We start from the raw sequence: 115,343 nt of genomic DNA on the forward strand, positions 1-115,343 counted from the left end.
TTTCGCAAATTTATCAGTTTAGTGCCCAGAACCTCCAGGCCGTTTTCAATCTTGACCGATTTGCGCTCATTCAACGCATTCAGCGTATCGGGGCAATTGGCAGCGACGACTGGATCACGCTCAACCAGCGGCTGCGTAAGGAAGCGGACATGATTTATAAGCCCCGTGGCCGCAAACAACCGCTTAGTGAAAAATTGCGTGAGTACGATGACCTGACGGCAAGAGTGACGGCAGCTAAGGCTGATTATCCAAAATACCAAGACCTTCAAACAAAAACAAGCGAAATGACCGCCACGCTCGCAGCAACGCAGCAGACCATCACGACACAGCGTTCAGCCTTGAATCAACTTGATCAATTACTTCAGGTTTACCCATATTATCAGGAATACCAGGCGTTTCAAGCAGAGAACGCAACGGTCCCACAGACGGTTAGTACTCAGGATTGGGAAACCTTTACAACGTTAACGACGCAGCAACACCAGGTGGCAAGCAGTCTAGAAACCGAGACGAAGCAGCTAACGACTCAGCAAGCGGCCACCCAACCAACACCAGCCCAGCAGGCTTACCAGGCCCACAAAACGACCATTGATCAATTAGGTGCTGAATTGCCGAAACGTCAACAACAGTATCGTGATCAACAATTGGCTGATCAGGCTTTGACCGCTGATGCGACCACGTTGGATGGTTTGCGGGCACAGTATGGCGCACAGTTGATGCAAAGCCAGCCGATGCGGGCGAGTGACCAGGAAACGGTCGCGCAATTATTGGCGCAACAACGTCAGCTAAATGCAACGCAGACTGCGATCACCGATCAGCGTCACCAGTTAGCCGATCAGTTGAATGCTGCCGAACAAGCTGACAATGATGCTGGTTCTGGTATTTCTGTTACCTGGCTCGCTGCCGGAATAGCGGTCGTTGTTCTGGCTGTCTTTTTTCTGAGTGGCGTTTTGCGGTCAGTAGGCGGGGCACTTGGCGTTATCGTGGCGGCGTATGGTATCTTTAAACCGATGCTAAATAACAGCAATGCAAGTGCCTCTAGAACTGATTTGTTATCTGAGCAGATCGACAAGCTTAATCAGCAGTTAAAGACTGTCAATGCACAGCTGACGGATGCGAGTGGCCGCCTAGAAACAATCGGCGCGCAGTATCATCTGACAGGGATGCCAGCAACGGAATGGCTCGACCTGCAGCCCGTTTTAAAACAATACGGTGTCCTCATGGCACAATCGGCAACTGATCAGCAGCGTCTGCTGGATCTCGAACAGCGCTTGATGCCTATTTAACGCAGTGGCAGGTTGTTGGGCGCGAGTGGTTGCAACTAACAGGAAGCCAATCCGAAAAGATAGCAGCTATCCAGCAGTACCTGAGTGCTCGGCACGATGAAACGCAACAGCAGCAACTGGCGCTACAACAACAGCAGCATAGTGAACAGCGTGTCGCAGATCTTACCAACCAATCAAAGCGGGTTTCTCAACAGTTAACGACGTTTTTAACGGCGCGACATCTGAAGGACAGTGAAGCCTTTCAAGCCGCGTATGAAACGTCCCAATCCTTTCAACAGCACCGTGCGCACATTGATCTGATCAAGAACCAGTTGGAAAGAGTGGATTCAGACCTGTTTAAACGATATCCAGACCAGGCAGCTATCACTAAGGCAAAGGCGACGTTGACAAGCCAGCTTGCAAAAACCCGTGCCGACCAGGCGGCCCAGTTGAAACAGCATAGCCAGTTGACCTACGATATGCAGCAATTGGCCAGCAGTGATACCTATCAGCATCTGTTACAGCGCCAAGCGGCCTTGGAAGCTGAAATCACTGAAATGACGGACACTTGGTTGTCAAAGACATTATTGATCAAGTGGATCGACCAAACCCTGATTCACGCGTCGCAGGGACGCCAACCGCAGATCATGGCCGCTGCAACGGACTACTTTGCGGTACTTACCGGTCAGCGTTTTCACAAGATCACCTTCACTGATACCACCGTCACAGTTGAAGACACCGCTCAAACCACGTATGATGTGGGTGAACTGTCCCAAGGGACTGCCGAACAGCTTTACGTTGCGTTGCGGTTCGCATTTACCAAGGTGATGGCTGATGACATTGAACTGCCGATTATTATTGATGACAGCTTCGTCAACTTTGACCGGGACCGAACTGCCAACGCGTTCGCGCTGTTAAAACAGCTCCAGCAGACGACGCAGATCCTGTACTTTACAGCGGATCGTTATAACCGCGATCTCGTTGCACCAGAACAGTGTTTAAACTTGGCACAAGTCGCAGTAAAATAAAAGAAAAGGGGGTCGTCATTTTGGCTGAAAAACAATTAATGACCTACGATGTGGGTGACCAGATGAACCTGATGGTGCTCATTAAGAGTGCTGAGGTTCGGGTCGCAAAAAACGGTAAGAAGTATCTTGATTTTACGTTTACGGATGCCTCAGGTGAAATGTCCGGTAAATTCTGGGATGCAGGTGAGGCCGACATTACGCGCTATCAAGCAGGGCGCGTTGTTCGGCTAACAGGTAAACGGGAGAACTATCAGGGTACACCGCAAGTACGGATCAGCGCACTTCGGTTAGCGAATGCGGACGAACCGCATGATCCTGACGATTTCATGAGTTCAGCGCCAATGAAGGCAGCCGATATGGAAGATGAAATCAACCAAGTTGTTTTTGAGATCACCAACCAAGTCTGGAATCGTATCGTTCGCTGGCTTTTGGCCAAGCATCGCGAAGCATTCTTCACGTATCCGGCGGCCAAGCGTAACCATCACGCGTTTAAGGGCGGCCTTGCTTTCCATACAGTTTCAATTCTCCGGTTAGCACACAGTGTGGCCGGTCAATATGAGACTATCAACGCTCCGTTGCTGTACGCGGGCGCCATCCTGCACGACCTTGGCAAAGTGGTTGAACTGTCCGGTCCAGTTGGGACACAGTACACGGTCGAAGGCAACTTGCTGGGACACATCAGTATTGTGGACGGCGAGATCGTCACTGCCTGCAACGCACTGAAGTTTGATTTGGACAGTGAAGATGTTGTGATGCTTCGGCACATGATCCTTGCACACCACGGGTTACTGGAATACGGTTCTCCCGTCCGGCCACGATTGTTGGAAGCAGAGGTTCTTCATGATTTAGATGAACTCGATGCTTCCATTATGATGATGACCAACGCACTTGACAAAACGAGTCCAGGGTCATTTGGTGAACGCCTATTCGCAATGGACGGCCGGTCATTCTACCGACCAAATGAAAAGGACGACCCACAAGACAATGCTTAATTGAATAGCAAAAAACGCGTGAGTTTATTGACTCAGGCGTTTTTGGTTTTAGTGGCAAATTGTTTTTGATATTCTTATGTTAGGCGATAGTCCGTTGCATTCCGCAATTTGGCACGGAGCAGTAGTGGCTCGCGATGGCGCTAATTCAGCTGTCGCTGTGCGCCATCTGAATGGATCTCCATCGACTCGCACATCAGTAACCGACCAAAATACGGTCGCTAACTGATGTCGACTCCACAGTTCTGTGCCAAATTGCTGCATTCCACTGATAGTGAGCCTATATTTAACCACTAGTTAAGCATCTCAATGATGTTAACCCATGGTCGAAGAGAATCCGCCCTCGACTGCTAGTAAGAATATTGACAGCTACGCTTATCACAATATGCTACTCATTGGTAACGATTAATGAACGGTATCATGGCATCACTTATGAAGTCTTGCCGTCTCTGATGACGAATAGAAGTTTTGTAGCGTAGTGGAACCGGTCGGCATTGCAGGCTGTGGTGTCGGTGTTCGTTGGCGAGGGTACTTTCCTCGCTTACGAACACGGGAGACGTAGGAGATCCTTGGATTTCTGCCAAGACATTCAATAGCTCCGGAGCGACCCCACCTTAGCCTGCAGGGCCGACCGGTGGAACGAAGCGACATTGAAGCGCTACTTCGAATCACCCAACAGTGAAGGACTTCTGTATGCTAATGGTCGTTATTAATTCCGCAACAAAAACCGCTCCGGTAAATTACCGAAGCGGTTAAACAGGGTAGACCCTGTTAAGATGATTTATTTACTTGATGAACTGCTTGTCAAGTAGTCTGACAGAACGTTTTGTAATTGACTGTCCTTGATGGAAATGTTACCCTTCTTAAGGACTTTAGAAACGACGCTCTTCAAAACAGTGCTGTTGTTCATATCATCATCGATGATCTGCTTCTTCAGTTCTGCCTTGTGTTCGTTCAAAGTACCTTTACCAGGGTTGCTGTCCATCTTGATAACTTCATAACCTGAAGTCGTCTTAACAGGTGTGGTGGTGTATTCACCAGTCTTCAGCTTCCAAGCAGCCTTCTTAAAGGTGCTGTCGAGAGAAGTATCGGTGCTGTCAAAGGCAGCTAACTTACCACCCTTGTTCTTAGTCGTTGAATCAGTTGAGTACTTCTTAGCCAAGGATGCGAAGCTGTCGCCAGTCTTGAGGTCCTTGATGACTGTTTCAGCAGTTGACTTCTTTGAAACTAAGATGTGTGAAACCGTAACTTTTGGCTCGTAGCTCTTGAATTGCTTCTTAAGCTGGGCATTGGTGATCGTGACGTTGCCCTTCACAGCTTCCTTAAGTAAAAGGTTGTCTCGAATTTGTTGCTTCAATTGTGAAGCGGTCATCCCACTTTGAGAAAGGACAGACTTGAATGATGAGCCGTATTCCTTCTTGTAAGTGTTGTATTGCTTAGTCACTTGTGAGGTCTTGACCTTGTCGCCATATTGTTTTTCCAATACTTTGTCAAGAATCATTTGTTGTAAGACTTGCTTACCACTTGAAGTGTTCTTCAGGCTGCTGTAATACTCACTTTCAGTGATCTTACCACCTGAAGTGGTGGCAACCGTTTTGCTACCACAAGCTGCCAATGTCAGACCCATTAAGACAGTGGCAAGTGCGACGAACCATTCTTCATTGCGAAAACACATCCATTTCTATAAATTTGTTTAACTCCCAGCTGGGGCGTTCTCAATAACTATAACATAACCTTGAGATAATAGCAGTTGGGTAGGGGAACTTAACTAAAATCTAAAACTTATCTAAAGTCTCATTTATTTTATCCAACCGCGGCTGGATCTTAAACTGAAACTGCTGCACGTCATCTTGAATACTGTCGATCACAGGTTGTGCTTTAGCGACAGCACTGTTCAACTGGGTTAATTTATCAGAAACAGCGGATGCCTTTTTTCGCCAATCTTGATAATCAGCGTACTTCGTTTTAACAGTGGTGACTGTTTCGGAAACAAAATCCACCGGTGACTGACGTTTATTAATGAGGTGCATGGCAAGCGTGCCACCCGCTGTGAGCAGGGTGGTGAGCAAGAAGCGTTTCATATGACGGCCTCCCAGTTAGAATTGCGCCTTAATGGCGTCTTGAATTTTAGTATAAGCGGCTTCATCATAGTTTTTAGAGTTGTCTTTAAAAATCATAGCAAAGTCGTCGTTACTGGTGTAGCGCGGCACAATGTGAATGTGTGAGTGGAAGACGGATTGGTAAGCCACTTCGCCATTGTTATTCACAATATTCATGCCCTTAATGTCAGGGTTGGATGCTTTGACTGCTCGAGCAATCAGCGGAATCTTAGCAAAAACGGTGGCTGCCAGATCGGCATCATAGTCAAAGATATCCTTGACGTGGGTCTTGGGGACAACCAGCGTATGGCCTGGAGTTCCTTGGGAAATATCTAAGAATGCTTTGACATCATCGTCTTCGTAAACGGTGTAGCTTGGGATCTCACCCTTAATAATCTTACAGAAAATGCAGTTATCATCATAATTATGAATCATGTCGGTTCCTCCTTAGCGTTGTTCTGTTCCTAGTATACACTAGAGTTTGGGATGGCTGGTTAGTGGATGTTGGAATTTAGGGGAAAATTAGATTTGGGTGGAGTGGCTTGACGGGAATGGGATTATTTAGGGCTTGGTTTCAGGATATCAGGAATCGAGTGGTGTTGGCGATGTGCTCTAATTTGAGATTTGCGAAACGTGTTCGTCTACTATAGATAACCGGCCATGTATCGGACTTTGACAAAAATGCCAGGTTCAGGCATTTGAGCCTGAAATCACCGCGTGGTTTTGGCTACAGCGCTCGCTTTATACATTGTCGAAACGTGTTTCACAGGCACGGGGCTAACGTGTAAGGGACTCTGACCAAAAAGTCAGACCCGGACTTTTCTGATTTTGGCAGCCGTGGTGAATGGCTGCCGCGCTGGCTTTATACATTGCCGAAACGTGTTCCACAAGGCAGAAGCTCCTGTGTAAGCAACTCTGGTCAAAAAAGTCAGGCCCGGACTTTTCTGACCAGAGTTACTTACACTCCGCCTTCTAACCGCCTTGTTCCACACTCTTACATCTATGCTATAATAAAAAATACGACACTAAAAAAGAAACTACAGAAATGAAGGGATATCCATGACGCTTCAAGTCACGAAGATTGTTGGTGGCTACTCACAGATTCCAGTTTTAAAAGAAGTTACATTTGATATTAAAGATGGCGAGCTCGTTGGTTTGATTGGGCTGAACGGTGCTGGTAAATCAACGACGATCAATCACATCATTGGGTTGCTGACCCCGTTTAAGGGTCAGATCAAGATCAATGGGGTGACCCTGGCGGAAGATAACGAAGCCTATAAAAAACAAATTGCTTACATTCCTGAAACGCCGATTCTCTACCAAGAATTGACCTTGAAGGAGCATCTTGAGATGACGATGATGGCGTATGATCTTGACCAGGATGCCGCTTGGAAACGGGCGGAAAAACTGTTGCAGATCTTCCGACTGGACAACAAATTAGACTGGTTCCCAGCTAATTTTTCAAAGGGGATGAAGCAAAAGGTGATGATCGTTTGTGCGTTCATTACCGACTCACCGCTGTTTATCATTGATGAACCCTTTCTAGGATTGGATCCGCTGGCCGTTCATGACCTGCTTGATCTCATCAACGATCAGAAGGCCAAGGGGGCCAGCATTCTGATGTCGACCCATGTGCTTGATACCGCGCAAAAATACTGTGACCGATTTGTGCTCCTGCACGATGGCCAAGTGAAAACGGAAGGAACGCTGGCAGAACTGCGACAAGCGCTGCCAGATGCCGGTGAATCACTCGACGATATCTACATGTCGATGACGAAGGCGGACCAACATGAATAAGTTATTTAGCAAACGATTGGCCAGTCATTTAAGAGAAATGTTCAAGTATTTACGGCTGGTGTTTAACGACCACTTCATTTTTGCGTTACTGATCATGATTGGTGGCCTGGGGTACGCCTATTCCAACCTATTAAAAACGTTGCATCCCAATGTTTGGTGTTCACAACCCATCATTATTCTGGTGATGTTTGCGTTATTGCAGATCGGCCGACTAGCGACTTTATTGGAAGATGCTGACGTGGTGTTTTTACTACCAAAGGAACACGCCATGCACACCTACTTTCTTGCTGCGAAACGATATAGTGAAACGCTGGCACAAATTTGCCAACTCTTTGGTCTGTTTGTCCTGCTGCCGTTTATTCAAGCAACCGATCCGTTATCAGTGGCTGCTTTGGCCGGACTGGCAGTCACCCAGGTGATCTTAAAGGATACCTGGCTGACGGCAGTTCTAATGAATCATTACCGCTTCAGTCAACGATGGCTGCACCAGGCCGTTTGGTTCCGATGGCTGGTTCCAGCAATCGTGTTGATTATCGGTGTTTATGTCACACCACTGGCTAGCGTGATCCTGGCACTTGCAGCTGACGGAATTATGCGGTTGCTTGGTCAGGGGTGGCAGCGGCAGGCGTTTGATTGGCGGTCAGCTATTGGTCAGGAAAATAATCGGATGCTGGGCGTTTATCGCTTCTTTAATTTGTTTACCAACGTGCCAATGTTAAAAGGGGTCGCAAAACGACGCAAGTACATGGATGGTATCCTGCGCTTGGTTGCCACGAAACCGGCAAACACCTACCTCTACCTGTACAGTCGCGGCATGGTGCGCAGTGGTGAATTCAGCGGTCTGTATTCGCGCTTGACCATTATTGGGATGATCCTGCTGTATTTTATTCACGGCACTTGGCTGCCTGTGCTATTGGCGGCACTATTCCTGTATCTGATCGGGTTCCAGTTGATTCCTTTTTACTGGCAGTTCGACGACATCGTCTTTACGCACCTTTACCCGATCAAGACGGCGCAACGGATCGCTAATTTCAAGAGACTATTGCGGACATTGATGATCGTGACGGGTGTGTTATTCCTAGTCATTGTTGCCATTAGTGATTTTCAGCTTGAGGTTGTAGTGATTACCGCAATCGTTGAAATCGTGGAAATTCTCGCGATGGTCAGCTACTATCTGCCACTAAGGCTTCGGAAAAATCGTTAGTTGACGCTGACCCATAAATTGCCTAAAATAGGTATTGCTTAAATTGACTGAAATGAACACAGTAACCAAACGACGGGCCTTTGAGCGCTTCACTTGAACGCTGAAAGGTGCCGTCGTTTTAATATGACATCAAAAAATGGAGGCATCATCATGCGGGTACGAAAAAAGCCGTGGGCAGAAGGGTACATTAACGACCATAGTGATCTCATCGTCACGGCCCCTGAAACGCAACTAGGACACTGGCAGGAGCGGTTTGAAAAACAGCAGCCGCTGCAAATTGAGATCGGCATCGGTAAGGGGCGTTTCATTGTCGAAATGGCCCGTCAGCATCCAGAAATCAACTTCTTAGGAATTGAAATTCAAGAATCCGTGATTGCGACAGCGTTACGCCAGCTTGTCGAAAGCGGGCTGACGAACGTCCAACTGGTTGAAACGGACGGGGCCAACGTCGATACACTCTTTGCTGAAAACGAAGTTGATGCGCTATTCTTGAACTTTTCGGATCCATGGCCGAAGACCCGGCATGCCAAACGGCGGTTAACGTCACCTAATTTTTTGGTGCACTATGAAAAGGTTTTGAAACCTGCCGGCATGATCCAGTTTAAAACGGATAACCGCGGTTTATTCGAATATTCGTTGGCCAGTTTTAATAACTACGGCCTCACATTTGATGAGGTATGGCTGGATCTGCACAACAGCGCCGGCAACGAGGGCAACGTTGAGACTGAATATGAACAAAAATTTAGCGCAAAGGGGCCCATCTACGAATTAAAGGCGCATTTTCCAACGTTAACTCATTAAGCGTCAAAAAAGACTCATGACTGACAGGTAACTGTCTGGTCATGAGTCTTTTTAACATTGTCGCAAGTTAATTAAATGCGGTTGACGCTAAGGACACTGCCAGTTTTTGCGTCCGCCATAAATTCATATTGTCCCAACGCGTGATCCTCTTGCCGGGTGATGCCGCCGTAGTAGACCAGATTTTTAATGGCGAACTGACGACGTTCACTTGGATGCGTACTGATCCAGGCGCCTTCAATCGGGGCTTCACGTTGAAAAGCGGTCTTGGCCTGGTTCAAAATTTCATCTGAGGTCATCATGGTTTGACGATCATAAACGTGGCCCAAAAGAAACCCGAGGATCACGCTTAGGATGGATAGAAAACTGAGTTGTTCTGGTGTTTTTAAATTCGATGTCATAACATGACCTCCAGTTACGGATAGATTGTGTTGCGGAATCGTCAGAATGGGAAGTAACTGTCATTACTCTGACGTGAAATTTAAAGTGTCTCTATCATAGCAGGTTTTCAGATGTAAATCATATTCAAGACTCGAAAATTGCGGTATACTTAATGCTATTAAAAAGTAAGCAAGGGAGCGATTGGATTGGAAAAACTACCAAAGATGACGACTGAAGAACTCACAAAGCGGGTCAGCGACGGGAAATACATGCTGTTTTTCTCAGCTGGCTGGTGCCCAGATTGCGCGTTCATTAAGCCCGCAATGCCAGATATTGAAAAAGAATTTAGCGATTACACATTCTTAGCGGTCGATCGTGATGAAAACATTGACCTTTGCGTTGACCTGAATGTACTTGGCATCCCAAGTTTTATTGCTTATGATCATGGTCAAGAAATTGGGCGGTTCGTGAATAAGGACCGGAAAACAAAGGAACAAGTTGAAGCGTTTGTGACCGCACTATAAGCGTCACGACAACGACTGTTTGGCGCGCATTGGGCGTTTCAAATGGGCGTTGTTTTTTTGTGTTAAATCACAATTGGAAATGCGGGTTTTAGGTACGAAATCACGCAATTGTGCGCTATAATAATAGGGCACTGAAAAAATGAGACAGTCATAATTTGAATGTGAAAGGATTCTTCATGTTAATTTCTAGTTATAATCAAAAAGCGTTGGGCGATATCCTCATCGTCTACGTTGCGCCAGACGTTGACGAACAGGCCGTTGAGACCCACCAGTCAATTACGCGCATTTATGATCCAGCCAAGAATGAAACCTTAGGCTACAATATTGCGAATGTCAGCCAGATTTTAGGTCAGTTGAACGTCAACGGACAGGTCTTTTTGACGGATGCTCAAGTTGACCAGTTAAACGAGGCCCTCGCAGCTGCTGATTTTGTGCCAGATCTCAAGGCAGACCATGAACCGAAATTCGTGGTGGGATACGTCAAAACGGCGGAACAGCATCCAGATTCTAACCATCTGTTGGTGACCCAGACAGAGGTGCAGGATGGGCAAGTCGTCCAGATCGTCAGCGGGTCACCCAACATGCAAGCCGACATTAAGGTGGTCGTCGCTGAGGTTGGCGCCATGATGCCAGATGGACTCATTATTTGGCCTGGTAAATTGCGCGGGGTCGAAAGTGATGGTATGATTTCATCAGGACGGGAATTACGGATTCCTAACGCACCCGATCGGCCAGGCGCATTGATCTTACCTGATGATTATGAAGTTGGACAGCCTTTTGATTTTGAAAAGGCCCAAACTTTATTCCAATAGAGTAAGTTTAATCGCAAAAAGGGGGCCACGCGCTCCCTTTTATTGTGCCATAAAACGGGTTATTGTTAGTTGCAACTAAAAAACTGCCCATAGCAAATTGAAATGGATGAACGCCTAATGACTCACTATGATGGACCGGCTTTCTACCGAAAGTACCGGTTACCCAGAAAAAATCGAAAATTAAATGCGGCAGCGCCGGCACCCGAGGCAACCCCGATCAAACGGACGTATCACTTACCAAGTGAGGGGGATGCCCAGACGCAGCGAGTGCGCCAGACCCAGACGCGTCAGAATCGACCGGCTGCTGAATCGCGGCCACAATTGCCGCCTCGTGAAACGGACGCGGAAATGCGCCACGAGGTTGAACCCCCTCGGCCATCCGCAAAAATGACATCGACGAACGATTGGCGGACTGACCGGCCGTTTCGTGTGACGGCAGTCCCGAGACAACTGCATCACCCAAGTCTAGCCTCACCACGCGTTAATTTTACGCAATTGGTGACTCGCTTTTTTAAAAAACAGGACAGTGACGTCCTGTTATTAAGTGATGCCAATGTGACTGAAATTCCTGATGCAATGCCATCGAGTGACACAACACAGGAAAGCATGCAGTTTGTCTCAAATGAGGCAGTTTCTGCGTCGGCATCAGGTGTTTCTGACACTGCTGACGATAACACGACTGTTTTAGATGAGGGCGCGGCGACGACGCAAGCATCGCCATCAACAGTGAAGGAAGACGGTCCCTCGATTCATAATTGGCAGTCTGACGCTGATACAACTGATGAAGTGTCTTCAATGTCTGAAACGGTGCCAGAAGCCGCCACTGATGTCCAACCGTCTGAAGTGCAACCATCGATTTCTGACATCGCGTCGGTCGAAGATGACCACTCAGCTGGGCAAACCAGTGACGCTATTCCAAGTTCTGAATCAACGGATGATGGGTTGCTAGTAAGCGAACCGACCGACACAAGCGACCAGACTACCGAGTCAGCGCCATCAGAGACGCCGGTTGAGCCCGACCAGCCTGAAAATTTGCAAGAGGCGGCTGTTTCTGAGCGTGACCAGGATGATTCTGGATTAGACAATGCCAGTGACCAGGCTGATGAGCAGACGGAATCAGATGAGTCGCAGGTGGCAGCTGATAGCAACGTTGATGGTGATGTCGATACACGCACCGCCACTCAGCCTGAAGTTGAGTCATCTGTCAATGCCCAGACAACGCTAGAGTCACCCCTTGCCGCTCACGACACAGAGTTGAGTGAAATAGATGTCCGTGCTGATCCGTCTACTGATGACCCGACAACACTTATTTCGGATCAACCAGATCAGCCAAACATTCAGCAGGATCGTAAACTGTTAGACCATGTTGAGGAATCCAGTGACGCAGCACAACAGTTTGATACCAGCCCTGTGGCGGAAATCCCAAGTGCTGATATTGTGACAGATGAGGAACCCGCTGCAGGGCATGTGACACAGACCCCATCTGCACCTAAACCTGTTGCCACCAGTGCACCGGCAACTAACACGCCCACGCCGGCGCCTAAAAAGCCAGCCGAAGCACAACACGGTTGGGCCATTCACTAGGTGATATTCTCAATGAAGAAAATGCTCAGTTGAAAGATCTAGCCCTGTTCCAGGATAAGCCGGACGTTCAGGGAGAGACTGTTCCGTTACGCGGGTATCAGTTCCCGTCGCCGGATCTGTTGACACCGCCCGTTATTCCCGACGAAAGTGCGTTGGACGAATGGATCGAACACCAGGGGGAAGTGCTGGATGAAACTCTGGCAGCCTTTCACGTGGACGCGCACGTCGTGGATTGGACGATTGGACCGACCGTGACGCAGTTCCAGGTACATCTCTCACTAGGGGTTAAAGTCAATAAGATTACGAATCTAACGGATGATCTGAAGCTGGCGCTTGCTGCTAAAGATATTCGAATCGAAGCACCCATTCCTGGCAAATCAACCGTTGGGATCGAGATTCCAAACCCAAAGACACGGCCTGTGATGCTGTCTGAAGTGCTTGAATCAAAGGCGTTTAAGGACAGCAAATCACCGTTGACTGTGGCGCTTGGGGTTGACCTCTTTGGTAAGCCGCAGGTGACTGATCTGCGGAAGATGCCGCACGGATTGATTGCTGGGGCAACCGGATCAGGAAAGTCGGTCTTCATTAACAGTTTGCTGATTTCGTTACTGTATAAAGCGACACCAGCAGACTTGCGGTTATTACTGATCGATCCAAAGGCCGTTGAACTGGCACCGTATGACAAATTGCCGCATCTTTTAGCGCCCGTTATTTCTGATCCGCAGGCCGCAGCGGCTGCCTTGAAGTGGGCAGTTAATGAGATGGATGATCGGTATGATCGTCTTGCGGCAGCTGGAGTCCGCAATATTGAACAGTACAATGAGCGGGCTGAATTAACGGAAGAATACAGTCTTAAGTTGCCGTACATTGTGATCGTGATCGACGAATTAGCCGATTTGATGATGATGGCTTCAAGTGAAGTTCAAGATTACATTGTCCGGATCACACAAAAAGCTCGGGCAGCCGGCATCCACTTGTTAATTGCAACGCAACGACCAAGTGTCGACATCGTGACTGGGACAATTAAAAATAATATCCCGACCCGGGTCGCCTTCATGGTCTCTTCGCAAGTGGACTCACGCACGATCATTGATACGTCTGGTGCTGAGCGCTCCTTGGAAAAGGGGACATGTTGTTCCTTGGTAACGGTGCCTCGCAGCCGGTTCGACTGCAGGGGACGTTTGTGGATGACGAGGTTGACCGGGTGACTGACTTTGTCCGTACTCAGGGCAAACCACATTACGAATTTGATCCGGATGGACTGCTTGCTAAAGAACAGAGTCAACAAAACGAGGATGAACTGATGCCAGAAGTTTTGGATTATATTGTCCAGGAACAGACGGTTTCAACGTCCAAGTTGCAACGGGTCTTTTCAATCGGTTACAACCGGGCGGCAAACATGATCGATACGCTGGAAAATAAGCAGTATATATCCGGGCAAAATGGGTCCAAACCCCGTGATGTTTTCCTGACGGCTAAACAACTGGCCGAAATGCGGGGACCACGCACTGACTAGCTTGCTGAAAAGACGTGGCGGCCAGCCGGTAAAAATTAAGATTCCCGTCAAATAAGACATCTGAGGCGAAATGCCCCTCGAATTTTAGGTGAGCTGTGCTAAAATAAATGAGTGACTAAAACCAGCGCGAGGGTTATCCGCGCAAAAAAATTAATAGAGCAGTGACGAAAAGAGGATATTGATGGACAACTCGACAACGTATTACTTTGTTGGCATCAAGGGTTCAGGAATGAGCTCATTAGCACTTATTTTACATGATAAGGGATTTAAGGTGGCTGGTTCAGACATCACCCAGTACACGTTTACACAACGTGGCTTGGAACAAGCCAAGATCCCAGTATATCCATTCAACGCAGACAACATTCAAGAAGGCCTGACAGTGATTGCCGGAAATTCATTCACTGATGACCATCCTGAAATTAAAAAAGCACGGGAAATGGGCTTGCCCGTTTACCGGTATCACGAATTCTTAGGAAAATTAATTGAAGGCTATACCAGTATTGGTGTTGCCGGTGCGCATGGGAAGACCAGTACAACGGGTCTGCTGTCACACGTCTTATCCGGGATTGCGCCAACCAGTTATTTAATTGGTGACGGGACAGGGAAGGGCACGCCTAACGCCCGGTTCTTTGTTTATGAAGCCGACGAATATCGCCGCCACTTCTTAGCAACCAAGCCCGACTATGCCATCATGACCAACATTGATTTTGATCACCCAGATTACTACAAAGATATTGATGACGTGTTCACAGCGTTCCAAACGTTTGCTAACCAAGTCACCAAGGGTATCTTTGCCTGGGGTGACGATGAAAATCTGCGTCGTTTGAAGACTGACGTTCCGGTATATTACTACGGTACGAGCGATAAGGATGATTTCCAGGCGCGCGACATTAAGCGGACAACAAAGGGGTCTCAATTTGACGTGTACTATCACGACGAATTTTTGGGGAACTACCACGTTCCGTTATTTGGCGAGCATAACGTGTTGAATAGTTTGGCCGTGATCGCTGTGGCGTACTTTGAAGACGTTGATCTGGATGAGATCAAGAAGGAACTTCTGACTTTTAAAGGGGTCAAGCGCCGGTTTGCGGAACGTCAATTAGCCGACATGACCATCATCGACGACTATGCGCATCATCCATCTGAAATTCGCGCAACGTTAGATGCTGCCCGGCAAAAATATCCCGATAAAGAGGTCATCGCTGTCTTTCAGCCGCATACCTTTACCCGGGTCATCGCGTTAATGGACGATTTTGCGACCGCCTTAAACAACGCGGATCACGTTTATCTGACAGATATTTTCAGTTCTGCGCGTGAATCGAACGGGAAGGTTTCAAGTGCGGACCTTGCCAAGAAGATCACCAAGGGTGGCGAGATCCTCAAATTGGATAACATGTCACCGTTGCTGGACTACCACGATGCCGTTGTTGTCTTCATGGGTGCCGGCGATGTTCAAAAGTACGAACGCGCCTATGAGGAACTCTTGAGTCATTTATCACTTAAAGATAACTAGCTGGCCACCGCTACATTTAGTGCGTGGACAGTCGAAAATAAAAGAAGCCGCCTCCCAAAATGATACGTCATGCTGGGGTGAGACTTCTTTTGTGCTTACTTATGTCATACAGTCTTAGACAAGTGTCCCAAATGTGGTTAATAAGTGATTAATTTCTTAAATAATGTCTAAAGTCACTTGTTTTAAATAGGAATAATTGCTTTTTTTACTGGGATTGATACAATGGTCAACAATTAACAAGACAGACGTTTCATAAATTGGAGGGAATTGAATGAACAATCAACAATTTGATGAACAACCGCGTCGCGTGGTTAACGCCGACGTCGGGTTAAACACTTTCTTAACCAAAATGTATGGCTGGATGGCACTTGCGGTGCTGTTATCAGCAGTGTCGGCCTATTTTGTCAGCACTAACCAGGCGTTATTATCGACCATGACCGGAAGCGGGATGTGGATCGGTCTCATCGTTTGGTTTATCTTTCCATTCTTAGTTAATGGTCAGGCCTTTAAACGGCCAACAGTGAGTTTCGTACTCTTGATGGTTTATGCGCTGATTACGGGTGGAATCTTCTCGGTCTACTCGTTGGTCTATTCTGGCACCACCATCGTTTCAGCGTTTGTCTCAAGCGCAGTCGTCTTCATCGTGATGGCGTTGTATGGGACAGTCACGAAGCGTGATTTAACCAGAGTCGGCGCGCAAGCAACAGCCGCTCTAATTGCATTGCTGGTTGCCTTGGTCATTAACATGTTCTTGCACAGTGCCATCATTGCTTACGTGTTCTCGTTTGTCGGGGTCATCATCTTCACTGCCTTGACCGCATCTGACAGTCAAAAGATGAAAACACTGTACCTGAAGAGTGACGGCAGCGGTAATGTCACAAGCGGGTTAGCCGTGATTGGTGCCATGCAGCTCTACCTAGATTTCGTCAACCTGTTTATCTTCTTGATTCAAATCTTCGGTGGCGCTGGCAGTAGTCGGGATTAATCATCTAATTGAATGAAAGTTTCAATAAAGCTGGGAAGTCATTGATTTCCTGGCTTTTTTATGTGTCGAAGTCAATTTTTAACCGATTGACGGCCATTCTTTCATTATTGTTGAATACGTCTTTCCACGGTTAGGTGATAGTTCGTTGCATTCCGCAATTTGGCAGGTCGTGTAGTGGCTCTCGAGTGAATCTCAGTCGTCTCGCACATCAGTAACCGACCAAAGTAGGGTCGCTAACTGATGACGACACCACAGCCTGCAAAGCCGAACGGAGCAACGAAGCGGCAATTTTGTTTTATTCGGCTCACTTAGCAATAGAAAAGACTTTTACGACACGCGCTTAATATTTTTATTTGCGTCAAACTTTGGTAAACTATACAGTGGACATATAGAAGATACAGCAAGGAGAAGCGCATGACAGAATCTAAAAAATTGTTGTTAATTGATGGGAACAGCGTGGCCTTTCGAGCCTTTTACGCGCTCTATAATTCGTTGAACCGGTTCACGAATCCCGATGGCTTGCACACTAATGCCATTTATGGCTTCAACACCATGCTGGATCACATGTTAAAAGACGTTCAGCCAACTGATGCCCTGGTGGCGTTTGATGCTGGTAAGACAACGTTTCGAACAAAGAAATATACAGACTACAAGGGCGGCCGGGCAAAAACGCCAGCCGAGTTAACAGAGCAGATGCCGGAAATTCGTCATCTGCTGACGGCACGGGGACTGAAGTCGTACGATTTAAAGGACTATGAACCGATGACATTATCGGCACGCTGGCTAAGGAAGCGGATGCGGCTGATTATGAAACAGTGATCATCACTGGAGATCGGGATCTCACGCAATTAACTTCTGATAAGACAAGCGTGGCTGTGACCGTTAAAGGCGTTAGTGAAGTCGAATACTACACATCCGCTCACGTGCAGGAGAAATTAGGCGTGACGCCCGATCAAATTATTGAGATCAAGGGACTGCGCGGTGATACGTCGGATAATTATCCCGGGGTTGCCGGTGTTGGTCCTAAAACGGCTGAAAATCTGATTCAAAAATATGGCACCATCGATGGTGTTTACGACAATATTGATGATATTACGGCTAAAAAACTCAAGGAACATTTGCTTGAAGATAAGGATTCGGCCTTTTTGTCACGCGACCTGGCGACGATTCGGCGTGATGCACCGTTAGCCATTGGGTTGGACGACTTAGCGTATACCGGTGATGATACCGATGCGTTGGTTGCATTTTATCAAAAAATGAATTTCCAATCTTTCTTGAGTAAATTAAATACCGATGGCGACGGTGAGGATGTGTTGGGGTTAAAGCCGGTGTCGTTTACCGTGCTCACTCAAGACAACTTGGCTGAATTGAAGACCTTAAACGACCCAGTGTCATTTTATCTGGAGATGCCGGAAGCAAACTATCACACGTCTGACTTTGCCGGTTTTGTGATTGGCAGTGGGGCGAAGTGGTTTGTCAGTCGTGACGTTGAGTTGCTGCAAGAAGACGCCGTTAAGTCACTACTGACTAGTGAAACGCTCACGAAAAATGTGTTTGATGTCAAGCGGACCTACGTTGGGTTGAACCGTCTTGGCATCCATCTGCAAAATGTGGATTTTGACCTATTATTGGCGTCCTATTTGCTTGATACGAATGAAAACAGTAACGACCTTGGTAAGCTGGCGTTTCAACACCAGTACCACGAGATCCAAACAGATGACGAGGTGTACGGCAAGGGCGCAAAGCGGGCCATTCCTGATGATGACCAGATCTTTTTTGAGCATCTGACCCGCAAAGCGATTGCGATTGAGCAGCTGGCACAACCGCTTTTTGATAAACTGACACAAAATGAACAGATGTCTCTTTACCGTGATTTAGAATTACCAATGGCCTATGTTTTAGCCATATGGAAATCGCTGGGATCAAAGTGGACACCGATAAACTCAGTGAAATGGGCAGCCAGTTCACGGAACAGTTGGCGCAAATTCAACAGACGATCTATCAAGAGGCTGGCGAAGAATTTAACATTGGCTCACCAAAACAGTTGGGTCATATTTTATTTGAAACGATGGGTCTGACCCCAATCAAGAAAACGAAGACGGGGTATTCAACCTCGGTTGACGTCCTTGAAAAATTAGCGGGTGAGGCACCGATCGTTGAAAACATCTTAAAGTATCGTCAGATCGCAAAGATTCAATCGACTTACATCGAGGGCTTGCTGAAGGTGGTCCATTCAACAGATCAAAAGGCGCACACGCGTTACCAGCAAACGTTGACGCAGACTGGGCGCCTGTCTTCGGTCGATCCTAACCTGCAAAATATTCCCATTCGAACAGAGGAGGGCCGGCGGATTCGACAAGCCTTTGTGCCGAGTCACGATGGCTGGCAGATCTTTTCGTCTGATTACTCGCAAATTGAACTGCGGGTACTTGCGCATATGACGCATGATAAGAACTTGCAGGCAGCCTTTATCGATGATGAAGACATTCATGCCAGCACCGCACGGCGAATCTTCCGTCTGCTGCCAGACGAGGAAGTGTCCCCGAACATGCGGCGTCAAGCTAAAGCGGTTAACTTCGGAATCGTTTACGGTATCAGTGACTATGGCCTGTCACAAAACATTGGCATTTCGCGGAAGCAAGCGCATGACTTTATTGAAACGTACTTCGAAGAGTATCCTGGCGTTAAGAAATATATGGATGACATTGTCCAAACGGCGAAGGACCAAGGCTACGTTGAAACCATTAGCCATCGTCGCCGCTACTTGCCAGACATCAATGCCCGCAACTTTGCCCAACGCTCGTTTGCTGAGCGGACGGCTATGAACACGCCCATTCAAGGGAGTGCTGCGGACATTATTAAGATTGCGATGATCAACATGGAGGATGCACTGAAAAAGGCGGACCTCCAGGCCACGATGTTGCTGCAGGTGCATGATGAACTGATCTTTGAGGCCCCGGCTGAAGAGATCCCAACGCTTGAAAAATTAGTCCCAAAGGTGATGGACTCAGCTGTGAAATTGGAAATTCCATTAAAGGTTGAATCCCACTACGGGAACACTTGGTATGACGCCAAGTAGGTGTAAGGAGGGACAGTATGCCTGAGTTACCAGAAGTTGAAACGGTCCGCCGCGGCCTCACGCGACTCGTTGGCGGGGCGACTATTGACCACGTTGACGTGATTTACGAAAAAATGGTGAGTCCGGCGCCTGCTGAATTTAAACAACAATTGGCCGGTGTCACCATTGACCAGATCGACCGCCGGGGCAAGTACCTACTCTTTCGGTTTGATAATGGAATGACCATGGTGTCTCATCTGCGGATGGAAGGCAAATATGACGTCCAGCCTGAGGGGGCGCCGCTGACCAAACACACCCACGTTGTTTTCCACCTGACGGATGGTCGCGAGCTTCGGTATACCGATACGCGGAAATTTGGGCGGATGAACCTAGTCAAAAACGGTGCCGAACTTCAAGTTGCCGGTTTGAAAACGATTGGGCCGGAGCCAACACCTGACACCCTGACATTTGACTACATGAAACAGATTTTTAACAAGAGTAAAAAGGTGATCAAACCATTCTTGCTGGATCAAAGCAACATTGCTGGTCTGGGGAACATCTACGTTGACGAAACGCTTTGGATGACGCGGATCAACCCTGAGCAACCCGCCAATACGTTGACGGATTTTCAGATCCGGTTTCTGCGTGAAAACATTTTAAAGGAACTGTCCAAGGCCATTGATGGTCACGGGACAACGGTGCATTCGTTTTCCACTGCCTTTGGTAACGCTGGCGAATTCCAGAATCAGCTGAACGTTTATGGCCGTGAAGGCGAACCCTGTGTTCGGTGTGGCGCTGAATTACAAAAGACAAAAGTGGCCCAGCGCGGGACGCACTATTGTCCCCGGTGTCAGGTGCTCAAGAAGAAGCCCAGCCAGACAGTCGTGCTTGGTCTGACGGGCGGAATCGCCACTGGTAAATCTTCGGTTGCGACCGTGTTTCATGACCGGGACATCCCAGTCATTGACGCTGACCAAGTTGCGCGTGAAGTGGTCGAACCTGATTCACTCGCTTTAAGCCAGATTGCAGCGACGTTTGGCACGGCAATGATTCAACCAGACGGGACGCTTGATCGCCACCGGCTGGGCCAACGCGTGTTTAACGATGAAGATGAACTGGATAAGCTAAATGCCATCACGAGTCCGGCCATCCACAAGGCCGTGAAAAAACAGGTGGCCGCTTACCGCCGCAAACACACGCCGTTAGTGGTGTTCGATGCGCCGACGTTGTTTGAGGGTGACTACGCCTATGACGTTGATGTGATCATGGTCGTTGCGCTGGATACGGCTGCCCAATTGCAGCGGTTAATGGCACGAGATAACATGTCTGAGGCCGATGCGCGCAGCCGGATCAACAGTCAGCTGCCGTTGGCTGAAAAAATCAACGTGGCCGATATTGTCGTTGATAATGGCGGCTCTATTGATAAAACGAAAGCCCAAGTGGTAGAATGGCTTAATAAACTGCATTTGGTCGATTAATGACCAGATGGTTGAAAACGAGGTGAGACCATGCACTGTCCGCATTGCCATCATAATGGATCCCGCGTTGTTGATAGTCGGCCGACCGATGAAGGCCGGGTGATTCGGCGACGACGGGAATGCGAAAATTGCGGTTTTCGTTTTACGACCTTTGAACGGATCGAAGTGACACCGTTACTGGTGATCAAAAAGAACGGGACCAGAGAAGAATTTAATCGTGAAAAGATCCTGCGCGGTATCATTCGCTCGGCTGAAAAGCGACCGGTGGGAATGGACGTCATGACGAAGATCGTTGACGAAGTTGAAAATGAGATTCGCTCACTGGGCGAAAATGAAGTTTCGAGTCAACTGATTGGTGAATACGTTATGAAACGGCTGGCCGATGTGGATGAGATTTCCTACATCCGATTTGCCAGCGTCTACCGCCAGTTTAAGGACATGAGCGTCTTCTTAAAGGAACTCGAAGACGTCATGCAAAAAGATAAAGATAAACCAGACAAGTCTGATCAAAAATAATGAATGGGGGCGTTTCGGATGACACTGGATAACACCACCTCTCTGACCCCCAAAACGACGGTTGCCATAATGGCAACTGGCAGGTTAACTGTGGATCAGCGCGACGTGTTAGATGACCTGTATCAACCGCTGATTGGTGTGGCTGGATACGGGTTGCTGCTCGTTTTGTGGCGTCAGCTTGAATTGACCCACGGCACTCAGGTGCAGCTCAAACACAGTGAATTACTCGACCTGTTAAACATCAGTGTGAGCGAGCTAGAACACTGCCGCCAGCGGCTTGAAGCCCTGGAATTGATTCAAACCTATCGGAACCAGTCAGACAAGCTGCCGGAATTGATCTACGAACTCCAGCAGCCTGTTTCTGCCGGGACATTTTTTGGGATGATCTGTTAAGCGTGCTTTTGCTTGACGTGGTGGGTGAAAAACAGTTCAAGCGGTTACGTGACCACTTTGTGCGCCCTCAAGCGACCCATGATGGTTGGCAGAATATCTCGCGACAATTTTTAGACGTCTTTCAAGTGAACGACCGGTTGATTGCCACCCCGCCAGCGTTGATCTCGGAAACAAAAGCGGCCTTTAAGGGCAGTGACGATGTGACGAACTGGCCAAAGCAGACGGCAAGTTCGCGCTTTGATTTTGATCTGCTGATCGATATTTTAAAGCGGTCGTACGTCAACCTTGAGGATATTAAGGCCAACCGGGAACTCATTTTAAATGAGCACCTGATGTATGGCCTGACGGAGCCTGAAATGGCGGACTATATTAATCGGGCAACCAATCTAGCGACGAACGCGTTAAATGCCCGCCAGCTGCAAGCGATGATTGCGTCAGAACAACGAAATGCGACGCCAGTGACAACTGGCACGACAGCACAGACGAAAACGGCTGCGGCTAGTGAGCCTCAAAAACAGTCGACGACCAAGCACACGCCGCAGGAACAGGCACTGATCACAGTGGCAAACCAGGTGTCGCCCATGGCCTTTTTGACGAAAATGCACGAGGAAAAGGGCGGTTATGTAACTGGTGGCGAGCAGCGCATTGTTGAAGGCTTACTCAATAAACAGGTCTTTCCTAACGCTGTGGTCAACGTGCTGATCTTTTATCTGCTTATGAATATGAAACAGTCCACGCTGACCCAGCGGTTAACCGATACGATTGCCAATAGTTGGGCTCAGGCTAGCGTTAAAACGCCCGAGGATGCACTCAAAGAAATCCATCGTTACCAAAAGGAACGGGATAATCCACAACCAGGTCGCAAGGGTAATCGCCGGCAGCAAGGCACCGTTAAGGAAACCTTGCCTGACTGGGCAAAGTCGGACTACCAGCCGGATAAGAAGGCCACCGATAAGTCAGTTTCAGACGCCCAGCAACAACGGGCCATTGACCGGTTGAAAAAATTAAAATCAGAACGCCAAAATCGTGAAGGAGGTGACGCCTAGAATGGATAATATTAGTGACGCCATGCAACACTACATGGATCAACATCAACTGAATCATAACTACCAGCAACTGATGCAAAAAGTCTATCAAGATGCTGATGTTCAGGCGTTTATCAAAGAAAATGATGGTGAACTTGATGCGCAGCAGATCGACCGCTCGTCGGCAAAACTGTACGAGTACGTCACGGAAAGAGACCGCCTTGCCGCGGGTCAGCAGACGTTTGCGCCCGGGTATGAGCCGAAGCTGATCATGAACAATCATTTGATCGACGTTGCCTACCTGCCGACAGAGGCACAGGTTGCCAAACAAAAACAGCAGTCACTGCATCGACGGGTCAATTCCGTGCTGATGCCCAAGCTGATTCGTAAGGCATCTTTCGACCATTTTGATGCATCTGATAAGGATCGGGTGCCGGCGCTGATGGCGGCGCTTGATTTTACTGACGCCTACGAAGCAGCACCGAAGGACTATCATCAGGGATTGTATCTCTATGGCAGTTTTGGTGTTGGGAAGACCTATTTACTGGGGGCCATTGCCAACCAATTAGCTGAAAAGGGTTTTAAGACGACGTTGGTGCACTTTCCCAGTTTTGCAGTTGAAATGAAAAATGCGATCGGCAACAACCAGGTTGCTGAAAAATTGGACGCCATTAAGAAAGCGCCCGTTTTGATGATTGATGACATTGGTGCGGATGCCATGTCTGCCTGGGTTCGTGATGAGGTGCTCGGTGTTATTTTGGAATACCGGATGCAGTCTGAACTGACCACTTTTTTCTCATCCAACTTTTCGATGGATCAATTGGAAAAAGAACACTTACAGGTCACGCAGAAGGGCGACGTGGAGCCGTTAAAAGCGAAACGACTGATGCAACGGTTCCGTTTTTTGGCCAAGGAGATCGAAATGATTGGTACCAATCGGCGACCAAATTAACCTTGACGAACGAAATTCACCGTGGTTTAATAAAAGGCGTAATCATAAATTAAGACTTTAAATGTTTGAAAGACATGACTTGTTTGCCCTGTCCAAGAGAGAAACGACATCTTCTGTAAGGCGTTTCGTCAGGAATCACAAGCTACCACTTTCTGTATGTGCGGTGGATAATACCGTGCCGGCGGGTCCGTTACCCCTTATGAGGTCAGGCGATTGGTGCACCAATTTCCTGATGAATTCGGGTGGAACCGCGTTAACTAACGTCCCGGTGTTTGCAATATTGCAGACACCGGGATTTTTTATCCACCAGCACCGCAGCACATTTAAGTAGGTTATTTTAAAGGAGAAGATAAACATGTCAGAAATTTCATTAGAATTTCCAGATGGCAGCAAGCGTCAGTTTGAGGCAGGTGCCTCAGCAAAAGATGTTGCCCAATCGATCGCAATTAGTTTAGCAAAGAAGGCTGTTGCCGGTAAGTTAGACGGCAAATTGATCAACTTGAACGCCCCAATCAACCACGATGGCAAGATTGAGATCGTCACTAAGGACAGCGAAGATGGGTTGGCAGTTTTACGGTCAACAGTTGCTTTGCTTGCTAAAGTATCTTTGAAAGAAATTTTCTCAGATATTCGCTTTGGTGAAGACAGCGGCGACGAGGAAGGGTTGTACATCGATACTGATAAGGACGATGGTCAAGTCAGTGCTGATGATTTGGAAGCAATCAGCACCAAGATTCAATCCTTCGTTGACAAGAAGGTTGACTTAAAGCATGAATCCGTCAGCAAAGCTGAAGCATTGAAGAAGTTAGCCGGCACTAAATTTGAAGCCCAATTGGTTGAAGATTCAGAGGACGACAGTTTTGATTTTTACAACGTGGATGGCGTTGACGTTTTGAACAACGGGGTTGCCTTTGAAAATGCGGGCGACGTGAAGTTCTTCCGGCTTTTGTCAGTTGCCGGTGCGTACTTTGAAGGCAAGTCCTCAAACGACATGCTGCAACGAATCTACGGGACAGCCTTTTACAAGCAGGCTGACCTGGACGCTGACCTTAAAGCGCGTCAGGAAGCACGTGAACGCGATCACCGGGTGATCGGGAATGATCTTGACTTGTTCTTCGTTGATCCAAAGGCCGGTGCCGGTTTGCCATACTGGATGCCAAATGGTGCCACCATTCGTCGGACAATCGAACGTTACATCATCGATAAGGAAGTTGCTGATGACTACAAGCACGTTTACACCCCAGTGTTAGCTAACCTGGACCTGTATAAGACTTCCGGTCACTGGGCACATTACCGTGATGACATGTTCCCACCAATGGACATGGGCGATGGCGAAATGCTTGAATTACGGCCAATGAACTGTCCGTCACATATCCAAATTTACAACCACCACATCCGGTCATACCGTGAATTGCCACTGCGGATCGCTGAACTTGGGATGATGCACCGTTACGAAAAATCAGGTGCGTTGAGTGGGTTGCAACGGGTTCGTGAAATGACCTTGAACGATGGCCACACCTTTGTTACGTTGGACCAAGTTCAAGATGAATTTAAGAAGATCCTGACGTTGATCATGGACGTTTACAACGACTTTAACATCACCGACTACACCTTCCGTTTATCATACCGGGATCCAGCCAACACGGCGAAGTACTTCGATGATGACGAGATGTGGAACCGCAGTCAATCGATGTTGAAGGGTGCCATGGATGACCTTGGTCTTGACTACTACGAGGCTGAAGGGGAAGCTGCTTTCTACGGTCCTAAGTTGGATATCCAAACGAAGACTGCTTTGGGCAACGACGAAACCATGTCAACGATTCAATTGGACTTCATGCTGCCAGAACAGTTCGACCTGAGCTACATTGGCGCTGATGGTGAAAAGCACCGGCCAGTCATGATTCACCGTGGGATCGTTGGGACGATGGAACGCTTCATCGCTTACCTGACTGAAATCTACAAGGGTGCCTTCCCAACTTGGTTAGCCCCTAAGCAAGTCACGATCATTCCTGTTAGTGATGACAAGCATGGCGACTACGCTGAATCGTTACGTAAGAAGTTCGCTGCTGCCGACGTTCGGGTCGACGTTGATCACCGTGGCGAAAAGATGAACTATCTGATTCGTGACGCACAGACGCACAAGATTCCATACACGTTGGTTGTCGGTGACCAAGAAAAGGCCAACAATGAAGTCAGTGTTCGGAAGTACGGCGAACAGGATTCTAACAGCATGAGTGCTGATGCCTTCCTGTCAGAAGTACTGGGTGACATTGAAAACTACAGCCGCGCTGACAAATAATTGTGAAAAAGGGGGTCGACAGATAGTCGCCCCTGCGCTATAATTTGTATTCGTGAGCTTTTAAGTAAGACCAGTTGACACTAAACCGGATACATGGTATTCTAGCTTGGTTGATAAATGTAAGTAGAAGCACCCGCTTCTCGCCTCGTGACTCACGTTGCCTGGCTGATACGTAAATAACCTGACTGCAGTTAAGCAGTTCGGGAACTTTAACGGGTGCTGCTGTGAGACAGTACCCGTTTTGTTTATGCAGACTTATGTTGATTGTTTTTAAACTCACTCGGAGGTGAATGACCATAGCAAACGATATGATGGTTAACGAAGGAATCCATGCTCGTGAAGTTCGCTTGATTGCTGCAAACGGTGATCAATTGGGTATCAAGAGTAAGCGTGATGCGCTTCAGTTGGCTGACGATGCTGAATTGGATCTTGTCCTGGTTGCCCCAAAGGCAAAACCGCCAGTAGCCCGAATCATGGACTACGGGAAGTACCGGTTTGAGATGCAAAAGAAGCAACGCGAAGCTCGTAAGAAGCAAAAGGTCGTTAGCATTAAAGAAGTTCGCTTGAGTCCGTCAATTGATGACAACGACTTTAACACGAAGCTGAAGAACGCAATGAAGTTCTTAAGCAAGGGTGAAAAAGTTCGGGTCTCAATTCGATTTAAGGGTCGTGCCATTACCCATAAGGAAATTGGTCGCGACGTGTTAAACCGGATGGCTGCAGCAACTAGCGAAGTCGCTACTGTTGAACAGCGTCCGAAGATGGATGGCCGAAGCATGTTCTTGATGCTGACACCAAAAGTAGACAAATAGTTGTAAGAAATTAGGAGGATTTACGTTATGCCAAAGATGAAGACAAACCGTGCTAGTGCCAAGCGTTTCAAGGTATCTGCCAAGGGTGGTATTAAGAGCGCCAATGCTTACACCAGTCACCGTTTCCACGGTAAGACCAAGAAGCAACGTCGTCAATTGCGTGGGACTTCAATGATGAAGTCAAACACTATCAAGAAGACGTACCACGCATTATTACAAAAGTAATCAACGTTACTTCATTACAGTGACGCATCAATCGAGACACTGTTAGTCAACACGACTGACCGTAAGTATTAGGAGGAATTATTATGCCACGAGTTAAAGGTGGAACAGTTACACGCGCACGCCACAAGAAAGTTCTTAAGTTAGCCAAGGGTTACCGCGGCTCAAAGCACCGTTTGTTTAAGGTTGCTAAAGACCAAGTTATGAAGGGTGCCCAATACGCATACCGTGACCGTAAGGCCAACAAGCGTAACTTCCGTCGTTTATGGATTGCCCGGATCAACGCAGCTGCCCGGATCAATGGTCTGAGCTACAGCAAGTTGATGTTTGGGTTGAAGCAAGCTAACATCGAAGTTAACCGTAAAATGCTGGCTGACTTAGCTGTTAACGATGCAGACGCCTTCAAGGCATTTGCAGACGCTGCTAAGAAAGCTCTTTAATTAACAACTAATAAGACGAGGCCGAGGTGTTTGTTACCTTAGCCTCGTTTTTTTATGATGTGGCGCCATGCGGAGGGCTTACGCAGTAGGGAGTCAGTCTGCGGAATACGTTTCGGTAATATAAAAGTGTCGCTGTCCGCAATGCTGAACGGCTACACTCAGCTAAGATTTTCAGGAGTCAGCATCGTTGATGAACCTTCATAAGTGGCACCACAAACTTGTTAATTAATCGTTATTGGTGACTGCTCTACAGTGAGAAGCATTGCTGACAGGAAATTTCCTAGCAGTCGAGGGCGGATTCTCTTCGAACTCGCTTAAACGCCAATTTAATACTTAACTAGTAGTAAAAAATAAACGCAACGGACTGCGTACCTGCCATTGAAAAGCATTCTTTACGAACACGTTTCGACACAATAATAGTAGAAAAATTTATTTTTCAAGCAGTAGGGTTAGTCAAACAGGCGAAAGTTCAGTATAATAGACAATCAGTAGAGAAATAAAAGGAGTCCGTCATGATATCAGGATTTACGCCGACTTGGATGATTCGTGCCACGTACGATATTTCACCCGAGACGTTACTTCAGCTTGGCATCAAGGTCGTTTTAACCGATCTGGACAACACGCTGATTGCTTGGAATAACCCCTATGGCACCACTGAACTTAAGAATTGGATGCTGGACCTCGAACGGGTGGGGATTCAACTTGTTGTGGTCTCAAACAACTCGCATCGGCGGGTTAAGAAGGCCGTTGCACCGCTAGGCTTACCATTTGTTTCACGAGCATTAAAACCGCTCCCGTTTGGCATTAAACGCGCCATGCGTCAGTACCACGTCACGCCTGCACAGACAGTGATGGTGGGTGATCAGTTACTGACTGATGTCGCCGCTGCCAATGCCAGTCGGGTGCGGAGTATATTGGTGAAACCAATTGTCGCTAGTGATGCTTGGAATACAAAAATTAATCGCTTCTTTGAATATTTTGTGATGCACGGCGTCAAAAAGGCGCATCCAGAACTCACCTATCGAAAGGAAATAACCATTAATGGACGACACAACTAACACCGACGTCTTAGTTGACGGCGAAACACTGTACTGTATTGGGTGCGGTGCCCAGATTCAAACAACTGAAAAAAATAAACCTGGTTACACCCCAAAATCCGCGCTGGAAAAGGGCTTGGAAACTGGTGAACTGTATTGTCAACGCTGTTTTCGGTTACGTCACTACAATGAAATCGTGCCCGTCGGTTTAACCGATGACGATTTCCTGAAATTACTGACTCAGATTCGGGATGCTGATGCGCTGATCGTTTACGTGGTTGATATTTTCGACTTTAATGGGTCGATCATTCCAGGCCTCCACCGCTTCGTTGGCGACAACCCGATCTTATTAGTCGGTAACAAGGAAGATCTTCTACCACGGTCGTTAAAACGGCCTAAGCTGCGGGACTGGATCCGCCAACGTGCAAATGAACAGGGACTTCGGCCAATGGATGTCGCACTGGTTTCTGCAAAAACGAATCACTCAGTTGACCAACTGTTGCAGCAGATCGATAAGTATCGTGAGGGTCGCGACGTTTACATCGTTGGTGTCACAAACGTGGGTAAATCAACGTTGATCAACCAGATCATCCACCAACGGACGGGTGAACAAAATGTCATTACCACGTCACGGTTCCCCGGCACGACGCTTGATCGCATTGAGATTCCATTAGATGACGGTCACGCCTTAGTGGACACCCCTGGAATCATCCATGAGTCACAAATGGCACACTTCCTCTCGGGGAAAGATTTAAAGATCGCCGCACCACAGAAGCAAATTAAACCAAAGGTGTTCCAACTTAATGACCAGCAAACCATCTTCTTGGCAGGACTGGCTCGTTTTGACTATGTCAGCGGCCCCAAGAACGGATTCACCGTTTACGTTGAAAATACGCTGCCGCTGCACCGAACTAAGTTGGAAAATGCGGATAACTTCTATGAAAAACACGTGGGTGACTTATTGACACCGCCTAGTGATCTTGACCAATTGCCACCATTGACCCGGCATGAGTTCAAAATCATCGAAAAGAGTGATCTCGTTTTTGAGGGCCTTGGCTGGGTGACGGTTCCAGCGGGGACAGTTGTCGCCGGTTACGCGCCGAAAGGTGTTGGCGTACTGGTTCGAAAAGCAATGATTTAAGGAGAATTGAATTTGACATTAACAGGAAAACAAAAACATTATTTACGGTCTCAAGCCCATCATTTACACCCCATTTTTTCAGTCGGGAAGAACGGCTTGAACCCTGAATGGTTGGCGCAGCTTGATGGCGCACTGCAAAAGCGGGAACTGATCAAGATCAACCTGCAGCAGGCCGCCGATGAAAGTGTGAGCGATGTTCAGGCTTACATTGAGGCAGAAACACCGATTCAGGTCGTTCAGACGATCGGCCGGGTACTGGTTTTATTCCAACCCGCCGAAGACGAAAAATATCAACGCTATTCACTTAACGTTGACCAGTTGTAAGAAACACGCGTAAGGGGATATTGAGATGGTAAAGGTACTGGAACGCACAGAAACCAAGGTTGTCGAACAACTGGCTGCCAGCGTGCAAAAAAAGCGCATTGGTATCCTGGGGGGCACCTTTAATCCGCCGCACCTTGGCCACCTGATCATGGCTGACCAGGTGAAGGATCAGCTTGGTCTTGACCGAGTATTATTTATGCCGGACGCCAACCCGCCGCACGTTGACCGAAAGTTTGCAATCGATGCGGATGAACGGGTCAAAATGGTCTGTCAAAGTATCGAGGGCAACCCAGACTTTGGTTTAGAACTTACGGAAGTGCGTCGTGGGGGCATTAGTTATACCTATGACACCATGGTCGAACTAAAGAGAAAACACCCTGAAAATGACTACTACTTCATTATTGGTGGTGATATGGTGGCCTATTTGCCAAAGTGGCACCGCATTGATGACCTGCTTAAACTCGTGCAGTTTGTGGGGGTGCGGCGAGAACATTCGCCGTTAACATCTCAATATCCCGTTTTGTGGGTGGATGTGCCGGTGATCGACATCAGCTCAACGACCATTCGTGAGCGGGTGAAGCATGGTGAATCGATTCGATACATGGTGGCAGATCCGGTAGCTGATTTTATAAAGGAGCGACAATTATACCGTGACTAGTGACTTAGTTTATTCAGATCATTATACGACGGACACAAGGAATCAATTGTTAGCAAAAATTGAGGCGCATTTACGTCCCGAACGGTTTGCCCATGTCCAACGCGTCGAGCAGACAGCTATTGCGTTAGCCAAGCAGTACGGTGCTGATGTTGAAAAGACCTCGATTGCTGGGTTGGTCCATGATTATGCCAAACAACGTCCTGATAGCGATTTTTTGCAAGCTATCAGCGATTACAGATTGGATCCTGACTTGGCTAACTGGAATAATGCCATCTGGCACGGGGTGGTCGGCCCTGAGTTTATCAAGCGAGAACTCGGCATTTATGATGAAGAGATTCTGAATGCCGTTCGGTATCATACCACGGGGAATCCCTACATGACGACCCTTGAGAAGATCGTGTACATGGCAGATTACATTGAACCGGCACGTGACTTTGATGGTGTGGCTGAAGCCCGTGAAATGACCGCCCGGGATCTGGATCTCGGGGTGGCCTTTCAAACGTGGCACACGCTGACGTATCTGATCGCAGAAAACAAAGCGATTTACCCGAAAACGATTGAAACTTACAACGCATGGGTCCCGACTAGCGGACTCGTTAAATAAGGAGCGATTAATCTATATGGATAGTAAACAAATTTTAGAAGTGGCTGTGAAAGCCGCAAACGACAAGCGAGCCGAAGATATTTTGGCACTCGACATGGAAAAGGTTAGCCTGATCACCGATTATTTTTTGATCATGGATGCGACCTCAAACCGTCAAGTACAGGCCATTACTGACGCCGTTCACGATGCAGCGGATGCCGCTGATATTGACGTGAAACGCATCGAAGGCCGGGAAGCTGGTCGCTGGGTGCTCATTGATTTGGGTGACGTCATGGTTCACGTGTTCCAAAAAGAGGAACGTGGGCATTACAACCTTGAAAAACTTTGGTCTGACGCACCTACTGTTGACCTGAGTGACTGGGTCGAAGCATGATTTACCAGACTTTTGCTAAGTTATACGATGAGCTGTTTGACCCGCAACTGTATGCGGATTGGGCAGCTTTTACGCGTCAGACGGTGCGGCAGCCTGACCAGCCCTTACTTGAACTTGCTTGTGGGACTGGCCGTCTAGCTGTTCAATTGGCGCAGGAGGATTTGATGTCACTGGGTTTGATCTGTCAGAAGAGATGCTGACCTTAGCGGATCAGCATGTGCGTGAGGCGGATGTCGCCTTGCCGTTGATCCAGGGAAACATGCTGGATCTCAGCGAGCTGCCGGTTTATCAAACCGTGACCTGCTACGCCGACTCGCTGTGTTATTTACCAGACGAAACCGCGCTGCAGACTGTGTTTGAGCAGGTCGCGGGTCATCTAACGACAACCGGCCAGTTTCTGTTTGACGTGATCACCCCGCACCAAACAGATGACGTCTATCCTGGGTACATGTACAACTACCGTGATGAAGACCGGGCGTTCCTGTGGTCCAGTGATGAAGCCGATGAACCGCACGCTGTAGAACATGACCTGACGTTCTTTACCTATAACAGTGCTAAGGATGCTTACGATGAAGTGTCAGAACTGCATCATGAGCGGACCTATGAGTTATCGGTCTACCGGCAATTGTTACAGGCAGCTGGCTTTAATCGGGTGACGGTGAGTGCCGACTTTGGGCGTCAGCAACCTGATGCGCAGACCACGCGCTGGTTCTTTGTTTGTGAAAAAGGGGACGGTCAAAACGACTAATGCGCTAGGCATCATTGCTGAATACAATCCGTTCCATAACGGGCACAAGTATCAGTTGGTAACAGCTAAACGTCGAGCCAATGCGGACGTCACGGTCGCGGTGATGAGCGGTAACTGGGTACAACGGGGTGAACCGGCACTGTTAGATAAATGGCAGCGGACCCGGCTGGCACTAGAAAACGGACTGGACCTCGTTGTGGAATTGCCATTTGAAATGGCGGTGCAACCGGCGCACTTGTTTGCGGCGGGTGCGGTGAACTATCTGCACATGCTGGGGTGTGAGACTCTGGCGTTTGGTGCCGAACATCCAGACATGGATTTCGCACAACTGGTCGCAAATCAACCAGCGTCTCAAACGGCGCATTTTAAGCAGTTTGACGAGACCTACCCAACGCTGTTCAATGACTATTTAGAACAGCAGACGGGAATTGATCTCCGCGCGTCAAACGACATTCTGGGGTTTACCTATGTGGCAGCAAATGCGCGCTTGCAAACGCCGATGACGATCCTGCCGATTCAACGCCAGACCAGTGACCATCAGTCAGAAACGATTGGTGAAACGACCATTGCGAGTGGGGCGGCAATTCGTAAGGCGTTTAAAAAACAGGATTGGGCGGACATTGCGCAAGTGGTGCCCCCAACGACCTTATCAGCGTTGCAAACTCAGCCTACAGTCGATAGGGAGACGTTTTGGCCGCAGTTACGGTATCAATTGTTGTTAGCGGCGATGCCAGACCTTCAGCGGATCTACCAGATGAGTGAGGGCATTGAATACCGACTCAAACAGGCAGCATTGCCAGCCACGGGGTTCCAGGATTTTCTGCGACGGGCGAAGACCAAACGGTTTACCTATGCGCGGTTACAGCGTCTATGCGTGTACGTGCTCTTACAGGTCACAACCGTCGCACCAAATACGCAACCGCGCTACTGCCGGGTCCTCGGGTTTTCTCATAAGGGTCAGGCGTATCTTAACGAGATCAAAAAAGCGTTGCCGGTTCCCGTGATTTCGAAGGTGACGGATGACTGGATCAATGGCCCATATCGACTAGATTATCAGGCCGGCTTGTTGCGCCAGATGATGACTGGTATCGATCAGGACCGGTTACAGCATCCCGTCATTTTGTAATAGTTTAAACAGTAAAGGTCGAATTAGGCGTTAACTTAAGGGTTAAATAAGACTATCAAGGAAATTACCTTGACAACCTAAATCGGGCTAGGTATAATAATAAAGTTGCATTAGGAGGGTTCGTTGTGAAACTTTCATTGACCGAATTGCGTAAGAACTATCGACACGAGTCGTTAAAGTTCGATACCACCTTGGATCTCAAGACTTCACTGATGGAACGTTACCCGGATGAAGTGCTTGATGCCACCCCTGTTAAAGTATCAGGAATGGCAAGCGTTGAATCCAGTGGTGATATTCTCATCTACGCCCATGTATCCGCAACGTTAACGGTGCCGTCATCGCGGTCATTAGACCCGGTCAGCCTGCCGACAGACTTTGACATGATAGAGTTTTATGTTGATAGTCATGAAGCGGTCGACCGTTACGAAAAGACGGACGTTGTCCTCTACGTTGAGGATGATGAAATTGACGTTGATAAGGCGGTAGCAGATAACCTGTTACTTCAGATTCCCATGCAAATTCTGACGCCGGCTGAGCAATCAGCCAAGTCGTTGCCTGAGGGCAAGAGCTGGTCGGTGACCATTGAAGGTCAAGACGATGCGTCAGATGCTCAAACTGTTGATCCACGTCTTGCTAAACTGCAGAATTTCTTTCAGGACGATGCGTCTAAGAAGAAGGACTGAAGTTGACGACAAGACTTTTAAAAATTTTTCACTAGTGGACAAATTTTAGACCAAAGGAGGTGTTGGTTTTGGCTGTACCAGCACGTAAAACTTCAAAGACAAAGAAGCGTATGCGCCGTGGACACATCAAGTTGCAAACACCTAACTTGAGTGCCTGCCCAAACTGTGGTGAATTACGTGTATCACACGTTGTTTGCCCTAACTGCGGCTTCTATGATGGCCGTCAAGTTGTTACGACTAACAACTAATTGAAGCTTTCTACACAGACAAAAAACCACCCTACGAGAACCGCGGTCTCGGGGTGGCTTTTTTGTGTCTTCAGCCTAATTTTGTCGTGATAGGATAATCGCCCTATGGTTAGTGATGACCCGGCACGATAATTAATTGCAGGTCAGCTTCATCGCCCAGGGTTTGATTTAACAGGGGTAAAATGCGCGTCCCATATTTGATTGCCGTATCACCAGCAGGGATGCTGGGTAATGGTGTGCCATTCGCGCCAACTTGATATTGGGCTTTTACGGCCGCCACATCGACTGCTTGAACGGAATAATAGCGGTTCGCGTAATACATCACACTTTTTTGCCCCTGGTTATGATTAAGCCCCATGGCATGCCCAAGCTCATGTTCTGCAACATGAACCCGTTGCGCAGTTGTGTAGTGGCTCGCTTTGACAACGCTGGTGTTAATGTAGGTCGTCACGGTGATGATCTGGTTATCTGCCGTGTGCTGAATGCTGGTGAGACCGCTTAAATCGGGTTGATACAGCGAGGCAGGCAGACTGGTTGCCGTAATCTGAGCGGATGCGTGTGGTGTGAGGTCAAATGAAAAGACATGTTTGCTGTTCCAGACTTGAATTGCTTTTTGCCAGACACTTGTGTAGTAGGTACCAGCCTTAATGTGAATCGTTGCTTCAGGTTCCGAGAAACGATAGGGAAAGACTGGCGTGATCGCCGCGTTAGCAGACAGTGCTGAAAATGAGCTGTATAGTAGCGTTACGAGGCCCATAAGTAGGGCTTTAACCACGAATTGACGCGTTCGGCGCGTCCTTAAACCAGTCATGGTCGCTTACCTCCACTATTTAGGATGAGGTCATGATAGCACAAAATCCTATATAATGAATTATTTTAGCTTATCAAAAGTAAGCGTTACGAAACGTATAAACCGCCATCGTCGTATTGAGCCATAAAATCATCTAAAAGCCCACGCAACATTGCAAGAGACAATGTGACGTGGGGATTTTGGATGAATGAGCTAACTGTTGTTTTAAGATTTATTCATAAAATGTCGCAAGAGGAATCCTAATCCCATCCAAAGAATGGCGGCAATCACCAGCGTGATGACCCAGCTCCAAGCACCATGCTGGAAGGGGAGCTGGACGTTCATCCCAAAAAAACCGGAGACGATGGTTGGAATCGTCAAAAGCAGGGACCAGACCGTCAAAAATTTCATGGTGTCGTTTAGGCCGTTGTTTAAGACGTTATTGTAAGTGCCCGATAGCTGATCCAGAATTTGCCCAGTCAGTTGCGTCATTTCCGATAATTGGTTGGCTTCGATCAGGGCATCATCAAGGACTTCCTGGTCGGTCTCTGACAGTTGTTTGTAGATCTGGAGCGCCTTAAGCTGTTCCAACACCACCGCATTCTGTTTTGCCGCTGTCATGAGATAGATCAGACCGGTTTCCAGATCAGAGAGGCTCAGAAGGTTGCCCTTAGTTGTTTTAATTTTAAGCCGTTCTGTGATCTCTTTGCGTTCCTGGTCCACTTGTTCAACCAATGGGAAAAACGCGTCTGAGACGTGAAAGAGGCTGGTAAAGAGGAATTGATACACACTGGCCGAATCAGGAAGCGCCTTGGCTTGTTGCATCATTGCAATAACGTAGTCTGATTCTGGAAAGTTGATGGTGATCAGGGTGTTGTTCTTGATCATAAAGGTCATTGGCACGGCTTCATAGTGCTGATCGACCTTTTTCGTGTTGGCAACATGAAACACCAACAGGAAGGTCTTGGTTTCATCGTCGTATTCAACGTGCGCCCGTTCATTTGGGTCAGTTGCATAATCAAGGACTTCTGCATCCAGGTGATAGGTTTCTTGAATCGTTTTAATATCTTGCGGGGCTGTTGTTTTAACGGCAACCCAGGTAAACTGATTAAACTGCTGCGTTTCCATATTATGGCTCCTTAGTGGGCATTCTCCCGGTAAATCATTACCTCTATTATGGCACAATTTGGTCAACTTAATGGGATCAATTCTTATACCACAAAAAACAATGACTTCACAAGCCCACGGCGGGATGTGAAACCATTGTTTTTATTCAGGTAGTTCAGTGGTTACGTGAACCATTTCTTAAATGCGATTATTTTTCCTTAGTGAAGTCAATAACCATCCGGCCAGTGATCTCGCCACGTTTCATTTCGTCGATGATGTCGTTGATTTCGCTTAAACGACGGGTCTTAACGATTGGGTGAACTAAGCCTTCAGCACCGAATTGGAACGTTTCAGCTAAGTCTTGACGAGTCCCAACAAGGGAACCAGCGACTTGGATACCATCTAAAACAGTCTTGGCAATGTTTAATTCCATGTCGCCTTGTGGTAAGGCAACAGCAACTAACCGGCCATCTGGACGCAGGGCGTTTACGGATTGGGTAAAGGCATCATTGTTAACAGCTGTGACTTGCGCGTTGTGCACACCGCCAACTTGTTTTTGGATTTCTTCAGCGACATCCTGCGTATGACGGTTGATTAAAATGTCAGCGCCGTTTTCCTTAGCAGCGGCTAACTTGTCTTCGTTACCATCAACAGCGACAACGTGGGCGCCAAAGACGTGCTTAGCGTATTGGATAGCTAAGTTTCCTAAACCACCGGCACCAACGACTTCAACCCATTGGCCAGGCTTTGTTTCGCCGACTTTAAGGGCTTTGTACATGGTCACACCGGCACAGGTCAATGAGGTTGCTTCAACTGGGTCAAGGCCTTCTGGCACTTTAACGGCGTAGTTGGCGTCAACGATAACTTGTTGTGCCATGGCACCGTCAACAGTAAAGCCGGAGTTTTGGACGTTACGGCAAAGCGTTTCACGACCTGTGAGACAGTATTCACAATGGCCACAGCCCTTGAAGAACCAAGCGATGGAAACGCGATCGCCGACCTTCAAGTTTTCAACGTCATCGGCAACTTGTGAAACGATCCCAACACCTTCGTGACCAATGATCCGGCCAGGGAACTTGCCGAAGTCACCAGCTGCAACGTGTAAATCAGTGTGGCAAAGGCCACAATATTCAACGTCAACTAAGGCTTCACCGTGCTTGATAGGACGGAGGGTAACGTCTTTAATATCTACATATCCATCTACTGAATCGCGAATAACTGCTGCTTTCATTATTGAATAACCTCTTTCATCTGTCTGAGTTGTTTAATTTTTTCACAATGTTATTTAACCACATCTCTTACAGAAATACAAGTGATTTCGTGAGCAATCATAATTATTTTCACATAATAATTTGATGAAGAAAAATTCCCTTTATTTTCATTAATATGAGAGTTGAATGAAACTCCATTGGAATTAACTGAAATTCCGCGCAGTTTCTCGCCAAATTACGATTAATATAGTATGATAGACGAAGTGTGAGCGATAGTTGTGATACACTGTCAAACAGTGTCCAAAATACTATAAACGATGGTTATCCTAAAAAATAATATTGAATAAGAGGAGTTCGTTATAATGAGTCGCATTTTAATTATTGAAGATGAAAAAAATTTAGCCCGCTTTGTGGAGCTTGAACTTAAACATGAAGGTTACGAAACAGAAGTCCGTTTTGATGGGCGTGCCGGTCTTGATACCGCGCTGGCTGAAGATTTTGATGTCATTTTATTGGATCTGATGTTGCCTGAATTAAACGGGATCGACGTTGCCCGCCGGATTCGTGAAACAAAGAGCACGCCAATTATTATGATGACGGCGCGGGATTCTGTGATCGACCGAGTTTCTGGGTTTGACCACGGCGCCGACGACTACATTGTTAAGCCATTTGCGATTGAAGAACTTTTAGCACGTGTTCGGGCATTGTTGCGTCGGATCCGCATTGAATCGGAACAAAAAGACTTCAAGCAAACAACGGTGACTTACAAGGACCTCACGATTGAAAAAGAAAACCGAGTCGTGCGTCGCGGCGATGAAGTGATCAACCTGACGAAGCGCGAATACGAACTCCTTTTGACGCTGATGGAAAACGCCAACGTTGTGTTAGCTCGGGACGTTTTTGTTAAACAAGGTCTGGGGTTACGAATCAGAAGTTGAAACAAACGTGGTCGACGTCTATGTACGTTACCTGCGGAATAAAATTGATCGTCCTGGTGAAAAGAGCTATATCCAAACCGTTCGTGGGACAGGGTACGTGATGCGTTCATGAGCCAAAACACACCAGAACTCGCGGCGGAGACGACCGCTAAAAAAAGACGTCGGTTATCTGTCAAGTGGAAATGGGCGCTGGGCACCGCAACCGGCGTCTTTCTCATCTTCATTATTTTTTCCTGGCTGCTGTATTCGGGGCTGTCAGGGGTGCTGCTAAGCCAGGAACGCAGCCATGTGAACAGTACGCTGACAACGGTCCAATCCCGACTGGATAATCTTCAGGGCCATTTCAATAAAACAACGGTTGCTGCCGAACTACAACCCACGCTAGATCAGCCAAGCGGCTCGGTGAGCGACGAAACGAATATTTACTCCAGTAATTTAATTACAGATCTGTCACGTGATAGTACGGTCGTTACCATTTATAACGCCCAGAAAAAAGAGGTCTTTTCGTCACGAGATAAGCAATTTAAAACTGGTAAGTTAACGCTTAAACGACAGTTGTCGCGCGTCAACACAGCCCATTTTTCAGGGCTCGTTGGTCGGGCGCCCATCTACACCGCACAGGGGCATCAGCTGCTGGGCTACGTGCAGGTGACCAATTCGCTTGAGGAATATAAGGCAGCGCAACAGCGGTTTGCAATGATCTTACTCGTCTTACTTATTTCGGCTGTGTTTGTTGCGGCCGTGTTTAGTTACCTGCTATCTGCATACCTGCTGCGGCCGATCGATGACCTGAACGCGACGATGCGCGCGGTCCGGTCTGACCCGCAATCTGAGGAACGGGTGCCAGAAACTAAGCGTAACGACGAGTTGTCTGATCTGACAACGCTATTTAATGATATGTTAGATCAAATGCAGCGCTACATTGACCAGCAGCAACAATTTGTTGAAGACGTTTCACATGAACTACGAACGCCAGTCGCGGTTATTCAAGGCCACATTGAGATGCTGCAACGCTGGGGGAAGGATGATCCAGAAGTGCTGGATGAATCCCTCAGTGCCGCGATGCAGGAAACCAAACGGATGCAGAGTCTTGTGAGTGAAATGCTGGATCTGACCCGCGCAGAACAGATTGAGATCACGCTGAATCATGAAACGACTGACGTTAAGGAAGTTGTGAACCAGGTGTTCAACGATTTCAAAATGATTCACCCGGACTTCATGTTCATTTTGGATGATGATGTTGAAGGTCACGCGTACTCGCAAATATATCGGAACCACCTTGAACAGGTGCTGATCATCTTGTTAGACAACGCCGTGAAGTATTCGGTTAAACGAAAAGAAATTCATATGTCGTTGTCCGAGGGCGGTCACACGGTTGAAATTGCCGTTCAGGACTTTGGTGAAGGGATTTCCCAAGAGAACATGAACCGCGTCTTTAACCGTTTCTACCGGGTCGATAAAGCCCGTAGTCGCAACAAGGGCGGTAACGGTCTCGGGCTGTCAATTGCCCAGCGGTTGATCGAAGCCTACCATGGTAAGATTGCCATCGAAAGTGCTGTGGGCCACGGGTCGATCTTCCAGATTGCGCTGCCGTTGATCTCCGAAACGGAAAAGCAGCAACTCGACATTGCAAAAGAAGAGGGGCCGAAGCCCAAACCAACACCGCTGTCTTCCAATTTGGGTGCTGACCCGACTGATGAGTCAACTGCTGCTTCGACGAAATCGTCGGAGACGACCCCAACGGACGATACAGACTCAGGTACGGGCATTCCGGGTGTCTATCGTGCAACCGATGACCCAAGCGTTCATTCAGATGACGATGACCCTCAGGATTGATCCCGTTTAATAGCGTCAATAAAACGAAGCCGCAATTGCATCCCATTTAAGGGTGACAATTGCGGCTTTGTTTTACGCTAAATATGCAGAGCGTTGCAGCTTACAGGGCGGAAATAGGTAGCGCCAATGGGCAACCTAGGTTTTGTTTCCTCTCAAGTACCCTCCAAAAAATAGCACACAAAAAAACGCCAAGCACTTGAATACTTGGCGTTTTCTTACGATGCATTATTTAATGCTGATTACTCATGATGGTGCTGTTGCTTACCCGCATTTCGTTGCCGGTTTTTCTTATCGGTGGCTTGCGTCTTGGTCAAAGGTGCTGAATCCGTCGAGCTGCTATCAGCTGTTGGTGTTGCCGCAGCTGGCATTGGTTCCTCAACGATCTTAGGCGGGTTCTTTTTCATTTCGGCTTCAATCTCACGTCTGATCCGTGGTCGATACAAATTAATGATGATCGTCTGGATGCAGGCAAAAATTCCACCGATGAAGAAGTAAAGGCCTAGCCCAGCGTTGGCTGAGATCGTAAAGAACAAAATGAACACGGGACTGATGACCATTGTTACCCGCATTTGTTTCTGCTGTTCCTTTGGCATGCCGATCATGGATAAGTACCCTTGAAGCAGGTATGCCACGAAGGAAAGAATGGCCAATACAATGGAAGACTTCCCAAGCGGAATACCCATAAATGAAGATGAGGAAAGCTCAGGCGAGTACTGAATCGCAGCGTATAATGCAGCGAAAATTGGCATTTGAATCAGCAGCGGCAAACAGCCGATCCCACCAGTCATGCTGATGCCGTTATCCCGGTAGAGTTGCATCATCGCTTGACCAGCTGCAGCTTGCTCTTCTTGAGTTGAAGCCGACTTTTGACGTTTCTGAAGGGCAGTCATTTGAGGTTGATGGCTGCCATTTTTCTTGTTGGACGGTTGAACTGCGCATCTGACGGACCATCAACGGCAATAAAACGAGCCGAACGACGACGGTCAAAACGATAATGGCCCAGCCATAGGAGTGGCCTAAGAAGTTGGCCATCCATTCCATGACGTGCTGACCAGGAACGGCGAGGTAATCGTACACGACGCCGTAGGGCTTACCACTCTTCGTGCGTTGCACACACCCGCTCAACACAAGGGCGAGTCCCGCTAAGGCCATGCCCAAGCGTAAAGGTTTATTTGATTTCATTTGTTAGTTGTCAATCCCCTTCTAAAATATTGCAGTCTTCACAATTTGCTTAACGCAACAAAGTAAATATTACTTGAAATAGGGGCATTTTTCAATTGGTAATGTTAAATTCGTGCCAGACAGGGGCCGTAATTGGCTTGACGTGCACTGCATCAACGACAGCGTACGGTGATGGCGACCGTTTCAGTCCGGCGACAAAGGTGGCAAGTGTTTCTGAGTCGGCCTGGGCTAATACTGAGACGGTCCCATCCCGTTCGTTTTTGACCCATCCAGTGACGTTTAGCTCGTCGGCCATGCGCTTGGTTGACCAGCGAAACCCGACGCCCTGGACACGGCCAACGACAGAAATTAATTGTGAGGCCATATAATCACTTCCTAAATCGTGCTAGTATGTATCTATAGTAACAAAATACGGAGAAAGAGGTGGCCATGATCGAAAAGATTACGTCTACACAAAATGCAAAGGTAAAAAAATGGCAACATTTAACGACAAAGAAGGGACACCAAAAATACCATCAATATCTGGTTGAAGGGTGGCATATCGTTGGGGATGCACTGACTGCTAACGAGCCAGTGCAAACGATTCTGGCAACGGCAGATCAGCTTGAAGCGCACGAGGATGACCTGCCAGCAACGTTGGAACAGATTGAGATCTCAGAAGAAGTTGCCAAAAAATTAACGGATACGGTCACACCCCAGGGCATTTTCGCTGTTGTGAACATCACTGCTGCTACCAGAGTTGCCCCGGAAGACGCGGCCGGTGCTTGGCTTATGCTGGATCGGATCCAGGATCCCGGTAACATTGGGACGATGGTCAGAACTGCGGATGCAGCCGGATTCACTGGTATCGTGTTTGGTAAAGGCACGTCCAGCCGCTACAATCCTAAAGTTGTTCGGGCGATGCAGGGCAGTCAATTCCATGTCCAATTGACCGAGGGAGACCTAACCGCCTGGTTGACAACATTCAAAGGCGCGGACAAGCCCGTTTACGGGACGGCCTTAAATAAAGATGCGAAGAATTTCCGGGACGTCACTGCATCAACTGAGTTTGGCCTCATCATGGGCAACGAAGGCCAGGGCATGGCGCCTGAATTGATGGCTGAAACGACCGACAATCTCTATATTCCAATTAAGGGGAATGCAGAATCGTTGAACGTTGCAATTGCGGCTGGCGTGTTGATGTTTCAACTGAACCAGTAAAATTGGTTCGGTTTTGTCCGGAAATCAGTCATGATTGCACTATTTTAGGTCTCTTTAGGTTTATTTAACCGAATAAATGGCCATTTTACTTGTTATTTGTAATGAAATTCAGTATAGTATGTCTAAATGAACTTACTTAAGTAAAGGAAGCGTTCTATGAAGACCAATGATTGGCGTACAGACACAGAATACATCGCTTTAGTGGACGACTTGCTGGCTAAGCCAGAAGTACAGAAATTGGCTAACTATACGCAGCACCACCATTCTGACCGACTCACACATTCGATCTCAGTGTCTTACGATAGTTACTTAATTGCTAAAAAACACGGCCTTAACACCCGGGCAGTTGCGCGGGCAGGGTTGTTACATGATTTATTCTACTATGACTGGCGCACCACCAAGTTTAACTTGGGCTCTCATGCCTTCATCCACCCACGGGTCGCACTGCGAAACGCGGAAAAGCTGACTGAGCTGACCCCCATGGAAAAGGATATTATTCTGAAACACATGTGGGGTGCCACGGCGGCCATGCCAAGATATCGCGAAAGTGTCATCGTGAGTCTGGTCGATGATTACGATGCGATTCACGAGTTCTTTAGCCCACTTCGGGCCCGCATGAGCCAGTGGAATATGAAACGATTAAAGCAAGTCTTATTTGATGACAAATAGTGATAACAGGGGGTGTTAAGATGGATCAAACCTTAACGCAAGGATTAGTGGATATTGACAATTTTGAACTCTGTCCAAAGTTTGAGCAGACGTTTAGTATTTAGGTAAAAAATGGAACGGACTGATTATCGATGTATTGTTGAACCTCGGCCCGCAACGGTTTAAAGATATTGCAGGTAAGGTGACTAGGTGTTCAGATCGGGTGTTGGTCGAACGCCTTAAGGAACTCGAGATGAACGGCATCGTTGTTCGCAACACCTATGACGATTCGTCGTTGATCGAATACGCCCTCACTGAAAAAGGTCAAGACCTTGCCGGTGTCATGAAGACGGTGCACAACTGGTCTGAAAAATGGAACCAGTTAGATGCTGATGATCCGCAAGAGGTTGACCAATGCCACCAACCGCTGTAAACTAATTGGTGTGTAAAAATTGAATGAAATGCCTTAACGAAAGAGTAGTAGGTTCAGCGCTAATCCCAGAGAGACGGCCAGGTCAGTGGAAGGTCGTCGATTGGTTAGGATCGAATTCACTTTCCGAGCAGAGATTGGGCGTCGCGGTCATTAGGGTCGTGACAAATAATCGTCCGGTTGATTGACCGTTATTAAATTACCGAGTGTACTTATTGATAAGTAAACAAGGGTGGTACCGCGAAGACTTCGTCCCTTTATTTTGGGGCGGAGTTTTTTTATTTTGTTAAGGAGGATCCATAATGACACTTAGAGATCAATTGGAAAAAATTCGCGATGAGCGAAAGCAGAGTATCCTCGATGTTGACGACCTTAAAAAGCTTGATGAACTGCGTGTGCAGTTGTTAGGTAAAAAAGGCCCCGTCACTCAAGCGCTCCGCAGTATGAAAGACTTACCCGCAGACGAACGACCTAGCTTTGGCCAGTTTGCAAATAAGGTGCGTGACGACCTAAAAAACGCCATTGATGACCGCAATAGCGAACTACAACAGGCAGCGTTAAACTTTAAGCTGCAACACGAAAAAATTGATGTGACCTTACCAGGGGCTGCCGTTACTCAGGGACAACCACACGTGATTCAACAAATCGTTGATCAGCTGGAAGACCTCTTTATGGGCATGGGCTACCAAGTTTTGAGCGGTCCAGAAGTCGAAGAAGACAAGTACAACTTTGAAATGATGAACCTGCCTAAGGATCATCCAGCACGGGATATGCAAGATACGTTCTATATCACCAAGGAAATTTTGATGCGGACACAAACCTCACCGATGCAGGCAAGAACGTTGGAGACCCACGATTTTAGTAAGGGGCCGTTGAAGATGATCTCACCAGGGTCGTTTACCGTCGTGATACGGATGATCCAACCCACTCTCATCAATTCCACCAGGTGGAAGGGCTTGTCATCGATAAGCACGTTACCATGGCTGATTTAAAAGGTACCTTGGAACCGGTTGCACACACCTTATTTGGTGACCGATTTGACGTCCGGTTGCGCCCAAGTTACTTCCCATTTACTGAGCCTTCTGTTGAAGCCGATATTACCTGCTTTAACTGTGGCGGTAAGGGCTGTAACGTCTGCAAGTACACCGGCTGGATCGAAGTGCTCGGTGCCGGGATGGTTCACCCGAACGTGTTGAAGATGGCTGGGGTTGACCCAACCGTTTACGGTGGCTTTGCCTTTGGTCTTGGCCCTGACCGGTTTGCAATGCTGAAGTATGGTGTTGACGATATCCGGAACTTCTACTTAAACGACGTCCGGTTCCTCACCCAATTTGCTAAGAAAGGATAATCAAAACCTATGAAAATTTCTTATCGCTGGTTAAAAGAGTATCTCGATATTGATGTACCAGCCAAAGACTTAGCAGAAAAAATCGAACGGGGTTCCGTTGAAATTGATTCTGTCGAAAAGCCTAGTGATGGTCTTAAAAAGATCGTGGTCGGTGAAGTGATGTCCATGGAACCGCATCCCGATTCTGATCACTTAAACATTTGCCAAGTTGATATTGGGGAAGACGACCTATCCCAAATCGTATGTGGCGCACCCAATGTTGCGCCTAACCACAAAGTTATTGTTGCACTGCCTGGTTCAAGAATCGGCGGCAACGTCAAAATTAAGCGGTCTAAGATGCGTGGCGTCACTTCCAATGGGATGATCTGTGCGCTGGATGAAATTGGGTTCAGCAAGGACGTTGTCCCAAAGGAATGGGCGGACGGTATTTACTTCTTGCCAGACGATGCCGAAGTCGGTGAACCGGTTTTCCCTTACCTTGGGATGGACGATGAGCTGATCGACGTTGATGTAACCCCTAACCGTGGCGACATGCTGAGTGTTTACGGTGTCGCAAATGACGTCGCTGCGTTGTACGACAAAACTGCTAAGTTGAATCACCCTGATGTGACTGAAATTGGCGAAAAAGCTGTTGATCAGGTGACGTTGGACACGGATGAAAGCCTAGCACCAATCTATAAGATGCGGCTCGTTAAAAACGTGACGATTAAACCAAGTCCACGCTGGTTACAGATTAAATTGTGGAACGCTGGCGTTCGCCCGATCAATAACGTGGTCGATGTCACTAACTACATTTTGCTGAAGTATGGTCAACCGCTGCACGCCTTTGACTTTGATAAGATCAAGGGGAACACGGTCGTGACTCGAAACGCGCGGGCAGGCGAAAAGCTTACTACGTTGGATGAGGAAGAACACGACCTTGATGCAAACGACATCGTGATTGCTGATACGGATAAGCCGATTGCATTAGCCGGTGTGATGGGCGGCTTCAATTCAAGAATTGATGACGACACCACAACGGTTGCCATTGAATCAGCTGTGTTCCAGCCAACATTGATCCGGAAAACGGCGCAGCGGCACAACCTGCACACGGATGCATCCCAACGTTTCGAACGTGGGTCAACCGTGGCGGCGTTGCCGAAGCCTTAGACGCTGCTGCTCAGATGATGGACGAACTGGCAGATGGTGATAGTTTAACGGGCATCGTGACCGGTGCAGAATACGACGTGACTGACGTCAACGTTGACGTCACACTCAGCCGTATCAACCATGTGCTGGGGACTGAATTGTCTGCTGATGAGGTTACTGCTATCTTTAAACGTCTTGGCTTTGGTGTCGCATTGAATGGTGAGACCTATACCGTAACTGTGCCGCCACGTCGTTGGGACATTCATATTGAAGCCGACCTGCTGGAAGAAGTTGCCCGGATCTACGGTTATGATGCCATTCCATCAACGTTACCAGTTGGCCCGACGACTCTGGGTAGTTTAACTGATAAGCAACGGTTGATTCGCGCATCACGTAGTTTGTTGGAAGGATTTGGCCTGAACCAAGCAATCTCATATGCCTTAACCACCAACGAAAAGGCACAACAATTCCTGATGCGTGACACAGAAACGACAGAACTCAGCTGGCCAATGACCGCTGACCACACTACCTTGCGCGAAAACTTAGTGAGTGGGTTGCTGGACGACGTTGCGTATAACAACGCGCGCCACGTGAACGACATTGCGCTTTACGAACAAGGCCGGGTGTTCTACCGTGAGGGCGACGAAGTTCGACCAAGCGAACAAGAACATATCGCCGGGGTCATCAGTGGTGAGTTGACACCAACGAGTTGGCAGAACAGCAAGGCCCAAAAGGTTGATTTCTATCAACTGAAGGGCATCGTTGAACAATTCTTAGCTAACCTTGACGTCGAAGGCGACGTGACCTTTGAAGCCACCGACAAGTATCCAGAAATGCACCCAGGCCGAACGGCTGATATTGCCATTCATGGGCACTACGTTGGCTTTATCGGGCAGGTGCACCCAACGACAGCGTCAGCATACAAGATCAAAGAATCATATGTGTTCGAACTGAACCTGGATGCCTTGATCGACATGCCAAAGAAGGCCAACCAGTACGAACCAATTTCGAAGTACCCGGCTGTAACTCGGGACATTGCGCTATTAGTCGATCGGGCAGTCACAAACGATGAGATCTTAGCTAAGATCCGCAAGCGTGGCGGGGCTTATCTGAAGTCCGTCAAACTGTTTGATGTTTACGCCGGCAAGAACTTGCCGGTTGGTAAGCAATCGATGGCCTACACCTTGACGTATCAAAATCCAAACGATACGTTAACGGATGATGAGGTCAACCAAGCATTTGCTAAGGTTGAGAAGATCTTGACTGAGGATCTGCACGCTGAAATTAGATAGTTATTAAATGCTTTAAAAGGCCAAGGATTTTGGATCCTTGGTCTTTTTGTGGGGAGTAAGTTGGTGGCGCTTTCTGTTGGTGTTGGGGTATAGGTGCGCTTGTTGTGTGGTTGGTTCCTTGCAGATTATGGGTGGAATTTCTGGACGATTACTGCTGAGACTTCATGGGATTGGAATTTTTGGTGGGGTTCTGTTATATTGTGGAAACGTGTTCAGCAAGCCAAGGGGCGGCCATGTAAGGAACTCTTGCAAAAATGCCAAGCCCGAGCATTTCTGCAAGAGTTCCTTACATTCTGCCCCCTTAACCGGCTTGCTTCACACTCTGCTTCTATTACAAATTACTCAAGAACCCACAATATTACTGCAATCAACGTCGTTTTTTGGTAAACTATACAAGATTGAAAAAGAAACGGAACGGGGGAACTACTCGTGGATAAAGATAACCAACCCACCAAAAATGAGTCAGAGAACACTAAGCTGGACAGCACGGCCGCGGATGCCCAGACAACTGATACGACGGCACAGACACCAAATTCTGCACCTTCAAAAAATGATCAACAGGTAACTGGTGACAGCGGTGACAGTCAACCAACTGAGTCGGCAACGCCGTCGGGGACGATGCCACCAACAGGTAATGGGGGATCGACGCCGCCAACACCGCCAGAAAAACCGGGCAAGCCCAAGATGAGCATGGGTCACCGGATCATTATCGGCGTGGTCAGCATTTTGGTTGTCCTTGTTGTCGTGAGCGGTATCGGGTTTTATCGATACTTTAAGTCGGCGCAAAAGCCGTTAAATGCCCATAGTACCCAAGTCGTTCAAGTGGATATTCCCATGGGTGCCTCAACGAAAAAAATTGGGTCGATCCTGCAAGAAAAGAACATCGTCAAAAGTGGGATGGTCTTCAACTATTTCGTGAAGTCACGTAACTTTACTGCCTTTCGTGCGGGTTATTACCAATTGAAGTCTTCAATGACCTTGACCCAGATTGCTAAACAGCTCGAAAAGGGCGGTTCCAGTGAACCTATTCAGAGTTCCAAAGGGAAAGTGCTCGTCCGTGAAGGGGTTCAGATCAAGGACATTGCGACAACGATTGCGGCTTCAACTGATTTTAGTAAGAGTGAATTTCTGAGTTTAATGAAGGATCAAACCTTTATGAATCAGCTCTACAAACAATATCCACAGCTCTTAAAGTCAACGATGACAAGCAAGCACGTGCGGTATAAGTTGGAAGGCTATCTGTATCCAGCAACGTACACGGTAAATAAAAAAATGTCACTCAAGCAGCTGGTTGAACAAATGGTTGGTGCGACCAACACGGAAATGAGACCTTATTATAAGTACATTGCTAAGAAAAAGATGACGGTTCAGCAGGTGCTGACCTTATCATCGCTCGTTGAACGTGAAGGGGTCACCAACACTGACTGGCGTAAGATTGCCGGTGTCTTCTTTAACCGAATCAAACAGGGGATGCCATTGCAATCTGATATTTCTGTGATGTATGCCATCAACAAGCATAAAAAGAATTTATCAGATAGTGATCTGCAATCAAATTCACCATATAACCTGTATAAGTACGCGGGTTATGGACCAGGACCATTTAACAGTCCAAGTTCAGATTCCATCAAGCCGTTTTAAAGCCGTTAGACGAAAGCAAGGGGTATCTGTACTTCGTTGCGAATATGAAGACGGGTAAGATCTACTACTCTAAGACATTGGCTGAACACAACGAAAAATCAGCAAGTTTAAGTTCTGCAAATAACTAAGTAACAAATGGGAAAGGATCTTCAATTCAACATGGCAGCTACGCAATCAAAACCCGTCATCATTGGTGTGACAGGCGGGTCAGGCAGTGGCAAGACCACTGTCAGTCAGGCAATTTATCATAATTTTTCAAATGAATCGATCATGATTTTGCAACAAGATGCTTATTATAATGATCAAGCTGAAATGACGATGGCAGAACGGCGCGCAGTGAACTACGACCACCCGCTGGCCTTCGATACCGATCTCTTGATCACCCAACTCAAACAGTTGCAACAGTACAAGAGTGTTGAGAAGCCGGTGTACGACTACACGCAGTCAACGCGTAGTGACAAAACGATTCACCAGGAACCAAAGGATGTCATCATTGTTGAGGGCGTTTTAATTCTTGATGATCAGCGGTTGCGTGATTTGATGGATATTAAAGTTTTCGTTGATACGGATGATGATATTCGCATTATTCGCCGAATTGAGCGTGATATTAAGGAACGCGGCCGTGATTTAGATTGGATCATCGACCAGTACTTGGCGACGGTCAAACCAATGTATCATCAATTTGTCGAGCCGACAAAGCGTTACGCTGATCTGATCGTGCCTGAGGGTGGCGAGAATCGCGTGGCCATTGATCTCTTGACCACAAAAATCCGGTCGATCCTGATGCGTAAGAAGAATGGTCGGGCGCAAAACAGCACCCAAGTCATTTAGCGATTAGGGGTTGCAAGTCGCCTACGAGCATGATATTGTAGGCGACAGACATATTATAAAGAATTTAAGAGGTGGCTATTTTGGCTGAAGAAAAAACCTATCCAATAACTGCGGAAGGCAAAGTCAAATTGGAACAAGAATTAGAAGATCTTAAAATGAACAAGCGTCCTGACGTGATCAGTCGGATTCAGATTGCGCGTAGTTATGGAGACTTGTCAGAAAACTCAGAGTACGAGTCTGCCAAGGAGGAGCAATCAATGTTGGAAAGTCGTATCTCAACGGTTGAACACATGATTCAATACGCTGAAGTCATTGACAATGACAACACGGATAAGGATGAGATCACCGTTGGGAAAAAGGTGACCTTCAAAGAATTACCCGATGAAGAGCCAGAAAGCTACATTATCGTTGGGGCCGCTGAAGCAGACCCAATGTCTGGCAAGATTTCAAACGATTCTCCAATCGCTAATGGGCTGTTAGGCCATCGAGTTGGTGAAGAGGTCACGATCAACATTCCTGCTGGCGATATGAAAGTTAAAGTTTTAACTGTTGAACCTGCATAAAGCGGCGTCATTTAAAAAGTATCCGTTGATTCGCGCCAATGCGAAGATACGGGTACTTTTTTGATGTAAATTTCTTAAATTTCACAAGTGTGACTGAGCGTAGCAGATGCGTGTGGTTGAAAATAACCAAGAATTGATAGGGATTAAGAATTACTATTCTTTAGTTAGTGTATTTGACTTGCGTTTTTGTGAAATACAAGGTATAAATGAGATGTATTGAAAACGTATACAACTTGTGAAGGGGATATCATTAATGAAGATTACAGTTTCGGATCGCGCAAGCAAATGGTTCCACGCAGATATGGGTCTTGAAGACGGCCGTGGGGTACGTTTCTATGGTAAAGTCTATGGTAAAACACCCGTCCATGACGGCTTCTCCCTTGCATTAACGCCTGATGACCATCCTAAGAATCCCTATGCAGTTACCGAAAAAGATGGTATTACTTACTTTGTGCAACAGGGTGACGCCTGGTTCTTTAAGGGGTATGATCTGGGAATCGATTATGACCCACAGATCGATGGGCCAAAGTATGACTATATTGAAAATGGCGAACTATAGACATGTGTCGGGTGTTTAATCAGTTAACCCGTTTTAGATGACACAAAAACACGGTTTAGGACCTCTGTTGAGCTCTTGAACCGTGTTTTATTTGCCTATCTGTGACTAGTGTTGACGTCGGCGCCATAGGTATAAGCTGCCGCATCCAGCGAGACAGATGAGACTGATGGCGAGGCCGAGGTTGAATAGTGGTGGCCAATAGCTGATATGAATCGTGTGGGTACCCTTGGACAAGTTGAGTGCCAAGAAAGTATCAGCAGCCTTCTTTGCAGTGACTGGATGGCCATCAACGGTAACGTGCCAGCCCTTACTGTAAGGAATCGTTGTCATTAGGGTGGCATTGTTATGCGGCGCTGTGACAGTCCCTGTAATTGACCGTTGGGAATGATGCGTCACGGTTAGCGGATGCGCCTGCAATGTCTTGAGTGATGACTTGAATTCTGAATTGTTGAACTTGTAAAGGGTGAAGTTTTGCAACCACAGCGTACTCTTCTTGAAATTCAGTTGAATTTTAACTGTTTTGCCCTTGTCGTGGTTGGCAATGTTGACGACGATCGTGTGCCGATAGGTTGGGTATTGGCTGAGCGTCTTACCGTTCAACAGAACCGTCACGTTATCTTCATCCATGTCGGCGCCCATAGTGAGGTAGTAGGAATCGTTACTGGTGGGTTTAAACGTCAGGGTGACTGAACCAGGTTTTAGTAAGTTCGCCTTTTGCAGGAACGCACCAGTCAATTTTGTTTGCTGTTTGACGTTTGAAAATAGGACATTATTGAAGTTCTCAGCTGTAAATAAGTGTTGATCTTTTTGATTGCCCGTTAGTGACGCAAAGAGATTTGCTTGATAGCGGGTTGGATCGGCAGTTGTATTCTTCAAACTCAGCACCTTTGAACTCGAAATAAAGCCCATGGACAATGCATTTGGATTCTTATAGGTCGCGACTGTGCCGTCTTCTTTGATCTTTTGGTAATCCGCCAGGTCAGCTCTAGTAGACACCGTCGGCAGGCCGGATTGGGTGAGACCAGTTGCACTAGTTGACCCGGTTAAAACTGAATCTTGGTTGATCAAATAACGGAAGTCCAGCAGGGAATCAGTGAGTTCTGTGCCATTGGTGTAGGCAACGAACCCGTCTCCATCAGGCTGACCGATGTTCCCCATAAAGGTTGGCATCGTTTTTTCCAACGTTGAGGAGAAGACGGAGCCACCGTTGAACTGACCAGTCAATGGATCGTTCTTCGTCCGCATGAAGGTTGGCGTCATCCGATAAAGACCCTTGTGCTTGCTGGTAACGCCAGCGACCTCCTTTGTCATGACCTGCTCGTAATTGCCATACTCAGTTTGACTCACATAGGTGATGTGATTCAGGCTAGTGACCATGTTGCTGGTCATTTCTGCGATGATAAATAGCGAGAAGATCACTTGGTAGAAGAAGGCCTGTTTTTGCGGCAGGGCCACCAGACAGATGGCGGCGACGTAGAAGAGGCCACCGATCATGACCTGGTTTTGACTCAAGAAGCTAAAGGATTTTAAGTTGACCCAAACGTAGATGATCGCTACTGCACCGACTACCACCATGATCAAAATCTGCGCTGGATCAGGCACAAAGTCGGCTTTTAACGCATTGGCTGCTAACCAAATCAGCCAAAAGCTCACAACAAATGAGAAGCGGTAGGGGTACCAAATTGGGAATTGCATGGCGTGCCACAGGAGGTCCAATGGTTGAAAACAAAGGGAGAGCAGGAGGACCAAGCTAATGATGAGGGCCATCCAGCGACGTCTAGATTTGATATCGGTCCGCACGAAGAAGGCAATAACACCGACTAGAACAACGCTGCCGATAAACAGGTTCGGCATTCCCTTTGGCATTTGGCTAAAGTTAAACCCGCCTAGGAACAGTTTTGCCAACATCTTAAATGGAAAGTATTCGAACTTAAATTTGACGTCTGTGACGGTGTACTGCGACTTACTCAGTGACAGTGAATACCAGGTCGGCAGCAGTGTGACGCAGGCAATGCCAGCCGCCAGCAGCGAACTGCCAATGAACCGGCCCGTTTGTTTCAATAATGCTGGACGATTCTGATACTGACTGATGGCCTCATAGATGAAGAAAAGAATCGCAAACAGGCAGACCATGTAAGCCATATAATAATTGATGATCAGTAAGGCAGCCAACCAGAAAATATAGGTTCGACAGCCCTGACCGTTGATCAATCGGAGTAGTCCAAGGACGATCAGCGGCAGAATCACGACTGCATCTAGCCACATTAAATTGAGTTGGTTGGCAATCATCCACCCCATCATGGCATAACTGGTAGCAAATCCCAGGACAGTCCAGTGGCGCTGAACGCCGGTTTTGATCAGCAACCAGGCAAAGGTAAACCCTGCAGCGCCGTATTTTAAAACGGTAATGACGAGAATCCCACTCGTGATCACGTGGTCGGGGAAGAACAGTAGGATCAGATTGAAGGGACTTAATAGGTAGTAAGTCCAGATCCCAAACATTTCGCCGCCCAAGGCTTTTTGAAAGGTATAGAAAATACCGCTTGGGTCGTGGAGTAAACAGTGCCTGAAGTAAGCATAAAAATCCACGTACTGCTGCCCAAGATCGACCGTCAGTAGGGAAGAATTCCCAAACGGTGCCATATGGCGCGACGCAAAGTAAACAGTCATGATCAGCGCCGGAAGCAGAAAACTCAGCGTTAGGATCAACCGCCGTTCCCGTTTTTCGGTCAGATTTAATTGAAATTTTGGAAACACGAAGACAACCTCCATTAAACAAGTGATGATCTCCACGAGTACTGGAGATTTTTTCATGAGACATGGGGCGCACAGCCACCAGTGGTGATCGATGCAGATAAGTAACCCATCGAAATTTGATTCATTGTTGGATTATGACGTTCACTAGTGACGTCCGCGCACCCTTCCTAGTCATTTAGAATAGCATAAATTTCCTTACTAAGGCTTAAAAGGATGTGGAACTTCTAAAAAGTTTTAAAACCCTGTTGTGAAAATGGCCGTGCGCTTGAAATTATGGTAAAATAATGAAGTTAGATAAGGAGCGTTTAGGACATTGAAAAATTTCTTTAATCGAATCACTCGAAAACAATCACATAGAACTGGTTCAACGAGTTCTCAAATTCCGTTCCGGATGAATTTTTTGTTCGTCATCGTAGCGCTGCTGTTCATGGCTTTAATTGCACAGTTAGCGTACCTGCAGATCCTTCACGGCTCGCAATTAAAGGCGGAGGTCAACTCAACGGATAATACGGTTGAAACCAGCAACGTCCAACGTGGCGAGATTTTTGATTCTACGGGTCGGGTCCTTGTTGGGAACAAGTCGCACCAAGCCATCAGTTATACTAAGGGTGTTGACGTGCTTTCAGGTGATCTCTATAAGATTGCCAATCGACTCAGTAAGTACATTACGGTGTCTAAATCATCACTGACTTACCGTAATGAAGCGGACTACTACGTTGCGGATACGTCTCGACTGGCACAAATTGAGAAGAAATTGCCAAAGTCGCAACAGAATTCAACGGATGAGTCAGACTATGCGGTGACGTATTACATGAACCACAGCAGCCAATACAAACTGACTGCGCAACAGAAAAATGCGGCCGTGATTTACGCGAGGATGAGCGGCGCATACTCGTTGTCAACGACGTACATCAAGGAAACGGGTGTGACCAATAAAGAAATTGCCGAAGTTGGGGAGCATCTTTCCGATATGCCTGGCGTTAAGGTCAGCACAAGTTGGACGCGTGACTACCAGAAGGGAGTTCTCTAAAGAGTATTATTGGGACGGTTTCTTCAGAAAAGACAGGGCTGCCAAGTGACAAAGTCAACCAGTTCTTAGCTGAAGGCTATTCTCGAAACGACTCCGTGGGTCAGTCTTACCTTGAAGAGCAGTACGAATCTGCACTGAAGGGGACTAAGTCTCAGACTAACGTTGAAGTTTCTGGGACGAAGATCATGAAGGAAGTTAAGAAGTATGGTGGGAATAAGGGGGATAACCTGCAGTTGACCATCAACGATTCCTTCCAAAAGAAGCTGCAAGCCCTCGTGAAGTCGGCTGAATCAAGTGCCGGCGGCGATTCAACTGGGACTTACGCGGTCGTGATGAACCCGAACACGGGTGCCGTCATTGGGATGGCTGGTGAAGACCGAAACCCATCGACTGACAAGTTAACTGAAAATGCCTTGGGTACCATGACCAGCGCGATTACAATGGGGTCAGTGGTTAAGGGTGCCATGGTTTCCGGTGCCTGATGGATGGTGTGATCACGCCATCCAATAACACCTTGGAAGAAATGCCGATCCGTGTTGGTGGGGTCAAAAAGTCGTCATGGTTTAACTCGTCAGGGAGTGCCGATATGGAATTGACCGCACCACTTGCGTTGGAAGTTTCTTCTAACTCTTACATGATGCAGTTGGCCATGAAGGAAGCTGGGTTCCATTACTACTCTGGGGCACCATTAACCATGAGTACCAGTATCTTCGCTAAGTTACGGGGTTACTTCTACCAGTTTGGCCTCGGTGTGAAGACCGGGATCGATATTCCTGGTGAAACAACGGGGATCGAAGGGGCAAGTACCAAAGCACATATTGGGAACGCACTGGATGAGGCCTACGGTAACTACGATGGGTATACGGTCATGCAGTTGGCACAGTATATTTCGACAATTGCGAATGGTGGTCGTCGAATCCAGACCCACTTGCTGCAATCCATTCGTGGGACGAGCAAGTCAGGCGGTTTGGGTGCCATTAAAGCCGAAGTCACCCCAAACGTGTTGAACACCATTGATATGACAGCTGCTCAAAAAGCAGTCGTTAAACAAGGGTTGTACGACGTTGTTCACGGGACCAACACCTACAAAACTGGTGGCGCGCTTGATACGATCAAGCCAGCTATTTCAGCTAAGACTGGGACTGCCCAAACGTTCTACAAAGGGACTGCCACCGAAACGTTGAGTTTGGTTTCGCACGCCCCTGTGTCTCATCCTAAGGTCGTTGTCGCATTGGCAATGCCAAACTTGAGCACAAGCGATGAATCAAACAACATGACCTTAGCCAAGCAAATTTACAAGGCCTACTGGTCAACGGTTCAGTCAACCTCAACACTTTCATCAAGTTCTAGCAGCAATTAACGAGGTGTTAAGTAAAAATACTTAACATATTATCAAAATCCACTGGTAATTCTGGTTCAAAAATGATAAACTACTATGAGTTAAGGCTTTTGCCTAATTCGAGTTAAGTTGGGAGGTTAAGGCAATGCGCGTACACATTACATTGGAATGCACTGAATGTGGTGAACAAAACTACTTATCAAGTAAAAATCGGCGGAACAACCCAGACCGGGTAGAGCTTAAGAAATACTGCCCACGTCAACGCAAGGTTACGTTACACAAAGAAACAAAATAAAAGGCAAGGGCGATGAGCCTGCGCCTTTTTTTATTAATATTGAAACGATGGACCTGTAGCCAAGCATAAGAGAGGTAAACGATGAAGAAAAAAGCACTGCGAGAACAGATTATTGCTAACTTGACGGCACTGTCACCAGATGTTCGGCACTTTCAAGCTGACGAACTTTACCAGGATCTATTTGCCAGTCATGCCTGGAATACCAGTCACACGGTCGCTGTCACGATGTCGACTGAAACTGAGTTAGACACCCAGCCGATCATTGAGGCGGCCCAACAAGCGGATAAGCGTGTGCTCGTGCCACGAACTTTTCCGGGTCGGCAAATGGAATTTGTGCCGCTGACGGATGCGGTCCGTTTAGAAACCAGTGAATACGGCATTGAAGAACCCGTTAACGGGAACGCAACTGTCAAGTCGGCAATTGATCTCATCGTCGTTCCCGGCCTTGGGTTTACCCCGGCTGGTGACCGGTTAGGCTTTGGTGGGGGTTACTATGACCGTTACTTGGCTGATTATTCTGGCCAAACGGTGTCGTTAGCACTTGACGCCCAACTCTTTGACACCCCTCAGTGGTCGGTGAAAGAACATGATATTCGCGTTCAGCAGGTAATTACAGTACACTAAGGAAGTGGCAGACACACATGCAAGTTCGAGTTAAGCGATGGTTGGCCGGCCCGTATATGACAACGGGCCTCATTGCACTAATGGTCATCATTTTTTTAGCCATGGAACTCAGCGGCGGTGCAAGCAACGTGCACGTCCTATTGACGTTCGGGGCAAAATGGGATCCGCTGATCAATCAAGGCCAGTGGTGGCGACTAATTACGCCAACGTTTCTGCATCTTTCGGTAGAGCATATCTTATTGAACATGGTCACGCTGTATTTTCTTGGGATTCAGATCGAATCACTCTTTGGTCACAGCCGTTTTCTCATCATCTTTTTAGTTTCAGGAGTTGGCGGCAACCTTGCGAGTTACGCGTTTAATCCGTCAGCAATTTCTGCTGGTGCAAGTACGGCAATCTTTGGCCTATTTGGCGCGTTTTTGATGCTTGGTGAATCCTTTTGGGAATATGATTATATTCGGCAAATGACGCAAACATTTCTCATTTTTATCTTGATGAATCTCATTTTTGGCTTTTTTACACCCGGCACTGATATTGCGGGGCACATTGGTGGGTTAGCCGCCGGATTCCTTACAGGATACGTGGTTGGCGCACCGAAAATGGGACCGGTTGCTTTCACAAAAAGAATAATTGCTGTAATTGTTCTCATTCTTATGATGAGTGGGCTATACTATTACGGCCGAACGTTGTAAAATGGTAAAGTACTCGTGTCAGTATCGGAGGATGTCGCATTATGAAAACGCTATATGATGTACAACAGCTGCTCAAGCAGTTTGGCATTTACGTGTATGTAGGTAAGCGCCTTTGGGATATTGAAGTCATGGCGCTAGAACTTGACCATCTTCACGACGCCCAGGTCGTTGATCAACAAACGTATCTTCACGCCAAGATGGTCTTGACCCGTGAACATCGTCTCGAGGAAGCACGTGAAAGTAATAAAACCAACTAGTACTGGAGGAAACAACTCATGGCAAAGTGTTTGATTGGAATTGATTTAGGTGGAACGACCACCAAGATGGCGTTTCTCACGCACGAAGGCGAAATTACTCAAAAGTGGAGCATTCCTACTGATATCAGTAACGAAGGCGTCAATATCGTACCAAACATCATTAAGTCATTAAAGGAAACCATCAGCAAATCTGGCTACACCACGGACTCCTTTATCGGTATCGGAATGGGGACGCCTGGTGCGGTTAATATTGAAAACGGTACCGTAATTAATGCGTTCAACTTGAATTGGACCAAGACGCAACACGTTCGCGACCAGATTCAAACGGCATTGGGCTTACCGTTTGTTTTGGAAAACGATGCCAACGTTGCCGCCCTTGGTGAATTTTGGAAGGGTGCCGGCGAAAAGGATACCGACGTCATTTTCGTGACACTTGGTACCGGTGTCGGCGGCGGTGTGATTGCTGGCGGCCAACTGTTGCACGGTGTGAACGGTGGGGCCGGTGAAATTGGCCACATTTGTGTCGAACCAAACGGCTACCAGTGTACCTGTGGTAAGCGCGGCTGTCTTGAACAATATTCTTCAGCTACTGGGATCGTTCACGTTGCTAAGGACATGACAGCGACTTTACTGGCAAGTCTCGTTTAAAGGAACTGTTTGATAACCATGAAGATGTAACCTCTAAGATGGTGGTTTACCTTGCGGATAACGGTGATATTTTAGCAAGTCGGATCGTTGACAAGGTTGCCTTTTACCTGGGCTTGGCCTTAGCTAACTCAGCTAACATTTTGAACCCAGCTAACATTATCATTGGTGGTGGCGTTTCCGCTGCCGGTAACACCCTGTTACAACCAACGACCCGTTACTTCCAAGAAAACACCTTACCAGCAGTGCGTGACTCAACGCGCTTGAAGATGTCCCAACTGGGTAACGACGCTGGCGCAATTGGTGCCGCATCATTAGCACTTCGCTTTGAATAAAAAATAGCGTATACTTAATGACGGTAGTTTTTATTTTAAAGTAGAAGGGACGATGGAGATGGCTGCAGCAATTTCAACAACGGGACTTTATACGATCGTGCTGCTCATCATCGTTGTCGGTTGGCTGCTATGGCGGCTGTATACGCTTTATCAGCGGAACCAAGCGGCAAAATTGATTGATGAAGAGACGTTTAGACAAGGCATGCGCAAGGCCCAGGTGATCGATGTTCGAGAAAAGAAGGACTTCGATGCCGGCCATATTTTAGGCGCACGCAGCATTCCTTATTCAACGTTACGCGCATACTATCAACAGTTGCGTAAGGATCTGCCAATCTACCTGTATGACCAAGGCAAGGAAATGAGTTCACGTTCAGCAATCTTCTTGAAAAAGAAGGGCTATACGCAACTCTTTATCTTGAAAACCGGTTATGCGCGGTGGGATGGTAAAACCAAGCAATCTTAATGAGAAACCAAAAAACGCTGGTCGGTTGACTGGCGTTTTTTGTGGTTACATGGACTAATTAATATCGGCGCTGGATACTTTTGGATCAGGGTGGTAGTATTTCTTTTTTAACGATAGTAGAGGTATTTCATAAAGATGGCGTTCTATTGTCCGTTAGAAAAAACGCCTTCCGAAAACCAGACGCCCTTACGCTCCGCTATCTTAACGGTTTTCTCCACGCTCTAATTATGAGCAATACAATAAAGAGACGTTTTAATGATGTGCTTCTCTGTTATATAGCTGAAATGCGTTCCGAAAACCAAAGACTTGCACAGAAGGGTGTCATGCGACAAAATCCAAACCCGGGATTTTATCGCATAACACCCTTCTGCTCCAGTCTTTAACCGGTTTTCTCCACGCTCTAATTATGAGAGATTTACTAATGAATTCTCTAATTGTAGCGCTTTTCTTTCCTCAAGCTGAAACGCGTTCCGCCCCCTAACCGGTTTTCTCCACGCTCTAATTATGAGCAATATAATAAAGAGACGTTGTAATGTTGTGCTTCTCTGTTATATAGCTGAAACGCGTTCCGAAAACCAGACAGCTGCACGTAAGGGCGTCACGGCACAAAATCCAAACCCGGGATTTTATGCCATAACGCCCTTACGCTCCGCTATCTTAACGGTTTTCTCCACGCTCTAATTATGAGCCGATCGACTCTTTCTTGCTGCTTTTTTACGGTTGTCTTCAAAACGTTGTTCTTGGTCTTCGATGGGTTCGACGATCTTCTTTTTAAAGGAGAGGACGGCACCGGCTACTGCGCCTAGTGTGGCCACTGATCCAAAAAGAAAGCCCTTTGCAAAATGTTTCATTGAGAAAGCCCCCTTAACAAGTTAGAATATAGATTGTGTTAGTTACATTATGCAGGTTTTGCCTGCAAATATCCAGTATCTGAAGTTAAATTATAGCGGAGTGACAATATGAAAAAGTTAATGGCCATTATCGGCCCAACGGCGGTTGGTAAAACGGCCTTATCAATCAAATTAGCACAGGTCTTTAATGGCGAAGTGATCTCTGGGGACTCCATGCAGGTCTATCAAGGTTTAGATATTGGCACAGCTAAGATCACAGCTGATGAAAAGCAGGGCGTGCCGCACTACTTAATTGATATTAAACAGCCGAATGAACGGTATTCTGTTGCTGATTTTGTGGCCAGCGCACAGCAACTGATCGATGAGATAACCGCACGTGGTCATGTGCCCATGATCGTCGGCGGTACTGGTTTTTACTTAAAGGCACTCCTCTACGACATGACGCTTGGTGGTGACACTTATGAACCGTCAGAGGCTGTTCGCCAAAAATGGCACCAGTACGCGACTATTAGGGGCCAACAGGCGCTTTGGGACCACCTTGCAAGCATTGATCCAGATGCTGCTGAGAAGATTCCAGTCTCAAATGAACGGCGTGTTGTCCGAGCACTTGAGGTCTATGACCGAACAGGTGAGTTATTTTCAAAACAATCATCCGGCACAAAATTACGTTGTGACCCGCTCATCATTGGCCTGAATACGGACCGTGTGTTGCTGTATCAGCGCATTAACCAACGTGTGGACCAAATGCTGGATGAGGGGCTAGAACGAGAAGCACGGCAATTATTTGACGCAGGTGGCCAGGACTGGCAGTCGGGCAAAGGAATCGGTTATCGCGAGTTCTTCCCGTATTTTGAGCATCAGCAACCAAAACAAGAAACGGTCGAGCAAATTAAGCAGGATACGCGGCACTATGCCAAGCGCCAGCTGACTTGGTTTCGCCATCAGGTCCCCGTTACTTGGTTCGACATTGTCCAGCATCCGGAGCAGCTGCCGACCATTCAGGATACCGTTTCGCAGTGGCTTTTAAACTGATGTAATAAAATCTTACATGCGTTCTTGACATCCCATTTCACCGTGGTATGATAAACCCATGAAAAGGAGGTGTGAATGTGATGACAGAAAAGGAGTTACAACGTTCAAAGTCCGTGCTGCCCATTGGGACGGTCATGCGGTTAACTGAATTGTCCGCTCGTCAGATTCGTTACTATGAGGAGCAGGGTCTGGTGATTCCCACGCGAACTGAAGGTAATCGCCGGCTCTATTCGCTCAATGATATTGACCGGCTGTTAGAGATCAAGGATTATCTGACAGAAGGCATTAACATGGCGGGCATCAAAGAGATTTACGAACAGCAACGTAAACGGGCTGCTGAACGTAAAGAAGAGACCCTTACCGATAACGATGTGCGGCAGATCCTTCATGATGAGTTTCTTAACATTAGCGGCATGGAGCGTACTTCTGGGACATCATTACATTCTCAGAAACCTCTCGAGTAATCAATAATGTTGCGTTCAAACAATTCTTTTAAGGAGCGATTTTATGCCAAAACACGATTATAGTAAAGACGATATCCGTCAGATGGCCGAAGACGAAAATGTGCAATTTTTACGGTTAATGTTCACTGACTTATTTGGGACCATCAAGAACGTGGAAGTGCCGATTTCACAATTGGAAAAACTGTTAGACAACAAATTGATGTTTGATGGCTCTTCAATTGATGGCTTCGTTCGCATTGAAGAAAGTGATATGTACATTTACCCCGACTTGACCACTTGGATGATCTTCCCGTGGTCTAGCGAACGTGGTAAAATTGCGCGTGTGATCTGTGAAGTTTACACACCAGATGGCAAGCCGTTCGCTGGCGACCCACGGAACAACTTGATCCGGGTGCTGAGCGACATGCGTGAAGCTGGCTTTACAGACTTCAACATTGGGCCTGAACCAGAATTCTTCCTCTTTAAGATGGATGAAGATGGCAAGCCTACGACGACCTTAAACGACAGCGGCTCATACTTTGATATGGCGCCAATGGACTTGGGTGAAAATTGTCGGCGTGAAATCGTGTTAACCTTGGAAGAAATGGGCTTCGATGTTGAAGCTGCGCATCATGAAGTGGCGCCAGGCCAACATGAAATCGACTTTAAGTATGCGGATGCGTTGACCGCTGCTGATAACATTCAAACCTTTAAGCTGGTTGTGAAGACCGTTGCCCGTAAGTTTGGGCTGTACGCAACCTTCATGCCAAAACCATTAGCCGGTATCAATGGGTCTGGGATGCATTTGAACATGTCTCTGTTTACTAAAGACGGCAACGCCTTCTTTGATGAAAAGGGCGACTTACAGTTATCCGAAACGGCCTACCACTTCTTGGGCGGCTTGTTGGAACACGCACGCAGCTTTACTGCGATCTGCAACCCAACTGTTAACTCATACAAACGGCTGGTACCAGGCTACGAAGCACCCGTTTACGTTGCTTGGTCTGGGTCAAACCGGTCACCATTGATCCGGGTACCAAACTCACGTGGGTTGTCCACCCGTTTGGAAGTCCGCAGTGTTGATCCATCAGCTAACCCATATTTAGCAATCGCTGCCGTTTTGGAAGCTGGGTTAGATGGCTTGAAGAAGAAGCTTGTGCCTGAAGAAAGTGTTGACCGGAACATTTACCGGATGGACGCTGAGGAACGAACTGAAAACCACATCACTAACCTGCCAGACACGTTACACAACGCTTTAAAAGACTTGTCAGCTGACGAAGTGATGAAGAAGGCCATGGGGCCACATCTATTCCCAAGCTTCATTGAAGCCAAGAATTTGGAATATGATGCTTATCGCACCCAAGTCTCAAAGTGGGAACGCGATCAATACCTTGAAATGTACTAAATCTAAACTTTAAAAGAATTGTCGAAAACACGCTGACGGTGGTTGGCGTGTTTTTTAATTGAGTGCGGGCCGTTTGGTTGTAAAGTGGGGCAGATGGGGCAATATTGGGTGTAATGGTATTGTGCGTTTATTTGGCTCTTTGTCAACTGGAGTCGGCTTCGGCACTCGTATTTTACCTAGCCTAAACGTGTTCAGCAAGGCACGGGGCTAACGTGTAAGGGACGCTGACAAAAAAGTCAGGCCCGGACTTTTCTGTCAGCGTCCCTTACACACCGCCCCTGACCCGCCTGTCTTCACAGGCTTAAAAATTTTTTTCGAATTTTATCTAAACCGCTTTATTATTTGGCCCGTTTCCGTTAACATTAAATTAGCTACATATGAGAAAAGATAAACGAGGGATAATATGCAAAATAGTGAAGAAAACCAACAAGAGCTCAAACCAAGTGAGACCCAGCTTGACCTCTCGATAACACAGAAGATTACCTATTTACAGACACTGCAGCAGGCGCTTCACGATGGTGATGACCGACAGATCTACGAATTGATCGATAAGGTGCGCTATTCACGTGAAATCAAAAAATCGCGGTCGATCACGAAGGCGGAGGACCTGTCTAACCTGATCGATGATGCCCACGCGCAACTGAGTCACTATCTGAGCCAGAATTTGATCGAATACCTTGGGAAAACCTATCCCTTCTTTTACTATGACGAAACGGCAGAAGGGCAGTTTGACATTTACTTTGGTAACTGGTGGGACCGGCGCTTATTTGGCCAATTAGACGTGTTAAACGTTGCCTTTAAGTTTGATGATGACGAATACGGTAAGTTGAAAAAGGCGTTTGAGCTTGATGCCATGCACCAGCGATACAACACCGAAAACATTGCCGCAATTACGTCAAAGAGTGCTGAATTGCAGGAACTCATCAATCATCAAGACGACCGTGATCGCGAAAAAGAAGACTTGCGGGCACAGCAAAAAGAGGTCAGCCAAAAGAGTACGATGCCGTGGGATTCTGGTAAGGTTAAGGAAGAACGCCAGACCATTATCGACAAACTGACACAGTTAGCGGATGAGGATGAAGCGGCCATGAATGCATCAAAGACCATCAAGGAAAACGATGATCGCATTCTGGAATTATCAAAGGAAGACACCATTTTGAATTATGAGAAACAATCGATTCAAAAGACTTTTGATGATTTTACGCACTTTGAGTCACACAACCAAAGTCTCTACACTGATTATTTGACAAATCTGATTGGGAAAGGTCAGGTGATCTCAGATGATTAACGAAAATGATCCGTCGACACTGAGTACCAGTGGCCGATTATTATCGTATAATAGTGCCGTTAAAGAAGGGTTACAGACTGGGCTGAAGTTTACTGAACTGATGGATCAATTGATCAGTACTAAGGATCCGGACGTGCTTGTGCGTTCAGCGCAGGAACTCTCAACGTTCGTGCTGGACACGGACTACGTGACCTTCCCACACCAGTACAACACAGCGGACTATTATTTGATTTTCATGAGCCGGTTGTTAGAGCTGCACGGTAAGGATAACGTGATTACACTGCAGTCGCATGAAGACCAGCACCTGACCCAACAAATTGCGTCGCTTGAAGACAAGGGTGTCTTTTCCTTTATGATTGCCAATGATGGGACTGGTGGTGTCTATTATCAAGAACAGGTCACTGGCGAAACGATCTTTTATTTGAACCTGCAACGCAAGATGCTGCGGATCAACAGTGCGGCAATCACGAAATTATTTGTGATCACTTATCATGACCAGGTTGAAACTGATCAGATCCTGGCCACCACCCAATTGTTTATGGACTTTGGGTCTTCACTGAAAGAGGACTACGGGTTCAGTGTTGACTTCAATATTTTGGACACCAGTAATAATGAATTCTATGCCTTCAGTAATTCTAATTTATCGGATGAAGTGGTTGATAAGTTATTTGTTGCTGCAGCGAAGGAAGACTACATGCTGATGCATTCAAATGATGGTGCGGTGCTAGAATTGCCTAACCAAGTCACTTTGCATATTACAAGTAAGAATGCAAAGTGGGGGTTAACGGTCCATGATGACGACGAAACAACATCCTGGTTTAAGCTATTGCTAGACTATCCGTTTGTCCGTGAATGGTATTTGGATAACTTGACTGATTTGGAAATCAAATCCGACCCGTTAGTTTTTGGGTAGGATAATGGAGGAGCAGACAACTCGTGTGCTCCTTTTTGAGTTTATGTAAACGAGAAAGAAGTGGAAACTGTGGCATTAAATCTTGCTAACATGTTACAAACGGCGATTCAACGACGGAACCAACTATTATACGAAAACGATATTGCACTCTCCTCGGAGGAAACGATGCGGGGCAACTATGTCCGCTTGGATGTTGCTTTGGCTGATCTGGCCAACACCATGGGGTGGTTCGAACTCACTGACAAGCCAATCCAAGCAAATCACGATGACTTGCTTGCGACGTATTTAAAAGCGATGGATGGCTTTTTCCAGGTTGCGGCAAAACAGACCTGGTCTCAACTGATCGTTCAGTCAGATGATAAATTAGCGGCTTTGAAAGCTACTAAAAAAGCAAAGTCACTCAGTCAGCAGTACCTTGCGATGAAGCAGCTAGTATTCGATGCTTTTCTTAAGCACGAACAACCAGCTTTTGAACATGCCTGGCACTTATTTTTGAAGTTAGGATTAGTGGATCTTGAATTTACTGAGGATGAGCTGGAAAAGGCTTTTTTAGCGGAAAAATAACGGATTAGATGAAATGAAAAAAGCGTGGCTTGCAATTTAGTTTGCAAGCCACGCTTTTTAATCATGTCGCAAGAGAGATTCGAACCCTCGACCTACGGTTTAGAAGACCGTTGCTCTATCCAGCTGAGCTATTGCGACAGTGTATTAACGAACATGTATAATTATAAGAGATACCCAGAGTTAAGTCAACGTGATTTCAATGAGTTTTAGTGAAAAGCAGTGGTACATAACCTGCTCGCATTAAAGGTAAGGTGATTGGCGACCCAAGCATCAATAAATATTGATTGCGATAAAAAATATTCAACAGTTTTGGGTTCAATCTGATGGTCATGGCGTAGTTACTCATAGTCCAAAAGTTAAAGGAGGAACTCGCTATGTTACTGCCAAATCATTACCATAAGATTACAACGCCCGCTGGAGAAATTCGAATCGACCTCGTTGACCTGGAAATTAGGGTCTATATTGGTGATCGGTTGTTTGATCATTATCGTGTTGAGAATTACGATGAAGCCCGTTTTAAATATTTGGCAACGGTAGCCTATTTTTCAGAATAGGTTAAAGCCATTGAGATAAGACGGTCTAAGTACCGGCACAAAGGTAATTGTGATACTACAAGGAAAACACAATCAAGACCAACTAGTTCGCTGTACACCCCAAAAAATTTAGAGAAAAATCCCGATTCATACAACTAAAAAGGTTACGATTTGTTAAAAAGGAGTTTAGTTACTTGCTATTTAGCTGAGATAATTTAATAATAGAATTGTAACACAATTGAAATCTTTATTTTCTCTTAGGGGGGTTCGCTATGGTTTTTGTCTCATTTATCGTTTTTCTATTTATCATTGCGGGCGCATACGAATATTATCAAAGTTACACCCGTAAAGTTGCCGGTCCTAAGCATTTTGCGTCTAACAAGCGTGAGGGAGCAAGTTCGATATTAAGCAAAACGCATCTTAGTTAAGCCGGAAAACAGCCCTAAATCGTGACTGATGGTTAACCATCATGAACCTAAAAAATGTGTCTCGTAAGTGTGTCTTACGGGGCACATTTTTGTCGAAAAAAGAACTGCATTACGCTAAGTGAGCGTAATATGTTATATACAAAAACTAATATGGCAGTCTTTATTTCTAATTAGGTTGATGGCAATTCTCACTGCATTTTTAGCCGTGCCATTCGATTCAGAACCAAAGTTTAATATTCCTTGAATCTTTTATCTGAAGGGTGTTATCGACATCCCAGTTGCGCTATATTGACGATAAGCATGTTAGCCGACCAACAAAGTCGACTAGCTGACTTCATTTAGAAAAGAGGGAAAGGACGCCACACTTCTTACGACTGTGGCTTACACTAGCCATAGCCTAAAAGGTGGCAATATGCTTATGAATGATCTTTATTGTCCAGATTGCGGTAGTCTAGTACCCAATAACGCCCAGTATTGTCCGCGATGTGGATTACCGGTGAGTCAAATGCAAGCTCATAACTCGACGACATCCCAATCGGATGAGCGTCCAGAAGATACTAAGAACCCCAATTCACGGTCGGCCTCTGCTGCCAGCATGAAACGGCGTACGAAGCCGATACCGTGGCAACAGTTAACACCATCGCGTGCTCATTTGGGAACTGTGATCCGTTTTCTATTAGCCAACTCGTTGACCCTTGGGTTGATTTTTCTATTGGCCATTATTTTTTCACAGTATCGGTGGTGGTTCTTTGCGGTTTGGGTCATTGCAAGTTATTTATATCCGTTACTGTTAAATAAGTCGACTTGGCCATGGGAGCGGCGACTCTTTGGGTGGCTTCACCAGTCCTCCGAACCACGATCCGAACCAGAGCCTGTTTATGGTGAGCCTGCAAGTGCGAGGCAACCGCAGTCAGCGGCACCTCAAGTAGCGCCTCAATTTCAACAGACTGCTGAATCTGAACCACCAGCTGCGACCGCTAATAATCGCCGACAGGGTTTCAGACAGGTCTTGCAGCGTCTTGGCAATCCTGAATTGAAACGCGGCATTATTTTCTTACTCGTTGGTGAAGTTCTGAAATGGGTCGGTGGGAGTATTGCGAGTGAATCACTCAGCACTCAAATCACAAGCATGATCAACAGTAGTACGGTTTCATTTAAGGGCTATTGTCTGATTGTTTCCTATCTATTGATCGGTTGGGGCGTTTTTGCGATAGGTGGCGGCATTGTCAAACTATTATTTCACCATCAGCATGGCGGCCGACTTTATAAACTTGCAGCGGTGGTCATTGGCATTTTAACAACGGTTATCGTGGGCTACTTATATGGTCATCCCGTTGATGGCGGTTATCAGCTGACAACAGCACTCATTGGTCCAACATGACAACTAGCAGTTTACTGAATATCATTAACTGGGTACCGTGGGTGTTTGCAATCCTTTATTTATTGGGTATCCTGAAAAATGCACTTAGAAGAAATCGATTCTTTTAGCGCTGAACTTGTGTTTAATAAAATTGGCTATTGCAGCATTCCGGATAGGAAAGCTGCAATAGCCAGTTTTTCTGTCAGTTGGACATTTTTAAAGACACAAAAAACCGGCCACTCACTAGCCGGTTTCTAGGTAAAACATTCAAAGGATAATCGCAGTACAGAAGTTATTATAGCACAGATGATAGCGTTTTCAATAGACTTTCTGAAAGAACTTGTTATCTCTCAATTATTTGGCGGCGAACCACGTCAAGGATACCAACAAAAATCACGGTAATTGTTGGCGGATTAACGTTTAGGTCACAATCGTTTTTTTTGATAATGGATTCTCATTTTCACCATAAATGAAACAGTGACAGAAAAGTGTGCTTATTTAAACTTGACTGCTGTTCCGTACGCAGCAACTGACTGCATATCGTCGCTGATTGAACCAGAATCAAACCGCATCATCACAACCGCATCGGCACCCAAATCAACAGCATTAGACCGTAGCCGTTCGATGGCAACATCACGGGCTTCAATCATCATTTGCGTGTAGTCTTTGATCTCTCCGCCGACCAAGTTTTTCAACCCGGCACCAATGTTACGTACGATGTTTTTGGACTGAGTCGTTAAGCCAAAGACTTCACCAATGACGTCATACTTTTTTCCTGGAATGTTTTCGGTAGTGGTTACTAAAATTTCAGCCATAATTGTGGCCTCCTTAGTTAAATTAGGTTTAGTGTACCATGGGGGCTTCATATAGGAAAGAAAACGTTTCTTTTGGGGTGTCTTAGATGTTAAGACGCAGGTGATTGGTAAGGATGGGAAGGATAGAGGGATGTGACGGGCAGGGGGTAATAGTGGATTAGCTGCATTAAGTTTCAAGGTTTAGTCGGAGGATGATTGATGGGCCTTTTGCTGTTATGTTTTCTCTCAGCAATGATAGCTCTGGTGAAACGAACTTTTAACAAATGAGGGGGGGTTGGACTCTGATCTTAGAGAGTGTTGGCATTGGCTATTTTTTGGAATTAGTTAGGGATATACCATCGTTTAGTCTACATAGTCGAAACGAGTTCCAGGAAGCAAGGGGCGGCCATGTAAGGGAGTCTGGCACAAATGCCAAGGTCAGGCATTTCTGCCAGACTCCCTTACATTCTGCCCCTTAACCGCTTCCTTCCACTCTCTCTATTACTTTAATTCGTCAAGAAACTTGTGCAGTCAATTGATTAAAAATACAGCTGTGCAAAAACGACATTTCAACCTTAGATTGCGCAATAATTACCTCAGAACAGCTTGTCTTCAAGACTAGCTCATAGCGTCTGTAACGGGCTTTACACGGATAGTTTGAAGGTCAAAGAATAAATTTTAATAAAGTGTGACCAGCCCCAAGAATAGGGGGTTTTAAAACGCAGTTATGCATGCATATTCACAATAAAACTTGACAAATTAGGGGCATTTATCATAACATACTGCCATCAAATACTTTGATGTTTGAAATACTTTGACAAGGATGTGTTAAACAGTACATGCAATTAACTTCTCAGGAAATTCAAACGTTGATTCCGAATCGATTCCCGATTTTTTACATGGATGGCGTGACCGAATTGACCCCTGGCGAGTCAATTACGGCCATCAAAAATGTCACCGCAGATGAAAGTTTTGTGAATGGGTATCGCCCTGGCGAATTTATTATGCCTTCAGCACTGATCGTTGAATCATTGGCTCAGGCTGCATCGATTTTAATTCTGAAGTCACCGGCGTTTCAACACAAAACCGCTTACTTAGGCGGCATTCCAAAAGCGGAGTTTTTGAAGGACGTTAAGGCAGGAAATCAGCTTGCTTTAAAAGTTACCATGAAAAAACAGCGCGATAACATGGGCATTGTTTCTTGCGAAGCAGTTGTTGCGGACGATGTCTGTGTTCGTGCTGAACTCATGTTTATTGTTGCCCCAGATGACACTCAGGAGTGATTCTGGCAGTCGTCACTGCTATTATTTTGATGATGAAATAATTTGACTTTCAAAGCAGGTGGTGGGTGTGATGGACGCGGCGACAACTAAACGCATCAATGATCTTTTAACAACAGTGTATAATGATATTCTGCGCGTCGAGGAACGTGAACTTAAGAAAAGCCGCTTTAAAGACATTTCGATTAAGGAAGTGCACGCCATCGACGCCATTACTATGTATGAGCATAAAACGACCTCGCAAGTGGCTCGGGAGTTAAAAATTACCCCTGGAACCCTCACAACGATGATCAACCATTTGGTCCGTAAAGGCTATGTGGTCCGCTTGCGTAGTGATGATGATCGCCGGTTTGTCCGGTTGGGATTGACACGGCGCGGCCGACTCATTTTTCGGGCGCACGAGTCGTTTCACCGGCACATGATCCAATCCTTTACGCAGGATATGGATGATGAACAGGTGCAGCTTATCGAAAAAGCACTATTGAATTTACAGGCGTTTTTGGAATTTCCAGAGACCCTCAATTAAGTAAGGAGTTTACTCATGGCAGGCATTAAAATTGTGCAAACTGCGCATGAAGTTCCAGACAAGATCGTGACAAACGATGAGTTGACTCAGTACATGGATACTTCTGATGAGTGGATCAGCAGCCGGACTGGCATTCGACAGCGACACGTCACCACAACACAGACAACGTCGGCATTGTGCGGAATCGTGGCTGATCGGTTACTTGAAGACGCTGGCTGGTCAGCAGATTCCTTAGACTTTATCGTGGTCGCGACCATGTCACCAGATTACATGACCCCGGCAACGGCGGCCATTGTGCAGCACCATATTCACGCAACGAACGCCTTTGCGTTTGATTTAAACGCTGCTTGTTCAGGCTTTATTTACGGGCTTAAAGTTGCGGGCGACCTATTAAAGGGTGGTCAAAAGCGCGGGATGCTTATCGGTGGTGAGACGCTTTCAAAACTGGTCGACTGGCATGAACGGTCAACGGCTGTTTTGTTTGGTGACGGCGCCGGTGGGGTGTTGCTTGAACGTGTCAGTGATACAGATCAGTCGCAGTTTTTAGCGTCTGATCTGCAGACCTTAGGTGAATTGGGAGATCGGTTAACAGCTGGCTACCAGCCGTTGACGTCACCGTTTGCGACGGATGATACCGACGCACACCAGCAGTATTTTGAAATGGACGGCCGCGCAGTCTACAAATTTGCGACCCGCGACGTGCCTAAGTCGATCAACCGCGCACTGGTCAAAGCCGACAAAACGGTTAAGGACGTTGATTATTTTTTGTTGCATCAAGCCAATCAACGCATCATTAACCAAATTGCAAAACAACTTGATTTACCAGAAACACCGTTTCTTTCTAACGTTGCCAATTACGGTAATACCTCGGCAGCAAGTGTGCCAATTCTATTGGACGAAGCTGTTCGAGCGAGGACCATCCAACGTGGTCAGCTGATTGCGTTGAGTGGGTTTGGCGGTGGCTTGACCATCGGCACCCAACTGATTATTTACTAAAAAACTAAAACAGATATTATAGGAGAATTTTATATTATGACTAACGACGAAATCTTTTCAAAAGTACAAGCAATTATCGTGGACCAAACTGGTGAAGATGCAGAAAAGGTCACTATGACGACCAACATCAAGGAAGACTTGGATGCTGATAGCTTGGATATTTTTGAAGTGATCAACGAAATTGAAGACGAATTTGATATCAAGATCGAAACTGAAGAAGGTATCGACACCGTTTCTGATTTAGTTGGTTTCGTTGAAAAGCAATTGAAGGAAGCAAAATAACATGCAATTAGACCCTTTTATGGCCTCATTAGACCTGAAATATCCGATCTTTCAGGGTGGGATGGCCTGGGTCGCTGATGGCCGGTTAGTCGCTGCGGTTTCAAACGCTGGCGGCTTAGGCATTATTGGTGCCGGTCACGCATCTGGTCAGATCGTGCACGATGAGATCGAAATGGCGAAATCGTTAACTGACCGACCATTCGGTGTTAACGTGATGCTGCTATCGCCTCACGTTCAGGACGTGGTGGATGTCATTTTGTCTGAAAAAGACAGCATCACGGTTGTTACAACCGGTGCCGGTGACCCAAGCCGCTATCTGGAAGACTTTAAGGCTGCTGATATCAAAGTAGTGCCCGTTGTCGGTTCGGTAGCGCTTGCTAAGCGCATGCAGCGGGTCGGTGCTGATGCCGTGGTTGCAGAAGGTATGGAGTCAGGTGGCCACATCGGTAAGCTGACAACCATGGCCCTCGTGCCACAGGTGGTTGACGCCGTTGATATTCCCGTGATCGCTGCGGGCGGTATTGCTGACGGCCACGGCATGGCAGCTGCCTTTATGTTGGGCGCTGTTGGTGTGCAGATGGGCACGCGCTTTTTGGTGGCTCAAGAATCAAAGGTGCACCCTGACTATAAGCGTGCCGTGTTAAAGGCTAAGGATATCGACACGGTTGTGACCGGTGAATTTGCAGGTCATCCAGCCCGTGTCTTAAAAAATAAAATGGCAAAGCGCTTCATGAGAATTGAAAAGGCCGAGGCGTCTAAGCCGGAGCCAGATTTTACTGATGTCGAAGAATTGGGTAACGGCAGCTTGCGGACGGCAGTGCTGACTGGCGATGCTGAAAACGGTGCGTTCATGGCCGGACAAGTTGCCGGTCTTGTGAAGGAAGCTGAACCGGCAGCCGACATTTTGGCTGACGTGTACGCCCAAGCAATCGCCCTTATGGATGGTGAAAAAATCAGATGACAATTGCACTTTTGTTTAGTGGCCAGGGATCACAGAAAACGGGTATGGGTCAAGATCTTTATGAAACCCAGGCACCTTATCGCGACACCATTGACCACGCTAGTCAGGTGTTAGGGATTGATTTGCCTGCCCTGTACTTTGATGATACTAAAGCGGATCAGCTTAATGAAACGCAGTATACGCAGCCCGCAATCGTTGCCATGAGTATGGCGGTGTATCAAACCATCAAACCGCAACTCGACGATCAAGTGAAAGTCGGGCTTGGACTGAGTTTAGGCGAATACAGCGCACTTGCCGCCAGTGGCTTTCTCACATTTGACGAGGCGCTTAAACTGATCGCACTTCGCGGGCAGTTAATGCAGCGAGCTAGCGATGATGATCCTAGCAAAATGGTAGCCGTAATGAATACGCCGATTGAGGTACTGCAAGAAGCTGTTAAGGCTGGTCAGACGACTGGCCGGGTTGCAATCGCTAACGTGAACACGCCTAAGCAGGTGGTGATCGGTGGCGATGTCAGTGCTGTTGATGCTGCAAGTGCGTATCTCACTGACCACGATGCGGGTCGTCAAGTGACGTTAAATGTGAGCGGGGCGTTTCATACGCCACTCATGCAATCGGCGCAACAGCCGCTGCATGAAGCGCTCACGCAAGTCAACTGGCAGCAGGGGCACTTCCCAATCATGAGTACCACGCAACTGCAGCCGTTTACGCCGGCTGACATTGTCACGACACTTACTGATCAGTTGGTGTCTACCACGCATTTTTCAGACGCGTTGACACAGGTGGCACCAGACGTGGACACGGTGATCGAGGTCGGGCCAGGTAAGACCCTGATGAGTTTCGCTCGGAAGACGGTTAAGGGCCTTAACTACTATCATATTGATAGTGCCGAAACGCTCACTGACACGTTGGCAGCAGTAGCGGCCCAGAAATAGGAGTTCAACATGAATTTAGAAGGTAAAACTGTCCTTGTAACAGGAGGTACCCAGGGCATCGGGCTGGCAATTGCGCAAGCCTTTGCGGACCAGGGGGCAAATATCGTTTTAAATGGCCGTCACGCCGTTTCAGATGATGTTAAAAAGACCATTGAAGCTCAGGGTGTGACCTGTTGGGACTTCAGCGCCGATATTACGGATGAAACGGGTGTCGCTGCCTGATCAAACAGATCTACGCGGTCAGTGACCACCTTGACGTTGTGGTCAACAACGCCGGAATCGTTAATGATAAATTGTTGAATCGGATGTCCATGGCTGATTTCCAAGAAGTGGTCACCACGAATTTAACGGGGACCTTCAACGTGATCAAGGCTTGTTTGCGGCCCATGTATAAAGCACGGGCAGGCGTTTTCATTAACCTTGCCAGTGTCATCGGGCTGACTGGAAATATTGGTCAGGCGAACTACGCGGCGAGCAAAGCCGGCATCATTGGATTAACAAAATCGGTTGCCAAAGAAGCTGCAATGCGCGGTCTTCGATGCAACGCCATTGCGCCAGGGATGATCGACACTGCCATGACGGCAGCTTTAGCCGATAAAGTCAAGGACGGCATTCTTGAACAGATTCCGTTAAAACGATTTGGAAACGTGGAGGAAGTTGCACAAACTGCAATTTTCCTTGCACAAAACGAGTACATTACGGGTCAGACCATCACTGTTGATGGCGGCCTAACGATGCAGTAAGGAGATTGATTATGCCAAGAGTTGTGATTACAGGAATGGGAGCTGTTACCCCAGTCGGAAACGACGTTGAAACCTTTGTCGCCAGTCTGACTGCAGGGAAGGTTGGGTTTAACCCCATCACGCACTTTGACGCTACGGAAACTGGCGTGACACTTGCGGGGGAACTCACTGATTTTGACCCGTTGCAGCGGTTGAAAAAGCGTGACTTGCGGCGGATGGATGGGTTCAGTCAGTACGCGATGTACGCTACTGGTGAAGCCATGGAACAAGCCGGTATTAATGACGATAACACGGATTCTGAACGTCTTGGTGTTATTTACGGTTCAGGAATCGGTGGTTTGACGACCATTCAAGAACAGGTCATTAAAATGCATGACAAGGGACCTGACCGGGTCTCACCAATGTTTGTGCCAACGGCCATCTCAAACATGGCTTCTGGTAACATTGCCATTCACTACAATGCACAAAACATTTGTACGACCATCGTGACAGCTTGTGCCTCAGGTACGAATGCCATTGGTGAAGCTTTCCGTCAAATTAAGGACGGTCGCGCTGATGTCATGATCACCGGTGGGGCAGAAGCCTCAATTAACGAGATTGGCATCGCTGGGTTCGCAGCATTGTCAACGTTGTCCAAGGCTACGGATCCCGAAAAGGCATCCCGGCCATTTGACGCTGCTCGTGACGGCTTTGTCATGGGTGAAGGTGCCGGAACGTTGATTCTCGAATCACTGGAACACGCACAGGCACGAGGTGCAGAAATCTTGGGTGAGATCGTTGGGTACGGCTCAACTTCTGACGCTTATCACATTACGTCACCAGATCCAGCGGGAACGCAGGCATCACGTGCCATGAAGCTTGCTATCAAAGAAGCTGATATCACGCCCGCAGACGTTGATTACATTAACGCCCATGGGACTGCCACCAAGGGGAACGATAGCGCTGAATCATTAGCCATTAACAAGTTGTTTGGCGAAGACAGCGACGTGCTCGTTTCAAGTACCAAGAGTATGACGGGACACTTGTTAGGTGCCGCTGGCGCCATTGAAGCCGTTGCGACAACAGCAGCGCTTCAAAGCGGCAAGTTACCATTAAACGTCGGGATCACGGAACAAGACCCTGAATGCCAGGTTAACCTTGTCACCAAGGATAACCAAAACACGGCTGCCGAATATGCGATTAGTAACTCCTTTGGGTTTGGCGGCCACAACGCCGTGTTAGCTTTCAGAAGGTGGGCTTAAGATGACGATTGAAGAAATTCAAACGATTATCAATCAGATCAACGATAGCGAGATTCGTGAAGTCGAATTAGACTATCAAGATCTGCACTTATACTTAAACAAGAATAAACAGTCCCATCGTGTCGACCAGTCGGCGGCAGTACCTGTCCAAACGGCAGCACCAGTTGCCCAAACGGCACCAGTTGCTCAACCGTCTGAACAAGCTGCATCAGATGCACCGGCTGAACCAGTCGTTGCGGATAACGATGAAACCATCAAAGCACCGTTAGTTGGGGTCATTTATCTCCAACCAGCACCTGACAAACCAGCGTACAAGCAGGTTGGTGACCACATCGAAAAAGGCGACGTTGTTTGCGTTGTTGAAGCCATGAAGATGATGACTGAAATTAAGAGCCAAGTATCTGGGACGTTGTCACAGGTTCTGGTTGAAAATGAAGAAGTGGTTGAGTACGATCAGCCACTGTTTAAAGTGACCCCTTAGTTGCGGGTTATTAATATAGTAGAAATAAAATTGATTTAGGTTGCTGAACGTGTTCAGTAATCGCTATGTTGTTTAGGAACGAGGTTAGGATGAGGATGACTTGTTCTGACCTCTTCCTTGTAAAGTTTGTGGTTATAGGTGATGTAGCCGAAACGTGTTCCGCAAGGCAAAGCTCCTGCGTAAGGGACTTCCGACACAAATGCCAAGTTCGGGCATTTGCGCCAGAGTCAGCTTACGCTCCGCCCTTTAAGCGCCTTGCTCCACACTCTATTAAAATGAGGTGACCAAATTGTCCGAAGAAACTGAAACAAGTACCCATGAATTAGATGTTGTTGAAATTCAAAAAATCTTGCCGCACCGTTATCCAATGCTGTTGGTAGACCGTGTTCTAGACTATGTGCCTGGTGAAAAGGTCATTGCTAAGAAGAACGTTTCCGTTAATGAAGCCTTCTTCCAAGGTCATTTTCCTGGCAATCCCGTTATGCCTGGCGTTTTGATCGTTGAAGCATGGCGCAAGCTGGTGCTATTGCCCTCTTGACACTGGATGACTTTAAAGGCAAAACGGCCTACTTTGGCGGCGTCAACAAGGTAAAATTCCGTCAAATGGTTAAGCCTGGCGACACATTGCGGTTGGAAGTAACGTTAGATAAAATTCGCGGTAATGCTGGTTTGGGTCACGGGACCGCCTACGTGGATGATAAAAAAGTCTGCTCGGGTGACCTGACCTTTATGATTGGGTAGGTGAGTGCATGTTTAGGAAAGTATTGATTGCCAATCGCGGGGAAGTTGCAGTTCGGATCATTCGCGCCTTACGGGAACTTGGTATTCAATCCGTGGCGGTTTATTCCACTGCTGATGCTGAAGCGCAACACGTTAAGCTAGCCGATGAAGCTGTTTGTGTGGGTGGCCCACAACCAGCAGACTCTTATTTAAATATGCAAAATATTGTCAGCACCGCAATTTTGACCGGCGCTGAGGCCATCCATCCCGGATACGGGTTCTTATCTGAAAACGAAGAGTTTGCCGAACTGTGTGAGACTTGTCAGATTGCCTTTATTGGGCCTAAGCCTGAAACGATTCAACTGATGGGTAATAAGGCGAATGCTCGCATTCAAATGCAGGCTAACGATGTGCCAGTTATTCCTGGCAGTACCGGTTTTTTGAAAGATGCTGATGATGCTCTGGCAACCGCTGAAAAAGTGGGGTATCCAGTGATGTTAAAGACGGCCTCTGGTGGTGGTGGTAAGGGCATCCGTAAGGTGCTCACACCGGATCAATTGAGACCGGCTTACGCTGAAGCCACGAAGGAAGCACAGCTGTCGTTTGGAGATTCACGGATGTATCTTGAAAAGATCGTCTCACCGGCAAAACACATTGAAGTTCAGGTCTTTGCCGATGATTTTGGGCACGTGGTGGCATTTCCTGAGCGGGACTGCTCGCTGCAACGTAACCAGCAAAAGGTCATGGAAGAAAGCCCGTGCGCCATCATGACGCCTGAAGAACGTGAACACGTTCAAACGATTGCGATTCGTGCGGCAGAAGCCATTGGTTATCGCAATACTGGGACCATTGAATTCTTAATGAATCACGACCATGACTTTTACTTTATGGAAATGAACACACGGATCCAAGTGGAACATCCAATCACTGAAGCGGTTACCGGCATTGATCTGGTTAAGAACCAAATTCGGGTTGCTGCGGGGGAAGCGTTGCCGTTTACTCAGGCTGACGTCACGATTCATGGTGCTGCGATTGAAGCACGAGTCAACGCTGAAGACCCAGCCCTCGACTTTATGCCGCAGGTGGGCCAGTCAGACAGTTACGTCTGCCTGGTGGTCCTGGTATCCGAGTGGATAGTGGAATTGCCAGCGGTGATCAGATCACGCCGTTCTATGATTCAATGGTCGTTAAATTGATTGCCTATGCCGACACGCGGGACGAGGCGTTTGCCAAATTACGTGAAGCCCTGGCCGAGTTTGAAATGGACGGTATCGCTTCTAACCAGGCGTTCTTATCAGCGCTTCTCGATGATCCTGTCGTGATGCGCGGCGAAGCAACGACGAATTACATTATGACGACGTTCCTGCTTGAATTTCAGCAACAACACGTTCAGGAGGTGTCGTAAATGAATTTTGGCGAACACGTCAAACGGTTTTCGTCGCGATCCGTTTCTATCCTGAAGCACTATGAAGCCCAGGTGCCAAACGGCATCTGGATTCAATGTCCACGCTGCCATGCCAGCTTTTATTTTAAGCGTTCCGGCCAGTATCGGGTGTGCCCTGAATGTGGGTATGGGTTTCGGGTATCGGCCAAACGACGCTTGAAAATGATTACCAAGCACTTCGAAGAATGGGATGCGGATATCGTTTCAAAAGATCCAATCGATTTTCCTGATTACGAGAAAAAGTTAAAAAAAGCACAGTCTGCGACCCATTTGAAAGACGGGGTTTTAACTGGACTGGCAAAAATCGATGACCAGCCGGTTGCCCTAGGCATCATGGACCCCTTATTCATTATGGGCAGTCTTGGAACCGCCAATGGTGAACGGTTGACCCGGTTGTTTGAACGGGCGACTGAACAGGGACTGCCCGTGGTCTTGCTGACAGCTTCTGGGGGTGCCCGAATGCAGGAGGGGATTTATTCACTCATGCAAATGGCTAAGATTTCCGTGGCGGTCAACGAACACAGCGATGCTGGCTTAGCCTATATTTCGGTGATTATGGATCCCACGACCGGTGGCGTAACGGCAAGTTTTGCCACTCAAGCCGATATTACGTTGGCTGAACCGCATGCACTGCTGGGCTTTACTGGTAAGCGGGTCATTGAACAGACCATCAACAAACAGTTGCCGGATGATTTTCAGAGTGCTGAGAATAGTTACAAACGTGGTTTATTGATGAGATCGTGCCGCGAGATCAACTTGCTGGCCGGTTAAGTCAACTGCTGCGGATCTTAGAAGCACCAAAGTGGGGTGACGCGTAATGACACAGGCTTCAGACATTGTTGCGGGTGCCCGCAGCGATCAAAAAACAAACATGCAGGCTATCGTGGATGCCCTTTTTACTGATTTCTTTGCGTGTCACGGTGACCAGATCAGCGGTGATGACCCAGCAATCATTGCCGGGTTAGCAACGTTAAAGGAACACCCAGTCGCCGTTATCGCTACTGAAAAGGGGATGACCCTTGAGGAGCGACTGGCGACCCACTTTGGCAGTCCGGAACCGGCCGGCTATCGAAAAGCGTTGCGTGTGATGCGCATGGCTGAACGGTTGCAGGTACCGATCGTCACTCTGATCAATACCCCGGGCGCTATCCGGGTGCGGATGCAGAAGCTGCGGGACAGGGTCAGATGATTGCTAAAAATATTCGAGAAATGCTCACGCTTAAGACGCCGATCCTCACGATCATTGTTGGGGAAGCGGGGTCCGGCGGTGCGCTCGCACTTGCTTGTTCCGATACGATTTGGATGCTGGAGAACAGTATGTATTCAATTCTGTCGCCTGAGGGGTTTGCTTCCATTATGTGGAAGGATGCGCACAGGGCGGACGAAGCCGCTGAGTTGATGCGGTTGACGCCTGAACAGCTCAAGGAACAGCAGGTCATTGACCAGGTGTTTCCAGACGACGTTGTTTTAGATGACACGTTTCAGCAAACAATGGCGGATGAGCTAACTAGATTGGCCGATCAGACCACGAGTACGCTGTTAACGAAACGACAAGCAGGATTCCGTAAATTTTAGGTTGTAATTTTACTGCAATTATACTAATAATAAATAGAGATAAAATTGGATTTGTGAAACTACCGTCTGGTAGGGGGTTGACGACGCCCTGTTTTTCATGTAAAATGCAATTTGTTGTATTTGTGGACTTCCACACTGCAACCGCACGGGCCAAGTTCCTAAGTGTGTTCAATCACCACTTGTTCTCGGCGAGTCTAAGTTATTACTATATGAAGGAGGTGCACATACATGTACGCAATTATTGTAACGGGCGGTAAGCAATACCGTGTTCAACAAGGCGAAGCTGTTTACGTCGAAAAGCTTGATGCCAAGGCAGGCGACAAGGTCACTTTTGACCAAGTTGTTTTCGTTGGCGGCGACACGACCAAGGTTGGTGCTCCATTAGTTGATGGTGCTTCAGTTTCTGGGACTGTTGAAAAGCAAGGCCGTGAAAAGAAGGTTGTTACCTTCAAGTACAAGCCTAAGAAGGGTCAACACACTAAAGTGGGTCATCGTCAACCATATACCAAGGTTGTTATTGACGCTATCAACGCTTAATGTAGGTGATTGATCTTGATTCAAGCGACATTTGACTACGACAACAGCCACCGGATCATCGGGTTTAACCTTACCGGTCACGCGGATAGCGCGCCTTATGGCAGCGATATCGTGTGTGCCGCGGTTTCAGCACTGAGTATCAGTGCTGTGAATGGGCTGTCAACGGTAGCTGAGATCACCCCTGTGGTGGTTTCAAAAAATGACGAAGGCGGCTTTTTGAGCCTTCGAATGCCACCCGTTGACGACTACATGTAAGACCGAATTAGTCAGGCACTGTTACAAAGTTTCTTAAACGGACTTTTAGATGTCGAAAAACAATATTCGGAGTATGTCCGAATCTCATAAACTTTCCTAATGGAGGTGAAACGTAATGTTAGAAATGAATTTACAATTCTTCTCTCACCATAAAGGGGGCGGTTCTACTGCCAACGGTCGTGATTCTGCTGGGCGTCGTCTCGGTACGAAGGCTGCTGACGGTTCTACTGTAACCAGTGGTTCAATTCTTTATCGTCAACGTGGAACTCACATCTATCCAGGTGCCAACGTTCTTCGTGGTAACGACGATACATTATTTGCAAAGGTTGACGGTGTCGTTCGCTTCGAACGTAAGGGTCGCGATAAGCGCCAAGTTTCCGTTTACCCTGCATCAGATGTTGCTGCACGTTAAGCACAACATTTAAAAAGGCCCCGCGGGGTCTTTTTGTTTGTCATGAATTAGGGTTAGTCAGGAGGGTACGGCTATGCAAGCAAGAATAAAACAGCTTCAAGCTAAGTTTGACGACTTGCGGATCGATGGGTTCCTCGTTACGAATGCGTTTAATTTGAAGTACTTGATGAATTTTGATGGCCTTCAAGGTGATGGCGTTGCTGTAGTGACTGCCACTCGCGCGTTCTTAATAACAGATGCCCGTTATGACCTTGAGCTGCGTCGCCAGCATCCCGACTATGAGTTGATGATTACGCGCAACTACCTTGAAGTTGCAGCCAAAGTCGTTGCTGAGCAGGGCGTGACCGTGCTTGGATTTGAGGATGATCTGCCATACTTTGACTATGATCAGATCGATGACCAGATGTCTTCTGATATTGTTCCGCTGACGGGGATTATCGATCAATTGCGCTGGGTCAAGGATGCTGATGAACTTAGCGCCTTGAGAACAGCAGCCGAGTTAACCTCCGATGGGTTGATGAAAACGATTGATACGCTGCATGCTGGGCAGACTGAGCGTGAGGTTGCGAATCAACTTGACGCGACGATGCGCCAACTGGGTGCTACTGGAGAAAGTTTTGCGACGATTGTCGCTAGTGGGTATCGGTCGGCGCTGCCGCACGGTGCTGCAAGCGATAAGACCTTCAGAATGGCGAACTTGTCACCATTGACTGTGGGTATTATTTTGACGGGTACACGTCTGATATTACCCGAACCGTGGCTGTTGGTGATCCGGGTGCAAAGTTGAAGGAAATCTACACCGTTGTTCAAACCGCACAGCAGCGCATCATTGACGCCGTTCATGATGGTGTTTCCGGACGGGTGCTTGACCAAGTAGGTCGTGAGTTGATTACCCAGGCCGGTTACGGGCCAGCTTTTAACCATGGTACTGGCCACGGCATTGGGTTGGATATTCATGAAGGACCAGCACTGTCGGCCCGTTCAACGGATACGATGCATACCAATAATGTGATCACCGTTGAGCCAGGTATCTATCTCACCGATCTCGGTGGTGTTCGAATTGAGGATGATGTTTTAGTTCAGCCTGATTCTGGATCGCGGTTAACACCAGCACCAAGAGATTTAATAATCGTATAAATAATGGAATAAATTAGCGGTCTAGCTTGCATTTAGGGGGGCTTAATTGCTATGATGGTAAAGGAAAAATTAGGAGGACTCTCGTATGGCTATTTCTACAGCAGATTTTAAAAATGGGTTAACAATCGAAGTTGACAATGCAATTTGGCGGATCGTTGAATTTCAGCACGTTAAGCCTGGTAAGGGTGGCGCCTTCGTCCGTTCAAAGTTAAAGAACTTGCGGACTGGTGCCGTTCAGGAAAAAACATTCCGTGCCGGTGCAAAGATGGAACAAGCACCAATCAACCAACGTAAAATGCAATACCTTTACGCTGATGGTGACTCACGTGTCTTCATGGATACTGATAACTACGAACAAATTTCAGTGCCTGACGAACAAATCAAAGATCAATTAGTATACTTGCAAGAAAACATGGAAGTTACCTTGATTCAATATGGTTCAGAAACACTTGGTATTGAAGTGCCAAACACCGTTGTTTTAACAGTTACAGCAACTGAACCTGGTATCAAGGGGAACACTGCTTCTGGCGGTTCAAAGCCAGCTACCATGGATACTGGGTTAATCGTTCAAGTGCCATTCTTTGTTAACGAAGGCGACAAGCTGACCATTAACACCCAAGACGGTACTTACATTTCACGTGCTTAATTAACGTTTGATCACGTTTATTTGAAACGGAGGTTCATTAATTGGCTGAAGATACAAACATTACTTTAACAGCAGAAGAACCAGCCCTCGGCAATATTCAAGTTGCCCCCCAGGTGTTGGAGATCATTGCTGGCATCGCTGCCAATGATGTTGACGGCGTGGCACGGATGCGTGGCTCATTAGCTAATAGTGTCAATGAACTGTTCGGTCGTAAGGAGCGGGGCAAGGGCGTCAAGCTGTCGTTAACTGACGATGACCTGCGCGTGGACGTTTACGTTTACTTGGACTATGGTGTGTCGGTGCCAAAAGTGGCCCTGGCCATTCAAGAACAGGTCAAACAACAGCTGCTCTTTATGACGGATCTGCACTTGAGTGAAGTCAACGTGCATGTTGAGGGCGTTATTCCTGAGAAAACAACTCAGGCGGTCGACCCAAACAACCTGTTTGATGACGATGATGAAAGTGAAGATGGTGACATTAAGTGACGCAAGAACTAACGAGACACGATATTCGCATTCGCGCCTTTCAGACGTTGTTTGCCTTGAACGCGAACCCAGAGGCTGATAAGGAAGTGCTGTATCAACAATTGCTGACTGATGATGGTAAGCTTGAGTTGAACGTGCCGCCCTATTTGGACGAACTGGTGAGTGGCGTTCTGGAAAATCAGGCAGCGTTGGATGAAAAAATCAAGCAGTACCTGATGCAGGGTTGGACCATCTCACGAATCGCGAAAACGGATTTAATTATTCTTAGAATTGCTTTCTTTGAATTAGATAACGAGCAAGACATCCCGAACCGCGTTGCGGTTAACGAAGCACTGGAACTGGCAAAACAGTTCAGTGATGATCGTTCACGACGCTTTATCAACGGTGTGTTAGCGCACGAAGTCGAAACAAACTAGATGGCATCATAAACAAGACCTTTTTGCTGAGTGCAGGGAGGTCTTTTTTAGAGCGTGGAACAGGGCGGTTGGTTTAGGCAGGAGCCTCCGCCCTGTGAAACGCGTTTCGGCACGGCAGCATAGAACGTCATGCAGTTTTAAAATCTCTGGCAACCGAGCCTGCTAGCTTCAACGCCTCCAATCCAGACACAAACACCTCACACCGCCCACATTCCTCCGAGAGCTGAACTCAACGCGAGAATATGCTAAAATATCAAGTATCAGTATCTCGAAAAGCACGTACATAATCTTAAAGCGAGGGTGATTGAATTGGGAGACATTATCGATGGGAAGCGCGTTGCGAGTGACATTAACGCGCAAACAAAAATAGAAGTAGAAACCTTAAAAAAAAGAGGCATTGTCCCGACGCTTGTCGTAGTTATTGTTGGTGAGGACAATGCTAGCAAAATTTATGTGAGAAATAAGCATCGCAAAGCGGTTCAGCTTGGTATTAATTCAGTGGTCCGTCAATTACCGGCTGAAACAACTCAGGATGAGCTGCTGGCGGTCATTGCCGAATATAATCAAGATCCAACGGTTCACGCGCTCATGGTGCAATCGCCGTTACCGGCGCAGATTGATGAACCAGCGATTACGCGGGCCATCTCGCCGGTTAAGGACGTGGATGGCTTTCACCCAATCAACGTTGGTAAACTCTTGACAAATGCCCAACTGAACTTCCCCGTTTCTTGTACGCCAAAGGGCATTATGAGCATGTTACGGGCATATAACGTCCCATTAGAAGGCGCACATGCCGTTATCGTTGGCCGGTCAAATATTGTTGGGCGGCCAATGGCAGCTCTTTTGTTGAATGCCAACGCAACTGTGACGATCGTCCACCATCATTCTGGTGATCTGTCTCAATATACGAAGACGGCTGATATTTTAGTGGTTGCCACAGGAATTGCCCACTTAATTAAACGCGGCGATGTTAAGCCTGGGGCGACAGTGATCGATGTCGGCATGGACCGTGATGAGAATGGTAAATTAACGGGGGATGTCGACTTCGATGGGGTGAAGGATGTTGCCGGTCTGATCACCCCCGTACCAGGCGGTGTTGGTCCGATGACCATTGCAACCTTACTACAACAAACTGTTGAATTAGCAAAATGGAGTGACTAATTTGGAACCAAGTGAATACTTAACGGTGACCGCGTTAACAGCCTATATTAAGCGGAAATTTGATAATGATCCGTACCTTGGCAAAATCTATTTGACTGGGGAGATCTCAAACTTCCGGTTACGGCGTAATGCGCACCAGTACTTTAGCTTGAAAGATGACCATGCAAAAATCAGTGCGATCATGTTCAAATCGGCTTTTAGTAAAATTAAATTCATGCCTGAAGAAGGCATGAAGGTCTTGGTGACGGGGCGCATTTCGCTGTACGAACCAAGCGGCAGTTATCAAATCTATGTGGATCACATGGAACCAGATGGCGTTGGTCAGTTTTATCAAGCCTATGAACAGTTGAAGAAAAAATTGGCCGAAGAGGGCCTGTTTAATGCATCGAAAAAGCCGTTGCCACGTTTTCCAAAACGGATTGCGGTTGTCACGAGCCCTAGTGGTCAGTGATTCGAGATATTATCACGACAACGCGGCGTCGTTACCCAATTGCCCAGATCGTGCTGTTCCCAGCCCTTGTTCAGGGAACTGAAGCGGCGCCAGACATTGTGCGTCAGATCAATCGGGCAAATAGTATTGGCGGCTTTGATACACTTATCATTGGTCGGGGCGGTGGGTCGATTGAAGACCTCTGGCCGTTCAACGAAGAAACGGTTGCCCGAGCCATTTTTGCGAGTCAGATTCCAGTGATTTCATCCGTGGGGCATGAAACGGACACTACGATCGCTGATCTGGTAGCGGATGTTCGGGCAGCAACGCCAACGGCCGCTGGTGAACTGGCAGTCCCTGTGCTCAGCGATGTGTTACTGGAGATCGGCCGAGATCGGGTGCGGTTGCTTAATGCGTTTCGTCATGAGTTATCCCTGCTGCAAGAACGACTCACTAAGCTAAGACAGACCTATGTTTTCGAGCAGCCTGAGCGGCTGTACGAAGGTTACAGTCAAAAGGTGGATCAGTTAAGCCGCCAGCTAGAGCAAACGATGACGCACCGCGTCACGTTAACGCAGACGCAGTTAACAGCGGACCATGATCGATTGATGGCCGCGACACCAGCTACCCAGGTTGCACAACTCACCCAAACAACGCATGATCTTCAAGCTAGACTGAATCGCGGTGCCCAGCAGACCCTGTTGAATCATCAGCAGCATCTGGGGCAGCTCGCGCAGTCCCTGGACTTCCTAAGTCCGCTTAAAGTAATGGGGCGTGGGTACAGCTACGTGACAAGTGACGATAAGGTGCTTGCCAGCACAGCAGACCTGGCTGTAAACGAAACGGTGACCATGCATTTTAAAGATGGTCAAGCGACTGCAGAAATTAAGACTATTAAAACGACAGATAAGGACTGATAATTGTGAGTCAAGACGCAAACGAAACACCAACATTTGAAGAAAATTTAACCCAACTCGAACAGATCGTAACCGAATTAGAGAAGGGAAATGTCCCGTTAGAACAGGCATTGTCACAGTTTAAACAAGGGGTGGCACTCAGTCACGACCTGCAACAACGATTGAGCGAAGCAGAAAAGACCCTTGCTGAAATGATGACCGATGACGATCAAACGGTCGCTTTTGAAAAACCGGAGGCGTCCGACTCGAATGACGATCAGTAAACAATTAGCAACGTTTGAAGCCAATTTTCGGCCACTGATCAATACGTATTTGACGGAAAATCTGCCAAAAGATGTGGATCAGTCAATTCTCTCTGATGCCATGGCTTACTCAGTGAACGCCGGCGGCAAACTACTCCGACCATTACTGACGCTGGCAGTTTTAGTGGCAGCGGGCCAGTCAGAAATCGCAACGGGGCAACTTCGTGCAGCAAGTGCGTTAGAGCTCCTGCATACTTATTCATTGATTCATGATGATCTGCCAGCAATGGACAACGATGATCTCCGGCGCGGTGTGCCCACAAATCACGTTAAATTTGGTGCCGGAATGGCCACGTTGGCAGGTGATGGGCTGTTAACGCTGGCGTTCCAGTGGGTTGCTGACAATGACCTGCCAGCGGATCAAAAATTGGCGCTTGTTAACGCGTTGGCTGTTAATGCCGGCCCTAGCGGTATGGTGGCAGGTCAAGCTGATGATATTTCAAACGAACATCATCAGCTTGCCTTGCCCGCACTTGAGAATCTACACCGCCATAAAACGGGCGCGCTGCTACACTACGCTGTTCAGGCTGGGTGCATTATGGCGCAAACAACGCCACAAGAAACAGCGGCCTTGCTCACCTTTGCGGATCAGTTTGGGTTGGCTTTCCAGATCTATGATGACCTGTTAGACGTGACGTCGACTGCAGAACAACTTGGCAAACGCGTGCATAAGGATGCTCAGGAGTCTAAGAACACCTACCCAGGGTTGTTTGGTGTTGAAGGCACCAAGACCCGACTGGCAGAAGTTGTTGCAGCCGCAAAAACGGCTTTAGAACCACTTTCACAAGACTCACAATTAGATGTTACATTACTCACTGCATTTCTAAGTTATTTTCAGATTGAAGGATAGGTGCCACGATGGAAAAACAACGTGTCGATGTACTACTCGTCACACAGGGGTTATTTGAGACCCGCGAAAAGGCTAAACGCGCCGTTATGGCGGGCGAAGTTCTTGGTAACAATGAGGAGCGACTGGACAAACCGGGGGTCAAGATTCCCGTTGACACCGATCTGCACATTAAGGGAAAGCCATTACCTTATGTGAGCCGCGGTGGACTGAAATTAGCGAAAGCGCTGCAGGTGTTTTCTATTAGCGTGCAGGATAAAATCGTTTTGGATATTGGCTCGTCGACCGGCGGCTTCACGGATGTGATGTTGCAAAATGGCGCGCAATTGTCCTATGCATTAGACGTCGGCAGCAATCAGCTCGTTTGGAAACTGCGTCAGGATGATCGGGTTGTCGTTATGGAGCACACGAATTTTCGGTACAGTAAGCCCGAAGATTTTACCCACGGTCGGCCGTCGTTTTCATCTATTGATGTCTCGTTTATTTCCCTATCGCTGATTCTGCCGCCGCTTAAGCAGATCTTACTGCCTGACGGTGACGTGGTTGCTCTGATCAAGCCGCAGTTTGAGGCGGGTCGCGAATACGTTGGGAAACATGGCATTATTAAGGATTCCAAGGTGCATGAAATGGTTATTAACAAGGTCATTCAACTCGCGCTGGACAGCGGATACAGTGTTGAGAACCTGGACTTTTCACCGATCACTGGTGGTGAAGGCAATATTGAGTTCTTAGTCCACCTGCATTCAGTTGAAACGACGACAGCGGTTGCCGAAAGTGTTGATCCGGCTGCAACCGTCGAAAACGCGCATCGAATACTCAATGCATAAAACCCACAAATGACTTTTAAAATCTTGTGAAAGGGGTTATCATAGGAACTAAATTGATTGAAAACGTAGGGAGATGGCCACATGAAAAAGCAGGATCGGCAGCGTTTAATCCGGCAATTACTTAGCACACAGGATATTGAGCGCCAAGAAGATTTCGTAAAACTACTAGAAGAACAAAATATTCATGTGACCCAGGCGACCATTTCACGGGATATTAAGGAAATGCAACTGGTTAAAGTGCCGTCGATCTCCGGTGGCTATCGGTATAACATGCCGATTCAAAAGAAACTGGATACCAAAAAGAAGTTAAAACGAACCCTGCGAGATGCCTATGTGAGCTTTAGTGTTCAGGGGAAAGATACTTTTTTGAAGGTGTTACCAGGAAATGGGCCGGCAATCGCATCTCTCATCGACCAAATGAAGTATGATTTTGTGTTTGGCACAATTGGTGATGACGAGACGGTGCTGACCATTTGTAAAAGTGACGAGGGTGCACTGGCACTTCAGGATGTTGTCGATGATCTCTTAAAATAAGACGGGTTGGATTTTACGTCACGGTAAAATCTAGCTCGTTTTCCATTATTATCCTGGGTGTGAATCGCGTGGCAAATAAGGAGGTTAGCGGTTGTTACAGGAACTTTCAATTAAAAATTTTGCAATCATCGCCAGTCTTGACGTGGAATTTGAAAACGGCATGACGGTGCTGACTGGTGAAACCGGTGCCGGAAAATCAATTATTATTGATGCCGTCGGTCTGTTAGCCGGCGGCCGCGGGTCGCAGCATTTTATCCGAACTGGTGCGGATAAGGCGGTTATCCAGGGGGCGTTTATTTTTCCAAAGGATGGTGCCACGTACCACATGCTGGATGATCTTGGCATCGATTACGATGACGGTGCCATTATCTTGCAGCGTGAGATCTACCGCAGCGGCCGTAATATTTGTCGGGTCAATGGGATGCTGGTCAATACATCGACCTTAAAGCAACTTGGTGAGACGATCGTCGATATTCATGGGCAAAACGAACATCAAGAACTCATGCAGCCGGATAAACATTTACGGTTACTTGATGAATTCGGTGGTAAACCAGTCGCGCAGTTGCGTCAGGAGTATCACTCGGCATACGATCAGTATCAACACTTGCATCAGGCCATGGTCGAACGCAACACGCACCGAAACGAGTGGGCGCAACGATTGGACATGTTGCGCTTTCAGGTTGCAGAAATTAAGGATGCTGATCTCAAACCAGATGAAGAAACGCAACTGACGCAGCAACGCGATCGACTGACCAATTTTCAAAAGATCAACGCTGCCCTTCAGGAGGGGTTCTTAGCCCTAAATGGTGAGGAGGACGCTCCTGGCGCGCTGGATCTGAGCGGTCAGGCGATGAACGCACTTGCCAGGATTACAGCACTTGATCCGGAGTATGAAAAATTGCACGACGCGTTATCGTCAGCTTACTATGCCCTGCAGGATGCTTCCGGTGAGCTCTCTCGTCAGGCAGATCTGATGGAGTGGGACGAAAATAAGCTGGATGAGATCGAACAGCGGCTGGAGGTTATCCACCAATTAAAACGAAAGTACGGCGATTCAGAAGCTCAGATCTTAGCTTACTATGATAAAATCAGTCACGAATTAACGGATATGGAAGCTGCGGAATTAGATGAGGGTGATCTGGATACCCAGCTCACAAAGCAGGAAACGCATTTAACTGCCCTTGGCAAGCAGCTGTCCAAACAGCGCCACCAAATCGCAAAGAAACTTGAAGTGGCTGTTAAGGGCGAACTGGGTGATCTCTACATGGCCAAAACGGTCTTTCAGGTCCGGTTTAAAACCCTTGGCGAGCATCAATTTTATGCGACTGGGTTGGATGACGTTGAATTCTACATTCAGCCAAACCCTGGCGAAGAGATCCGGCCGCTGGCTAAAATCGCCTCTGGTGGTGAATTATCACGTCTGATGCTGGCGTTAAAAACGATTTTTTCTCAATCACAGGGTGTGACGTCGATTATTTTCGACGAAGTAGATACAGGGGTTTCCGGTCGCGTGGCACAAGCCATTGCTGAAAAGATCAGCGGTATCGCCCAGAACTCTCAAGTGCTGTGCATTACGCATTTACCGCAAGTTGCGGCCATGAGTGACCACCACTACTTCATTGCCAAAGAAGTGATCGGCAAACGGACGGAAACACATATCCAACGCCTAAATACTAAGGGACGGGTGACGGAACTCGCCCGCATGTTGGCAGGCACAACCGTGACCGAACTCACGCTAGACCATGCACAAGAATTGTTGAACATGGCTAAAGATGAAAAGAAAACTGCCAAATGATGGCATAAAAAAACTGCAACTTATCCTAGAATGGATGGTTGCAGTTTTTGACTTTTATGTGCTGGACGTACCCAGCGATTACCCGAGTTAGTAGTCTAAACGGGAGATAAAACTGATTTGATTCAGATGTGCGATACTGGTCATAGTATCGTGGGGAATTGTGACAAGGACGGTATTTTTTGGGCCACGTTTGAGGTAGCCGGTCATGGTCGATTCAGGGTCGCCGGTAAGGGTTAGTTGAACGTGATAGTGACGAGTAATGGCCTGATCAATAAAGTATTGCCGCTGCTGTGTTGGCATAGCACTTGGTTGATCTAGGGCAAGCAACTGGCGGTAACCAGCGTTAAGTTGCGTCGATAGTTTTTTTAAAGCAGAAGTTTCGTTTGTCATGAATATCACCTCGAACATTTGTTTGCATAGCCTATTATACGAACTAATGTTTGTTTTGACAATAGGTTTTTGAAATTTTTTTGACAAGTGATGTAAAACCAACGAATAGCGCTTGCCAAGTTGTATTGGAACGTGCGATAATTATTTTTATTATCACTCAAAAAATTAAGGGGATCTCGATCAATGACAAAACGAGGCATGCTGATTGTCCTGTCCGGCCCTTCTGGTGTCGGTAAAGGTACCGTACGTAAGGCACTATTTGACGAAGGCGACACCGACTTTCAATACTCTATTTCAATGACCACCCGGCAACCACGGGACGGCGAAAAGAATGGTGTGGACTACTTTTTCGTTTCGAAAGAGCAGTTTGAAGATAACATTCAAAATGGCGAGATGCTGGAATACGCCAAATACGTTGACAACTACTATGGCACACCGTTAAACTATGTAAATGAGACCTTGGATTCTGGCAAGGACGTTTTTTTGGAAATTGAAGTGAACGGGGCGATGCAGGTTCGCGCCAACTGCCCCGATGCTGTTTTTGTCTTTTTGACCCCGCCTGACCTTATGGAATTAAAGCACCGGCTGATCAATCGTGGTACGGAAGACATTGAAGTCATCAATGCCCGGATTAAAAAAGCAGTGGGCGAAATTAAGATGATGCGCAACTATGACTATGCAGTGGTCAACGACGAAGTAGAAAATGCCATTGCCAGCATTCGGACGATCATCCGTTCCGAACGGTTACGGGTGACCCGAGTAATGCCAGATTATGAACAAATGATCGGAGAGGAAGATTAATTATGTTACTTTACCCATCAGTTGATGATTTACTAGAACGTGTTGATTCACGTTACTCTTTAATTATGCTAGCAAGCAAGCGGGCACACGAATTAGACGCTGGCGCAAAGCCACTCTTGGACGACTACAAGTCGCCAAAGACCATTGGCCGGGCACTGGAAGAAATTGCAGCCGGTAAGGTTATGATTGACCCGGATAACGAAGAGGCGATTTAATAGCGTGGAACAAGGCGGTTAGAGGGCGGAGCGTAAGCTGACTCTGACGTAAATGCCTGAACTTGGCATTTGTGTCAGAGTTGGCTTATGCAGGAGCCTCTGCCTTGTGAAACGCGTTTCGGCAACGTCGCCAAGAACGAAACATCCAAGTTCAAGGCAAACAACCACTACCGAAAAAATGAAACCCGCAAAAGCATCACACACATGAGAACGGAGAGGCCGACATATCTGTCAGGGCCGCTCCGTTTTTTAAGCACAAAAGCTAGTGGGCGGGCCATCCAAAGTATTAAACAAAGCTGTGGCGGTGGTTGCCATAAATTGCGATGATGAACTGCATTGGTTGGGTGATTCACTTTGAAACCGTCCGGTAATTAAGCTCCCATTAACAGCACAGGGATTGGCTTTCTGAAAAGAAGTCGTATTCATCATTCTTAGAACTGTGCCCCGCACGCATTTCTTGGTACAATGGATACTAACAAGGCTAACGGAGGCATCAGCATGTTAAACGATAAAAATGTGGCACTCTACGTCACGGGCAGTATTGCTGCCTATAAATCTCTTTACTTAACCCGCTTGTTAGTAAAAGCGGGGGCGCACGTTCGTGTGGTGATGACACCCGCAGCCCAGGCGTTTGTTACCCCGATGAGTTTTCAAGTGCTGTCTAAAAATTCAGTTTTAACGTCAGCATTTAATGGTAAGACACCAACTGCAGTTGATCACATTGAATTAGCCGACTGGACGGATTACGCTGTCGTCGCACCCGCGAGTGCAGATATTATTGGTAAACTTGCAAACGGCATCGCGGATGATATGGCAAGTCTCACCCTGATGGCGACGACTGCGCCCATTTTGGTGGCGCCGGCCATGAATGAACACATGTTAAATCAACCGGCTGTGCAGCGAAATCTTGCTGCATTAACAGCTGACGGTGTGCACTTTGTGGCCCCGGGCACTGGGTTTCTTGCTGAGGGCTACAACGGTCAGGGCCGGTTAGCAGAACCAGAAACGATTCTAGCTGAACTCCAACTGTTGTCGCGGCCTAAAACCGTGTATACCGGTAAAAAAGTGCTGGTCACGGCCGGGGGAACTCGCGAACGAATTGATCCCGTTCGGTTTATTACAAATGACTCTTCTGGTAAAATGGGGTACGCGTTAGCAACCGAATTGGTGGCACGAGGGGCTGATGTGACGCTGATCTCAGCACCAACAAAGCTTGCCGCCCCAACCGGGACCACGTGGTGCCCGTTACGACGACGGAAGAGTTAGCGGAGGCTGTGACGACGCATTTTCCTAAGGCAGATATTTTAGTGATGGCAGCCGCCGTCGCAGATTTTCGACCAAAAACAAGTGTGACACAAAAAATCAAAAAAACGAGTGATAACGATGAAATGACGCTGTCACTCGTGAAAACAACGGATATTTTAAAAACGGCAGCGACCCTTAAACGACCAGGCCAACTGACCGTTGGGTTTGCTGCAGAAACACAAAATTTAATCGCTAACGCAACTAAGAAGTTGACCAGTAAGGCGCTTGATCTGCTCATCGCAAACGATGTTTCCCAACCTGGCGTTGGGTTTAATGGGGATACAAATCAAGTCACGATTTTGAGCAAGAATAAGGCGCCCGTGACAACTGCCCTAGTCTCTAAAACGGCAGTGGCAGGCATTATCGTCGACGAATTAGAACGGTTAGTTGATTCAAAAGAGGGGTAAGTCATGTCTCAGGTTGCAGAAGTCATTGTTGATGTGCCAACGATGCAAACGAACACGCCGTATTCATATTTGATTCCTGCTGCGCTGACAACGCCCTTACTGCCGGGAATGCGCGTGATCGTGCCCTTTGGAAATGGCAGTCGAAAGGTTCAGGGATTTGTGTGGCAGGTGCACGAGCAAGTACCCACGACCCACGAATTAAAAACGATCGATAGCGTCATGGATCTCAGTCCGGTTCTGAATAAAGAGTTATTGGCGATGGCTGATTGGCTGGCGAAAACGACTTTTGCGTTTACTATCACCGTGTTATTGACGATGCTGCCAAACGCCTTGAAAGCTGCTTATGAACGCTGGGCGACGCCTAATTCGGACTTAGATCCGGCCTCAAAGAAACGACTTTTTGGCGAGCAGGAAAAAATTGAGCTGACGGATAAATTACCGGCTGCCCAACTTAATGAACTGATGGGCTTGTATCGGAAACATGAGATCTCGGTAACCTACGAAGTGAAAAGTAAGGGCCATGTCAAACAAGTGACAATGGTGAAGCCGGCAATGAGTGTGGCTGAACTACAGGAAGCCAAGCAACAACTTCGGATAACTGCTGTCAAACAGGCTGACCTATTAGATTATTTAGTGACCCAGACGGACCTTATCAGCCAACCAGCGCTGGAGAAAACGCTCGGCATTACGAGTACCGTCATTAAGAATGCTGCGGAAAAGGGCTGGCTGACGCGGTTCCAAGCGGAAGTGTATCGCGACCCGTTGAGTCGGGCGGTCGATAAGACTCGGCCGTTGCACCTGAATGAGGCGCAACAAAAAGCAGTCAGTGCCATTTGTGCCGCAACGGATGACCACGAAGACACAACATTTCTTCTTGAGGGTGTGACGGGAAGTGGCAAGACGGAGGTGTATCTGCAAGCCATCGCCAATGCACTTGAAAAGGGGCAAAATGCCCTGATGTTAGTCCCAGAAATTTCCCTGACGCCGCAGATCGTTGGCCGGGTCAGAGGACGCTTTGGTAAACAAGTTGCCGTGCTACATAGTGGGTTGTCGGCCGGAGAACGGTTTGATGAGTGGCGGCGAATCGACCGTGGCGAAGCTCGTGTCGTTGTTGGCGCGCGGTCTGCAGTGTTTGCGCCACTGACCAACATCGGCATCATCATCATGGATGAGGAACACGAAGCGAGTTATAAACAGGACGACAATCCACGGTATCACGCCCGCGACGTCGCGTTATGGCGTAGTCGTTATCACCACTGCCCAGTTGTATTGGGGAGTGCAACACCATCTTTGGAGAGTCGTGCAAGGGCGCAGAAGAATCGCTATCAGCGATTACTGTTGCCAACGCGAGTTAACCAACAAGCGTTACCTGAAGCCACGATCGTGGATATGACGCAGGAACTGCAAAAACATGCTGAAAGTACGTTTTCTTCTCCCCTAATGGCGGCGGTGAACGACCGGTTAGCCAAGGGTGAGCAGACGCTTTTGATGCTTAATCGCCGCGGCTATTCGTCATTTGTGATGTGTCGTGATTGCGGGTTTGTCTTAAAGTGTCCAAACTGTGATATTTCATTGACGCTTCACATGGACAGCCACAGTATGAAATGCCACTATTGCGGACATGAGGACCAATTCCTCAAATTTGTCCAAATTGTCATTCACACCATATTCGCTACTATGGGACGGGGACGCAAAAGGTTGAAACAGAACTCAAACAACTGTTACCAACAGCTCGAATCTTGCGAATGGATGTGGATACCACGCGGCGCAAGGGTGCTCATGAGCGCCTTTTGCGACAGTTTGGCAACCACGAAGCGGATATCCTGCTGGGGACACAAATGATTGCGAAGGGACTGGATTTTCCCGATGTGACATTAGTTGGCGTGTTGAACGCCGATACTGCGCTTAGCCTACCCGATTTTCGGTCGAGCGAGCGCACATTCCAACTGTTGACTCAGGTGAGCGGGCGAGCCGGCCGGGCACAAAAACCAGGTCAGGTTTTTATTCAAACGTATAATCCGGAGCACTATGCCATTCAACTGGCGAAGTCGCAGGACTATGAGCGGTTTTTCTTGACCGAAATGAAATTGCGGCACCAGGCAACTATCCGCCGTACTATTTTGCGGTTAAGGTGACAGCCAGTGACGTTGAGGAACGGGTTGCGGCGGCTGCCATTCATCAAATTGCCGCCCAATTACAAGCTGGGATGAGTCAAAGTTCGATTGTCCTTGGCCCGACGCCAAGCGCAATTGCTCGTGTGAATAAGCGGTACTACTATCAATTAGTGATCAAGTATAAGCAGGAGCCGCAATTGTCGGCGCTCTTATTTAATCTACTGAATCAAGCACAAAAGAATCGAAAAGGATTGCAGATTGCAATCGATAATAATCCAATGAGTTTTATGTAAAAGGAGAATTGCGATGACTTCAATCGTATTTATGGGGACGCCCGAATTTTCAGCCCCGATCTTACAGTCCCTTGTGGACACCGGGTATGACGTTAAGGCCGTTGTTACCCAGCCAGACCGACCAGTTGGCCGGAAACATGTGTTAACTGCCTCACCTGTCAAAAAGGTCGCTGTTGCCAATGATATTTTGGTACTGCAACCCGAAAAAATTAGCGGCAGTCCTGAAATGGCACAGGTGATCGATATTGCGCCGGATCTTATTGTCACTGCAGCGTTTGGGCAGTTTTTGCCGACTAAATTATTGAATTCAGTCAAGGTGGCCGCAATTAACGTTCATGCGTCCCTGCTACCGAAATACCGCGGCGGTGCACCAGTGCACTATGCGGTGATGAATAACGATGATGAAACAGGTGTCTCGATCATTTATATGGTTAAGAAGATGGATGCCGGTGACGTGATCAGTCAACAGGCAATTCCAATCGAGAAAACGGATGATGTTGGCACGATGTTTGATAAGCTGAGTATTTTGGGTCGCGACCTGCTGTTAGCAACGATTCCTAATATTTTGAGTGGCGATATTTCACCTATTGCGCAGGATGAAGGTAAAGTGACCTTTTCACCAACCATTAAGCCAGAACAAGAAGAAGTCGATTTCAGTTTACCCGTTGAACTCGTCGATGCTAAGATTCGCGGATTGCGGCCATTTCCATCGTCCTATATCGTCCTGGCTGGTATCCGGACGAAACTTTGGGACGTCACGGTTTTGGATGAAAAAACGGATCTATCAGCAGGAAAGGTTGTCCGTCGCGGCAAGCACGAGCTAGTGCTCTCAACTGGTCACCACGGCACGATTCAGATCAACCAGTTACAACCGGCGGGGAAACCAAAACAGACCATTACAGACTATTTAAACGGTACAGAGGACGCCTTAACGATCGGCGAGCAGGTGGTTGACCTATGACAACACCAGACACAAATCCGCGTTCCCTTGCAGTGACTGCGCTGATGCGCATTCAAAAGGGCGCTTATTCAAATCTGCAATTAAATCAGATGTTGGATGACACCCACCTTGATCCTCGCGATGCTAGTTTGTTGACGACGATCGTTTACGGTGTGATCCAACACCAATTAACGATCGATTACCAGCTGAAGCCATTTATTCAAAAACCAAATAAGCTTCAACCCTGGGTCAAGGTGCTCCTTGAAACGGCCATTTACCAGTGGCAATATTTGGAACGGGTGCCTAAGCGCGCCATTTTTAACGAAACAATTGATATTGCTAAAAAACGCGGTCATGAAGCATTCGACGTTTTGTGACCGGCGTTTTACACCAGATGGATCGCAGCGGTCTGCCGGATCCATCTGAGATCACGGACCAAACACAACGGTGGGTCACTCAGTATTCCGTACCAGAATGGCTGATCACTTCTCTGTTGGATCAGCGGGGTGCTGAGAAGACTGAGGCCATTTTGAAGGTGATCAACCAACCCGCTAACCAGTCGGTGCGTGTCAACAGAACGCGGTTGACGGTGGCCCAGGCAACTGAGCAACTTCAGGCGGATGGGTATGACGTGACAGCCAGTGCAGTCAGTGAGAACGGTTTGGTTCTTAACGGCAAACCTGCTAACCACGCCGAACTATTTAAGCAGGGCGATATCACCATTCAAGATGAAAGTGCCATGCTGCCTGCTTAGAGTATGCACGTTAAGGCAAATCAGGAAATTTTAGATGCCTGTGCTGCGCCTGGTGGCAAGACCGTTCAACTGGCTGAAAGTGTCGACGAGTCTGCCGGCGGACAAGTGACTGCATTGGACATTCATCAGCATAAGGTTCGGCTGATCACGCAAAATGCTAAGCGAATGGGTGTCAGCGACCGGGTCGATGCCGTCACACTAGATGCTCGAAAAGTGGATGACATGTTTGCGGATGGGCTATTTGACCAAATTCTGGTCGACGCGCCCTGTTCTGGAATCGGTCTCGTTCGTCGTAAACCTGAAATTCGTTACGAAAAACAATTACGCGACTCTGAAGCGTTGGCCAAGGTGCAACTGGCAATTTTGAATGCTGTTGCCACCAAGGTGACAATTAACGGTATAATAACTTACAGTACCTGCACAATTTTAAATCAGGAAAATCGTGATGTCGTAGCAGCCTTCTTAGCCGCCCATCCCGACTTTGTTTCGCAGCGGGTACACACGCTCATGATCTTAAAGCGGACCGTGAGACAGATTATTTAGAAATCTATCCGGATGATTACGGGTCTGATGGGTTCTTTATCAGCCAGTTCAAACGGATCCGGTGAACGGAGACATAAACATGCAAATTGCTTATCGAACAGCGATTGGTGAACGGCGTACCGACAACGAGGATAACGTTGGGGTGTTTACCAACCAAACTGGGGTTAAGTTAGCCATTATTGCGGATGGTATCGGTGGTAATCAGGGTGGTGACGTTGCGTCTGATATAGCGGTCTTTCACCTTGGTCACGCGTTTGAAAAATCAACGTTAACGGACTTTGATACCGCCTCGACATGGCTGCAATCCCAAATTGATGAAGAAAATTCAAATATTCGCGAACGTTCCCAGCAGTTTGTGGACCTGAAAGGGATGGGCACGACAATCGTGCTGGCGTTGCTGTTACCAAACGAGTTGATCGTTGGCAACATTGGCGATAGTCGCGCGTATCTGTTACGCCACAAGAAGTTTAACCAAGTAACAGAGGATCACTCACTTGTTAATGAGCTGGTCAAGCGCGGCGAGTTGTCCAAGCAAGCGGCCAAAGTGCACCCGCAAAAAAACGTGATCACGCGATCCTTAGGGGTGACGGATGCGGTTCAAATTGACTTGCACTACCTGAAATTAAATGCTAAGGACGTTGTGCTGCTCTGCTCAGACGGGCTGACGAACATGGTGAGTGATGATGACATCCAAGCGGTATTAAAGGGCCACGAGTCGTTGATCGACAAGTGTGACCGCTTGATTGCCATGGCCAATGAAGCCGGCGGTCTGGACAACATTACGGTGGTTATCGCCGATAATGGATCGGGGGTAGCTGACTAATGCGAGCAAACTATACATTAAATGGGCGCTATCGCATCATCCGTTCTCTGGGGGAGGGCGGCATGGCAAACGTTTATCTAGCGCACGATCTGATCTTGGACAGGGATGTGTCCGTGAAGCTATTACGGCTGGATCTTCGTGATGACCCAAAAACGATCAAGGGTTTTCAGCGTGAAGGACTTGCGGCAACAGAGCTTGTGCACCCAAACATTGTCAGCGTCTATGACGTTGGCGAGGAAAACGGCATGCAGTACCTGGTGATGGAATATGTGAAGGGGATGGATCTTAAAGCTATATTCAAGAACATTTTCCGATTCCTTATCAGGAAGTCATCAACATTATGGAGCAAGTGCTCTCCGCTGTGCGGGTAGCACATGACCATAATATTATTCATCGGGATTTAAAGCCTCAAAACATTTTGATGGATGAAAATGGCGTGGCGAAGATCACCGATTTCGGGATCGCTGTTGCGCTGTCACAAAATTCATTGACGCAAACCAACACGGTGTTAGGTTCTGTCCACTATCTGTCACCGGAACAGGCCCGCGGTGGGATGGCCACAAAACAGTCTGATATTTATTCTCTGGGTATTATTCTGTATGAAATGCTGACAGGAACCGTACCGTTTAAGGGTGAGACGGCCGTTTCAATCGCTATCAAACATTTTCAGTCGGAGATTCCATCAGTGCGTGACTTTGATCCCCGAATCCCGCAAGCACTTGAAAACGTGGTGTTGCAGGCAACGTCAAAACGTCCTGAAGACCGGTATGACACCGTTAAGAGTATGGCGGATGATTTGGAAACCTCACTTTCACCACGGCGTGCCAGTGAGCCAAAGTTTGTGCCGGATCACGACTCAGATAATGGCGAAACGAAAGTGCTTGATAAAGCCGCATTGCAGTCGGAATTAGCCGCTCACAAAGTGGATGAGACCGATGAAAATGGGGTCAAGGTTGCCAAACCCAAAAAGAAGAAACGCCATCATCGCAAGCGGTGGTGGGCCGTCCTTATTGGACTGATCCTGCTTCTCGTCGCTGGAACGGTGTTTGCGTTTTGGCTTGGACGACCAAAATATGTTTCTGTTCCAGATGTGACTGGGATGACAGAAACGGCGGCCAAGGCTAAACTGTCTGATAAGAACTTGACGGTTAATAAGGTGACACACAAAACGAGTCGGCAGATCCGCAAGGGCCGGGTCATCAAAACGAATCCGAAAGCCAAGAAGTCGGTTCAGACACAGAGCAATGTGATGCTGACGTTGTCCAGTGGCCCTAAACTGGTCAAAATCGGTAACTACGTTGGGCAGTCCTATACGCGTGCAGCGTCTGTACTGCGGGCGAAGGGCGTCACCGTTAAACGGCAGAACCAAACGTCAAACGACGTCGCGGTTGGCACTGTCATGGCGCAGAGTACAACGTCTGGCACCCGAATCGACCCGGACAGCACCACGGTGACCTTCACCGTTTCTGCGGGTCAGCGGCAACTTACGCTTGCTAACTTAGTTGGGAAAACGAAGACTCAAATTCAGGCGTATGCCAGCAAAGAATCCCTGAACGTTTCCTTTAACTACCGCTACGCAAGTGCAAAGAAGGACCGGGCAACCAGTCAGAGTCCGGCTGCAGGTAGTCTGGTGAGTGAAGGGACAACGATCGTCGTGACCTTGTCACGGGGACCAAAACCGACAACGCCGAAGATCGACGAGTTCAGTGTGACCGTTGATATTCCATTTGAGCTTCGTCTGATGATTCAAGCAGCAACGCCACCGATGACAGTTCAGATTCTTCCGATACGAGCAGCAGCAGTTCAAGTGCTGTCTCAGCTACCAACGTCGTCCAGATCTATTTGCGTGATCAAGACCATAACTACCGCAGCGTCTACAAACAGTTGACGATTGCACAAGATACGCAGGTCAACTTGCCATTTGCCGTTGAATCCGGCAAGAGTGGTGGTTATAAAATCGTTCGCGACGGGAAGGTTATTTTATCTGACAATAACGTGACGAAAAATTATCATTAATAGTTACTGCAATTTAAAACCAGTTCCTCTATAATATAGAGGAACTGGTTTTAAATTTATTTTGAGAGGTGGCGTTGATGTGGCGGAAGGCCAAATTCGACAATCTTTAAGTGGGTTTTATGATGTGGTGACTGACGATGGCGAGACGGTTCGGACCCGAGCACGGGGAAATTTCCGGAACCGTAAAATCACCCCGTTGGTTGGTGACCGAGTGACGTTTGAAGCAACTGATGGCAAGGATGTACATTCTCGAAGTATTGCCGCGACGTAACCAGTTACAACGACCACCAGTCGCAAACGTTGACCAGGCAATCGTTGCCACGGCAGTTAAGCAGCCGGATTTCACAACGAACTTGTTGGATCGTCAGTTATTGGCGCTTGAGATTGCCAATATTGAACCGGTGATCTACTTTACGAAAACGGATCTGTTAACTTATGCCGAGATGGCCAACTTTGACACTTTAGCTGCAGGGTATCGCAAGGCGGGGTTCCAAGTGATTTTGACGCGTGAACCGTTTAGCGACGCGGCGCTCACTGCTGTTAAGGCCGTGCTCAAGGACAAGGTGAGTGTCATCATGGGTCAGACCGGGGCTGGAAAATCGACGCTGTTGAACCATGTCGCGCCTGACTTAGATCTTGCGACTGGTGAGATCTCGGCAGCCCTCAATCGTGGGAAGCATACCACGCGGCGGGTGCAGCTCCTGACAGTTGCTGACGGTCTAATCGCTGACACACCAGGCTTTTCTTCGTACGAGCGTTCTCATTAACCTCTAAAGAACTTGGCCAGTACTTTCCGGAATTCAAACGCGCATCAGTTGACTGCCGTTTTCGGGGGTGCGTCCACGTGAACGAACCAGGTTGCGCCGTTAAAGAGCAGGTCGCAAACGGCGAAATTATGAAAAGCCGTTACGATAATTATTTGCTGCTCTACCAAACCTTGAAAAATCAGAAACCAAATTATAAGAAATGAGGGACGATTCATGATTATTGCACCGTCAATTTTGAGTGCGGATTACGTAAATCTTCAAAAGGATATTGAAACTGTAGACAAGGCCGGTGCGGAATACCTGCACATCGACGTGATGGATGGCAACTTTGTGCCAGCCATTTCATATGGTCCGGGTTGGTTAAAAGCTATTCGGCCAATTACAAAGATGACCTTGGACGTTCATTTGATGGTCCAAAACCCAGAACGGTACGTGGAACAGTTTGCTGAAAATGGTGCTGATATCATTGGTGTTCACGTTGAAGCCACACCCCATATCCATCGGGCGCTCCAATTAATCAAGAACGCGGGTGCGAAAGCAGAAGTTGTGATTAATCCAGGCACCCCTGTGGAAGCCATCAAGCCGGTGTTATACATGGTAGACCAAGTGCTTGTCATGACCGTTAACCCCGGTTTTGGCGGTCAGAAATTCTTGCCTAAGACGTTAAAGAAGATCCAACAACTGGATCAGCTCAAGCAAACTGAAGGCTACGACTTTGACATCGAAGTTGATGGCGGGGTTAAGGCAAATACGATCAAGTCCTGTGCCGATGCTGGCGCAACCGTTGCCGTTGCTGGATCATACATTTTTGATGCCGATGATCCTGCTGGCCAAGTTGCAACGTTAAAGGAAGCGACTAAGTAGCATGAGCCATCTGAACTTGCTTGTGGGCGGACCCACCAGCGGATGGCCGGAACAACTCACCGCTGGCAAGGTCAGTGGTGATTGGATCGGGGTTGACCGCGGCACGTTGCGATTGCTTAAGATGGGGATAACGCCATTGGTGGCAATTGGCGATTTTGATTCCTTGTCTGCGGACGAGCTTCACCAAGTTAAAACGGCGGTTAGCGACATTCGTCAGGCCATTCCTGAAAAGGATGAAACAGATACTGAATTGGCCGTTACGGTGGCTTTGAAGGAGTTTCAGTACGACCGGTTGGATATTTATGGTGCAACGGGGGGTCGACTCGACCATTTCCTAGCCAATCTCTGGCTGGTATTAAAACCACGATACCGTGACTTTGCCCCGCAGATTCGCTTCATTGACCAAACGAATACGATCACGTTCTTTTTACCAGGGGATTACACCATTAAAAAGGAAGCTGATAAGAAGTATTTGGCGTTTATTCCACTCGAAAAGGTGGATGGCCTGACGTTGGTCGACGAAAAGTACACCCTCGATCACGAGAATGTGCCGTACCCAATATCGTATGCAAGCAATGAGTTTGTGGGCGAGACGGGTCAGTTTTCGTTTGAAAGTGGGCTGTTGGCGGTGATTCAGTCTAAAGATTAGCCTGTTTCGCAAGGCTGCCACTGCCTTGCGAACACATATTGACCAAGTCAAATAGTGACACGAAATCAAGCCTTATTGACCGTGTCGTAACCAACACAAACCGTAATAGAGAAAAAAAGCGCCACTAGTCATAACGACTAGGGCGCTTTTTAATGGTTTTAAAATAATAAACCAAACAAAAAAAGCTTGGCTAAGCCAAACTTTTTTGATTAAACACGGGTCACTTTGCCTGACTTTAAAGTCCGAGCTGAGATCCAAACCTTCTTAGGCTTGCCATCAACTAAGATACGAACTTTTTGTAAGTTTGGCTTCCATGCACGACGTGATGAGTTCAGGGCGTGAGAACGCTTGTTACCAAAGTGCGTCCGCTTGCCACTAATGAAATCTTTTGCCATGGGTAACATCCTCCTTCAAGACTTATCTAAAATACGTTGCTTTAAGCTCACTAAAACAATTTATCATACCCGTTTTAGGAATGCAATAGTTTTCTTTCAAGTAGAAATACTTGACAGTCAAGATTGCCGGTATAATAGGGTTTCAGAATTTTTAAATTTAGCGGTCTTTTCCAATGAAAGCTGTATTCAAACTAGTCCGTTGTGCAAAGGTCATAACGGTGTGTTGTGCTCTTTGCCGAATGTTACTATTATGACCGATTTTAGGAATTCGGGCAAGTGATTTTGAGATTTTTTACGGTGTCCTTTTGTGAAACAGTGGGTTATTTCAGTTGAGTTGTCCTGTTCGGTGATTCAAAGATGGCATTTCGACAGAAGATGGTATAATAGTCGTGATGTTGGGGGATATTAAAACCTAGTTTATGCGGAAAAGCGGATTTTGAGGGTGGTATTTTAGCTGATTTTCGTTGGCAAGATGGCTGACAGCTAAAGTGTGTTGGTGTTGGGTGCAGGTTGAGGGGATTCTTAGCTCGGCTTTTTGGCACCAGGCATTCAGGGCTAAGCAGCTGGAACACGAACCTAGGTCTGTGTTTCCATCGGTCTAATTTTTTTCTAAGGGCATTGTCACTTTGCGCGTTGCCTTCATGGCGTCGAAACGTGCTCCCAAAGGCAAGGGGCTCCTGTATAAGGGGTCTAACACCTAAAATCCCGAACTTGGATTTTAGTGTTAGACCTTATAGGCCGCCCCTTAAGCGCCTTTTTTCCGCACTCTTTATTTTTAATCCCCACCAACATGTGTTAATATAAAATATCGTTAAGACTAGGACTACAAGGAGGCTGCGTTCAGATGGCCGTTAAAATTAAAACACCACATGGCTTGATCGACATTGACAACGATGTGATTGCAACCGTTGTGGGTGGTGCTGCTACTGACAACTATGGGGTTGTTGGCATGGCTAGCAAGAATCAGATTCGCGACAACGTAAATGATATTTTAAAGCGTGAAAACTACGCTAAGGGTGTTGTTGTGCGTCAGGAAGAAAATGGTGTGGCGGTTGACGTTAATATTATCGTCAGCTACGGCACTAAAATTTCAGAAGTCTCACGAACTGTTCAGTCAAAGGTTAAATATAATTTAGAAACGATGCTGGGCATCACTGCAAATTCCGTGAACGTTACGGTGCAGGGTGTTCAAGTATTAGCTGACTAGTGGGGCGAGGAGGATCATGTTGTTGCAAACAAAGAAAATAACGAATCGTGAATTCGCTAAAATGGTCGAGGCAGCGTCTGCTTTCCTGGACCAAAACGCTGAATTCATCAATTCCCTAAACGTTTTCCCCGTTCCAGATGGTGATACAGGGACAAATATGAGCCTGTCTTTGGACAGCGGTTTAAAGTATTTAAATGATGAAACAAGTACGTCCGTTGGTGCCTTAGCAACTGCCTTAGCTAATGGACTTTTAATGGGGGCACGCGGAAACTCCGGGGTGATCTTATCACAGATCTTCCGGGGCTTTTCAAAGAGCACTGAGGGCAAGGATGAGTTGTCAGCCACTGATTTGGCCGATGCTTTTGCTGCGGGTGCTGAAACGGCCTATAAAGCCGTTATGAAGCCGACGGAAGGCACAGTCCTCACCGTTGTCCGGGAAGCTGCTAAAGCGGCCCGTAAGACGGCAGCACGCGACGATAACATCGTTGCTGTGATGGATGCCACCTATGAAGCTGCTAGTGACGCCTTAAAGACAACACCAGATCTGTTGCCTGTATTGAAACAGGTCGGTGTCGTTGATTCTGGTGGTCAGGGATTGACTTTTGTGTTGCAGGCGTTTGACGACGTGTTAAACGACCGTGAGATCAAGGTTTCAGCAACGCACAAGCCAAATACCAATGAGATGGACGAAATGATCGATGCTGAACACCACCGTAGTGTTCAGGGCAATATTGATCCTAACAGTATCGTTTATGGCTACTGCACGGAGATCATGGTTCGAATCGGTAAGGGTAAGCAGGTGGATCATCCATTTGATTACGACGAGTTCTACCAATATTTGGCTAACCTAGGTGACTCACTGTTAGTGGTCAGCGACGACGAGATCGTTAAAGTCCACGTGCACACTGAGCATCCGGGCAAGGTGCTCGCTTGGGGTCAAGAATTCGGTGACCTCGCTAAGGTTAAAGTCGATAACATGCGACTTCAACAAGAGACCATCATGGAAAAAGACGAAGCCAACGATGATGCAGCTGCTGAAACGGCACCAAAGGAAGCACCAGAAACAGCAATCATCACAATTGCTGCCGGCGATGGCATGAAGACGTTGTTTAAGAGCCTTGGTGCGACCACTGTGATCAGCGGTGGGCAAACCATGAACCCAAGTACGCAGGATATCGTGGATGCTATTAACCAAAGCGGCGCTAAACAGGCCATTGTGTTGCCTAACAACAGCAACATTTTCATGGCTGCTGATCAGGCGGTCGAGGCCGCCGACGTGCCAACGGTGATCGTCCACAGTAAGTCGATCTCCCAAGGGATGACCGCCATGCTTGGCTTTGAACCTGATCACACCAATGAAGAAAACCAGAAGGCTATGGAAGAAAATTTGACCACGGTCACTGGCGGCGAGGTGACCCACGCGGTTCGTGATAGCCACGTGGATGGGTTTGACATCAAGAAAAACGATTTTATGGGGTTAATTGACGGTAAGATTGCCGTTGTTGGCAAGACGCTGCAGGAGACTGCCAAGCAAATGGTCGCTAAAATGCTGGATGAAGACAGCGAGATCGTCACGATCATTTACGGGCCGACGCCAATGAAGCTGAAGCCAATACGTTGTCTGAGGCGGTTAGCGACCTTGATGATGAGTTGGAGGTTGAAATTCACGAGGGTGATCAACCGGTATATCCATTCGTTGTCTCAGTTGAATAAAAACTGAATCGTAACGATGTTCAGCATCTTGCTGGACCGAAAGGCGAATAGCAAACAATTGGCGGGCAGCCTGCGGTTTGTTATTCGCCTTTCATGCCACACACACATAGAAAAGGAGGTCATGACGGTGGCGTTAACCGATTCTGTGAGTACGTTGCCAGGGGTGGGCCCAAAACGGGTCGATGCCTTGGCAGCGCTTGGTATCACTGATATTGCCTCACTATTGACCTACTATCCTTTTCGCTATAACGATATGCGGGTTAAGAATTTAAACGAGATCCAGGACCAAGAACAGGTCACCTTAAAGGGCGTCGTTGCTGCGCCGCCAACCATTGCGCGGTTTGGTCGTAAGAAAACACGATTGAATTTTCGGTTGCTGATTGACCATGACGTCGTACCGGTAACTTTCTTCAACCAACCATGGCTGCAAAAACAGATCACAGTGGAAGAGCCAATCATGGTCTACGGGCGGTTTGACGCCAACCGCAAACAGCTTAACGGGATGAAGATCTTAGCCAGCGGGAATGCTGATCCAATGGCCTCGGTCTACCCAAGTAACAGCGGCATCAGACAAAAAACGATTCAGCAGTTGGTACAAGCCGCGTGGGACCAGTACCATGATGAGATCACAGACCTCATCCCGGCACCGATTGCGACGCACTATCGCTTGCTTGATCGCCAGCAAATGATTCATGACATGCATTTTCCAGAGACGCTGGCGGCAGCTCAGGCAGCGCGTCGCAGTGCGAAATTTGAAGAGTTTTTTCTCTTTCAAATGCAGTTGCAGCAGTTAAAACACCAGGATAAAACTCAATCTGGCGTGCCGATCGCATACGATAATGAACAGGTCACAGCGTTGACGCAGTCATTGCCTATGAACTGACGGGGGCACAGAAGCGGGTCGTCAATGAGATCTGTGCTGATATGAAGCGGCCGTTCCACATGAACCGGTTGTTGCAAGGCGATGTTGGGAGCGGGAAAACGGTCGTCGCAGCAATTGTGATGTACGCTGCCATTACTGCCGGCTTCCAAGCGGCACTGATGGCACCGACGGAAATATTGGCGGAGCAGCATGCGAATAATCTGCAGGCACTCTTCGAGGGCTTTCCAGTTAATATCGTTATACTAACTGGGTCGACGAAGCCGGCGGTCAGAAAGGAAATTTTACCGCGAATTGAAAGCGGTGAACTCAATTTGATCATTGGGACGCACGCGTTGATTCAAGACACCGTTCAGTACCATAAACTCGGGTTGGTCGTGATCGATGAGCAACACCGGTTTGGGGTCGGTCAGCGGCAGGCACTCCGCGAAAAGGGTGACAACCCTGACGTGCTGGCAATGACCGCAACGCCGATCCCCCGAACCCTCGCGATTACAAGCTACGGGAGATGGATATTTCCGTCATTGATGAACTGCCGGCTGGTCGCAAACCAGTATCGACATACTGGATCAAAAGTACGCAGATCGACTCGGCGATTCAATTCGTTACGGGTCAACTTCAGGCAGGCCATCAGGCATACGTGGTCACACCGCTGATTGAAGAATCTGAGGCGGTTGATATGAAGAATGCGGAATCTATTTATGAGCGGTTCTCGCAGTACTTTGCGCCGAAATATCAGGTCGGTTTATTGCACGGCCGGATGAAAAATGAGGAAAAAGAATCGGTCATGGCAGCGTTTAAGAACCAGGAATTTCAGGTTTTAGTGGCCACGACCGTGATCGAAGTCGGCGTCGATGTTAAAAATGCGACCGTCATGTTTATCTATGACGCGGATCATTTCGGCTTGTCGCAACTCCATCAGTTACGCGGCCGGGTCGGCCGGTCAGACCAGCAGTCCTATTGCATCTTGATTGCGGACCCTAAGAATAAGAATGGGGTGCAGCGGATGCAGGTCATGACCCAGACAAACGATGGTTTTGTGCTTTCTCAAAAGGACCTCGAGTTGCGAGGCGCGGGCGATGTGCTTGGTAAGAAACAGTCCGGGGTACCCGATTTTAAAGTTGGTGACCCCGTGGCTGACCTCACCATGCTGAGCGTTGCGCAACAGGAAGCTAAGCAGTTGAGCGACCAGAAAGACTGGGCACAACAGCCTGAAAACAATGCGCTAGCTGACTACATGAAACAAAAAGAACGCACCACTTATTTATTTGATTAACCAAGTACCAAGACATGAAGGGATGGATTGATTGTGAAAATTGCTGTTGATGCTATGGGTGGCGACTACGCCCCAAAGGAAATCGTTGCAGGGGTGGAACAGGCGCGTGACCGGTACCCAGAAGTAGAATTTAACCTGTACGGCCAACTGGATCAGGTGAAGCCGCTCCTCCAAAATGAGGATCGAATCACCCTTATTCAAGCGGACGAAGTGATTGCCATGGGCGACGAACCTGTCCGGGCCATTAGACGAAAGAAACAGTCCAGCATTGTCCTTGCTGCACAGGATGTGCGCGACGGCAAGGCGGATGCATTTTTCTCAGCAGGAAATACGGGTGCTATTTTAGCTGCGGGACTGTTGATCATCGGCCGGATCAAGGGCATTGAACGACCTGGATTAACCACGGTATTACCCGTTTTAAACCAGCCTAACCAGGATAGTTTTTTGATGTTAGACGTTGGTGCTAATGCCGATACAAAACCGTTCAACCTGTATCAGTACGCCATTATGGGTAAGTACTACGCGGAAACAGTGATGGGCGTTAAAAACCCACGGATCGGCCTTCTCAACAATGGGACTGAGGCGGATAAGGGAGACTTAGTACACAAGGCTGCCCATGACGCACTGGCCTCAATTGAAGACATTAATTTCATCGGCAACGTTGAGTCACGCGAACTTCTAAATGGTGCAGCGGATGTCGTTGTCAGTGATGGTTTTTCTGGAAACGCCGTTTTAAAGAGCACCGAAGGCACGGCCTTGACCATGTTGAAATTGATCAAGTCAAGCATCATGGATGGCGGACTGTCAGCTAAGTTGGGCGCCGCAATGTTGAAATCAACGTTTGGTAAGATCCAATCCCAAATGGACTATTCCAAGCACGGTGGTGCTGTCTTGATCGGCGTGAAAGCACCGGTTGTCAAAACTCATGGCTCCACGAAGGCGCCAACTGTTGCGAACACCATTGGCCAGATCAAAACGATGCTTGAAAACCACGTTGTCGCTGACGTTGTCACCTATTTTGATGAACACAGTGATGAAATGATTGCAGCTAAGGAACAGTTAAAACAAAAATAGGGTGGCTGGCTCAGCCATGGACTGTTTGTTACCGGTCACTGGCGACGTGCAAAGCTAGTTTACCGTAACGTAGTACTGGGTGGAATTTTGTAGTTTCTAAAGCAGACATGATGGCTGATCGTTGCGCGGTCCCGCCCAGTAAAAAAGCATGTTGTTAGTTGCAAGTTTGTGATAGACTAACAAATGAACAAGGTTGATTGAGTGAGGTAGAGAAATGTCAAAAGAAGAAACGTTTAATAAGATTGCCGATATTATTGCTGACCGGTTCCAAGTGGATCGCGACAAGATCACGGATAGTCTGAATTTTAAAACTGATTTGGACGCTGATTCCATTGATTTTGTGGAATTTATCTTGGAGTTGGAAGACACCTTTGGCGCTGAAATTTCCGACGAAGATGCGGAAAACCTAAACACGGTTGGCGAAGCGGTGGATTACATCACAAGCCACAGTAAATAGGCAAGTCGGCGGTTACCTGCGTAATCGCCTTTTTACTTTCATGACTAAAAAAGGAGTTAACCACGTTGATACAAGGGTTAAATGAACTACTGAAGAAACGCTTTCACATTACGATTCACAATCAAGATCTGCTGGACGAAGCCTTTACCCAGGCGTCGTACGTGAACGAGCACCCTAACCAGAATCTTAAATTTTACGAACGCATCGAATTTTTGGGTGATGCGGTCATGCAGTTAGTCGTGTCAGAATATATTTATAAACGCTATCCAAAATTACCTCAGGGTCGGTTGACGCGTCTGCGCGCCGCAATGGTCAACGAGGATAGTTTTGCGAGCTTTGCGCGTGAATGTACCTTTGATAAGTACATTCGACTGGGTAAGGGTGAGGAAAAGGCACACGCGCGGAACGTGACTCGCTGCTATGTGACATTTTTGAATCCTTTATTGGTGCTTTGTACCTTGATCAAGGAGTGGAACCCGTCATTGCCTTTTCTCATCAGGTGATCTTTCCAAAACTTGATGAGGGCCGGTTCGACGAATTCTTTGATCACAAAACAGAATTACAAGAAGTCGCCCAGCAAAACGGACCTGTGGCCATTGACTACGAACTTGTTTCAGAGGATGGCCCGGATAACGACCGGGCTTTCAAGGTGGCCGTGACCATTGACGGTAAGGAACTTGGGATCGGTGAAGGCCACTCTAAGAAACATGCAGAACAGGTTGCAGCTAAAGCAGCGCTGAATAAATTACAGGCGAACAACTAAACGTTAATTTTGAATGAATGGGGACTACGCGATGAAGTTAAAGTCGCTTGAAATTAGTGGTTTCAAGTCGTTTGCAGATGATACAAAGATCGATTTTGAAACCGGGGTTACAGGCATTGTTGGCCCCAACGGGAGTGGCAAAAGCAACATTAGTGAAGCCGTTCGTTGGGTCCTCGGTGAGCAGTCAGCCAAAAATTTACGGGGGCAGCGCATGCCGGACGTGATCTTTGCCGGGAGTGCTGAGCGAAAGCCGCTGAACCGCGCCATGGTGACCATGGTGCTGGATAACACGGATCACTATTTAAAATCGGACTACACCGAAGTCAGCGTGACGCGGAAGTTGTTTCGAAATGGGGACAGTGTGTATCAACTCAACGGTCAAGAGTGTCGCTTAAAGGATATTACCGACCTGTTCTTAGATTCTGGTATCGGGGATGATTCGTTTTCGATGATCTCCCAAGGCCGAGTTGAAGCCATTTTTAATTCCAAACCGGAAGACCGGCGCTTTATTATTGAGGAAGTCACGGGCGTTTCAAAATACAAACTGGGCAAGCAAAAGGCCCAGCGAGAGATGGAACAGACGGCTGAGTATCTCGACCGGGTCAATGATTTGATCACAGAACTCTCTGCACAGGTCGAACCACTGGCCGAACAGAGTAGTCTGGCTGAGGAGTACGTGACACAAAAGGCCCAGTTTGACACCCTTGAACAGAGTCGACTCGTGTTGATGATTGATAACGCTTCTGCAACGTTAAAAACGCAGACGGAAAACCTGACAAAGGCACAAGCTGAACTCAAAGAAAGCCGAACTGCGGCGGATGAGAATCAAAAACAAGTGACAGCCTTTCATCAGCAGGAAACAAAATGGCAATCCCAAAAAGATAAGGCTAATGATAGTCTGATTAAGCTGTCCGGTGACCAGCAAAAACTCGCTGGGCAACGCGCGCTCAATAAGGAACGCCGGGCCAATCGTGCCGAAAATGTCACCAAGTTAAAGGCCGAGCTGGCAACCGTGGCGGATCAACTGACCGCGACTCAGGAAGACTTAGCGGCGGATAAGACGGCACAACAAACCATTGATCAGCAGGTCAAGGCCGGGCGCCAATCGGCTAAGACGCTGAAACAACAACTGGCAAAACTTGATCAAGCCACACTGTCACAAAAATTGGATCAGCTTCAAGACGATTACGTTAAGGCGATGCAGGCCCTGACATCGTTGCACAATGAACGCCAGTACCTGGAAAAGAATCAGCAGCGTGCCGATTCGCAAACAACGCAAGCTAAGGCACAACTGACCGCGTTACAGAAGCAGGTCACAACGCAAGAAGCTGAGTTGACAACGCTCACCGAGCAACTGAATGGGTGTGACAAAACGTTAGCTGAGGCCAAACAGGCGCAACAGGATGCTACAACGGTTCGCCAACACCGCCAAACGAAGATCGACCAGCTCAATGATCAGTGGCTTAAGGCGCTGGAAGTAAGTCAACAGGCGAAGGCCCGGTTGAAGTCGTTGGAAGAGGCGCAGGCAAATTACAACGGGTTTTATCAGGGAACCAAGGCGGTCATGCAAGCTAAAGATAAGCTGAATGGCGTCATCGGTCCAGTCGCGGAATTACTGCAAGTTGACGGTCAGTATACGAAGGCTGTTGAAGCCGCGATTGCGCCCAGCAGCAAAATGTTGTGGTCGCCGATGAAACGGCAGGAAAACAGGCCATTCGTTACCTGACGCAAAACCAGCTTGGCCGCAGCACCTTTCTGCCATTAACAACCATTAAATCACGTCAGGTGGATAGCCGAACGTTAGCGGACTGTCAACAAGTGACCGGCTTTCTTGGCGTTGCTTCCGCGCTGGTCCACGTGACAGACCGCCAGTACCAACCAGTACTCGAGTTTCTGCTGGGAAACGTGTTGTTTGCGGATGACCTGGACCACGCCGTTGTTTTGGGCCGGCAGATTCATCACCGTTACCGGATCATTACGCTTGGCGGCGAAGTGGTTTCCGCGAGCGGAACGATGACCGGCGGCCGTGACCGCCGATCTAATAACTGGTTATTGGCCCGGCAACAAGAGCGTCAGCAGTTAGCGGAATCGGTCAAAACGATGGATGCTCAATTGGCTGCCAAGCAAACGGAATTACAAATGCTCAAAACGCGCCAGGCAGAGCTTGATCAGACGGCACTCATGTCGGCTGTAACGGAGGCCACGACTGCGTATCAGAGCCAGTTGAGCTCGGTCAACGTTGCTAAGGACCGACTTGCTGCGTTGCAAAAACAAGTCAAGGTACAACACGCGCAACAAGCCTTGCAGGGTGGCGAAGAAGACTACCAAAAAGCCCTCGAGGACAACGATGTGCAGACTGCAGCTACGACCAAACAATTGGCAGCTTTAAAGGCTGACATCACGGATACGAAAACGGAACAGCAGCAGGCGAGCGAGACGAGTCAAACGGTGAGTGATCAGTATCAGAGCTGTAAGGAGGATCTGGCCCGACTAACTGAGAAGCAACATCATAGTCAAGAGACTGTTCAAGCTGCTAAGGATCAACTTGAAGCGCTAGAGGCACACCAAGCTGATCTGCAGCAACAGTTAGCTGATTTGACGGCTGATGACAGTACAGCGGACCAGTCCTCATCAAGAATCGATGCTGAGTTGACGAAAATTAATGCTGCGCAAAAAACGGCCCAGGGGCTTGTTGATGAAGCAACACGGGAACTGAAGACAGTTTCAGCAAAAGTCGATGAACTCGAATTAACCAAGGCAGCGTTGACCAACACGATTGCGGCGGAGCAGTCAGCGGTGCACGAAACGCAGTTGGCCCAGCAAAAGACCAGTAATCAAGTGGATCAGCTGACGTCTGATCTGACTGAAAACTATCACGTTAGCGTGGCGTTTGCGCGTGATTCAGTGGTTGATCAACCGCTTGACGATATTAAGGAGCAGTTAAAACTCTTAAAGCGCGGGTTAGACGACCTTGGTGACGTCAATCTGGGGGCTATCGAGGAGTATAAACGCGTTAAGGAACGTTATGATTTTCTGACAAAACAACGCAGCGACCTGGAAGCTCCAAGGATAATTTGCTGACAACCATGAATGAAATGGATAAAGAAGTCGTCACGCGTTTTGAAAAAACGTTTAATGACGTCAACGTCCAGTTTGGCCAAACCTTTGTTAAGATGTTTGGCGGTGGTCGCGCCCGACTTGAGTTAACGGATCCCAATAATTTGTTAACGACTGGGATTGAGATCATGGCCGAACCGCCTGGCAAAAAGTTGCAAAGTATGCGATTGTTGTCTGGTGGTGAACGGGCATTGACGGCGATCACATTGTTGTTTGCTATCCTGCAGGTGCAACCCGTACCGTTCTGTATTTTAGACGAAGCGGAAGCTGCTCTGGATCCGGCAAACACGGGCCGATTTGCGAGTTACTTGAGTCAG

91 protein-coding genes, 1 tRNA gene, 30 pseudogenes and 2 other annotated features (2 of these 124 cut by a window edge) are annotated in these 115,343 nt (G+C 47.5%); of the genes and pseudogenes, 107 read left to right on the forward strand and 15 right to left on the reverse strand.

Features of this window, described 5'->3' with window-relative positions; translation table 11 throughout:
- The 3 genes in view from JCM11969_RS00280 to JCM11969_RS00290 are tightly spaced (at most 38 nt apart) and all read left to right on the forward strand, a layout consistent with a single transcriptional unit that may run on beyond the window.
- Positions 1 to 1,283 carry the 3' portion of an AAA family ATPase gene (locus JCM11969_RS00280; protein ID WP_054706848.1) on the forward strand. The gene continues 364 nt to the left of window position 1, outside the view, so the window shows 1,283 of its 1,647 coding nt (coding positions 365-1,647); the start codon falls outside the window, past its left edge; its stop codon occupies positions 1,281 to 1,283.
- 29 nt (positions 1,284 to 1,312) lie between these two features.
- A complete protein-coding gene (locus JCM11969_RS00285; RefSeq protein ID WP_054706851.1) occupies positions 1,313 to 2,290 on the forward strand; it encodes an ATP-binding protein in 978 nt (325 codons plus the stop codon).
- A gap of 38 nt (positions 2,291 to 2,328) precedes the next feature.
- Positions 2,329 to 3,282, forward strand: a complete 954-nt coding sequence (locus JCM11969_RS00290; RefSeq protein WP_054707308.1) for a 3'-5' exoribonuclease YhaM family protein — start codon at positions 2,329 to 2,331, stop codon at positions 3,280 to 3,282.
- A 778-nt stretch (positions 3,283 to 4,060) separates the two neighbouring features.
- On the opposite strand, the gene JCM11969_RS00295 is transcribed toward JCM11969_RS00290, so the two are convergent.
- From JCM11969_RS00295 to JCM11969_RS00305, 3 genes are all read right to left on the reverse strand, one after another.
- Positions 4,061 to 4,954 carry a peptidylprolyl isomerase PrsA gene (locus JCM11969_RS00295; RefSeq protein WP_054706854.1) on the reverse strand — a complete coding sequence of 298 codons (894 nt, stop codon included), beginning with the start codon at positions 4,952 to 4,954 and terminating at the stop codon, positions 4,061 to 4,063.
- A gap of 100 nt (positions 4,955 to 5,054) precedes the next feature.
- The gene (locus JCM11969_RS00300; protein WP_054706857.1) at positions 5,055 to 5,360 is read right to left on the reverse strand and encodes a hypothetical protein; all 306 of its coding nucleotides are present in this window, start codon (positions 5,358 to 5,360) and stop codon (positions 5,055 to 5,057) included.
- Between the two features lie 15 nt (positions 5,361 to 5,375).
- On the reverse strand, positions 5,376 to 5,813 hold the full coding sequence (locus JCM11969_RS00305) for an HIT family protein (RefSeq protein WP_054706860.1): 438 nt from the start codon (positions 5,811 to 5,813) through the stop codon (positions 5,376 to 5,378).
- A gap of 624 nt (positions 5,814 to 6,437) precedes the next feature.
- Between JCM11969_RS00305 and JCM11969_RS00310 the strand changes: the two genes are divergently transcribed.
- The 3 genes from JCM11969_RS00310 (at position 6,438) to trmB (ending at position 9,180) form a co-directional block, all read left to right on the forward strand.
- Entirely contained in the window at positions 6,438 to 7,175 is a 738-nt protein-coding gene (locus JCM11969_RS00310; RefSeq protein ID WP_054706863.1) for an ABC transporter ATP-binding protein, read from the forward strand.
- Positions 7,168 to 8,379 (forward strand): ABC transporter permease, encoded by a 1,212-nt coding sequence (locus tag JCM11969_RS00315; protein ID WP_054706865.1) that lies wholly within the window; start codon positions 7,168 to 7,170, stop codon positions 8,377 to 8,379. Before JCM11969_RS00310 ends, JCM11969_RS00315 begins: the two co-directional genes overlap by 8 nt.
- Positions 8,380 to 8,529: 150 nt before the next feature.
- On the forward strand, positions 8,530 to 9,180 hold the full coding sequence (gene trmB / locus JCM11969_RS00320) for a tRNA (guanosine(46)-N7)-methyltransferase TrmB (protein WP_054706870.1): 651 nt from the start codon (positions 8,530 to 8,532) through the stop codon (positions 9,178 to 9,180).
- 71 nt (positions 9,181 to 9,251) lie between these two features.
- Here trmB and JCM11969_RS00325 read toward each other — a convergent pair whose 3' ends face one another.
- On the reverse strand, positions 9,252 to 9,578 hold the full coding sequence (locus JCM11969_RS00325; protein ID WP_054706874.1) for a PepSY domain-containing protein: 327 nt from the start codon (positions 9,576 to 9,578) through the stop codon (positions 9,252 to 9,254).
- A gap of 186 nt (positions 9,579 to 9,764) precedes the next feature.
- Here JCM11969_RS00325 and JCM11969_RS00330 point away from each other — a divergent pair, with 186 nt between their 5' ends.
- The 27 genes and pseudogenes from JCM11969_RS00330 (at position 9,765) to rpmF (ending at position 34,629) form a co-directional block, all read left to right on the forward strand.
- Positions 9,765 to 10,082: a thioredoxin family protein gene (locus tag JCM11969_RS00330; RefSeq protein WP_054706877.1), complete on the forward strand. Its 318-nt coding sequence runs from the start codon at positions 9,765 to 9,767 to the stop codon at positions 10,080 to 10,082.
- A gap of 176 nt (positions 10,083 to 10,258) precedes the next feature.
- Positions 10,259 to 10,894, forward strand: coding sequence for a YtpR family tRNA-binding protein (ytpR, locus tag JCM11969_RS00335; RefSeq protein WP_054706881.1), 636 nt, complete (start codon positions 10,259 to 10,261; stop codon positions 10,892 to 10,894).
- Positions 10,895 to 11,011: 117 nt separating this feature from the next.
- The gene (locus JCM11969_RS00340; RefSeq protein ID WP_054706883.1) at positions 11,012 to 12,478 is read left to right on the forward strand and encodes a midas domain-containing protein; all 1,467 of its coding nucleotides are present in this window, start codon (positions 11,012 to 11,014) and stop codon (positions 12,476 to 12,478) included.
- 92 nt (positions 12,479 to 12,570) lie between these two features.
- Positions 12,571 to 13,994: pseudogene (locus tag JCM11969_RS00345) on the forward strand (DNA translocase FtsK); the annotation flags it as partial.
- Between the two features lie 181 nt (positions 13,995 to 14,175).
- The gene (gene murC / locus JCM11969_RS00350) at positions 14,176 to 15,507 is read left to right on the forward strand and encodes a UDP-N-acetylmuramate--L-alanine ligase (protein WP_054706887.1); all 1,332 of its coding nucleotides are present in this window, start codon (positions 14,176 to 14,178) and stop codon (positions 15,505 to 15,507) included.
- A gap of 271 nt (positions 15,508 to 15,778) precedes the next feature.
- Positions 15,779 to 16,492 (forward strand): Bax inhibitor-1/YccA family protein, encoded by a 714-nt coding sequence (locus tag JCM11969_RS00355; RefSeq protein ID WP_054706890.1) that lies wholly within the window; start codon positions 15,779 to 15,781, stop codon positions 16,490 to 16,492.
- 414 nt (positions 16,493 to 16,906) lie between these two features.
- Positions 16,907 to 19,571: pseudogene (gene polA / locus JCM11969_RS00360) on the forward strand (DNA polymerase I).
- Positions 19,572 to 19,588: 17 nt separating this feature from the next.
- Positions 19,589 to 20,395: pseudogene (mutM, locus tag JCM11969_RS18385) on the forward strand (DNA-formamidopyrimidine glycosylase); the annotation flags it as partial.
- A gap of 39 nt (positions 20,396 to 20,434) precedes the next feature.
- Positions 20,435 to 21,028: a dephospho-CoA kinase gene (gene coaE / locus JCM11969_RS18390; RefSeq protein WP_225353076.1), complete on the forward strand. Its 594-nt coding sequence runs from the start codon at positions 20,435 to 20,437 to the stop codon at positions 21,026 to 21,028.
- 30 nt (positions 21,029 to 21,058) lie between these two features.
- Positions 21,059 to 21,544: a transcriptional regulator NrdR gene (gene nrdR, locus JCM11969_RS00370; RefSeq protein WP_054706892.1), complete on the forward strand. Its 486-nt coding sequence runs from the start codon at positions 21,059 to 21,061 to the stop codon at positions 21,542 to 21,544.
- An 18-nt stretch (positions 21,545 to 21,562) separates the two neighbouring features.
- Entirely contained in the window at positions 21,563 to 21,937 is a 375-nt protein-coding gene (locus JCM11969_RS00375; protein ID WP_054706895.1) for a replication initiation and membrane attachment family protein, read from the forward strand.
- Positions 21,938 to 21,939: 2 nt separating this feature from the next.
- On the forward strand, positions 21,940 to 22,983 hold the full coding sequence (locus tag JCM11969_RS00380; protein ID WP_054706898.1) for a DnaD domain protein: 1,044 nt from the start codon (positions 21,940 to 21,942) through the stop codon (positions 22,981 to 22,983).
- A 1-nt stretch (position 22,984) separates the two neighbouring features.
- Positions 22,985 to 23,914: a primosomal protein DnaI gene (gene dnaI, locus JCM11969_RS00385; RefSeq protein ID WP_054706901.1), complete on the forward strand. Its 930-nt coding sequence runs from the start codon at positions 22,985 to 22,987 to the stop codon at positions 23,912 to 23,914.
- A 355-nt stretch (positions 23,915 to 24,269) separates the two neighbouring features.
- Positions 24,270 to 26,213, forward strand: coding sequence for a threonine--tRNA ligase (gene thrS, locus JCM11969_RS00390; RefSeq protein ID WP_054706905.1), 1,944 nt, complete (start codon positions 24,270 to 24,272; stop codon positions 26,211 to 26,213).
- 290 nt (positions 26,214 to 26,503) lie between these two features.
- Positions 26,504 to 27,025: a translation initiation factor IF-3 gene (gene infC / locus JCM11969_RS00395; protein WP_156319203.1), complete on the forward strand. Its 522-nt coding sequence runs from the start codon at positions 26,504 to 26,506 to the stop codon at positions 27,023 to 27,025.
- Positions 27,026 to 27,052: 27 nt separating this feature from the next.
- Entirely contained in the window at positions 27,053 to 27,250 is a 198-nt protein-coding gene (rpmI, locus tag JCM11969_RS00400) for a 50S ribosomal protein L35 (RefSeq protein WP_054706909.1), read from the forward strand.
- Positions 27,251 to 27,333: 83 nt separating this feature from the next.
- Positions 27,334 to 27,687, forward strand: a complete 354-nt coding sequence (gene rplT / locus JCM11969_RS00405) for a 50S ribosomal protein L20 (RefSeq protein ID WP_054706912.1) — start codon at positions 27,334 to 27,336, stop codon at positions 27,685 to 27,687.
- Positions 27,688 to 28,199: 512 nt separating this feature from the next.
- A complete protein-coding gene (locus JCM11969_RS00410; protein ID WP_173585406.1) occupies positions 28,200 to 28,745 on the forward strand; it encodes a YqeG family HAD IIIA-type phosphatase in 546 nt (181 codons plus the stop codon).
- Entirely contained in the window at positions 28,729 to 29,865 is a 1,137-nt protein-coding gene (gene yqeH / locus JCM11969_RS00415; protein ID WP_054706915.1) for a ribosome biogenesis GTPase YqeH, read from the forward strand. The genes JCM11969_RS00410 and yqeH overlap by 17 nt, the downstream gene beginning before the upstream one ends.
- Before the next feature lie 12 nt (positions 29,866 to 29,877).
- Positions 29,878 to 30,189 (forward strand): ribosome assembly RNA-binding protein YhbY, encoded by a 312-nt coding sequence (yhbY, locus tag JCM11969_RS00420; protein ID WP_054706919.1) that lies wholly within the window; start codon positions 29,878 to 29,880, stop codon positions 30,187 to 30,189.
- Positions 30,190 to 30,214: 25 nt separating this feature from the next.
- Positions 30,215 to 30,847 carry a nicotinate-nucleotide adenylyltransferase gene (locus JCM11969_RS00425; protein WP_054706923.1) on the forward strand — a complete coding sequence of 211 codons (633 nt, stop codon included), beginning with the start codon at positions 30,215 to 30,217 and terminating at the stop codon, positions 30,845 to 30,847.
- Complete coding sequence (gene yqeK / locus JCM11969_RS00430) at positions 30,840 to 31,451, forward strand: bis(5'-nucleosyl)-tetraphosphatase (symmetrical) YqeK (protein WP_054706926.1); 612 nt, start codon at positions 30,840 to 30,842, stop codon at positions 31,449 to 31,451. The genes JCM11969_RS00425 and yqeK overlap by 8 nt, the downstream gene beginning before the upstream one ends.
- Positions 31,452 to 31,467: 16 nt before the next feature.
- On the forward strand, positions 31,468 to 31,824 hold the full coding sequence (gene rsfS / locus JCM11969_RS00435; RefSeq protein ID WP_054706929.1) for a ribosome silencing factor: 357 nt from the start codon (positions 31,468 to 31,470) through the stop codon (positions 31,822 to 31,824).
- Positions 31,821 to 32,572: pseudogene (locus JCM11969_RS00440) on the forward strand (class I SAM-dependent DNA methyltransferase). The gene rsfS and the pseudogene JCM11969_RS00440 overlap by 4 nt, the downstream one beginning before the upstream one ends.
- Positions 32,514 to 33,698, forward strand: coding sequence for a nucleotidyltransferase (locus tag JCM11969_RS00445; RefSeq protein WP_054706932.1), 1,185 nt, complete (start codon positions 32,514 to 32,516; stop codon positions 33,696 to 33,698). The pseudogene JCM11969_RS00440 and the gene JCM11969_RS00445 overlap by 59 nt, the downstream one beginning before the upstream one ends.
- Before the next feature lie 125 nt (positions 33,699 to 33,823).
- Entirely contained in the window at positions 33,824 to 34,381 is a 558-nt protein-coding gene (locus tag JCM11969_RS00450) for a YceD family protein (RefSeq protein ID WP_054706933.1), read from the forward strand.
- A gap of 68 nt (positions 34,382 to 34,449) precedes the next feature.
- Positions 34,450 to 34,629, forward strand: a complete 180-nt coding sequence (gene rpmF, locus JCM11969_RS16850) for a 50S ribosomal protein L32 (RefSeq protein ID WP_082409092.1) — start codon at positions 34,450 to 34,452, stop codon at positions 34,627 to 34,629.
- 109 nt (positions 34,630 to 34,738) lie between these two features.
- Here the strand turns inward: rpmF and JCM11969_RS00455 are convergent, their stop codons facing one another.
- From JCM11969_RS00455 to adhP, 3 genes are all read right to left on the reverse strand, one after another.
- Positions 34,739 to 35,440: a matrixin family metalloprotease gene (locus JCM11969_RS00455; protein WP_054706935.1), complete on the reverse strand. Its 702-nt coding sequence runs from the start codon at positions 35,438 to 35,440 to the stop codon at positions 34,739 to 34,741.
- Positions 35,441 to 35,644: 204 nt separating this feature from the next.
- Positions 35,645 to 36,547 carry a magnesium transporter CorA family protein gene (locus JCM11969_RS00460; RefSeq protein WP_054706937.1) on the reverse strand — a complete coding sequence of 301 codons (903 nt, stop codon included), beginning with the start codon at positions 36,545 to 36,547 and terminating at the stop codon, positions 35,645 to 35,647.
- Between the two features lie 187 nt (positions 36,548 to 36,734).
- Complete coding sequence (gene adhP / locus JCM11969_RS00465) at positions 36,735 to 37,757, reverse strand: alcohol dehydrogenase AdhP (RefSeq protein WP_054706939.1); 1,023 nt, start codon at positions 37,755 to 37,757, stop codon at positions 36,735 to 36,737.
- Between the two features lie 342 nt (positions 37,758 to 38,099).
- Here adhP and JCM11969_RS00470 point away from each other — a divergent pair.
- Positions 38,100 to 38,787: pseudogene (locus tag JCM11969_RS00470) on the forward strand (response regulator transcription factor).
- Positions 38,784 to 40,511, forward strand: a complete 1,728-nt coding sequence (locus JCM11969_RS00475) for a HAMP domain-containing sensor histidine kinase (RefSeq protein ID WP_065903425.1) — start codon at positions 38,784 to 38,786, stop codon at positions 40,509 to 40,511. Before JCM11969_RS00470 ends, JCM11969_RS00475 begins: the two are co-directional and overlap by 4 nt.
- Before the next feature lie 239 nt (positions 40,512 to 40,750).
- Here the strand turns inward: JCM11969_RS00475 and yidC are convergent.
- Positions 40,751 to 41,693, reverse strand: a pseudogene (yidC, locus tag JCM11969_RS00480) (membrane protein insertase YidC).
- A 91-nt stretch (positions 41,694 to 41,784) separates the two neighbouring features.
- On the reverse strand, positions 41,785 to 42,057 hold the full coding sequence (locus JCM11969_RS00485) for an acylphosphatase (protein ID WP_054706941.1): 273 nt from the start codon (positions 42,055 to 42,057) through the stop codon (positions 41,785 to 41,787).
- 68 nt (positions 42,058 to 42,125) lie between these two features.
- Between JCM11969_RS00485 and JCM11969_RS00490 the strand changes: the two genes are divergently transcribed.
- From JCM11969_RS00490 to JCM11969_RS00530, 9 genes and pseudogenes are all read left to right on the forward strand, one after another.
- Positions 42,126 to 42,893: a TrmH family RNA methyltransferase gene (locus JCM11969_RS00490; protein ID WP_054707317.1), complete on the forward strand. Its 768-nt coding sequence runs from the start codon at positions 42,126 to 42,128 to the stop codon at positions 42,891 to 42,893.
- A 156-nt stretch (positions 42,894 to 43,049) separates the two neighbouring features.
- Positions 43,050 to 43,562, forward strand: coding sequence for an HD domain-containing protein (locus JCM11969_RS00495; RefSeq protein ID WP_054706943.1), 513 nt, complete (start codon positions 43,050 to 43,052; stop codon positions 43,560 to 43,562).
- 20 nt (positions 43,563 to 43,582) lie between these two features.
- Positions 43,583 to 43,974 (forward strand): annotated as a pseudogene (locus tag JCM11969_RS00500) (winged helix-turn-helix transcriptional regulator).
- Between the two features lie 24 nt (positions 43,975 to 43,998).
- Positions 43,999 to 44,231 (forward strand) — a binding site (T-box leader).
- 42 nt (positions 44,232 to 44,273) lie between these two features.
- Positions 44,274 to 45,319, forward strand: a pseudogene (pheS, locus tag JCM11969_RS00505) (phenylalanine--tRNA ligase subunit alpha).
- 9 nt (positions 45,320 to 45,328) lie between these two features.
- A pseudogene (gene pheT, locus JCM11969_RS00510) lies at positions 45,329 to 47,739 on the forward strand (phenylalanine--tRNA ligase subunit beta).
- Positions 47,740 to 48,357: 618 nt separating this feature from the next.
- Positions 48,358 to 49,505: pseudogene (mltG, locus tag JCM11969_RS00515) on the forward strand (endolytic transglycosylase MltG).
- Between the two features lie 31 nt (positions 49,506 to 49,536).
- On the forward strand, positions 49,537 to 50,208 hold the full coding sequence (gene udk / locus JCM11969_RS00520; RefSeq protein WP_054707320.1) for a uridine kinase: 672 nt from the start codon (positions 49,537 to 49,539) through the stop codon (positions 50,206 to 50,208).
- An 80-nt stretch (positions 50,209 to 50,288) separates the two neighbouring features.
- Entirely contained in the window at positions 50,289 to 50,771 is a 483-nt protein-coding gene (greA, locus tag JCM11969_RS00525) for a transcription elongation factor GreA (protein ID WP_054706946.1), read from the forward strand.
- Positions 50,772 to 51,024: 253 nt separating this feature from the next.
- Positions 51,025 to 51,330 carry a HesB/YadR/YfhF family protein gene (locus tag JCM11969_RS00530; protein ID WP_054706948.1) on the forward strand — a complete coding sequence of 102 codons (306 nt, stop codon included), beginning with the start codon at positions 51,025 to 51,027 and terminating at the stop codon, positions 51,328 to 51,330.
- Between the two features lie 105 nt (positions 51,331 to 51,435).
- On the opposite strand, the gene JCM11969_RS00535 is transcribed toward JCM11969_RS00530, so the two are convergent.
- Entirely contained in the window at positions 51,436 to 54,087 is a 2,652-nt protein-coding gene (locus tag JCM11969_RS00535; protein WP_225353065.1) for a YfhO family protein, read from the reverse strand.
- A 313-nt stretch (positions 54,088 to 54,400) separates the two neighbouring features.
- Between JCM11969_RS00535 and JCM11969_RS00540 the strand changes: the two are divergent.
- The 7 genes and pseudogenes from JCM11969_RS00540 to JCM11969_RS00565 all read left to right on the forward strand — a co-directional run bounded on the left by JCM11969_RS00540 (position 54,401) and on the right by JCM11969_RS00565 (position 59,767).
- Positions 54,401 to 56,477: pseudogene (locus tag JCM11969_RS00540) on the forward strand (peptidoglycan D,D-transpeptidase FtsI family protein).
- A gap of 124 nt (positions 56,478 to 56,601) precedes the next feature.
- Positions 56,602 to 56,751: a 50S ribosomal protein L33 gene (gene rpmG, locus JCM11969_RS16855; protein ID WP_082409093.1), complete on the forward strand. Its 150-nt coding sequence runs from the start codon at positions 56,602 to 56,604 to the stop codon at positions 56,749 to 56,751.
- An 81-nt stretch (positions 56,752 to 56,832) separates the two neighbouring features.
- Positions 56,833 to 57,375 carry a 5-formyltetrahydrofolate cyclo-ligase gene (locus tag JCM11969_RS00545; protein WP_054706955.1) on the forward strand — a complete coding sequence of 181 codons (543 nt, stop codon included), beginning with the start codon at positions 56,833 to 56,835 and terminating at the stop codon, positions 57,373 to 57,375.
- 17 nt (positions 57,376 to 57,392) lie between these two features.
- A complete protein-coding gene (locus JCM11969_RS00550) occupies positions 57,393 to 58,067 on the forward strand; it encodes a rhomboid family intramembrane serine protease (RefSeq protein WP_054706958.1) in 675 nt (224 codons plus the stop codon).
- Between the two features lie 41 nt (positions 58,068 to 58,108).
- On the forward strand, positions 58,109 to 58,324 hold the full coding sequence (locus JCM11969_RS00555) for a YqgQ family protein (RefSeq protein WP_054706962.1): 216 nt from the start codon (positions 58,109 to 58,111) through the stop codon (positions 58,322 to 58,324).
- 18 nt (positions 58,325 to 58,342) lie between these two features.
- Positions 58,343 to 59,304, forward strand: a pseudogene (locus JCM11969_RS00560) (ROK family glucokinase).
- A gap of 52 nt (positions 59,305 to 59,356) precedes the next feature.
- On the forward strand, positions 59,357 to 59,767 hold the full coding sequence (locus tag JCM11969_RS00565) for a rhodanese-like domain-containing protein (RefSeq protein ID WP_054706965.1): 411 nt from the start codon (positions 59,357 to 59,359) through the stop codon (positions 59,765 to 59,767).
- Between the two features lie 677 nt (positions 59,768 to 60,444).
- On the opposite strand, the gene JCM11969_RS16860 is transcribed toward JCM11969_RS00565, so the two are convergent.
- The gene (locus JCM11969_RS16860) at positions 60,445 to 60,618 is read right to left on the reverse strand and encodes a DUF3042 family protein (RefSeq protein ID WP_065903390.1); all 174 of its coding nucleotides are present in this window, start codon (positions 60,616 to 60,618) and stop codon (positions 60,445 to 60,447) included.
- Between the two features lie 108 nt (positions 60,619 to 60,726).
- Between JCM11969_RS16860 and miaA the strand changes: the two genes are divergently transcribed.
- From miaA to JCM11969_RS00595, 6 genes are all read left to right on the forward strand, one after another.
- Positions 60,727 to 61,650, forward strand: coding sequence for a tRNA (adenosine(37)-N6)-dimethylallyltransferase MiaA (miaA, locus tag JCM11969_RS00570; protein ID WP_054706968.1), 924 nt, complete (start codon positions 60,727 to 60,729; stop codon positions 61,648 to 61,650).
- A gap of 80 nt (positions 61,651 to 61,730) precedes the next feature.
- Entirely contained in the window at positions 61,731 to 62,114 is a 384-nt protein-coding gene (locus JCM11969_RS00575; protein ID WP_054706971.1) for a MerR family transcriptional regulator, read from the forward strand.
- Positions 62,115 to 62,157: 43 nt separating this feature from the next.
- On the forward strand, positions 62,158 to 63,498 hold the full coding sequence (gene glnA, locus JCM11969_RS00580) for a type I glutamate--ammonia ligase (protein WP_054706972.1): 1,341 nt from the start codon (positions 62,158 to 62,160) through the stop codon (positions 63,496 to 63,498).
- 403 nt (positions 63,499 to 63,901) lie between these two features.
- Complete coding sequence (locus tag JCM11969_RS00585; RefSeq protein ID WP_054706975.1) at positions 63,902 to 64,786, forward strand: hypothetical protein; 885 nt, start codon at positions 63,902 to 63,904, stop codon at positions 64,784 to 64,786.
- On the forward strand, positions 64,779 to 65,699 hold the full coding sequence (locus JCM11969_RS00590) for a hypothetical protein (RefSeq protein WP_054706978.1): 921 nt from the start codon (positions 64,779 to 64,781) through the stop codon (positions 65,697 to 65,699). Before JCM11969_RS00585 ends, JCM11969_RS00590 begins: the two co-directional genes overlap by 8 nt.
- 69 nt (positions 65,700 to 65,768) lie before the next feature.
- Entirely contained in the window at positions 65,769 to 66,263 is a 495-nt protein-coding gene (locus JCM11969_RS00595; RefSeq protein WP_054706980.1) for a hypothetical protein, read from the forward strand.
- Positions 66,264 to 66,327: 64 nt separating this feature from the next.
- Here JCM11969_RS00595 and JCM11969_RS00600 read toward each other — a convergent pair.
- A tRNA-Arg gene (locus tag JCM11969_RS00600) sits at positions 66,328 to 66,401 on the reverse strand.
- Between the two features lie 236 nt (positions 66,402 to 66,637).
- Between JCM11969_RS00600 and JCM11969_RS00605 the strand changes: the two genes are divergently transcribed.
- The 3 genes and pseudogenes from JCM11969_RS00605 (at position 66,638) to JCM11969_RS00610 (ending at position 68,605) form a co-directional block, all read left to right on the forward strand.
- Positions 66,638 to 66,817, forward strand: coding sequence for a hypothetical protein (locus JCM11969_RS00605; RefSeq protein WP_054706983.1), 180 nt, complete (start codon positions 66,638 to 66,640; stop codon positions 66,815 to 66,817).
- An 825-nt stretch (positions 66,818 to 67,642) separates the two neighbouring features.
- A pseudogene (locus JCM11969_RS20810) lies at positions 67,643 to 67,714 on the forward strand (zinc-ribbon domain-containing protein); the annotation flags it as partial.
- 6 nt (positions 67,715 to 67,720) lie between these two features.
- Positions 67,721 to 68,605, forward strand: a complete 885-nt coding sequence (locus JCM11969_RS00610) for a hypothetical protein (protein WP_054706986.1) — start codon at positions 67,721 to 67,723, stop codon at positions 68,603 to 68,605.
- A gap of 473 nt (positions 68,606 to 69,078) precedes the next feature.
- On the opposite strand, the gene JCM11969_RS00615 is transcribed toward JCM11969_RS00610, so the two are convergent.
- A complete protein-coding gene (locus JCM11969_RS00615; protein WP_054706987.1) occupies positions 69,079 to 69,399 on the reverse strand; it encodes a heavy metal-binding domain-containing protein in 321 nt (106 codons plus the stop codon).
- Positions 69,400 to 70,217: 818 nt separating this feature from the next.
- Between JCM11969_RS00615 and fabZ (JCM11969_RS00620) the strand changes: the two genes are divergently transcribed.
- From fabZ (JCM11969_RS00620) to recN, 27 genes and pseudogenes are all read left to right on the forward strand, one after another.
- On the forward strand, positions 70,218 to 70,661 hold the full coding sequence (fabZ, locus tag JCM11969_RS00620; protein WP_054706990.1) for a 3-hydroxyacyl-ACP dehydratase FabZ: 444 nt from the start codon (positions 70,218 to 70,220) through the stop codon (positions 70,659 to 70,661).
- 70 nt (positions 70,662 to 70,731) lie between these two features.
- Entirely contained in the window at positions 70,732 to 71,184 is a 453-nt protein-coding gene (locus JCM11969_RS00625; RefSeq protein WP_054706993.1) for a MarR family winged helix-turn-helix transcriptional regulator, read from the forward strand.
- 15 nt (positions 71,185 to 71,199) lie between these two features.
- A complete protein-coding gene (locus JCM11969_RS00630; protein WP_054706996.1) occupies positions 71,200 to 72,180 on the forward strand; it encodes a beta-ketoacyl-ACP synthase III in 981 nt (326 codons plus the stop codon).
- A gap of 36 nt (positions 72,181 to 72,216) precedes the next feature.
- Complete coding sequence (locus JCM11969_RS00635; RefSeq protein WP_054706999.1) at positions 72,217 to 72,462, forward strand: acyl carrier protein; 246 nt, start codon at positions 72,217 to 72,219, stop codon at positions 72,460 to 72,462.
- A 1-nt stretch (position 72,463) separates the two neighbouring features.
- Entirely contained in the window at positions 72,464 to 73,423 is a 960-nt protein-coding gene (locus JCM11969_RS00640) for a DUF561 domain-containing protein (protein WP_054707002.1), read from the forward strand.
- Positions 73,420 to 74,358: an ACP S-malonyltransferase gene (locus tag JCM11969_RS00645; protein ID WP_054707005.1), complete on the forward strand. Its 939-nt coding sequence runs from the start codon at positions 73,420 to 73,422 to the stop codon at positions 74,356 to 74,358. The genes JCM11969_RS00640 and JCM11969_RS00645 overlap by 4 nt, the downstream gene beginning before the upstream one ends.
- 9 nt (positions 74,359 to 74,367) lie before the next feature.
- A pseudogene (locus JCM11969_RS00650) lies at positions 74,368 to 75,101 on the forward strand (3-oxoacyl-ACP reductase family protein).
- An 11-nt stretch (positions 75,102 to 75,112) separates the two neighbouring features.
- A complete protein-coding gene (fabF, locus tag JCM11969_RS00655) occupies positions 75,113 to 76,342 on the forward strand; it encodes a beta-ketoacyl-ACP synthase II (RefSeq protein WP_054707007.1) in 1,230 nt (409 codons plus the stop codon).
- A gap of 1 nt (position 76,343) precedes the next feature.
- Positions 76,344 to 76,823: an acetyl-CoA carboxylase biotin carboxyl carrier protein gene (accB, locus tag JCM11969_RS00660; protein ID WP_054707010.1), complete on the forward strand. Its 480-nt coding sequence runs from the start codon at positions 76,344 to 76,346 to the stop codon at positions 76,821 to 76,823.
- Between the two features lie 367 nt (positions 76,824 to 77,190).
- Positions 77,191 to 77,564 (forward strand): annotated as a pseudogene (gene fabZ / locus JCM11969_RS00665) (3-hydroxyacyl-ACP dehydratase FabZ).
- A gap of 8 nt (positions 77,565 to 77,572) precedes the next feature.
- Positions 77,573 to 78,948, forward strand: a pseudogene (locus JCM11969_RS00670) (acetyl-CoA carboxylase biotin carboxylase subunit).
- Positions 78,949 to 79,805 (forward strand): annotated as a pseudogene (locus tag JCM11969_RS00675) (acetyl-CoA carboxylase carboxyltransferase subunit beta). It begins immediately after the preceding pseudogene.
- Positions 79,805 to 80,562, forward strand: a pseudogene (gene accA, locus JCM11969_RS00680) (carboxyltransferase subunit alpha). The pseudogenes JCM11969_RS00675 and accA overlap by 1 nt, the downstream one beginning before the upstream one ends.
- Before the next feature lie 129 nt (positions 80,563 to 80,691).
- Positions 80,692 to 80,768 (forward strand) — a sequence feature (ribosomal protein L21 leader region).
- Positions 80,769 to 80,790: 22 nt separating this feature from the next.
- Complete coding sequence (rplU, locus tag JCM11969_RS00685) at positions 80,791 to 81,099, forward strand: 50S ribosomal protein L21 (RefSeq protein ID WP_054707013.1); 309 nt, start codon at positions 80,791 to 80,793, stop codon at positions 81,097 to 81,099.
- A gap of 15 nt (positions 81,100 to 81,114) precedes the next feature.
- Positions 81,115 to 81,354 carry a ribosomal-processing cysteine protease Prp gene (locus JCM11969_RS00690; protein ID WP_054707017.1) on the forward strand — a complete coding sequence of 80 codons (240 nt, stop codon included), beginning with the start codon at positions 81,115 to 81,117 and terminating at the stop codon, positions 81,352 to 81,354.
- 115 nt (positions 81,355 to 81,469) lie between these two features.
- A complete protein-coding gene (rpmA, locus tag JCM11969_RS00695) occupies positions 81,470 to 81,766 on the forward strand; it encodes a 50S ribosomal protein L27 (RefSeq protein WP_054707020.1) in 297 nt (98 codons plus the stop codon).
- A 73-nt stretch (positions 81,767 to 81,839) separates the two neighbouring features.
- Positions 81,840 to 82,903 (forward strand): annotated as a pseudogene (locus tag JCM11969_RS00700) (M24 family metallopeptidase).
- An 85-nt stretch (positions 82,904 to 82,988) separates the two neighbouring features.
- Positions 82,989 to 83,549, forward strand: coding sequence for an elongation factor P (gene efp / locus JCM11969_RS00705; RefSeq protein WP_054707023.1), 561 nt, complete (start codon positions 82,989 to 82,991; stop codon positions 83,547 to 83,549).
- Positions 83,550 to 83,590: 41 nt separating this feature from the next.
- Positions 83,591 to 84,034 (forward strand): Asp23/Gls24 family envelope stress response protein, encoded by a 444-nt coding sequence (locus JCM11969_RS00710; protein WP_054707026.1) that lies wholly within the window; start codon positions 83,591 to 83,593, stop codon positions 84,032 to 84,034.
- Entirely contained in the window at positions 84,031 to 84,450 is a 420-nt protein-coding gene (gene nusB / locus JCM11969_RS00715; protein ID WP_054707029.1) for a transcription antitermination factor NusB, read from the forward strand. The genes JCM11969_RS00710 and nusB overlap by 4 nt, the downstream gene beginning before the upstream one ends.
- A 309-nt stretch (positions 84,451 to 84,759) precedes the next feature.
- Positions 84,760 to 85,611, forward strand: a complete 852-nt coding sequence (locus JCM11969_RS00720; protein WP_054707032.1) for a bifunctional 5,10-methylenetetrahydrofolate dehydrogenase/5,10-methenyltetrahydrofolate cyclohydrolase — start codon at positions 84,760 to 84,762, stop codon at positions 85,609 to 85,611.
- 1 nt (position 85,612) lies between these two features.
- Positions 85,613 to 86,958, forward strand: a pseudogene (xseA, locus tag JCM11969_RS00725) (exodeoxyribonuclease VII large subunit).
- Between the two features lie 5 nt (positions 86,959 to 86,963).
- Positions 86,964 to 87,221 carry an exodeoxyribonuclease VII small subunit gene (locus JCM11969_RS00730; protein WP_054707035.1) on the forward strand — a complete coding sequence of 86 codons (258 nt, stop codon included), beginning with the start codon at positions 86,964 to 86,966 and terminating at the stop codon, positions 87,219 to 87,221.
- The gene (locus tag JCM11969_RS00735) at positions 87,208 to 88,110 is read left to right on the forward strand and encodes a polyprenyl synthetase family protein (protein WP_082409094.1); all 903 of its coding nucleotides are present in this window, start codon (positions 87,208 to 87,210) and stop codon (positions 88,108 to 88,110) included. Before JCM11969_RS00730 ends, JCM11969_RS00735 begins: the two co-directional genes overlap by 14 nt.
- 8 nt (positions 88,111 to 88,118) lie before the next feature.
- Complete coding sequence (locus tag JCM11969_RS00740) at positions 88,119 to 88,934, forward strand: TlyA family RNA methyltransferase (RefSeq protein WP_054707037.1); 816 nt, start codon at positions 88,119 to 88,121, stop codon at positions 88,932 to 88,934.
- An 81-nt stretch (positions 88,935 to 89,015) separates the two neighbouring features.
- Positions 89,016 to 89,468, forward strand: a complete 453-nt coding sequence (locus JCM11969_RS00745; RefSeq protein ID WP_054707041.1) for an arginine repressor — start codon at positions 89,016 to 89,018, stop codon at positions 89,466 to 89,468.
- A 91-nt stretch (positions 89,469 to 89,559) separates the two neighbouring features.
- The gene (gene recN / locus JCM11969_RS00750) at positions 89,560 to 91,263 is read left to right on the forward strand and encodes a DNA repair protein RecN (RefSeq protein WP_054707045.1); all 1,704 of its coding nucleotides are present in this window, start codon (positions 89,560 to 89,562) and stop codon (positions 91,261 to 91,263) included.
- Between the two features lie 87 nt (positions 91,264 to 91,350).
- On the opposite strand, the gene JCM11969_RS00755 is transcribed toward recN, so the two are convergent.
- Entirely contained in the window at positions 91,351 to 91,653 is a 303-nt protein-coding gene (locus tag JCM11969_RS00755) for a hypothetical protein (RefSeq protein ID WP_054707048.1), read from the reverse strand.
- Positions 91,654 to 91,836: 183 nt separating this feature from the next.
- Between JCM11969_RS00755 and gmk the strand changes: the two genes are divergently transcribed.
- The 11 genes and pseudogenes from gmk (at position 91,837) to JCM11969_RS00810 (ending at position 104,144) form a co-directional block, all read left to right on the forward strand.
- Positions 91,837 to 92,454, forward strand: coding sequence for a guanylate kinase (gmk, locus tag JCM11969_RS00760; protein ID WP_054707050.1), 618 nt, complete (start codon positions 91,837 to 91,839; stop codon positions 92,452 to 92,454).
- A 2-nt stretch (positions 92,455 to 92,456) separates the two neighbouring features.
- Positions 92,457 to 92,669, forward strand: coding sequence for a DNA-directed RNA polymerase subunit omega (gene rpoZ, locus JCM11969_RS00765; RefSeq protein WP_054707053.1), 213 nt, complete (start codon positions 92,457 to 92,459; stop codon positions 92,667 to 92,669).
- A gap of 498 nt (positions 92,670 to 93,167) precedes the next feature.
- Positions 93,168 to 94,381, forward strand: a pseudogene (coaBC, locus tag JCM11969_RS00770) (bifunctional phosphopantothenoylcysteine decarboxylase/phosphopantothenate--cysteine ligase CoaBC).
- A gap of 3 nt (positions 94,382 to 94,384) precedes the next feature.
- A pseudogene (gene priA / locus JCM11969_RS00775) lies at positions 94,385 to 96,788 on the forward strand (primosomal protein N').
- 13 nt (positions 96,789 to 96,801) lie between these two features.
- Positions 96,802 to 97,749 (forward strand): methionyl-tRNA formyltransferase, encoded by a 948-nt coding sequence (fmt, locus tag JCM11969_RS00780; RefSeq protein WP_054707057.1) that lies wholly within the window; start codon positions 96,802 to 96,804, stop codon positions 97,747 to 97,749.
- A pseudogene (gene rsmB / locus JCM11969_RS00785) lies at positions 97,746 to 99,090 on the forward strand (16S rRNA (cytosine(967)-C(5))-methyltransferase RsmB). The gene fmt and the pseudogene rsmB overlap by 4 nt, the downstream one beginning before the upstream one ends.
- Before the next feature lie 14 nt (positions 99,091 to 99,104).
- Entirely contained in the window at positions 99,105 to 99,848 is a 744-nt protein-coding gene (locus JCM11969_RS00790) for a Stp1/IreP family PP2C-type Ser/Thr phosphatase (RefSeq protein ID WP_054707060.1), read from the forward strand.
- Positions 99,848 to 101,864 (forward strand): annotated as a pseudogene (pknB, locus tag JCM11969_RS00795) (Stk1 family PASTA domain-containing Ser/Thr kinase). Before JCM11969_RS00790 ends, pknB begins: the two are co-directional and overlap by 1 nt.
- A gap of 79 nt (positions 101,865 to 101,943) precedes the next feature.
- A pseudogene (gene rsgA / locus JCM11969_RS00800) lies at positions 101,944 to 102,834 on the forward strand (ribosome small subunit-dependent GTPase A).
- A gap of 10 nt (positions 102,835 to 102,844) precedes the next feature.
- Positions 102,845 to 103,495: a ribulose-phosphate 3-epimerase gene (rpe, locus tag JCM11969_RS00805; RefSeq protein ID WP_054707061.1), complete on the forward strand. Its 651-nt coding sequence runs from the start codon at positions 102,845 to 102,847 to the stop codon at positions 103,493 to 103,495.
- A 1-nt stretch (position 103,496) separates the two neighbouring features.
- The gene (locus JCM11969_RS00810; protein ID WP_054707064.1) at positions 103,497 to 104,144 is read left to right on the forward strand and encodes a thiamine diphosphokinase; all 648 of its coding nucleotides are present in this window, start codon (positions 103,497 to 103,499) and stop codon (positions 104,142 to 104,144) included.
- 209 nt (positions 104,145 to 104,353) lie between these two features.
- Here JCM11969_RS00810 and rpmB read toward each other — a convergent pair whose 3' ends face one another.
- Positions 104,354 to 104,539: a 50S ribosomal protein L28 gene (gene rpmB, locus JCM11969_RS00815; protein ID WP_054707066.1), complete on the reverse strand. Its 186-nt coding sequence runs from the start codon at positions 104,537 to 104,539 to the stop codon at positions 104,354 to 104,356.
- A gap of 844 nt (positions 104,540 to 105,383) precedes the next feature.
- On the opposite strand from rpmB, the gene JCM11969_RS00820 reads away from it, so the two are divergent.
- The 9 genes and pseudogenes from JCM11969_RS00820 to JCM11969_RS00860 form a co-directional block, all read left to right on the forward strand.
- On the forward strand, positions 105,384 to 105,746 hold the full coding sequence (locus tag JCM11969_RS00820) for an Asp23/Gls24 family envelope stress response protein (protein WP_054707069.1): 363 nt from the start codon (positions 105,384 to 105,386) through the stop codon (positions 105,744 to 105,746).
- 22 nt (positions 105,747 to 105,768) lie between these two features.
- A pseudogene (locus tag JCM11969_RS00825) lies at positions 105,769 to 107,459 on the forward strand (DAK2 domain-containing protein).
- A 121-nt stretch (positions 107,460 to 107,580) separates the two neighbouring features.
- Positions 107,581 to 109,615, forward strand: a pseudogene (gene recG, locus JCM11969_RS00830) (ATP-dependent DNA helicase RecG).
- A 33-nt stretch (positions 109,616 to 109,648) separates the two neighbouring features.
- On the forward strand, positions 109,649 to 110,689 hold the full coding sequence (gene plsX, locus JCM11969_RS00835; RefSeq protein ID WP_054707326.1) for a phosphate acyltransferase PlsX: 1,041 nt from the start codon (positions 109,649 to 109,651) through the stop codon (positions 110,687 to 110,689).
- Between the two features lie 214 nt (positions 110,690 to 110,903).
- Positions 110,904 to 111,146: an acyl carrier protein gene (gene acpP / locus JCM11969_RS00840; RefSeq protein WP_054707072.1), complete on the forward strand. Its 243-nt coding sequence runs from the start codon at positions 110,904 to 110,906 to the stop codon at positions 111,144 to 111,146.
- Positions 111,147 to 111,211: 65 nt separating this feature from the next.
- Positions 111,212 to 111,909 (forward strand): annotated as a pseudogene (gene rnc, locus JCM11969_RS00845) (ribonuclease III).
- 31 nt (positions 111,910 to 111,940) lie between these two features.
- Positions 111,941 to 113,635 carry a chromosome segregation SMC family protein gene (locus JCM11969_RS00850; protein WP_054707074.1) on the forward strand — a complete coding sequence of 565 codons (1,695 nt, stop codon included), beginning with the start codon at positions 111,941 to 111,943 and terminating at the stop codon, positions 113,633 to 113,635.
- Positions 113,590 to 113,787: pseudogene (locus JCM11969_RS20630) on the forward strand (SMC hinge domain-related protein); the annotation flags it as partial. The gene JCM11969_RS00850 and the pseudogene JCM11969_RS20630, both read left to right, overlap by 46 nt.
- Positions 113,788 to 114,837: 1,050 nt before the next feature.
- Positions 114,838 to 115,343, forward strand: a pseudogene (locus JCM11969_RS00860) (AAA family ATPase) (its annotated part continues 147 nt past the right edge of the window); the annotation flags it as partial.

It is taken from the genome of Secundilactobacillus paracollinoides DSM 15502 = JCM 11969, assembly GCF_001311135.1.
Taxonomy (GTDB): Bacteria; Bacillota; Bacilli; order Lactobacillales; family Lactobacillaceae; genus Secundilactobacillus; species Secundilactobacillus paracollinoides.

Excerpts from the sequence above, each read along its gene's own strand:
- JCM11969_RS00290 (WP_054707308.1), top strand. The coding sequence starts at position 2,329 with ATGACCTACGATGTGGGTGACCAGATGAACCTGATGGTGCTCATTAAG.
- JCM11969_RS00295 (WP_054706854.1), bottom strand. The coding sequence starts at position 4,954 with ATGTGTTTTCGCAATGAAGAATGGTTCGTCGCACTTGCCACTGTCTTA.
- JCM11969_RS00300 (WP_054706857.1), bottom strand. The coding sequence starts at position 5,360 with ATGAAACGCTTCTTGCTCACCACCCTGCTCACAGCGGGTGGCACGCTT.
- JCM11969_RS00305 (WP_054706860.1), bottom strand. The coding sequence starts at position 5,813 with ATGATTCATAATTATGATGATAACTGCATTTTCTGTAAGATTATTAAG.
- JCM11969_RS00310 (WP_054706863.1), top strand. The coding sequence starts at position 6,438 with ATGACGCTTCAAGTCACGAAGATTGTTGGTGGCTACTCACAGATTCCA.
- JCM11969_RS00315 (WP_054706865.1), top strand. The coding sequence starts at position 7,168 with ATGAATAAGTTATTTAGCAAACGATTGGCCAGTCATTTAAGAGAAATG.
- trmB (WP_054706870.1), top strand. The coding sequence starts at position 8,530 with ATGCGGGTACGAAAAAAGCCGTGGGCAGAAGGGTACATTAACGACCAT.
- JCM11969_RS00325 (WP_054706874.1), bottom strand. The coding sequence starts at position 9,578 with ATGACATCGAATTTAAAAACACCAGAACAACTCAGTTTTCTATCCATC.
- ytpR (WP_054706881.1), top strand. The coding sequence starts at position 10,259 with ATGTTAATTTCTAGTTATAATCAAAAAGCGTTGGGCGATATCCTCATC.
- JCM11969_RS00340 (WP_054706883.1), top strand. The coding sequence starts at position 11,012 with ATGACTCACTATGATGGACCGGCTTTCTACCGAAAGTACCGGTTACCC.
- murC (WP_054706887.1), top strand. The coding sequence starts at position 14,176 with ATGGACAACTCGACAACGTATTACTTTGTTGGCATCAAGGGTTCAGGA.
- JCM11969_RS00355 (WP_054706890.1), top strand. The coding sequence starts at position 15,779 with ATGAACAATCAACAATTTGATGAACAACCGCGTCGCGTGGTTAACGCC.
- nrdR (WP_054706892.1), top strand. The coding sequence starts at position 21,059 with ATGCACTGTCCGCATTGCCATCATAATGGATCCCGCGTTGTTGATAGT.
- JCM11969_RS00375 (WP_054706895.1), top strand. The coding sequence starts at position 21,563 with ATGACACTGGATAACACCACCTCTCTGACCCCCAAAACGACGGTTGCC.
- dnaI (WP_054706901.1), top strand. The coding sequence starts at position 22,985 with ATGGATAATATTAGTGACGCCATGCAACACTACATGGATCAACATCAA.
- thrS (WP_054706905.1), top strand. The coding sequence starts at position 24,270 with ATGTCAGAAATTTCATTAGAATTTCCAGATGGCAGCAAGCGTCAGTTT.
- infC (WP_156319203.1), top strand. The coding sequence starts at position 26,504 with ATGACCATAGCAAACGATATGATGGTTAACGAAGGAATCCATGCTCGT.
- rpmI (WP_054706909.1), top strand. The coding sequence starts at position 27,053 with ATGCCAAAGATGAAGACAAACCGTGCTAGTGCCAAGCGTTTCAAGGTA.
- rplT (WP_054706912.1), top strand. The coding sequence starts at position 27,334 with ATGCCACGAGTTAAAGGTGGAACAGTTACACGCGCACGCCACAAGAAA.
- JCM11969_RS00410 (WP_173585406.1), top strand. The coding sequence starts at position 28,200 with ATGATATCAGGATTTACGCCGACTTGGATGATTCGTGCCACGTACGAT.
- yqeH (WP_054706915.1), top strand. The coding sequence starts at position 28,729 with ATGGACGACACAACTAACACCGACGTCTTAGTTGACGGCGAAACACTG.
- JCM11969_RS00425 (WP_054706923.1), top strand. The coding sequence starts at position 30,215 with ATGGTAAAGGTACTGGAACGCACAGAAACCAAGGTTGTCGAACAACTG.
- rsfS (WP_054706929.1), top strand. The coding sequence starts at position 31,468 with ATGGATAGTAAACAAATTTTAGAAGTGGCTGTGAAAGCCGCAAACGAC.
- JCM11969_RS00445 (WP_054706932.1), top strand. The coding sequence starts at position 32,514 with ATGCGCAGACCACGCGCTGGTTCTTTGTTTGTGAAAAAGGGGACGGTC.
- JCM11969_RS00455 (WP_054706935.1), bottom strand. The coding sequence starts at position 35,440 with ATGACTGGTTTAAGGACGCGCCGAACGCGTCAATTCGTGGTTAAAGCC.
- JCM11969_RS00460 (WP_054706937.1), bottom strand. The coding sequence starts at position 36,547 with ATGGAAACGCAGCAGTTTAATCAGTTTACCTGGGTTGCCGTTAAAACA.
- adhP (WP_054706939.1), bottom strand. The coding sequence starts at position 37,757 with ATGAAAGCAGCAGTTATTCGCGATTCAGTAGATGGATATGTAGATATT.
- JCM11969_RS00475 (WP_065903425.1), top strand. The coding sequence starts at position 38,784 with ATGAGCCAAAACACACCAGAACTCGCGGCGGAGACGACCGCTAAAAAA.
- JCM11969_RS00485 (WP_054706941.1), bottom strand. The coding sequence starts at position 42,057 with ATGGCCTCACAATTAATTTCTGTCGTTGGCCGTGTCCAGGGCGTCGGG.
- JCM11969_RS00495 (WP_054706943.1), top strand. The coding sequence starts at position 43,050 with ATGAAGACCAATGATTGGCGTACAGACACAGAATACATCGCTTTAGTG.
- udk (WP_054707320.1), top strand. The coding sequence starts at position 49,537 with ATGGCAGCTACGCAATCAAAACCCGTCATCATTGGTGTGACAGGCGGG.
- JCM11969_RS00530 (WP_054706948.1), top strand. The coding sequence starts at position 51,025 with ATGAAGATTACAGTTTCGGATCGCGCAAGCAAATGGTTCCACGCAGAT.
- rpmG (WP_082409093.1), top strand. The coding sequence starts at position 56,602 with ATGCGCGTACACATTACATTGGAATGCACTGAATGTGGTGAACAAAAC.
- JCM11969_RS00545 (WP_054706955.1), top strand. The coding sequence starts at position 56,833 with ATGAAGAAAAAAGCACTGCGAGAACAGATTATTGCTAACTTGACGGCA.
- JCM11969_RS00550 (WP_054706958.1), top strand. The coding sequence starts at position 57,393 with ATGCAAGTTCGAGTTAAGCGATGGTTGGCCGGCCCGTATATGACAACG.
- JCM11969_RS00555 (WP_054706962.1), top strand. The coding sequence starts at position 58,109 with ATGAAAACGCTATATGATGTACAACAGCTGCTCAAGCAGTTTGGCATT.
- JCM11969_RS00565 (WP_054706965.1), top strand. The coding sequence starts at position 59,357 with ATGGAGATGGCTGCAGCAATTTCAACAACGGGACTTTATACGATCGTG.
- JCM11969_RS16860 (WP_065903390.1), bottom strand. The coding sequence starts at position 60,618 with ATGAAACATTTTGCAAAGGGCTTTCTTTTTGGATCAGTGGCCACACTA.
- miaA (WP_054706968.1), top strand. The coding sequence starts at position 60,727 with ATGAAAAAGTTAATGGCCATTATCGGCCCAACGGCGGTTGGTAAAACG.
- JCM11969_RS00575 (WP_054706971.1), top strand. The coding sequence starts at position 61,731 with ATGACAGAAAAGGAGTTACAACGTTCAAAGTCCGTGCTGCCCATTGGG.
- glnA (WP_054706972.1), top strand. The coding sequence starts at position 62,158 with ATGCCAAAACACGATTATAGTAAAGACGATATCCGTCAGATGGCCGAA.
- JCM11969_RS00585 (WP_054706975.1), top strand. The coding sequence starts at position 63,902 with ATGCAAAATAGTGAAGAAAACCAACAAGAGCTCAAACCAAGTGAGACC.
- JCM11969_RS00590 (WP_054706978.1), top strand. The coding sequence starts at position 64,779 with ATGATTAACGAAAATGATCCGTCGACACTGAGTACCAGTGGCCGATTA.
- JCM11969_RS00605 (WP_054706983.1), top strand. The coding sequence starts at position 66,638 with ATGTTACTGCCAAATCATTACCATAAGATTACAACGCCCGCTGGAGAA.
- JCM11969_RS00615 (WP_054706987.1), bottom strand. The coding sequence starts at position 69,399 with ATGGCTGAAATTTTAGTAACCACTACCGAAAACATTCCAGGAAAAAAG.
- fabZ (WP_054706990.1), top strand. The coding sequence starts at position 70,218 with ATGCAATTAACTTCTCAGGAAATTCAAACGTTGATTCCGAATCGATTC.
- JCM11969_RS00625 (WP_054706993.1), top strand. The coding sequence starts at position 70,732 with ATGGACGCGGCGACAACTAAACGCATCAATGATCTTTTAACAACAGTG.
- JCM11969_RS00630 (WP_054706996.1), top strand. The coding sequence starts at position 71,200 with ATGGCAGGCATTAAAATTGTGCAAACTGCGCATGAAGTTCCAGACAAG.
- JCM11969_RS00635 (WP_054706999.1), top strand. The coding sequence starts at position 72,217 with ATGACTAACGACGAAATCTTTTCAAAAGTACAAGCAATTATCGTGGAC.
- JCM11969_RS00640 (WP_054707002.1), top strand. The coding sequence starts at position 72,464 with ATGCAATTAGACCCTTTTATGGCCTCATTAGACCTGAAATATCCGATC.
- JCM11969_RS00645 (WP_054707005.1), top strand. The coding sequence starts at position 73,420 with ATGACAATTGCACTTTTGTTTAGTGGCCAGGGATCACAGAAAACGGGT.
- fabF (WP_054707007.1), top strand. The coding sequence starts at position 75,113 with ATGCCAAGAGTTGTGATTACAGGAATGGGAGCTGTTACCCCAGTCGGA.
- accB (WP_054707010.1), top strand. The coding sequence starts at position 76,344 with ATGACGATTGAAGAAATTCAAACGATTATCAATCAGATCAACGATAGC.
- rplU (WP_054707013.1), top strand. The coding sequence starts at position 80,791 with ATGTACGCAATTATTGTAACGGGCGGTAAGCAATACCGTGTTCAACAA.
- rpmA (WP_054707020.1), top strand. The coding sequence starts at position 81,470 with ATGTTAGAAATGAATTTACAATTCTTCTCTCACCATAAAGGGGGCGGT.
- efp (WP_054707023.1), top strand. The coding sequence starts at position 82,989 with ATGGCTATTTCTACAGCAGATTTTAAAAATGGGTTAACAATCGAAGTT.
- JCM11969_RS00735 (WP_082409094.1), top strand. The coding sequence starts at position 87,208 with ATGACGATCAGTAAACAATTAGCAACGTTTGAAGCCAATTTTCGGCCA.
- JCM11969_RS00740 (WP_054707037.1), top strand. The coding sequence starts at position 88,119 with ATGGAAAAACAACGTGTCGATGTACTACTCGTCACACAGGGGTTATTT.
- JCM11969_RS00745 (WP_054707041.1), top strand. The coding sequence starts at position 89,016 with ATGAAAAAGCAGGATCGGCAGCGTTTAATCCGGCAATTACTTAGCACA.
- JCM11969_RS00755 (WP_054707048.1), bottom strand. The coding sequence starts at position 91,653 with ATGACAAACGAAACTTCTGCTTTAAAAAAACTATCGACGCAACTTAAC.
- gmk (WP_054707050.1), top strand. The coding sequence starts at position 91,837 with ATGACAAAACGAGGCATGCTGATTGTCCTGTCCGGCCCTTCTGGTGTC.
- rpoZ (WP_054707053.1), top strand. The coding sequence starts at position 92,457 with ATGTTACTTTACCCATCAGTTGATGATTTACTAGAACGTGTTGATTCA.
- fmt (WP_054707057.1), top strand. The coding sequence starts at position 96,802 with ATGACTTCAATCGTATTTATGGGGACGCCCGAATTTTCAGCCCCGATC.
- JCM11969_RS00790 (WP_054707060.1), top strand. The coding sequence starts at position 99,105 with ATGCAAATTGCTTATCGAACAGCGATTGGTGAACGGCGTACCGACAAC.
- rpe (WP_054707061.1), top strand. The coding sequence starts at position 102,845 with ATGATTATTGCACCGTCAATTTTGAGTGCGGATTACGTAAATCTTCAA.
- JCM11969_RS00810 (WP_054707064.1), top strand. The coding sequence starts at position 103,497 with ATGAGCCATCTGAACTTGCTTGTGGGCGGACCCACCAGCGGATGGCCG.
- rpmB (WP_054707066.1), bottom strand. The coding sequence starts at position 104,539 with ATGGCAAAAGATTTCATTAGTGGCAAGCGGACGCACTTTGGTAACAAG.
- JCM11969_RS00820 (WP_054707069.1), top strand. The coding sequence starts at position 105,384 with ATGGCCGTTAAAATTAAAACACCACATGGCTTGATCGACATTGACAAC.
- acpP (WP_054707072.1), top strand. The coding sequence starts at position 110,904 with ATGTCAAAAGAAGAAACGTTTAATAAGATTGCCGATATTATTGCTGAC.
- JCM11969_RS00850 (WP_054707074.1), top strand. The coding sequence starts at position 111,941 with ATGAAGTTAAAGTCGCTTGAAATTAGTGGTTTCAAGTCGTTTGCAGAT.